Here is a 115,343-nt window from a genome sequence, read left to right as displayed (position 1 = left end):
GTATTTGTAAAGAGTACAATACTTTTAAAGCAATTGATTTAATTAAAAATAATATAGTTATATTAACAGGAGGTATTGGTAATCCATTATTTACTACAGATACTACAGCATGTTTAAGAGCTATAGAATTAGAAGCTGATGCTGTATTAAAAGCAACTAAAGTTAATGGAGTTTATTCTCAAGATCCTATAAATTATTCAAATGCTAAATTTTTTAATATGATAAATTATGATTATGTTATAAAAAAGAAAATCCAAATTATGGATAATACTGCATTTTTTTTAGCACGTGATCATAATATACCTATACATATTTTTAATATTCAAAAACCTGGTTCTCTTTATAAGATTTTAACTGGGCAAATTATAGGAACAATAATAAAAAATTATTAAATAAATTTAGTTTAAATAAAGGATATTTATATGGAAAATAATATTATTAATGATAATAAAATAAGCATGCAAAAATGTTTAAATACGTTTATTAAAAAAGTAAATATTTTATCACAAAATAGATTATCTCCTTATTTATTAAATCATATTTGTTTAAAATTAAATAATAAATTAACACCTATTAATCATATATGTTCTATAGTATTAGAAAATAATTCTACTCTTAAAATTACACCATTTGACATTACAATAAAAAAAAATATAGAAAAAAGTATTATACTTGCAAATTTAGATCTAACAACCAAAATTATTGGACATAATATATATGTATATATACCTCCTATTACAGAATTTAGAAAAATAAAAATTATTAAAAATATAAAAACAGAAACTGAACAAAATAAAATTAATATTAGAAATATACGTAGAAAATCAAACCATAAAATTAAAAATTTATTTAAAAATAAACAAATAAATGAAAATCAAGAAAAAATTTTATATAATAAAATTCAAAAACAAACAGTTTTTTATATTAAAGAAATTCAAGAATTTTTTAAAAAAATAGAAAGAAATTTTTTCTGTTAGTATTTTAAATCATAATAAAATTTTTTTTATTTAATAAATAAAATTTTAGATTTTTAAAAATGAAAAAAAAAAATAATTATCTTAATTTTTATCCTAAACATATAGCTATTATTATGGATGGAAATAGAAGATGGGCAAAAAAAAATAAAAAATTAAATTTTTTAGGACATAAAGAAGGAGTAAAAACTGTAAAAAAAATTATTGGTTTATCTTTAAAATATAAAATTAAAGCATTAACTTTATATGCTTTTAGCAGTGAAAATTGGAAAAGATCTAATCAAGAAATTAAATTTTTAATGGATTTATTTCAAGAAATATTAGATATAGAAGCAATAAATTTAAAAAAACAAGATATATGTTTAAAAATTATTGGTAATATAAATCAATTAAATTTTTCTTTACAAAAATCTATTAATAAAGCAGAGTTTTTAACAAAAAATAATAATAAATTATTATTAAATATAGCCATAAATTATGGTGGACGTTGGGATATAATTAATAGTGTAAAAAAAATAGCTTTTAAAATTCATAAAAAATTATTACATCCTGATGATATTGATGAAAATATGATAAGTAGTTATATTTGTTTAAATAAAATTTTTCCTATAGATCTAGTAATTAGAACAGGAGGAGAATATCGTATTAGTAATTTTTTAATTTGGCAAATTGCCTATTCAGAATTATATTTTACCCAAACATTATGGCCTGATTTTAATGAATATGATTTTAAAAAAGCACTTAATTCTTTTAAAAGAAGAAATCGCCGTTTTGGGGGGAATTAAATAAATTATTTTATTTTTTTATAAAAAAACATAAATTTTATTTTTATAAAAATTAATATTAATTTTAGGAGTTATGATTTTGATAAATATTTTATATAATATTATAATATTTTGTATTACTATAAGTAGTTTAATTATAATTCATGAATATGGACATTTTTTTATAGCACGTTGTTTTAATATTTACGTTGAATGTTTTTCATTAGGTTTTGGTAAAAAAATTTTTCAATATCGTGATAAATATGGAACAAATTATATAATAAGACTATTACCTTTTGGTGGATATGTTAAAATACCTGAATCGGTAAAAAAATATGATTTAAAATATATTAAAAAATTTAAATTATTACTTTTTTATCAATTAAATTTTTTTAAAAAAATATTTATTATATTTGCAGGACCTTTTGCAAATATTCTTTTTGCAACATTTATTTATTTTATAATTTTTTTAATAGGATTCCCAATAAAAAAAAACATTATTAATGAAATTAATTTTACTTCTATAGGAAATAAAATTAATTTAGAATCTCATATTGAAATAACAAAAATAAATAAAACTAAAATTAGTAATTGGAATAAATTAAATACAGAATTAATTAAAAATATTCACCAAAAAAAAGAAATAAATATAGAATTTCATAAAATTAATTCTTCTTCCTTCCAAAAAAAAAAATTAAATTTTGATAAAAATTTTCTTAGTTTTCTGAATGAAAAAAATTTGATAACAATATTAGGAATATTACCTCAAGAATTAAAAATTTATCCTATTATTAACTATATAGTACCAGGTTCTCCTGCAGAACAAGCTAATTTAAAAGTTGGAGATAAAATTATAAGTATAGAAAATATGAAATTTATAAATTGGTATAATTTTCAAAAAATTATTTATAATAGTCCTAATAAAATAATTCATTTAAATATTAAAAGAAAAAATAATAATATAAATTTAAATATTTTTTCTTTGAAAAGAAAAAATAATGAAGGATTTTTAGGATTGTTACCTAAAGTATATAAAAATAAAAATAAACTATATTTTCGATATAAAATAAATTTCATTCAAGCATTAATAAAATCATTAAATCAAACTTTTAAAGTAATAAAATTAATTTTAAATAATTTTTTATTTTATAAAAAAAATTATGTTTCTAAATTAAATGGGCCTATTTCTATAGGACATATTGCAAGTATATTATTTCGAAATAGTATTACATACTATTTTTTATTTTTAGCAATAATAAGTATTAACTTAAGTATAATTAATTTATTTCCTTTGCCAATATTAGATGGTGGACAATTACTATTTTTAATTTTTGAAAAAATAATTAATAAAAAAATACCAAATAAGATTAAACAAATAATATATATTTTTAGTATAATTACTTTAATAATAATTATGGGGATTACATTTATAAATGATTTCAATCAGTTTTAAAAAAAAAAAATTAATAGAAATTATTAATTATTGTAAATTTTTATTTATTTTTTTATTTATTTTTGATATAAATATTTTTTGTTATGCAAATAATTTAAATAAAAAAAATAATTGTATTAATCAAGTTATTTTTTTTGGTTTAAATAAAAAAACATTACAAAATAATGAAATATATAAATATATAAAAAAAAATTGTCTTTCTACAAAAAAAATATTTAACATATTACAAGTAATGTATTTACATAATATGATAAATAATCTGAATATTATTCAATATAAAAATTTTATCTTTATTAAAATTTTAGAAAAACCAATTATTAATAATATTAAAATTGAAGGTAATAAAATTATTGGTGATCATTATATTCATTATTTATTAGATAAATTAGATATAAAAAAAAATAATATATTAAATAATAATTCATTATTTTTATTTAAAAAAAATATAAAATTAATTTTTTTAAAAAATTCTATGTTTTTTTCTTATATAAAAATAAAAATAAAAAGACATTTAAATAATAAGGTAGATATTAAAATTTTATTTAAAAAATATAATTCAATAGATATTGATGATATTAATATTATAGGTAATAAAGCTTATAAAACTAATTTTTTATTAAAAAATTTAAATATTAATAATAAATTTTTATTTTTTTTTATAAATAAAAGAAAATACAGAATTAGTGATATTAATTATTTTATATATAAATTAAATAATTTTTATATAAATCAAGGATATTTAAAATTTGAAATACAAGATGTTATACAAAATATATCACGTAATAAAACAAAAAAAACTTTAACAATAAAAATTAAAGAAAATAAACCTTTTTTTTATAAAAGAATATTAATAATACTGAATACAAATAAATATTTTAAAAAATCGATACAAAATATAATTAATATTATTCCAGGAGAAACTTATAATACTAATACAATTATAAAATTAAAATATAAAATAATAAAATTTTTTAAAAAAAATGGATTTGTAAATCCTAAAGTAATAATAAGACCTATTATAGATAAAAAAAAAAATACAGTAGATATTTTAATCTACATAAAAAATAATCATCAATATTATATAAGAAAAATAAATTTTTTAGGAAATAATTATACTAAAGATTCTCTTTTAAGAAATGAATTACTACAATCAGAAGGTGATTTATTAAATTTGAAATTAATAAAAAAAACAAAAGAAAGATTATTGTCTTTAGGATACTTTAATAAAGTAGAAATTTTTTTATATAAAAATTATGATTTAAAAAATACCTTAAATATTATATTTAAGGTAGATGAAAAAAATGAAGGTTTTTTAAAAACTGGGATAGGAATAATAAAAGGTGGATCTTTAGGATTAAATACTGTTTTACAACAAAATAATTTTATAGGTACTGGATATGATGTAGATATTGATTTCCACAAAGATTTTTATCATTATTATTTTGAAATTTTTATTATGAAAAACCATGCTTTTTTTAGAAAAATAAATTCTGGTATAAAAATATTCTTAAATTCTATAAATGAAGATGATAATTTTTTTTATAATTATCTAAATAAAAATAAAGGGTTTTTAGGAATATTTAAATTACCAATTAATAATAAATTTTTTATTGAAAATAATATTGGATTTATTAAAAATAAAATTACTAATATTGAACCACAATTATCATTGTGGAATTATCTTAGAAATATAGGATATCAAAAATATAATAAATTATATAAATATTATTTATTAGATGAATTCATAATTCATTGCACATTTATATTTAAAAATTTAAATGATTTTAATTTACCATCAAGTGGTATTTTAAGTTCTTTAGATACTTATTTTTCTATTCCTTGGTATAGTAAAAATCGTTATTTTAAAATTAATTTTAATTATTTACAATATTTCCCTATATTTTGTTTACAAAAATTAAAAAATAATTTCCAAAATAATAATTTTATAGTTTTTTTATTTAAAAGTAATTTTAGTTATGGTAATGGTTTTTTAGGCGGAAAATATCCTTTTTATAAAAATTTTTATTTAGGTGGATCTAATTCTATTAGAGGTTTCCAAATAAATAGTATTGGGCCTAAAGGTATATATTATTCTTCAAAAGAATATAATTGTAGTAATAAAAAAACTATTTGTTTATCTAATATTCCTATAGGTGGTAATATTTTATTTAGTATAAATAATGAATTAATTATTCCTTTATTTTTTTTAAATAATAGATTCATAAAACAAATAAGATCTTCTATTTTTTTAGATATAGGTAATGTAATTGATACTTCATTAAAAAATAATTATTTACTAAAATTATATAAAATTCCTAAATTTAATCTTATTTATCAAATAAGATCTTCTATAGGATTATCTTTTCAATTTCGTACTTCATTTGGGAATATAATTATTTCTTTTGCATATCCATTTAAAAAATATAAAATGGATAAAATACAATTTTTTCAATTTAATTTTGTTCAGAAATGGGTATAATTATTTAATGATTAAAAGGAGTATTTAAAATATGAAAAATTTTTTTAAATTTACATTATTAATTTTTATTATTTTTAGTTTTCCTAATAAAAAAGTTTATTGTTGTACAAAAATAGCAGTTGTTAATATTGCTAAAATTTTTGATGTTATACCTCAAAAAGAAAAAATGACTAAAAAATTAGAAAAAGAATTAGATGCTGATTTTTTAGTTATAAAAAAAATGAAAAAATTATATTTATATAAAATAAAACAATTAGGAAATAAAAATTTATCTAAACAATCAAGAGAAAATTTAAAAAAAGAAATAAAACATGAAAAAAAAATTTTAATAAAAAAAATAAAATTTTATACAAAAAAAAATCGTCAAAAACAAGAAAATGCACGTGATAAAATATTAATTTTTATTCATAAATTAATAAACACTGTTGCTGAAAAAGGTCATTATAATATTATTATAGATATTTCTTCAGTAGCATATATTAAAAATATTAAAGATATAACAAATGATATAATTAATTTAGCAATTCAACAAAATAATATTTTATTTATCTAATAAATATAATAAAATTTAGTTAAAAATTTATCTATAAAAAAATTATTATGTTAGATATTAATGAAATTTTGTCTATTTTACCACATAGATATCCTTTTATTTTAGTAGATAGAATTATAGCATTTAAAAAATTTAAATTTTTAAATGCTATAAAAAATATTTCTCTAAATGAATCTTTTTTTCAAGGACATTTCCCTAAAAATCCTGTTTATCCTGGAGTATTATTATTAGAATCTATGATTCAAACTACAGGATTATTAATTTATAAAAGTAATATAAATCAAAAAAAATTTATATATTATGTTGTTGGTATTGATCAAGTACGTTTTAAAAAATTTATTTTTCCTGGAGATCAAATAATAATACAAAGTATTTTTTTAAAAAAAAAAAAATCGTTTTTTTTTTTTAAAAGTATAGCAAAAATTAATGATAAAATTATTTGTAAAGCAAAAATTATATGTATAAATATTCAAAAATAAAATTTTAATTAATTAATAAATTTTATAAATTAATATAATAATATGAATTATCCTAAATTTATTCATTTACATGTACACAGTGATTATTCTATTAAAGATGGACTTGCTAAAATAGAACAAATCATAAATAGAGCTAAATTATTTAATATGCCAGCTATAGCTATTACAGATTTTAATAATATATTTGGTTTAGTTAAATTTTATAAAAAATCCTATACTTTAGGATTAAAAGCTATAATTGGAGCTGATTTTAAAATTAAGAATTTAAATATTTATAATAATTATCAGTATTCTAAAATAACTATTTTAGTAAAAAATAATATTGGTTATCAAAATTTGAAATTATTAATATTTTATAGTTATAAAAATGGTTATGATAATAATTTAGGTCCTATAGTAACTTATAATTTACTTGCCAAGTATAATAAAGGATTAATTATATTATCCGGAGGAGTTGAAGGAGAAATAGGAAAAAATATTTTACAAAATAATATTTTTGTAATAAAAAAAATAATTTCTTTTTATAAAAAATATTTTAATAATCATTTTTATTTTGAAATAATACGTACAAATCGTATATATGAAAATGATTACATTAATTTAATTGTAGATTTAGCAAGTTATTTTAATATACCTTTAGTTGCTACTAATGATGTACGTTTTTTAAATAAAAAAGATTATTATGCACATGAAATTCGTATTGCGATTAATAAAGGTTTAACTATAAATAAAAATTATAAAAATTCCCATTATAGTAAAGAACAATTTTTAAAAAATACAGAAGAAATGTGTTTTTTATTTAAAGATATTCCAGAGGCACTTTCTAATAGTGTAGAAATAGCAAAAAGATGTAATTTATTTTTATCATTAGGTAAATATTTTTTGCCGAAATTTATAATGAAAAAAAATATAACCCCAGAAAATTATATTACTAAAAAAGCTTATATAGGTTTAAAAGAAAAATTAAAAATTTTATATCCTAAAAAAAATGATTTTGAAAAAAAAAATATACAATATAAAAAAAGATTAAATCAAGAATTAAAAATTATTAATCAAATGGGTTATCCTAGTTATTTTCTTATAGTCATGGAATTTGTTCAATGGGCTAAAAAAAATAATATTCCTGTAGGTCCAGCAAGAGGTTCAGGAGCAGGTTCTTTAATAGCTTATGTTTTAAATATTACCAACTTAGATCCTATAAAATTTGATTTAATTTTTGAAAGATTTTTAAATAAAGAAAGAGTATCATTACCAGATTTTGATATTGATTTTTGTATGGAAAAACGTGATTTAGTTATTAATCATGTAAAAAAAATATATGGAAATGAATCAGTATTCCAAATTATAACATTCGGGAAAATGACTGCAAAATCTGTTATTAGAGATGTTGGTAGAGTTTTAGGTTATCCATACGATTTTATTAATCGTATTTCAAAATTAATTCCTCTAGATTTAGGTATTAATTTAAAAAATGCTTTTTTAAAAAATAAAATATTATTTAATTTATACAAATCAGATAATAATATTAAAGAATTAGTTGATACATCTCTTAAACTTGAAGGTACAATTAGAAATGTTGGAAAACATGCTGGAGGTGTTGTTATATCTCCTGAAAATATTATAAAATATACAACTATATATTGTGATTATAATGGTAATAATATAGTTACTCAATTTGATAAAAATGATATAGAAGATATTGGTTTAGTAAAATTTGATTTTTTAGGTTTAAAAACTTTAACTGTTATTCATTATGCAGTAAAAATGATTAACAAAAAACTTATCAAAAATAATAAAAAATTATTAAAAATTAATAATCTTATTTTAGATGATAAAAATATTTATAATTTTTTACAAACAGCTAAAACTACTGGAATTTTTCAATTAGAATCAAAAGGTATTAAAGAATTAATTTTACAATTAAAACCTGATAATTTTGAAGATTTAACAGCTTTATTAGCATTATATAGACCAGGCCCATTACAATCAGGAATGGTTGAAAATTTTATTAATAGAAAACATGGTAGAGAAGTTATTTCATATCCTGATAAAAATTGGCAACATGAAAAATTAAAACCAATATTAAAATCTACATATGGTATTATTTTATATCAAGAACAAGTCATGAAAATAGCTCAAATATTAGCAAATTATAGTTTAGGAGAAGCAGATATTTTAAGAAGAGTAATTAGCAAAAAACAACATCAAGAAATGGCAAAACAAAGAAAATATTTTTTGCAAGGTTCTAAAAAATTAAATATTAATAGTACTTTATCTATGAAAATCTTTGATTATTTAGAAAAATTTGCTTCATATGGATTCAATAAGTCTCATTCTGCAGGATATGCTTTAATATCTTATCAAACTTTATGGTTAAAAGTATATTATCCATCAGAATTTATGGCTGCAGTATTAACATCAGATATGGATAATAAAAATAAAATTATTAATTTAATACATGAATGTAAAAAAATGAAAATTAAAATTTTATCACCTAATATTAATACTAGTTTATATAAATTTCATGTTAATGAAAATGGACATATTATTTTTGGATTAGGAGCCATTAAAGGTATTGGGGAACAATTAGCCTTTAATATATTAAATGCTAGAAAAAAAATAGGTTATTTTAAATCCATATTTCATTTTTTTACAAAAATTAATTTTTCTAAATTAAACAAAAAAATCATAAAAACATTAATATTGTCAGGATCATTAGATTTATTTAATTTTAATAGAGGGTTATTAATAAATAATTTAGAAAAAATTATAAAATTAACAAATAAATATTTAAAAGAAAAACAAACAAAACAAATAGATTTTTTTAATAAAAAAAATACTTCTTTATTGAAAGATAAAGATTATATTTATAATGATATCAATTTATCATGGGTAAATAAAGATATTCTTATAAAAGAAAAAAATATTTTGGGTTTTTATTTAACAGGTCATCCATTAGATGAATTTTTAAAAGAAATTTTATTTTACACTAAACAAAATAATATAAAATATTTTTTACAAAATTATAAAATACCAATAAAAATTACAATAGGAGGAATAATTAATAATATTAGAATTTCTTATAACAAAAAAAAACAAAAAATATTATTATTTAATTTAGATGATAAATCTTCTGTATTAGAAATACATCTATTTTTAGATTTATTACAAAATAATAACAATATAGTTACGTTAAATAATATAGTTATTATAAATGGAATATTATACTTTAATAATTTTTTAAAATTATTTATATGCGATGTACATAATATTATAGATATAACAACTGCTAGAGAAAAATATCTAAATAAAATAAATGTTATTTTTAAAAATAAAAAAATATTACATAATATGATTTTTTTAAAAAACTTAAAAGAAATAATTTTTTCTAAAAAAAAAAAGTGTAAAAAAAATGTACAAATATATTTTTTTTACGAAAAATTTAACTCTAGAAAAAAAATTTATTTTAATAATTCTTATTTTATTTCGACTGAAACAAGTATTTTTAATAAATTTATTAGTTTACTAAACCAAAAAGATATTAAATTAGAATTTGATTAAAACAAATATTTTTTATTTTACTTTAAATAGAAAAATGTAATTATTTATGTTAATAAAAAAAAAAATACAATTAATGTTATATAATTTTAAGAAAATATTATTAGCTTATAGTGGAGGAATAGATTCTACTGTATTATTATATAATTTAGTAAAATTAAGGGAAAAATATCCTCTTATAATCAGAGCTATTCATATTAATCATAATTTACATAAAAAATCTGATGATTGGATGAAATTTTGTTTTTTAAATTGTAAAAAACTAAATGTATTATTTATACATAAAAATATTTATATAAATAAAAATAATAATATAGAAGAAAATGCACGTAAAAAAAGATATCAAATTTTTAAAAAAATTATAAAAGATAATGAAATTTTAGTTACTGCTCATAATTTAGATGAACAATGTGAAACTTTTTTCTTATTTTTAAAAAGAGGAAGTGGTCCTAAAGGTTTATCAAGCATGTCTACAATTACAATGATAAACAATTTTAAAATATTTCGTCCTTTTTTAAATATAAGTAAAAATGAAATATTTAATTATGCTATAAAAAAAAAAATAAATTGGATAGAAGATCCTAGTAATAAAGATATAAAATATGATCGTAATTTTTTACGTAATATTATTTTACCAAAAATAATTAATAGATGGCCGTTTTTTCAAAAAAATCTTGCAAGATCAATTAAAAATTATGATGAACAAGAAAAATTATTATGTGATTTAATGAAACCTGTATTAATAAAATTAATTCAAAAAAATAATAGTTTATTTATTTCTCCCTTATATTCTTTTAAGGAAAATAAAAGAAATTTTATTATTAGAAAATGGATAGAGTATAATAAATATTATTATTTACCATCTAGAAAATTATTAAATATTATATGGAATGAAATTATTTGTTGTAAAAATAATAATAATCCTCAAATTAAAATAGGTGAATATAGTATTAGAAAATATAAAAATTATTTATTTTGTATAAAATATTTTCCTAATTTAAAAAATAATATTTTAATATGGAATGATTTTAAAAAATCTTTAATTTTACCTAATAAATTAGGTAAACTAACAATTTTATATCATGAAAACAATAAAAAAAAAATAACACATATTAAAAAACCAGAAAACAAAGAAATTGTATATATAAAATTTAATAATCCAACAGAAAAATATTATTTTAATAATTCTGAATATAAAAAAAATATTAACAATATATGGAAAAATTTAAATATCCCTAAATGGGAAAGAGAACAAATTCCATTATTATTTTATAATGAAAAATTAATTGCTGAATTAAAAAATCAATTAATTACACAATATGGACAAACTGATATTGTAGAAAAAAATAATTGGTTTATTTATTTCCAAAAAAAATATTAAAACATTTATTTTTTTTTATTTTTTTAAAAATAAAATCAATAATTAAATTAATAGATAAAATTTTTTTTGATCCTGTTTTTCTACATTTATATTCAATATTATTATTTGTAATATTAAAATTATTAATTACAATAATGTGAGGAACCCCAATAAGATCCATATCAGTAAACATTACTCCTGGATTTTCTTTTCTATCATCTATTATAACTTCTATACCTAATAATTTAAATTTTTTATATAGTAAAAAAGCATTTTTTTTAACTATAGAAAATTTATACATATTAATAGGAATAATAGCTACTAAAAAAGGAGCTAAAAATTCATTTGGCCAATATATACCTTTAAAATCATAATTTTTTTCTATAATAGCTGCAATTAATCTTGATATACCAAGTCCATAACATCCCATATATATTAATTGTTTTAATTCTTCTTTATTGTATATATAATTATGTATTAATTTAGAGTATTTCGTACCAATTTGAAAAATATGTGCTATTTCTATACTATGTTTTATTTTTATTAAACTTTTACCATCTGGTGTAATATCATTATTATTTACATAACGAATATCTTGAATATTTTTTGGTAAAGGTAAATTAATATCCCAATTTGTATTTATAGAATATTGATTTTTAATATTAGTTCCTATAATAAAATTATACATATTTATTATAGAATAATCTCCAATAATAGGTATTTTTAAAAGAAATGGATTTATAAAATAGATATTAATTTTAAAAATTTTTTCTATTTCTTCATTAGATAAAATTTTAATTATATCAATGTTTATTTTTTTTATTTTATAAATATTTAGTTTATAATCTGCTCTAATCATTAGAGCAATAAAAGGATTATTTTTATTTGTTATTTTAATTATAATGATTTTAATAATATTTTTTATAGATATATTAATTTTTTTAGCTAATTCTTTGTAATTTAAACAATCTTTTATAATTAGAAATTTTCTCTTTAAAATTTTTTTTTTATCTGTACTTAATTTTTTAGGTAATAAAAAATTTCCTAACTCTCTATTCATAATATATTTTTTATCTTCAGATAAAGCAATTAAATTTTCTCCATTTTTAGATAAAATATGAAATTCATGAGAAATATTACCTCCAATAATATTATTATCTGCTTTAACTATTACATAGTTAATATTTAAAAAATCAAATATTTTTTTATAAGTTTTTAATACAATATTATACGTTTCTTTTAAAGAAAATTCATTCATATGAAATGAGTAACTATCTTTCATTAAAAATTCCTTTGCGCGTACAACTCCTAAACGAGATCTCATTTCATTCCTAAATTTAGTTTGAATTTGATAAAAATGAACTGGTAAAGATTTATATGATTGAATTTCATTATTTATTAAATAAGTAATAACTTCTTCATTTGTAGGACTTAAAACAAAATTATATTTTCTATAATCTACTATTTTAAATAATTCTTTACCATAATCTTTGCTACGACCACTTTGATCCCATATATTAATCGGATTTAATATTGGTAATATTAATTCAATAGCATTTATACTATTCATAAAATAACGTATGATTTTTTTTAAATTATTAATAATTCTTAATCCTGTCGGTAACCAAATATATATTCCTGAAGATAATTTTCTAATAATGCCTGACTTAATCATTAAATTAAAACTATTTAAATGATTATTATCTATTCTATTTTTAGACGTAAAAAATACATATTTTGTTGTTAACATTATTATTCCTTTATATTTTTAATATTTTAAAATTTATTTATGTAAATATTTTTTTGATAAAATAAATAATTTAACCAATTTAAAAATAATAAATTACCATGACTACGCCAATTAATTTTCGGTTTTAATTTTGGATTATTTAAAGGATAATAATTATATGGTAAATTAGTAGATTGTAGTTTATTTTTTAAATCATTTAAATATTCTTCATTTATTGTTAAAACATCATATTCAGGGTGGCCAGTAATAAATATATATTTATTTTTTTGGCTAGTAAATAAATATACACCTGCTTTTTTTGAATAAGAAATTATATTTAAATCAGTATAATTTTTAATAACATCTAATGAAAAATCAGAATATCTAGAATGAGGAACAAAAAAATAATCATCAAATCCTTGAATCAAATAATTATTTTTTAATAAAATTTTATGTTTAAATATACCTAATAATTTTGATTGATTAATTTTTTTAGGAATTTTATATAAAATATTTAATATTGCTTGTACAGACCAACATATAGATAAAATAGAATTTACATGTTCATGAGCCCAATGTATAATTTTTATAAATTCTTTCCAATATCTAATATCATTAAAATTAATTAATCCTAAAGGTGCTCCTGTAATAATTAAACCATCATAATATTTATTATTAATTTGATTTAAATAAGAATAATATTTATTAATATGATGAATAGATAAATAATTTGATGATTTATTATCACTTACTGCTAATAATGATAAATCTATAAATAATGAAGAATTAGATAATAATCTAATAATTTGATTTTCTGTATCAATTTTTTTAAACATTAAATTTAAAAAAAGAATTTTAAGTTGACTAGGATATTTTTTTTTTTTTTTCGATTTGGTTAATAAAAATATATTTTCTTGTTTTAAAATGTTAATAGCCGGTAATTCTTTACATACTATAACTGGCATATATTTTTATTCCTTATTTAGATAAAAATATTTTTTTAAAATAATAAATTTATATTACTAAAAAATTATAAAATATTTAAATAAAATAAATATATATTTAATTAATAATAAGAAAATTTATTTTTTTTATGTAAAGTAACATCATGAACACCTTTTATATCTGGAAAATTATCTAATATTTCTTTTTCAATCCAATTTTTTAAAGTTTGTTTACTCATTATACATCCTTTGCAACCTCCATGAAATTCTAATAATACAACATAGTTTGTAGTAATATTTTTTAATATTATTGAACCTCCATGATTTAATAATTTAGGATTAATTATATTTTCTAAAAAAATATTAACATTTTTTTTTAAATAATCGATATTATTAATATTTTGTATATTTTTATTTAAAATAGTAAAATTTATTTTTTTAGATAAATTATGTTGAATAATATCTATTTTAATATCTTTTAAAAAAATAAAACTATTTTTTTCTACAAATATTTTTAATTCATGAAAATTTAATTTAATATCATCTTTTTTTATTTTTGTTATATCACAAAAAGTAACTTTTCCTTTAAATATATTTTTTTTAAAAAAAACTGAAATTTTAATAAATACATTTTTTTCTTTTTGAGATAGTAATTTTAAAAAATATTTTTGAGCTGATTTTGTAATTTGCAACATATTAAAGTTAATTTTTTTAAATTATTTATTCTAAATAAATAAGTATATTTTTAAAAAAAACAATATTTATTTATATAAATATCTTTTATAAAAAAAATATTTAAAATATTAATTTTTTATTATAAAATAAAAAAAATCTATTGTTTAATTATTTAATTCATATATATGAGAAATAATATATGCAACCAATACTTAATATTGCTATACGTATAATTCGTAATATTGGTAATATAATTGTTAAAAATTATGAAATTCATAATATTAATATACATTATAATAATAATTATGATGCTAATATTTTTATAAAAAAAATTCATAAAAATTTAAATAATATGATTACTAGAATATTTTCTAATATATATGCACAAAATATTATTATTATATATAAAAAAAATTTTTTAGTTTTTAATTATAAAAAAACTATATGGATTATAAATCCCTTAGATGGAATTATAAATTATTTTAAAAAATTACCTCATTTTTCGATATCTATTGCAATTTGCATAAAGAAAAAAACAATAATTTCTTTAATATATGATCCGATTAAAAATGATTTATTTACAGCTATAAGAGGTCAAAATGCTCAATTAAATGGGTATAAATTACGTTGTAATAATGATATAAAACAAAAAAATTTATTATTTGCTTTAAATAATAATTATTTTTTTTCTAATAAACAAAATATTAATTTGAACTATTTTTTTAAAAATAATTTACTTTCATTAAGAATTAGTGGTTGTATATCTTTAGATTTAGCTTATTTAGCTGCAAATAAAATAGATTGTTATATAAATAATGATTTAAAAAATTTTTATTATTTACTTGCTGGAGAATTAATAATTAAAGAAGCTGGAGGATTAATAACCGATTTTATTGGTAATTATAATTATAAAAATTCTTCAAATATATTAGTTACTAATTCTAGTATTAGAAAATTAATAATGTCTAAATCTTAAAATTTATTTTATAAAATATAATTAATTTTAATAAAATTAAAATATTTTATTATTAATAAAAAAATATATTTTAAATTATAAAAATTATAAATTTTGGATATATAATGATTATAGAAAAAATAAAAAATAAAATAATATTTCAATTAAAACCTATATATTTAAAAATTAAAGATAATAATCTATCTAAAAAAAAAAAAGTAATAAATCATTTAGAGATTATTATTGTAAGTAATAATTTTATAAAACAATCATTAGTTAATCGTCATAAATTAATATATCGTATTATAGGAAATAAAATAAATAATATTCATTCGCTTTCATTATATACTTATACATTAAGTGAATGGGAAGAAATTAAAAAAAATAAAATTTTATAAAATAATATAAATAATTTTTTATTAAAGGATAATAATGTTATATAAAAAAAATAATCAAATGACTAAAAATCATTGTTTAAATACAATACCAATTGTAATTGAAAATACTTCTCAAGGAGAACGATCATATGACATTTTTTCTAGACTTTTAAAAGAACGTATTATTTTTCTTACAGGTTCTATTGAAGATAATATGGCGAATTTAATAGTAGCTCAAATTTTATTTTTAGATTCGGAAAATTCAAATAAAGATATTTTTATCTACATAAATAGTCCTGGAGGTATTATTACTTCAGGTATGTCTATCTATGATACTATGCAATTTGTAAAATCAGATATTAGTACATTATGTATAGGTCAAGCATGTTCTATGGCTGCTTTTTTATTAGCTTCTGGTAAAAAAAATAAAAGATTTTGTCTACCTAATTCTAGAATAATGATACATCAACCTATGGGTAATTATCAAGGACAAGTGACAGATATAGAAATTCAAACCCAAGAAATTTTAAGAATGAAAAATTATATAAATAAACTTATGTCATTACATACAGGAAAATCTATTGAAACTATTGAAAAAGATACAAATAGAGATAAATTTTTATCAGCTCATGAAGCAATAGAATATGGTTTAGTAGATAATATTATTTGTAATAAAAAATAATATTTATTATAACTTGTAAAGTTATAAATTAAAAATTATAAAATTTATTATTTTATTTATCATAAATAAATATGAGGTTTGTAATGACAAATAATAAGGATAGTTCTAATATAATTTTGCGTTGTTCTTTTTGCAAAAAATACCAAAATGAAATTAATAAACTTATATTAGGAAATAATTCTATATTTATCTGTAATAAATGTATCATATTATATTATAATATTTTACAAAAAAAAAACCAAAATCAATTTAAAAATATTTTTAATAATACAAAAATAAATTTATTCACGCCACATAAAATTTTTAATTATTTAAATGATTATGTTATTAGTCAAACAAAAGCTAAAAAAGTACTTGCGGTATCAGTATATAATCATTATAAAAAATTAAACTTTTATACAAAAAATTGTTCTATAATAGAAAAAAGTAATATTCTTTTATTAGGGCCTTCTGGAAGTGGTAAAACATTATTAGCTGAAACATTAGCACATTTTCTTAACGTACCTTTTGTTATTGCAGATGCTACAACTTTAACAGAAGCTGGTTATGTAGGTGAAGATGTCGAAAATATTATTCAAAAATTATTACAAAATGCTAATTATGATATAGAAAAAACACAACGTGGAATAATATATATCGATGAAATTGATAAAATTGCACGTAAATCAGAAAATGTTTCTATAACTAGAGATGTTTCTGGAGAAGGTGTCCAACAAGCTTTATTAAAAATAATTGAAGGTACAATAGCTTCTATACCTCCACAAGGAGGAAGAAAACATCCTCAACAAGAATTTATTCAAATAAATACTAAAAATATTTTATTTATTTGTGCAGGATCTTTTTATGGTTTAGAAAATATTATTCTAAATAGACTTAATAAACCTGAAAATGGAAGTATAGGTTTCCATATAAAAATGAATAATAATCAAAATAAATTTTCAAATAAATATAATATTTTAAAAAGAGTATTACCTGAAGATTTAATAAAATTTGGATTAATACCTGAATTTATAGGACGATTACCTATCATAACATCGTTAAAAAGATTAGATAAAAAACAATTAGTAAAAATTTTATTAGAAACTAAAAATTCTCTTATTAAACAATATCAAACTTTATTTGAATATGAAAATATTAAATTAGAATTTAATAATGATGCTATAGAAGCAATAGCAAAAAAAGCAATAAAATTAAATATTGGAGCTAGAGGTTTAAGATCTATTTTAGAAAAATCACTATTAAATATAATGTATGATACACCTTCAATAAAAAATATTTATAAAATAAAAATTAATAGTAAAGTAATTAATAAGTTATCTAATCCTATTATTGAATATAAAAAAAATTAATTATTATTATATAATAATTAATTTTTTTAAATATAAACTATATATTTTAAATATTTTATGATACTAAAGAGAGAAATTTATGAATTCTAAGGATTCAGAACATATTACAATTTCAGTCCTACCATTACGTGATGTAGTTGTATATCCTCATATGGTAATTCCTTTATTTATTGGAAGAGAAAAATCTATTCGTTGTTTAGAAGCTGTTATGAATAACGATAAAAAAGTTATGTTAGTAGCACAAAAAGAAGCATCTAATGATAATCCTAATATTAATGATTTATTTAAAGTAGGTACTGTTACATCTATATTACAAATGTTAAAATTACCGGATGGTACTGTAAAAATTTTAGTGGAAGGTTTAAATAGAGCAAAAATAATAACATTATCAGATAATGAAAATTATTTTACTGCTAAAATAAAACATTTATCTTCACCAACTTTAGACATTAAAGAACAAAAAGTTTTAGTAAGAACTGCAATAAATCAATTTGAAAATTATATTAAATTAAATAAAAAAATTCCTCCTGAAGTTTTAAGTTCTTTAAACAACATTGAAGATGCAGCCAAATTAGCTGATACTATTGCAGCTCATATGCCCTTAAAATTACCTAATAAACAATTAATATTAGAAATGTCTAATGTAAACGAAAGATTAGAATATTTAATGGCTATCATGGAATCTGAAATTGATTTATTACAAATAGAAAAAAAAATTCGTGATAGAGTAAAAAAACAAATGGAAAAAAGTCAAAGGGAATATTATTTAAATGAACAAATGAAAGCGATTCAAAAAGAACTAGGAGAAATAGATGATCATCTAGATGAAAATGAAGTTTTTAAAAAAAAAATAGAATTAATAAAAATGCCAAAAGAAGTAAAAGAAAAAATATTTTCTGAATTAAAAAAATTAAAAATGATGTCTCCTATATCGGCAGAAGCGACAGTTGTTAGAGGATATATAGAATGGATAATACAAATTCCATGGAATATAAAAAGTAGATTAAAAAAAAATTTATGTAAAGCAAAAAAAATATTAGATAAAGATCATTATGGATTAGAATCAGTTAAAGAACATATTTTAGAATATTTAGCAGTTCAAAACAGATCTCATAAAATGAGAGGACCAATTTTATGTTTAGTAGGTCCCCCAGGAGTAGGAAAAACTTCATTAGGAAAATCTATAGCTAGAGCTACAGGTAGAAAATTTATTAAAATAGCATTAGGAGGTATTAGAGATGAGGGAGAAATAAGAGGACATCGTCGAACATATATTGGTTCAATGCCAGGGAAAATTATACAAAAAATAGTTAAATCAGGTGTAAAAAATCCGTTATTATTATTAGATGAAATAGATAAAATATCATATGATATGAGAGGAGATCCAGCATCAGCATTATTAGAAGTATTAGATCCAGAACAAAATATTACATTTAATGATCATTATCTTGAAATAGATTATGATTTATCAGCAGTTATGTTTGTAGCAACTTCAAATTCTTCTACACATATACCTCTTCCTTTGTTAGATAGAATGGAAGTTATTAAAATTTCTGGTTATACAGAAGATGAAAAACTAAATATAGCTAAAAAATATTTATTACCGAAACAAATAACCCGTAATGCTTTAAAAGAAAAAGAATTAATTATAGATGATAAAACAATTATTGATATAATTAGATATTATACCAGAGAATCAGGTGTAAGAGGTTTAGAAAGAGAATTATCTACATTGTGTAGAAAAACAGTAAAAACAATTTTAATAGAACATAATATAAAATCTGTTACAATTAATAGTATAAATCTAAAAAATTATTTAGGTGTCCAAAAATTTGATTATGGTAAAGCAGAAAATGAAAATTTAATTGGGCAAGTTACTGGATTAGCTTGGACAGAAGTAGGTGGAGAATTATTAACTATTGAAACTGTATGTATATTCGGTAAAGGAAAGTTAATATATACAGGATCTTTAGGTGAAGTGATGCAAGAATCTATACAAACAGCTTTAACTGTAGTAAAAGCAAGAACAAAAAAATTAAATATTAAAACTGAATTTTATAAAAATATAGATATTCATGTTCATGCTTTAGAAGGAGCTACTCCTAAAGATGGACCTAGTGCTGGAATATCTATATGTACTGCTTTAGTTTCTAGTTTAACTAATAATCCTGTGAAGGCTAATGTTGCTATGACTGGGGAAATTACTTTAAGAGGACAAATATTAGCTATTGGAGGATTAAAAGAAAAATTATTAGCAGCTCATAGAGGGGGAATTAATATTGTTCTTATTCCAGAACAAAATAAAAGAAATTTAGAAGATATACCTAAAAATATTATTACAGATTTAAAAATTTTAACAGTAAAAAATATTGAAGAAGTATTATTACTAGCTTTACAAAATAAACCATTTTAATAATCAAAAATTATTTTATTTAATAAAAAGTATAATTTTATGTTACAAAAAATAATTAATTTAACTAAAACACTTATTAAGTGTCCTTCTATTAGTCCTTTTGATGCAGGATGTCAAGATATTTTAATTACAATACTTAAAAAATTAAAATTTCATATCGATTTAATTAATATTAATAATACAAATAATTTTTGGGCAATTCATAATTTTAGACAAAAGAATATACATAATACTTTAGTTTTTGCAGGCCATACTGATGTTGTTTCTCCTGGAAATATAACAAAATGGAAATTTAATCCTTTTACACCTATTATACATGATAATATTTTATATGGTAGAGGAGTTTGCGACATGAAAGGTTCTTTAGCTGCAATGATTTTTGCGGCTAAAAAATTTATTTTAAATTATCCTCATTATCATGGTTGTTTATCTTTTATTATAACTTCAGACGAAGAAGGTAATGCTAAAAATGGAACTATAAAAATTATTAAAAAATTATTAAAAAATAAAGAAAAAATAGATTTTTGTATTATAGGAGAACCTACAAGTAAAAAAATTATTGGAGATAATATTAAAAATGGTAGAAGAGGATCTTTAAATATCCAATTAGAAATCATAGGTATACAAGGACATGTAGCGTATCATAATTTAGCTAAAAATCCTATTCATATGGTAATACCTTTATTAAAAGAATTAATTTTTAAAAAATGGAGTAAAAAAAATAGTTTATTTCCTGAAACTAGTATGCAAATTACAAAAATTAAATCTAATATAGAAGATAATAATATAATTCCAGGAAATATTATAATTTATATAAATTTTCGTTTTAATAATGAAATAAGTTATAAAAATATTTTAAAAAAATTAAATTATATGCTTAAAAAATATGTTTTAAATTTTAAAATAAAATGGCAATTATCTGGAAAACCTTTTTTAAGTAATCAATATTGTAAAAATAAAAAAAAAAATTTATTAAATATAGTTAAACAAAGTATTTATTCTGTTAATAATTTTAATCCATCATTAATTAATGATGGTGGAACTTCTGATGGACGTTTTATTATAAAAACAGGAGCACAAATTATTGAATTAGGTTTAAATAATTCAACTATTCATAAAATTAATGAACATGTTCATATTAATGATTTATATATTTTATATAAAATATATTATCAAATCATAAAAAATATTTTTTTAACTTAGTAAAATGATTTCTTTTTTTTAAGAAATAAATTTTGTATTTATAATATTAATATTATATTTATTATAAATTAATATTTTTTCTGGTGTTTTTAATCCTTTAAAAACACAATTTTTTAACAAAATATTATCTACAATAGATTTTTTAAATGTATTAATGTTAAATACTTGTAAACAATGTTCTACATTAATATCAGAAATAAAAATATCTTTTACAATAGGTATAAAATCACCTTTATCTCCTTCATCATATAAATAGTTTATATTAAAAAAATAATTTTGAATAAATTTAATATTTATATTTTTAATATAAATATTATTTATTTTACCTCCTCGTTCCGCATTATTTTTAACTTTAAAAAAAGATTGAATAATACCATTAATAGTACATTTTTCTATAAAAATATTTTTTATTCCACCTGAACACTCACTTCCTAATGTAATAGCACCGTGTCCATGGTACATCTTACATTTTTTTATTATAATATTTTTAGAAGGAATATTTATTTTTCTTCCATCATTATTTGTTCCTGATTTTATTGCTATACAATCATCTCCTGTATAAAAAATACTATTTTGAATTAAAACATTATTACAAGATTCAGGATTACATCCATCATTATTAGGTCCTAAACTATTAATTTTAATATTTTGTATAGTAATATTTTCACTTAAAACTGGGTGTATTTCCCACATAGGAGAATTTATAATATGTATATCGGAAATAAAAATATTTCTACATAAATATAATTGTATAAAATTTGGTCTAAGAAAATGATTAATACCAAAAATTCTATTTTTAATAGAAATATTGTTTTTATCCATATTTTTAAGTATTTTTACATCATCATTTTGTAAATGATTACCGTTTATATCATTTTTCCAAGACCACCAATTATAAAAACTAGCTTGTCCATCTAATATACCTTTACCTGTTATAGCAATATTTTTTTGGTTATAAGCATAAATTAATGAAATATAATTAATACATTCTATCCCCTCCCATCTAGTAAATACATTATAGTATTTATTAGGATCAGTATAAAATTTTAATACAGTATCATCTTGTAAATGTAAATTTACATTACTTTTTAAAATAATAGAACTTGTATAAAATTCTCCATTAGGAATAATAACAATTCCTCCTCCATTATTATGACAATCATTAATTGCATTATTTATAGCATATGAAATATCATTTTTTTTATTAAAAAATTTTATATATTCTTTAACAAAATATTTTTTTTTATTAAAAAATGGAATTCTTATTTGATCTAAAATAGAATTTTGTTTTTTAAGATTGTTCATATTTTATTTATATAAATTATATATAATAAAATATATTATAATTATAAATAAAATAATAATATTTGATATTAATCATTTTTTACTAATAAAAAAATTTATATTTATTTAAAAACAAATTTGAATTTAATAAAAATTATTTTATATTGATAATATCTGTTGCTGTTCCTGTATATATTTCAGCGGCTATACCAATAGATTCATAAAAAGTAGGATGTGCATGCATAGTTAATGAAATATCTTCTATATCACACCCCATTTCAATTGCTAGACTTATCTCTCCTAATAATTCTCCTGCATTATATCCTACAATACTTCCTCCTATAATTCTGCTAGAATCTTTTTCTATAATTAATTTAGTTAAACCTTCTTCTGCATTAGAAGATACAGCTCTTCCTAATGCTTTCCAAGAAAAAATAGAATTTTTATAATTTAAATTATTTTTTATTGCATTTTTTTCAGTTATTCCAACCCAAGCTATTTCTGGATTAGTATAAGCGATAGATGGAATTACTTTTGGAACAAAATAATGTTTTTTACCAGAAATTACTTCTGCAGCTAAATGTCCTTCATGTATTCCTTTATGAGCTAACATAGGATATCCAGCAACATCTCCTACTGCATATATATTAGAAATATTAGTTCTCATTTGATTATCTACATTAATAAATCCAGTATTATTAATTAAAATTTTATTAAATTTTTTGTTTATAAAATTAGAATTAGGTTTTCTACCTATTGCAACAAGAATTACATCATATTGTTTTGAATAAATAGATTGATGATTATCACTAGTCATTTGTACTTGTAAATAATCATGTTTATTATCTACTGATAGTATTTCAGTACCTAATATAAAATGAAATTTATTTTTTATATTTTTTTTATAAATATTAATAATATCATCATCTACTTCTGATAAAAAAGTATTCGAAATATCTATTATATCTATTTTAGAACCAAGAGATTGATAAATTGTAGCCATTTCTAAACCAATAATTCCACTTCCTATAATCATCATTTTGTTAGGAATTTGTTTTAAATTTAATGCATCTGTAGAATCCCAAATTCTTTCATCTTTATAAGAAAGACATGGTAACATTATTGGTTGAGATCCAGTTGCTATTATAGCATTATCAAATAAAATTTGTAAATTATTTTTATTGTTAATAACATTTAAACAATTTTCTGTTTCTAAAAAACCCATACCATTAATAATATTAATATTACGTTTTTTTGCTAAAAAATCTAATCCATTAGATAATTTGTTAATTACATCTTGTTTCCAATGTAAAATATTATTTAAATTTATTTTAATATCATTATTAAATATACCTTTTTGGGAAAAAAATTTTTGTTCTTTGATAATTTTAGTTATATTTAATAATGTTTTAGATGGAATACAACCTACATTTAAACAAACACCACCTAAATTTTCATAATTTTCTACTATTATAGTTTTTAATCCTAAATCACTACAACGGAAAGCTGCAGCATATCCTGCTGGGCCTCCACCAATTACAACTACTTCAGTTTTTATTGTATTATTCATATTAATCTCTATCATTATTATACATAATATTTTAAAAAAAATTATACTAATACATTTCTAATATCAGATATTAAATAACAAATATAATTTAAAAAATTAATACCTTCTACTCCATTAATAACACGATGATCATATGATAAAGATAATGGTAACATAAGTTTTGGTAAAAATTTATTTTCTTTCCATATAGGTTTTATATTAGCTCGTGAAATTCCTAAAATTGCTACTTCTGGAGAATTAATTATAGGTGTAAAAAAACTTCCTTTAAATTGTCCAAGATTAGATATGGTAAAACATCCTCCTTGCATATCATCTTGACGAAGTTGATTATTTTTTGCTTTATAAGAAAGATTAAGTATTATCTGAGATAAATTATTTATATTTTTACTTAAAACATCAAAAATTACTGGAACTAATAAACCTTGTTTTGTATTAATAGCTATACCAATATTAAAATATTTTTTTATTATTAAAGTATTATTATCTTGTGATAAAGAAGAATTAAAATTAGGATATTTTTTTAAAGCACATGCACAAATTTTAATTATAAAACTTAATAAGGTTAATTTAATATTTTTTTTTTCTTGATTAAATTCTTGATTTTTTTCAATTCTAAATTTTTCTAAATTAGTTATATCAGTTTCTATATGTTGTGTAACATGAGGAATATTTTTCCAATAATTAGATAAATTTTTACTAGAAATTTTTTGTATGTTATTTAAATTGATCTCTTTACAATCACCAAATTTTTTATAAATAAAAAGAGAATTTTGAATATTATTATTTTTTTTATCTTTAATAAATTTTAAAATATCTTCTTTAAGAATCCTATTTTTTAATCCACTTGGTTTAATTTTTTTTAAATTAATATTAAATTTTCTTATCATTTTCCTTATAATAGGAGAAGCATGTACATATGTCTGTATATTTTTTTTAAAAGATTTTGTTTTAATAAATGTTTTTATTATATCCTGTTTTATTGTTTGTAAAGAAGGATTAATATACATAAATACATCATTTTTATATATATAATCATCAATTTTAACAATAATTTTTTTAATAGTACCTGAATATTTAGATGCTATTTCAAAAATATTTGTATTATTTCCAATAGTAATTAAAGTTTGATTTTCTACAAAAAAATCATTTTTTTTGACTAAAATAGCAAATATTTTCATCTTATTAAGACCGATATCAGGAATAATTAATTTTTTTAATTTTATTTTTTCTTCATTTGATATTTTTTTATTATTTTTACTAATATTATTAATTTGATTATTACACAATTCTAAAATAATATCTCCCTTACGAAGGAGATCACCTATAGATATTAAAATTTTTTTAATTTTACCTCCATGATCAGAAGGTATTTCAATAGAAGTTTTATCACTTTCTACTGTAATAATTGATTGGTTTTTTTTGATAACATCTTCCTCTTTAACTAAAATATCAGTTACTTTCATTTCTTTTATTCCTGTATCAGGAAGTATTATTTTTGTATACATATTCACCTTTTAGGAATTTCTAGGATTGTTTTTATTTATATCAATATTATTTTTTTTAATAAAATTTAAAATTAATTTTAAATTAATCAATTTTAGATCTAATAATATATTTAGTGTAGCTAATACTATATATATTTCATTAATTTCAAAAAAATCACGTAAATTTTTTCTACTATCAGAACGACCAAATCCATCTGTTCCTAATACAAAATAATTATTTGTTGGTACATATTTACGAATTTGTTCTGCAAAAATTTTTATATAATCTGTAGTAGCTATTGTTGGATAATTTTTCATTATACTTGTAATATATGGAATACGACGTTTTTCACAAGGATGTAATAAATTCCAATGATCACAATCTTGCCCTTCTCTAGCAACTTCAGTAAAAGAAGTAACACTAAAAATATCTGAATTAATATTATATTCTTGATATAATATATTAGCAGCTTTAATCATGTTACATAATATTGCACCTGAACCCAATAATTGAACAGTTATTTTATTTTTATTATTATTTATAGAAGTAAGTTTATATATACCTTTACAAATACCATATTCATATGATGGATTCATAGAAGGCATATCATAATTTTCATTCATAGTGGTAATATAATAAAAAATATTTTCCTGTTTTTTCCCATACATTCTTTGTAAACCATTATTAATAATAACAGCTAATTCATAAGAATAAGTAGGATCATATGATATACAATTAGGAATTGTTAAAGAATAAACATGACTATGACCATCTTCATGTTGTAATCCTTCACCATTTAAAGTAGTGCGTCCTGAAGTTGCTCCTATTAAAAAACCTCTTGCTTGTTGATCTCCTGCTGCCCAACAAAAATCTCCAATTCTTTGAAAACCAAACATAGAATAATAAATATAAAATGGTATCATAGGAAAATTATTGGTTGAATAAGAAGTAGCCGCTGCTAACCATGATGCAAAAGCTCCAGATTCATTTATTCCTTCTTGTATTATTTGTCCTTTTATATCTTCTTTATAATATGTAAATAATTATTTAGACAAATAGGAATATATAATTCAAAGGGATTACAATATACACCACAAGATAAATCATTATTTACATATTATAAAGAAGATATAAAAGGACAAATAATGATTTATCTTGTGGTGTATATTGTAATCCCTTTGAATTATATATTCCTATTTGTCTAAATAATCCTTCTATACCAAATGTACGTGCTTCATCAGCTACAATAGGAACTATTCTAGTTTTTATATTCTTATTTTTTAATAAAATATTTAATATTTTTAAAAATACAATTGTTGTAGATATTTTATTTTGTTTTTTTAATAAAAGTTTAAAATCACCTAAATTAGGTAATATTAATTCCTCTGTAAAATTAATTCTTCTATATGGAATATATCCACCTAATTTTTTACGTTGATTATGTAAATAATTATATTCTAATGAATTTTTATTAAAAGTAATATAAGGTAATTTATATAAATCTTCATCATTTATAGGAATATTTAAATTATTACGTATATATTTTATTGTATTAATATCAATTTTTTTAATTTGATGAGCAATATTTTTACTTTCAGCAATTTCTCCTAAACCAAATCCTTTAATTGTATGAAATAATATAACTATAGGTTTATCATGAATAAGATATGCTTTTTTAAAAGCTGTATAAATTTTTTTTGGATCATGTCCTCCATATTTTAATTTTTCTATTTCTTTATCAGTAAAATCCTTAACTAAATTGAGTGTTTCTGGAAATTTTCCAAAAAAATTTTTTCGAATATAAGATCCATTTTTAGAATTAAAATTTTGGAAATCTCCATCAGGAGTATTATTAATTAATTCCATTAATTTACCAGTTTTATCTTTAATTAATAAATTTTCCCAACTATTTCCCCATATAACTTTTATAACCTTCCATCCAGATCCGTGAAATATATTTTCTAATTCATTAATAATTTTACCATTACCATATACGGGACCATCTAATCTTTGTAAGTTACAATTTATAACAAAAATTAAATTATTTAGTTTTTCTCTTGCAGCAATATTTAAAACTCCTTTTGATTCTGGTTCATCCATTTCACCATCTCCTAAAAATGCAAAAATTTTTCTATTTTTAGTTTTATATAATTCTCTATTTTCTAAATATTTAAGAAATTTAGCTTGATAAATTGCAGCTATTGGTCCAAGACCCATAGATACAGTAGGAAATTGCCAAAAATTAGGCATAAGTTTAGGATGTGGATAGGATGATAATCCCTTACCAAACACTTCTTGACGAAAATTATCTAAATGATAAACATTTATTCTTCCTTCTAAAAAAGATCTAGCATATATACCTGGTGAAATATGTCCCTGAAAATAGATAATATCTCCGTGATTTTTATTATTAGAAGCTTTAAAAATATGATTAAAACAAACTTCATAAATATATGAAGAAGATTGATAAGATGAAATATGGCCACCTAAATCTAATTTTTTTTTGGAAGCTCTTAAAACAATCATTATTGCATTCCATCTAATAAAAGATCTAATTTTTCTTTCTAAAATTAGATTTCCAGGATATGGAAATTCTTCTTTCCTAGAAAAAGAATTAATATAATTTTTATTATCATCATTTAAAATGATACCATTCTTATTAAGATGTTTTAAAGTTGTTTTAATTAAAAATTTAGCTCTTTCAATACCTTCTTCTTTTATGACAGAATCTATTGATTGTATCCAATCATTTGTTTCAATTGGATCCACGTCATTATAATATAACAAATACTTATCTGACATGGTGATTATTCCTTATTGTAATGAAAATTAAAAATATTATTAAAATTAACAATTTAAAATTTAAAATGATATTTATTAAAATTTAAATATATATTACTTATTATGAATTTATAAATTTTTAATAACTTTTGTTATTAAATTATTAAAATAAACTTTAAGAAAAAATTTTTTAAAAATTTATCATTGTTGTTATATCACCTTTTTTTTGTAACCATTTACGACGATCTTCTGCTCTTTTTTTAGCTAGTAACATATCCATTATTGAAAATGTTTTATTAATTTCTTTTTCATTATTGTTAATAACTAGTTGTACTAATCTACGACTATTAGGATTAAAAGTTGTTTCTCTAAGTTGGGTTGGATTCATTTCACCTAATCCTTTAAATCTTTGTATATTTATTTTTTGTTTGTTATTTTTATAATTATATTGCTTTAATATTTTTATTTTTTCATTTTCATTTAAAGCATAAAAAATTTTTTTATCTAAATCTATACGATATAAAGGAGGCATAGCTACATAAATATGTCCATTTTTTACCAATGGTAAAAAATGTTTTATAAATAAAGCACATAATAAAGTCGCAATATGTAATCCATCTGAATCTGCATCAGATAAAATACAAATTTTATTATATCTTAATTTTTTTAAATTTTCATTATTAGGATAAATACCTATAGCTAAAGAAATATCATATATTTCTTGTGAAGATAAAATTTCTTCAGAATTTATTTCCCAAGTATTTAAAATTTTTCCTTTTAATGGCATAACAGCTTGAAAATTTTTATTTCGTGCTTGTTTTGCTGATCCTCCTGCTGAATCTCCTTCTACTAAAAAAAGTTCTGTTTGTTTTGTATTATGAAGAATACAATCAGATAATTTTCCTGGTAATATTGAATTTGTATTATAATTTTTTTTTTTAATAATTTTTTTAGAAGCTCTAATACGTTTTTGTGCATTAACTATAAACATATTGATTAAAAGAGCTCCTATTTTAAAATTTTGATTTAACCATAAAATAAAAGCATCTCTTACTATATTAGCTACAAAAACAGTACATTTTCTAGAAGCTAAACGTTCTTTTGTTTGTCCTGTAAATTGAGGATCCTGAATTTTTATAGACAAAACATATGAACATTTATCCCAAATATCTTCTCCTAATAACTTTAGATTTCTAGGTAACATATTATGAAAATTACAAAAATAACGTATTGCATCTAATAAACCTAAACGTAATCCATTAACATGTGTTCCACCAGAAGTAGTAGGAATTAAATTAACATAACTTTCTGTAAGAAAGTTATGATTACTTTCAGAAAGCCAAAATAATGCCCAATGAAGTTCTTTAATATCATTAACATATGTACCTATAAAAGGATTATTTGGAATAGTAATAATATTTTTTATTGAATTAGTTAAATATTCTGATAAACCATTTTTATAATTCCAACAATAATTATCTTTAGTATTTTTATTTTTAAAATACACAGTTAGACCTGAACATAAAACTGCTTTAGCTTTTAATAAATTTATTAAATGAGTAGTTAAAAAATTATGATGTTCAAAAAAACATTGATTTGGCCAAAATCTAATTTTTGTTCCCGTTTTTTGTTGATTTAAATTTTTATAAAATTTAAGATTTTGAATTTTATATCCATTTTCAAAAACAATTGTATAAATTTTTTTTTGTCGGAAAATACTTACTTCCATTCTTTTTGATAAAGCATTAACTACAGAAATACCAACACCATGTAAACCACCAGAAAAATTATAATTTTTATTAGAAAATTTTCCTCCTGCATGTAAACGACATAAAATAAGTTCAATAGCAGGGATTCCTTCCTGAGAATGTATATCAATAGGCATCCCTCTACCATCATCAATAACTTCTAGTGATTGATCTTGATATAAAGTTACGAAAATATTTTTTGCATATCCAGCTAGTGCTTCATCTACACTATTATCTATAATTTCTTGTGCTAAATGATTAGGTCTAGTAAGATCTGTATACATACCTGGACGACGTCTTACAGGATCTAGACCTTCTAAAACTTCTATAGAGTCTGCGTTATATTGATGTAAATGGTTCATTTTTTTATTAATTATATAATAATTTTATATTTTAAATATAAAAAAAATCCATTTTTAGTCAATTGATTTTAATAATTTTTTATTATTTATCTGATATTTTTATATATTATAAAATATCAGATAAATTTTTATGTATTTTTATTTTCTTTATTTAAAGCTATAAAAATAGTAAAAATACATGAAAATAATATTCCTATTAACCATATTAAGTACCACATATTTATATCCATAATTTATTATTAATAATAAAAATCAGATTTTTTTTTAATTTCTTTTTTATTTATATAAAAAAACATTTTTTTATAACACCAAACAGTATATATTAAAATAATAGGCATAAATATAATAACTATATATAACATTATTTTTAATGTTAGTGTACTTGATGTAGAATTCCAAATAGTTAAACTTTGTATAGATCTTATACTTGAAGGAATAATAAAAGGAAACATTGCAATTCCTACAGTTATAACTGTACTAATAATATTCAATGTCGAAAAAATAAAGGTAGCTATTATTTTTTTATATATAGATGATATTATCATTAAAAATGAAAAAATTATACTTAGCAAAGGTATCAAACATAAGTATGTATTTTTTCTAAAATTATTAACCCATGCATATTTTTCATGAGTAATATCATTACTCTTTATAAGAAAATTATTTACATTATTATTATATAATAATGAATTAATTTTATAACCTTTTGTATAAATTATTGTACTAATAAAAGATAATATAAAAAAAATTATTAATAATATAGAAAATAATTTTAAAATGATATTTAATTTATAATTTATACTATTTTCTTTAATTCTTATTTGTAAATAAGAAGCAGCATGATTAGTAATCATTATAATTATAGTTATACTAATTAATATACTTGATAAATTAAATAAACTTAAAAAATATCCTTTAAAAAAAATATGATAATATTTATCCATATAAAATGGAATACCTTTAAATATATTACCTAATATTATACCAAAAATAAAAGGAGGTATAATACTTCCAGTAAATATAAATATATCACACATCTTTTGCCATATTTTATTTTTAATTTTTGAACGATATTCGAATCCTATAGGACGTAAAAATAAAGATATTAATAATAATATTATTGGAATATAAAAACAAGAAAATATTGTTGCATAAACAATAGGCCATGCTGCAAATAAAGCAGCAGCAGTTGTAATTAACCATACTTGATTACCATCCCAATGAGGAGCAATAGTATTTATCATAATTCTACGCTCAATATTATCTTTTCCAATAAGAAATAATAATATACCTACTCCCATATCTAATCCATTAGTAATTATAGAACCTGTCATTAATACACTAATTATTAATGACCAAATTATACATAAAATTTTATGGTTTAACATTTAAATAACCTAATTGATATTTTTATGTAAAATATTTTTTTGTGTTTTTTTCTCAAAAAAATATTTACCAGTACCTAAAATACTAGGACCTATATTAGATATTTTATATATTAAAAATAATTCTATTGTTAATAGAATAGTATAAAAAATAAAAATTGTAATTATTGAAAATAATATTTCTATTAATTGCAATGAAGATCCAGCCATATATGTTGGTAATATTTCTTTTATAGCCCATGGTTGTCTACCATATTCAGCAACAAACCATCCAGATTCAGATGCAATCCATGGTAATGGGATTGAATATAAACATGTTTTTAATAAATATTTTTTTTTTTCAATATTATTTTTTAAAATACTAAAAATAAAAACTAATATTAATATTATTAATAATAATATACTGGATAATACCATAATTCTAAAAGAAAAAAATAGAGGACTTACTAATGGTATAGATTTTTGAGCTACTTTTTTAATTTGAATATCATTTATATTATTAATATTTTTATAATATTGTTTTACTAAAAATCCATATCCTAAATATTTTTTATTTTTATTAAAAATTTTTATATTATCTAATCGTAGATTTCCATTTTTAATTTTTTCAAGAGCAATTAAAGCTTTTAAACCATTCTTAATTTTTAATTCATTTTCTTTTATTAAATCTTTTATACCTAAAACAGGTAAATAAGAAGATCTTGTAGCTATTATTCCTAATAAATAAGGGATTTTTATAGAATATTTATTTAATTGTTTTTTTTGATTAGGAAAACTTATTAAGTTAAATGATGCTGGTGGAGTATGTGTATCCCATTCAGCTTCAATAGTAGCTAACTTCATTTTTTGTGTATTACCTAATTGATATCCTGATTCATCTCCTAAAATTATTACAGATAAAATAGAAATTAAACCAAAACAAGAAGCAATAATAATAGATTTTTTTGCAAATTTAATATCTCTTTTTTTTAAAAGATAATAAGAACTAATTCCAATAATAAACATTGATCCTGTTGTATATCCAGCTGTTATAGTATGTACAAATTTAATTTGTGCTGTAGAATTAAAAATTAGATTCCAAAAATTATTTATTTCCATACGCATATTATGATAATTAAAAAAAGATGCAATTGGATTTTGCATCCATCCATTAGCGATTAAAATCCAGAGAGCAGAAAGATTAGATCCTATAGCCACACACCATGTAACAAATAAATGTTGTATTTTATTTAAACGATTCCATCCTAAAAAAAATAAACCTACAAATGTAGATTCTAAAAAAAATGCAACTAAACCTTCTATAGCTAATGGAGCTCCAAAAATATCACCAACATAATGTGAATAATATGCCCAGTTTGTTCCAAATTGAAATTCCATTGTTAAACCAGTTACAATTCCTAATACAAAATTAATACCAAATAATTTACCCCAAAACTTGGTCATATCTCTATATATTTTTTTTTTAGATAAAATATATATTGTTTCCATGATAGCTATTAAAAAAGATAATCCTAATGTTAATGGCACAAATAGAAAATGATACATTGCTGTTAATGCAAATTGTAACCTTGATAGTTCATTAATATTTAACATTATTAATCCCTACTAAATTTTCATATTATTAATTATTTATTTTTATTATTTTAAATATTAATATAAATTTTTTAAAAAAATTCAAATTTATAAAAATAAACACATAGGATTTTCTAAAAATTTTTTTATTAACATTAAAAAACCTATAGCATCTTTTCCATCTATTAAACAATGATTATATGATAAAGCTAAATACATCATAGGCATAATACATATTTTATGATTTATAACAACAGGCCTTTCTTTAATAGAATGCATTCCTAAAATAGCACTTTGTGGTGGATTTATAATTGGAGTCGACATTAAAGATCCAAAAACTCCCCCATTTGTAATAGTAAAAGTTCCATTTTTTAGATCTTCAATAGATAATTGATTACAATCACTTTTTTTAACTAATTCTTTTATTTTTTTTTCGATGTTTATCAATGATAATTGATTAGTATTATATATAATAGGAGTTATTAAACCTCTTTTTGTTGCAATAGCAATATTAATATTATAACATTTATTATAAATAATATTTTCTCCATCAATAAATGCATTCATATTTTTAAATGATTTTAATGCTTTAGTAACAGCTTTAATATGAAAAGAAGTAAACCCTAATTTTAAATTATAATTTTTTAATATTAAATCTTTATAATTATTTTTTATATCAAGAATTTTTTTCATATTAACTTCGTTAAAAGTTGTTAACATAACAGTATTTTTTTTAGAATCCATTAGTTTATTAGAAATATATTTTCTGATTGGACTCATTTTTTTTATTTCAAAATCATTTGTTTTATCAATTTTTTCTTTATTTTTTTTAATTTTATTAAAATTATCTAAATTTAAATTATTTAATTCTTTTTTTAAGAAAGAAAAATTATCTAATTTTAAATCTTTTTTTTTTATTTTTCTTCTTATAGAAGGACTAAAATCATTTAATTTATCAAAAAATGATATTTTATCATTTATATTTTTAGTAAAATTATTTTTTTTTTTTATTATATTTTGGTTATTTTTATTTTTTTTTTTAAAATCCTTATATATTTCTAATATACCAATAATTTGTTGTGATTGTACTTTTTCTCCTTTTTTAACTAAAATTTTTTTTAAGATACCATTAATTGGTGAGGGTATTTCTAAAACTATTTTATCTGTTTCTAATTCTAGAAGAATATCATCAACATTTACTATTTCACCTGGTTTTTTATACCATTGAATAATAATTGCATTATTTACAGATTCAGGTAATTCAGGAACAATAATGTTAGTATTATTCATTTTTTATCCTTATAAATTTATTTTCTATTTTAAATATTAAAAACGGAGAATATGATCTTGTGTTGTTGTTTTTTATGTATACTAAGATGTCCTGTAGAAGGAGATGAAGATGATTTTCTTCCTATATAGTGAATATTTAAATTTAATTTATTTTTAAAATTATTTTGAATATATGTCCATGCTCCTTGATTTTTAGGTTCTTCCTGACACCAAATAAAATTATTTATTTTTAAATACTTTTTAATTATTTTTTTTATATTATTATATGGAAATGGGTATAATTGTTCTATTCTAATTAAAATTATATTTTTTTCTTTCATAGAATTTCTATATTCTAATAAATCATAATATATTTTTCCAGAACAAAAAACAACACGTTTAATATTTTTAATATTAATGTTTTTATCTAATTCATCTATAATTAGTTCAAAATTATTTATAAAATATTTTAATGATGAACAAGCTAAATTATATCTTAAAAGAGATTTAGGCATAAATATAATAAGTGGTTTTTTTATATAATTAAATGCTTGTTCACATAATAAATGATATATTTGAGATGCATAAGAAGGTATACATATTTTCATATTATTTTCAGCACTTAATTGTAAAAATCTTTCTATTCGTGCTGAAGAATGTTCTGGTCCTTGTCCTTCATAACCATGAGGTAACATAACTATTAATTTACTTTGATATTTCCATTTTTTTTCTCCAGAACTGATAAATTGATCTATAATAATTTGAGCTCCATTAACAAAATCTCCAAATTGCGCTTCCCATATTGTTAATATATTTTTTTTATTTAAAGAATATCCATATTCAAATCCTAAAACTGCTTCTTCAGAAAGTATGGAATTATAAATATAAAATTTGCCTTGTTTTAAACTAAGATTTTTTAAAGGTATATATGAAATTCCATTTTTTTGATCATAAATAACAGCATGTCTATGAGAAAAAGTACCTCTTTTAATATCTTCTCCAGATAAACGGCATGATATTCCTTGAGTTAAAATATTTGCATATGCTAAATTTTCAGCGGTACCCCAATCTACTTTTTTTTTATCTTTACTCATACTTAATCTATCTTTAAAAATTTTTTGAACTCTAGAATGAATATTAAAATTTTCAGGAAAATTGCTAATTTTAAAAATTAATTTTTTTAATTCATTTATTGTTAATTTTTTAAATATTTTTTTTAAAATATTTTTTTTAGAAATAACATATGTTTTGATAAAAAAATCATCTTTATTAAAAAGATTTTGATATTTTTGATATATATCTTTTTTTTCTTGAATATTTAAAATATTTTTAGTAAATAATTTTTTAAAATATAAATTTTGTATTGTTTCATGATTTTTAATATAATTATACATTAATGGTTGTGTTATATATGGATCATCTATTTCATTATGACCATGTCTTCTATATGAAACTAGATCTATAAAAACATCTTTTTTAAAAAGATCTCTATATGTAAGTGCTAATCTTATAATAAGTATAGCATTTTCTATATCATCTGCATTTATATGAAAAATAGGACATTGAATCATTTTAGCTATATCAGTACAATAATAACTAGATCTCATATCAGAAATTTTAGAAGTAGTAAATCCGATTTGATTATTAATTATGATATGTATAGTTCCACCTATTCCATAACCTCTTGTTTGAGATAAATTTAAAATTTCTTGTATTATACCCTGCCCACTAAAAGATGCATCTCCATGTATATTAATAGGAATTATATTATTTTCCTTAGATGAATCAATATAAGATTTAATTATACCCATAGAAACACTATTAATAATTTCTAAATGAGAAGGATTAAATGTTAATTTTAATTTTATTTTTTTATTATTATTAATAATTATGGAAGAATATCCTAAATGATATTTAACATCATCTATATCATTATTTTTTAATAAAATATTTTTAAATTCATTTTTTATTTCTTTAATATTTTTACCCATTATGTTTGCTAAAACATTTAATCTTCCTCTATGAGCCATACTTAAAATTATTTTTGTAATTTTATTTTTTAATTTACTTGAATAACGTATAATTTCTTTAATTATTGGAATTAATATATCACATCCTTCTAAAGAAAATCTTTTAATACCTGGAAAATTTTTTGCTATATTAGTTTCAAAGATTTCTGTTGCAATTAATTCTTCAAAAAAAATTTTCTTTTCTTTAACTTGTAAATTATTTACCATTAATTCTATATTTTTTTGTATCCAATATTTTTCATGATTTAATAAATGAAAATATTCTATACCAGAATGATGACAATATTTTTTTTTAAAAAAATTATATATATCAATAATTTTTTGATTTTCAAACAAAGAATTCAATGAAATTTTTTTCTGAAAATCTTTTTTATTAATGTCATAATTTTTTAATTGTAAAATATTACTAAGTTTTTTTTTATTAAAAAATAAAGGATTTATATTTGCATCATAATGTCCAAATATTCTAAAATTATTTATTAATTGATTTATCTTTTCTACTAAAAGATTTTTTTTATAAAAATCATTATTTTTTAATTGATTATTTTGGAATAAAACTTTTTTTTTTTTTTCAAAATTTATAAAAAAATATTTCCATTTTTTTTCTATAGAATTAGGATTTACTAAAAATTTTTGATACAATTTTTCGATATAAAAAAAATTTTCATATAAAAAATTTTTATTAAGATTATAATTATTCATTATTATTTCTTTTTTTAAAAAAAAATATTAATTTTATTTTAAATAAATAAAATTTACATATAATTTATAATTATATTTTTAAATGAAAAAAATTTCTATTAATTTTAATACATTTAATATAAATAAATTAAAAATGATATTAATATATTTTTTAAAAATAAAATATTTCAAATACTAAATATTTAAATGAAAAGAATATTTTTTACATAAAAAAATATTTATATTTTTAATTAGTATTATATAGATTTATATAAATTATTTATTAATCAATAAATTTTTTAATTTGGTTAAATTTAATTTTTTATATATAATTATTTTTAAAAATTTATTATATAAAATTATAAAAAATAATAAACAAATATTAGTATATTTAATCATAAAATCTTATATATCATTTTATTTATATAGTAAATAATTTTAATATTGTATTTATTATATAAATTTTTTTTAAAATATTAAAAAAAAAATTATTTTATCTATATAGATATTATTTTTTTTCAAAATTTATAAAAAAATAATTGAGAAAAATTACATATAAAAAATATATAGGTAAATAATAATAATTTACCTATATTAAATATAAGAAATATAATTTAAACTATTTACTTTTATTTGTACAATCATAAATACCATTATTTATATGAATTAAATATAAAAAAAACATTTTTTTATAAATTTTTTTTAAAAAACATACATTAATAATATTATAACCATTTTTTTTTTTTAAAATAAAAATAAGGAGCAAAAGCTGATACCATCATTATAACGATGGCATAAATATAGCCATATTTCCATTTTAATTCTGGTAAAAAAGTAAAATTCATCCCATAATTAGATGCAACTAAGGTTGGAGGTAAAAAAATTACAGATACTAACGAAAATATTTTAATTATTCTATTTTGTTCTATATTAATAAATCCCATTGCAGCTTGTACTAAAAAATTCACTTTTTGAAATAAGGATTCATTATGTGGTAATAATGATTTAATATCTCTTGAAATTTCTTTTGCTTGTTTAATTTGATTATCAGGTAATCTAGTTTTTCTCATTAAAAAATTTACTGCTCTTTGTGTATCCATTAAACATAATCTTACTTTCCATCCAAAATCTTCTAATTCTGCTAAAGTAGAAAGTGCATTATCAAATTCTTTATTTTGATGTCCTTTCATGATAATACAACTTAAAGATTCTAAATCACTATATATATTTTCAATTTCATCTGCTAATTGTTCAATTTTAGTATCAAATATATCTAATAACAATTCATAAGGATTTCCATAAAACATACAACGATTATGCATACGTATTCTGTATAAACGAAATACAGATAATTCTTTTTCTCTTAAAGTATATAATCTATTATTTTTTATCGTAAATGCTACAGTAGTAGTACCTGCATGTTTATTTTTTTTTTTATAAAAAAAAAATGAATGAATATGTAATCCTTCTTGATTTTCAAAAAATCTTGCTGATGCTTCTATATCTTCTAATTCTGGTCTGGTAGCTAAATTTTGTTTTAGTAGATGATATATTTTTTTTCTTTCAACATCTTCTGGTTGAATTAAATCAATCCATATTGCATCTAAAAGATTTTTGAAATTATTATCTAATTTAAGATGAGTTAGATATTTATTATATAATTTATATGCATTTAACATAATAACTCCTAACTAAGATTATAATTAATATATAAAAAAACTCATATATTTTATTAAAGTAATTTAGTATAAATTTTAAGTAGAAGATTGTATATAATCAGACATTATCCATTTTATTATTGTATTATCAAATTTAATTTGTAATTTTTCATTTTTTTTAAGAATTTCTATTTTTATAATAGTTCCTTGTCCAAAAATTTTATGATAAACTATTTGTCCTATAGAATATTTTTTTTTTATAAAAAAAGAACTTTTTTTTAGTAAAACATTATTATGTTGGATATAATTAATATTTTTTATGCAATTTTTTGGTAATTCATTAATAAATCTTGATCGTATTGAATTAATTTCTTTACCATGTAGAAAACGTTTTTTTGTATAAGTTAAAGTTAATTTTTTTTTTGCTCTAGTAATACCTACATAAGCTAAACGTCTTTCTTCATTTATAGATTTTTCATTAAAAGAAATTTTATTAGGAAAAATACCTTCTTCCATACCAATAATAAAAACTTCAGAAAATTCTAATCCTTTAGATGAATGAATTGTCATTAATTGTACATAATTATTTTTTTCTTCATTATTTTTATTTATATTTTCATTTAATAATAATGTTTGAGAAAGGAAATCTATTAATAAATTATTATCTTTTATATCTAAAATATTTTCTTTTTTTTTATGTTGTATTTTTTTTTTTGTAAAATATTTAGCTGCATTAATAAATTCTTTCAAATTATTTATCTTAGTATTATCTTGTTTAAATAAATAATTTTTCTTATACATATCCCATAGTCCAGATTTTTTTATTGTTTGTTTAATAATCTTAGATAATGATTGTTTTTTTGTATTATTTTTTAAATATATAATTAATGTAATAAATTTTTTTAATGCATTAAATGATGTTTTATTTAAAAAATTTTTATTTTTTAATAAAAAAAAACTAGATTTCCATAATGTTAAGGAATATTTATTAGCAATATGTTTTATGATATTTAATGTAATATCACCAATTCCTCTTTTTGGAATATTTACTATTTTTTCAAAAGAAATATCATCATTATGATTAGATATTAATCTTAAATAAGATAAAGTGTTTTTAATTTCTTGACGTTCAAAAAACTGTATTCCTCCATATATTTTGTATGGAATAGAAAATTTTAACATAATTTCTTCTAAAATACGAGATTGTGAATTATTTCTATATAAAATTGCATAATTATTTAATTTGTTTTCTTCTTTAAAAGTCTTTTTTTTTATATATTTAGCAATATATTCAGCCTCATCAAATTCATTTAATGCATAATATATTGTAATAAGATCTCCGTTATTTGCATTCGTCCATAATTTTTTCTTTAATCTACTATTATTATAAGAAATTAATCTATTTGCAGTTTCTAAAATATTAGAAGTAGAACGATAATTTTGTTCTAATAATACTGTTTTTACTTCATCAAATTCTTTTAAAACAGAATTTATATTATCAATTTTAGCTCCTCTCCATCCATAAATAGATTGATCATCATCCCCAACAAAAACAACTTTTGTATCATAATATTTATTATATAATAAAGAAATAAGTTTATATTGTATATCATTAGTATCTTGAAATTCATCTATTAGAATATTTTGAAAACGTTTTTGATATATTTTTAATATTTTAGGATTATATAAAAATAATTTATATAAATAAAATATTAATTCATTAAAATCAATGACTTCTGTTTTTTTACAAAAATTTTGATATTCATCATATATTTTAGATAAATTAATATTATATATATTATTTTTATAAAAATAATTATTTAATAAATTATTTTTTTTATTATTTATATATTTTAAAATATTTTCTACAGAAAAAATTTTATCTTTTAAAGATAATTTTTTTAAAATTCGTTTAATGATTATTTTTTGATCATAGGTGTCTATAATTTGAAATTTTTTTGTTAATCCTACATTTAAATAATGTATTCTTAATAAATAATAAGCAAAACTATGAAAAGTACCTATCCAGATATCTTTTTGATAATTATTTATTAATAATGATTTAATTCTAATTTTTAATTCTATTGCCGCTTTATTTGTAAAAGTTACAGCTAAAATAGATTTAGGAGAACAATTTTCTTCATAAATTAACCAAGCTATTTTACGAATTAAAACTAATGTTTTACCACTACCAGCTCCGGCTAATATTAATAAATTTTTTCTTTTTTCAGATACTATCTCTTTTTGTTTATTATTTAAATTTTTTAATAAATCTATATTTTTCATTTATTTAAATGCCGTAATTAAAATAATATTTTTTATAAAAAATTCATTATAATATAATTTTACCATCATATATATAATTAGCATCTCCTATCATAAATAAATTATTTTTATTTCCTTTCCAATTAATAGTTATAATACCTCCACGTAGATTAACATATACTTTTTTTGCTAAAATATTTTTTTTGATTCCTATAGCTACAGCTGCACAAGCGCCTGATCCACAAGCATTAGTTTCACCCACCCCTCTTTCAAAAACTCTTAATTTAATATTATGTACATCTATATATTGCATAAAACCTACATTAATTCTTTGCGGGAAAAAAACATGATTTTCTAAAAAAGATCCTATTAAAGATACAGGAGTGATTGATACATCATTTACTTGTATTATACAATGGGGATTTCCTAAAGAAACAACATTAAAATAAATATATTTATTTTGAAAATAAACTTTATAAGTATCTTTAATACTATGAGTGATAAATGGTATATCTTCAGGATTAAATAAAGGGACTCCCATATTTACAGAAATTATATTGTTGCTTATAATCTGTAAATATATTACACGATTTTTTGTACTTACACATATTTTTTTTCTACAAATTAATTTTTTTTTTTCTAAATATAATGCAAGACAACGTACTCCATTTCCACATTGTTCTACTTCATTTCCATCAGAATTAAAAATTCTATAATGAAAATCAATTTCACTATTAAATGATGATTCAATTAATAATAATTGATCAAAACCTATACCTAAATATCTATTAGATAATTTTTGTATAATATCTTTTGTAAAAAAAAAATCATTTTTTATATTATTTATAATAATAAAATCGTTACCTAACGAATGCATTTTAGTAAATTTTATTTTCATATATTTATGATATACTGTATAATGTTAAAAATTTAAAATAAAATTTAAAATTAATAATATTATTTTAAATTTTTTTTATTTATTATTGACACTGTAGAATTATATTTTCCTATAATAACTATATCTGCACATCTTTGAGTAAATAACCCAACAGTTACAACTCCAGGAATGGTATTTATATATTTTTCTGTTTTAAGAGGATTATGTAAATCTAAATTATATACATCTAATATAAAATTACCGTGTTCTGTAATTGTTTTCTTCCTTAATTTTGCTATAGCTCCTATATATGATAATTTTCTAGTAATAAAATTTTCTGCAGAAGGTATAATTTCTATAGGAACAGGATGTAATTTTCCTAAATTTTTTACATATTTAGATTGATCAATAATACAAATAAATGTATCTGAATAATTAGATATAATTTTTTCATTAGTTAACGCTGCTCCTCCTCCTTTTATCATTTGCATTTTTTCATTAATTTCATCAGCACTATCAAAATATATTCCAATTTTATTTATTTTATTCATTTCATAAACATTAAAATTATATTTTTTTAATTTTTTAGTTGAATATTTAGAAGCAGATACTACACCTTTAATATTTTTTTTTTCATTATATAAAATTTTAATAAATTGAGATATTGTAGTACCTGAACCAATACCGATAATATTATCGTCTTTAATATATTTTATCGCTACTTTAGATGCAATACTTTTTAATTTGTTTATCATATATATTTATACTTTATATAAAGTAAAATTTATATTATATTAAGTATAATAATTTGTAAAAATTTTATATTTAAATAATTTTTTATTTTAAAAATTAAAAATATATTTATTACATACACAATTACATAAATAATTGATTAATAATATAAAAAAATGAAATTTAAAATTTAATCTTTTTAATAAAGTAAGAATAAAAACATATTTTATATAATTATATTTAAAAAAATTTATCATGAGATTTTTTTATGAAGAAATTAAAAATAATTTTTTACCTATTTTTTTTTATAAGTAATATAATATTTACATCACCAAATGTACATGCAAAATTATTACCATTTAATTTAACAAAAAAATGGAATAGTAATAAATTACCTAGTTTATCTATTATATTATCAAAAGTTACTCCTTCTGTTGTTAATATTAATGTACAAGGTAGTACTTATGTATCGCAATTTAGACTACCTCAAAAAATACAAGAATATTTAAATGAAAAATTTTCTCTTTGTAAAGAAGGATCACCATATAAAAATACTCCTATTTGTGGGGATAATGATAATATCCTTCAACAAAAATTTCATTCCATTGGTTCTGGAGTAATAATAAATTCTAAAAAAGGTTTAATTATTACTAATAATCATGTTATAAATAATGCTGATTATATTTCAGTAGAATTAAATAATGGGAAAATTTATGAAGCTAAAATTTTAGGGCAAGATCCAAAAACAGATTTAGCTTTAATACAAATAAAAGATAGAACTGGAAATTTAAAAAGTGTTAAAATAGCTAATTCTGATACTTTAAAAGTAGGAGATTATACTATAGCGATAGGTAACCCGTATGGATTAGGAGAAAGTGTTACATCAGGAATTATATCAGGATTAGGACGTACTGGACTTAATATCGAAAATTTTGAAAATTTTATTCAAACAGATGCTGCAATTAATAAAGGTAATTCAGGTGGGGCTTTAGTTAATTTAAATGGAGATTTAATTGGAATAAATACAGCTATTTTAACTCCCAATGAAGGAAATATTGGTATTGGTTTTGCGATACCAAGTAATACTGTGATGAATTTAGTTAATCAATTTATTAAATTTGGGAAAATAGAAAGAGGTTTTTTAGGTATTTACGGTGTTGAACTTGATCCACAAATTGCAAAAGTTATGAAAGTACCTAATATATTTAAAGGAATTTTTATACGTGAAGTAATATCATCTAAAAATAATATATTAAAACCTGGTGATATTATAATTACATTAAATAATAAAAAAATTGATAGTTATGCTTTATTAAAAGCAAAAATTAGTACATTAATGCGAGGTTCTATTATTAAATTAGGAATAATAAGAAATGGAACATTTAAAATAATAGAAACACAATTAGATAATTTTTGTGATGATGAATCTTCTAATGAAAATTCAATATATGGTATTGAAGGTGCATATTTAGAAAATATATCTTTAAAAAAGAGATTTTTTATTTTTAATAAAGTAAAAAAAAATGGAGTAAAAGTTATTAAAGTAATACCTAATTCACCTGCCTCTATAATAGGATTAAAAAAAGATGATATAATAATAGGAATTAATCAAAATAATATATATAATATAAAAGATCTTAAAAAGATTTTAGATACACAGCCATCATTAATACTCTTAAATATTTTAAGAGGAAATAAAGAATTATATTTACTAAATTAAAAAATAATAAATATAATTGAAATATATATTAAAATATAACATAATGTTGTATTTATGTATGGCCCTTTAGCTCAGTGGTTAGAGCAAACGACTCATAATCGTTAGGTCGTTGGTTCAAGTCCAACAAGGGCCAAATTTATTAATTTAATAAAATTAAATTTTAAATTATTATTCATATCTAATATTTATAAATTATTAATAATTATCTATATAAAATTTATATTAATAAAAATTAATATAAAAATTATTTTATATTTACAATTTTTTATTAAAAGTTAGGAACTAAATATGTCAGAAATTATTTTGATAAAAAATAAATTAAAAGAAATTAAAAAAAAAAATATTTTTATTAGGGGGTTTCTTTAATTATTCAAAATATCAAAAAAAATTATTAAAAATAAAAGAAAAATTACAAAATCCACATATTTGGAAAAATATAAATGATTTACTCTCTTTAAATAAAAAAAAATCTAATATAGAAAATATGCTATTAACTTTAGATAATATTAATCAAGATATTATTGATATTGATGAATTAATTAATTTAGCAATCCATTCTAATGATAAAAAAATGTTAAAAGAATCTATAAAAATTTTATTTCAAATACAAAAAAAAATAAATAATTTGGAATTACAAAAAATTTTTTTTAAAAAAAATGATAAAAAAAATTGTTTTATAGATATACAATCTGGATCTGGTGGGATAGAATCACAAGATTGGGCTCAAATAATAATGAAAATGTATTTAAAATGGGCAGAAAAAAAAAAATATCAAGTAACTATAATAAATGAATCTCCTGGAGAGATTGTCGGTATTAAATCGTCTACAATTCATATCATTGGTAAATATGCTTTTGGATGGCTTCGAACAGAAAGTGGCATCCACCGTTTAGTTAGAAAAAGTCCTTTTAATTCTTCAGGTAGAAGACATACATCTTTTGCTTCAACTTTTATGTATCCTGAAATTAAAGAAAATACAGATATATCTATTAATATGGAAGATTTACGTATTGATGTATATAGAGCATCTGGATCTGGTGGACAACATGTAAATCGTACAGAATCTGCTGTACGTATTACGCATATTCCTACCGGGATAGTTACACAATGTCAAAATAATAGATCACAACATAAAAATAAAAATCAAGCTATGAAACAAATAAAATATAAAATATATGAATTACAAAATAAAATAAGGGAAAAAACAAAAAAAAAAATAGAAAAAAAAAAATTTAATATTAGTTGGGGATATCAAATACGTTCTTATATATTAGATGATTCGAGAATAAAAGATATAAGGACCGGTATAGAAAGTAAAAATATACAATCTGTATTAAATGGTAATTTAGATCACTTTATTCAAGCAAGTTTAAAATTAGGTTTATAAATATATAAATAAGGTTTAATATTATGTCTGAATTAAAAGATAAACTAAATAATATTAAAAATATTAATAATAATGAAATAAAATTTAGATCTAGAAAATTAGATATATTAAAAAAAAATAATAATATAGTTTTTCCTAATCATTTTAAAGTTAATATTACATGTAATTATTTGGATAAGATTTCAAATAAAAAAAATGATTTTTTTCAAAAAAAAACATTACATATTGCAGGACGTATAGTAAATATACGTATTATGGGTAAAGCTTCTTTTATTAACATTCAAGATTATACAGGTAAAATACAAATTTATATATCTCAAAATGAGATATCTTTTCAAGAATATAAAAAATTTTTAAAAGAATATGATCTTGGAGATATTATAGGTATAATTGGTTATGTTTTTAAAACTAAAACTCAAGTTTTGTCAATTTTTTGTCAAAAAATTTACTTATTAACAAAAGCAACAAAACCATTACCTGATAAATATCATGGATTACAAAATAAAGAAATAAAATATAGAAAAAGATACTTAGATCTTATTGTGAATGAAAAAACACGTTTTGTCTTCCAAAAAAGACATCAAATTATATTAAATATTCGGGATTTTATGAATAAAAATAATTTTATTGAAGTAGAAACTCCGATGATGCATAATATTCCAGGAGGAGCTTTAGCTAAACCTTTTATAACTTATCATAATAAATATAATATGAATATATATTTACGTATTGCTCCTGAATTATATTTAAAACGTTTAATTATTGGAGGATTTAATAAAATTTTTGAAATTAATAGAAATTTTCGTAATGAAGGAATATCAACTCAACATAATCCTGAATTTACTATGATGGAATTATATGTTGCATATTCAGATTATAAAGATTTAATGATTTTCTTTGAAAAATTATTTAAAAAAATATTTAAAAAAATATTTAAAAATAATTTATTAAAATATAATAGTCATGTTTTTGATTTAAATAATAAGTTTAATAAATTAACTATGAAAGAAGCTATTATAAAATTTTATCCTAATTTTTCTTTAGAAAATTTAGAAAATTTAAATAAATTGATAAAAATTGCTAATTTTTTAAATGTTAAAATTAATTTACATTGGAGTAAAGGTAAAATTATTTCTAAAATTTTTGAAGAAAAAATTATTAATAAAATTATAGAACCGACATTTATTACAGAATATCCTATTGAAATTTCTCCGTTATCAAGGAGTAATGATTCGAATCCTTTATTTACCGATAGATTTGAATTTTTTATTTGTGGGATGGAAATTGCAAACGGTTTTTCAGAACTTAATGATTCTCAAGAACAAAAAAAAAGATTTAAAAAACAAGAAAATTATAAAAAAATTAATAATTATTTTTATGATAAGGATTATATAGAAGCATTAGAACATGGATTACCTCCTACTGCCGGATTAGGTATAGGAATAGATAGATTAGTTATGCTATTTACAAATACTAAATCAATAAGAGATGTTATTTTATTTCCGATGTTAAGACCTATTTAATAAATATAAACTTTTTTCTATTTTTTCGATTAAAAGTACAAAATCTTTTATTGTTAAAGAAACTTTACCTATTAAAAAACCATTTATATATTTTTTTGTAAAAAAATGATTTATGTTAAAAAAATTTACTGATCCACCATATTGAAAATATATATTTTTTATTATTTCTTTATTTAAAGAAAATATATATTTTTTAATAAACAAAATAATTTTTTTTACTTCATTTATATCTGCTATTTTACCAGATCCAATAGCCCATATTGGTTCATATGCTATAATAGTATTATTAAATATTTTAATATTACTAATTTTAAGTATACTATTAATTTGATTAATACAAATTTTTTCCGTTAATTTATTTTTTTTCTGTTCTGCAGTTTCTCCTATACACAAAATTGGGATGAGACCATATTTCTTAACTAAGACAAATTTTTTTGATATAAGATCAATATCTTCATTATGATATATTCTTCTTTCTGAATGACCAATTATTACATATTTTACACCTATATCTTTTAACATATTTACTGATATTTCTCCTGTAAAAGATCCTTTTAAATGAATATCAACATTTTGTGCTGTTAAAGATATGGAAGTATTTTTTATTAAATTATTAATATAATTTAAATATACATAAGGAGGCGATATAGATAATTGACAATAATTTAAAGAATTATTTATTTTTTTAATTATATTTAGATTTTTATCTATAAAATTATAACTACCATTTAATTTCCAATTAGCAATAATTAAAAATTTTTTCATATTATTTCCTTTAAAATTTTAAAATATTTTAATTACCAATATTGTTCATAGGTAATATTACCTTTTTTATTTATTAAATTTTTAGAAAAATTTTTATTTTGCTCTAAAAATTTTCTAGTTTGTTTTATCATATGTGGATTACCACAAAGCATTACATGACTATCATTAGTATCTATTCTAATTCCAAGATTTTTTTCTAAAACACCATTTTTAATTAAATTAGGAATATGACCATATAAAATAGAATGATCAATATTAATATTTCTAGTTAAAATAATTTTAATAGTTAATTGGTTAGAATATTTTTGTTTTATTTTTTTAACTAAATTTAAATAATTAAAATTTTCTATATATCTAACAGAATGTATTAAAATTATTTTTTTAAATTTTTGAAAACATATGCCATCTTGTAATATTGAAAGGTAAGGACCGATTCCTGTTCCTGTAGAAAACATCCATAAATTTTTACAAGATTCAATGTTATTTATTGTAAAATTTCCTAATGCATTTTTAGAAATCAGAATTTCATCATTAATTTTTAACTTATATAAATAAGGAGTTAAATTACCCTTATTAATATTAGAAATATAAAATTCATAATTTTTATTTTTTGGTGAATTAATATATGAATATGCTCTTTGTATTTTTCTATCATTAATTATTAATGCTAATTTAGTAAATTGACCAGCTAAAAAATTATTTACTTTTGCTTTTAGAATAATACTAAATAAATCATTTGCCCAATATTTAATATCTTTTATTTTCCCAATACTCCATTCTGTCATTTTTTAATCCTTTTAAAATTATAAAATATATAAATTTATTCTATAAATATTTTTATAAAAAAATAATAATTAATAATACATAAAAAAAATTTTTATTAAAACATTTTAATATAAAAATATTTATTTAATAATAACAGGATATTTTTTATTTTTATATCTAAAAAAGATAAATTTTATGATAAATAAATTTTACTAATAAAAATATATAATATATTATATATAAAAATTACGGGGGTGTAGTTTAATTGGTAGAATATTGGTCTCCAAAACCAATGGTTGGGGGTTCAAATCCCTCCACCCCTGAAAATATTTTTTTTAAAAAAAAATATAAATAAATAGTAAAATATTTTATATAAATATATATTCATATATATGAATATTTAATTTAAAAAATTATATGATTTTTATAAAATTTTGATAACATATCTGACATAAAACCATATCATTATAACCTATAAATATATAAATTAAATCATAATTAAATTGAATTATGCATATCATTTTATTTAAAAAAAGAGGTATAAAATATGAACGGAGCACAATGTATAATTCAAATATTAAAAAAAAAAAATATTAAAAAAGTATTTGGATATCCAGGAGGTGCGATAATGCCTCTTTATGATGCATTATATGATGGAGATATAGAACACATATTATGTAGACATGAACAAGGGGCTGCAATAGCAGCTATCGGATATGCAAGAGCTACTGGTAAAATAGGAGTATGTATTGCTACATCTGGTCCAGGAGCTACTAATTTAATAACTGGTCTTGCAGATGCAATGGTAGATTCCGTACCTATTATTGCAATTACTGGACAAGTATCACTTTCTTTAATAGGGACTGATGCTTTTCAAGAAATAGATATTATAGGAATGTCATTATCATGTACTAAACATAGTTTTTTAATAACTTCATTAATAGAATTATCTACTACTATAGATAAAGCTTTTTATATAGCATTATCTAATAGACCAGGTCCTGTATTGATAGATATACCTAAAGATATACAATTATCTAATATAGATAAAAGAATTATTTTACAAAATAAAAAAAATTTTGTTATTTCCTATAAAACATCTTCAATTACGAAGATAGGAAAAGCAAATTTTTTATTAAGAAAATCTAAAATGCCTATATTATATATAGGTGGTGGAGTTAATATAGGTAATGCAGTAAAAGTATTAAGAAAATTTATTAAAAAATCTCAAATACCTACTGTAGTTACTTTAAAAGGAATAGGTACTATAAATAATAAAAATCCTTATTATTTAGGAATGATAGGAATGCATGGAAATAAAGCAGCAAATTATATTGTACAAAAATGTGATTTATTAGTAGCTATTGGAACTAGATTTGATGATAGAGTTACAGGAAATATAAAAAAATTTGCACCATATGCAAATATTATTCATTTAGATATAGATCCATCTGAAATTAATAAAATTTGTAAAGTAAATGTAGCATTATTAGGAAATTTTAATTATTTAATTCCTCTTTTAGAAAAACCTACAAATATTTTAAAATGGCAAATATATGTAAAAAAAATAAAGAAAAAATATTCTTATATATATAAATCTTATAAAAATAAAAAAAAAATATTTGCTCCTATTTTACTTAAAAAATTATCAGATATTAAAAATAATAATACTATTATTACTACTGATGTAGGACAACATCAAATGTGGGTAGCACAACATATAAATTTTTCTAATCCGAAAAATTTTATTACTTCTAGTGGATTAGGAACAATGGGTTTTGGATTACCTGCAGCAATTGGGGCACAAATAGCTAAACCTAATAGTAATGTTATATGTATTTCTGGTGATGGATCATTTATGATGAATATTCAAGAATTAAGTACAATTAAAAGAAAAAATTTACCTATAAAAATTATATTACTAGATAATCAAAGGTTAGGTATGGTAAGACAATGGCAACAAATTTTTTTTAATAAAAGATATAGTGAAACATATTTATATGATAATCCAGATTTTATTCAATTAGCAAAATCTTTTGGAATATCTGGACATAGTATAGATAATACTAATGAAATTAGTAAAAGTTTACAAAAAATTTTTAACATTAATAAACCTTATATATTACATGTTTCTATTAATGAAAATGATAATGTTTGGCCTTTAGTTCCTCCTGGATGTAGTAATGATTATATGATAGAGAAAAGTTAAATGTATAAATATCAATTACATATTAAAACAAATATTAGTCCTGAAATAAGTGAAAGAATAATAAGAATTATTCGTCATAGAGGTTTTTCCCTTAAAAAAATGAATATTAATGTGATAAATAAAGTAAAAAATATTAATTTTCAATTAATAGTAAAAAGTTCTAAACCTATAGATTTTTTAGTAAAACAAATTACAAAACTTATAGATGTATTAGATATAGTGATCATATCATAAGATATTTAAGATAAGGAATTATGATAATGTCTATAAAAAAAGCAGATTTTATTTGGTTAAATGGTAATATTATAAAATGGGAAGATGCTAAAATTAGTGTTATGAGTCATGCATTACATTATGGTACATCTGTTTTTGAAGGTATTAGATGTTATAAATCACATCAAGGACCTGTTATTTTCCGTCATAAAGATCATATAAATCGTTTATATAATTCTGCTAAAATATATCGTTTCCCAATAAAATTTTCTATAAAAGAAATCATAAATGCTGTTTATCAGACAATTAATATTAATAAGCTTCAAGAAGCTTATATCAGAATTTTAGTATTTATAGGAGATGTTGGTTTAGGGATTAATCCTCCTCAAGATTATTATACAGATATAATGATTAGTGCTTTTCCATGGAAAAATTATCTTGGTAATAATTCAAAAACTAATGGTATTAATACAATGATATCTTCTTGGAATAAATATAAACCTAATACTATACCTAGTTTGTCTAAAGCGGGGGGTAATTATTTATCTTCTTTATTAATTAGTAATGAAGCACGTAGAAATGGATATGATGAAGGAATATCTTTAGATAATTTAGGATTTGTTTCTGAAGGTTCTGGAGAAAATATTTTTAAGATAAAAGATAATATTTTATTTACTCCTCCATTAACTTCATCTATTCTTCCTGGGATTACTAGAGATTCTGTTATTAAAATAGCTAAAAATTTAAACATTATAATTAAAGAATCTTTTATTTTAAGAGAATCTTTATATTTAGCTGATGAAATATTTTTAACAGGAACAGCAGCAGAAATTATACCTGTTTGTAGTGTAGATAATATATTAATAAATAATGGTAAAAGAGGAAAAATTACAAAAAGTATACAAAAAAAATTTATCTCTTTATTAAGAGGAAAAATAAAAGATAAATGGAATTGGTTAGATTATATTAATATTTAATGAATTTTTAATTTTAATAAAAGAAAATAAATATGCCTAATTATCGTTCATTTACTACAACCAAAGGTCGTAATATGGCTGGAGCTAGAGCTCTTTGGCGTGCGACAGGAATGAGTGACAAAGATTTTAATAAACCTATTATAGCAATAGTAAATTCTTTTTCAGAGTTTGTCCCAGGACATATACATTTACAAACTGTAGGTAAAATAATCTCTAATGAGATAAAAAAATATGGAGGAATACCTAGAGAATTTAATACAATAGCTATTGATGATGGGATAGCGATGGGACACAATGGAATGTTATATTCTTTGCCTTCAAGAGAACTTATTGCAGATTCTATAGAATATGTTATTAATGCACATTGTGTTGATTCAATGATATGTATATCTAATTGTGATAAAATTACTCCTGGAATGTTAATGGCTAGTTTACGTTTAAATATACCTACTGTTTTTGTATCTGGAGGTCCAATGGAAACTGGTAAAATTAATATTAAGAAAAATACAAAAACTAAAAGAATCGATTTAGTTGATGCTATGATTCAAGCAGCTAATCCTAAACAATCTGATGATTACGTAAGGAAAATTGAACTTAATGCATGTCCAACATGTGGATCATGTTCTGGAATGTTTACAGCTAATTCTATGAATTGTATTACAGAAGTTTTAGGTTTAGCATTACCAGGAAATGGATCATTATTATCTACACATGTTAATCGAAAACAATTATATATAAGTTCTGCTCAAAAAATAGTAGAAATTACTAAAAAATATTATGAAAATAATAATATTAATTTTTTACCTAGAAATATTGCTAATCAAGAATCATTTGAAAATGCAATGACACTAGATATTTCTATGGGAGGATCTACGAATACAATATTACATATGTTAGCTTTATCACAGGAAACTAATATAGTATTTAATTTAAATACAATTGATTATTTATCAAAAAAAACCCCGTGGTTATGCAAAATATCTCCTAGCACTAATAAATTTTATATGGAAGATTTTCATAGAGCAGGAGGAGTAATGGGGATTTTAAATGAATTAAATAAAATAAATTTAATACATAAAAAAACTATAAATATTTTAGAATTAACTATAGAAGAAACTATATATAAATATAATATTTTAAATAAAAAAAATATAAATATACAAAAATTTTATCAATCAGCTCCAGGAAATACAAAAACAATATATCCTTTTTCACAAAATAATATTTATTCTACCTTAGATAAGGATAGAGAAAAAGGTTGTATTCGTTCATACAAATATGCTTTTAGTAAAGATGGAGGTTTAGCAGTTTTATATGGTAATCTTGCGAAAAAAGGATGTGTTGTTAAGACAGCAAGTGTAAATCAAAAACTAATAATTTTTAAAGGAAAAGCAAAAGTATTTGATAGTCAAGAAGAAGCAGTATATGCAATTTTAAATAAACAAATTTTTCCTGGTGATATTATAGTAATAAGATATGAAGGCCCTAAAGGAGGTCCTGGGATGCAAGAAATGTTATATCCTACATCATATTTAAAATCGATGAATTTAGATAAACAATGTGCTTTAATTACAGATGGAAGATTTTCTGGTGGTACTTCTGGTTTATCTATAGGACATATTTCTCCTGAAGCAGCTAATAGAGGATTAATAGCTTTAGTAAAAAATGATGATATTATTCAAATTAATATACCAAAAAGATCTATTCATTTAGATGTTTCTAATTTTATTTTAAATAAAAGAATGAAACAAGAAGAAAAAAGAGGTTTCTTAGCATATAAACCTTTACGTAAAAGACAAAGAAAAATTTCTTTTGCACTTAAAGCTTATGCTAGTTTAGTAACTAGTGCTGATAAAGGAGCAGTAAGAGACAAAAATAAATTAGTAATATAAAATAAATATTTTCGAATAAAAAAAATTATTAAATTTAATTCAAATTTTTATTAAAAATATTTATTAAATATTAATTTTTTTTATAAAAAAAAGGATAACTAAATGAATAATTATTTCAATATTTTAAATTTTCGCGAAAAATTAAAAAATTTACAAAAATGTAGATTAATGAAATTTGAAGAATTTAATAATAGTCTCCATTTTTTAAAAAATAAAAAAATTGTTATTATAGGTTGCGGTTCTCAAGGTTTTAATCAAGGATTAAATATGAGAGATTCCGGATTAAATATCTCATATGCTTTAAAAAAAGAATCTATAAAAAATAGAAATTTATCTTGGCAAAGAGCTTATAAAGAAAAATTTATTATTGGTTCTTATGAAGAATTAATACCTGATGCTGATTTAATTATTAATTTAACTCCTGATAATAATCATCATAATATTTTAAAAAAAATAAAATTTTTAATAAAAAAAGGTGCAATATTAGGTTATTCTCATGGTTTTAATATTATAGAAGAAGGAGAAGAAATATCTAAAGATATTACAGTTATTATGGTAGCTCCTAAATGTCCTGGTACAGAGGTAAGAGAAGAATTTAAAAAAGGTTTTGGAGTTCCAGCTTTGATAGCTGTTCATCAAGAAGCTAATAATAATAATTATGGTTTCCAAATAGCTAAGGCTTGGGCTACTGCCATTGGTAGTCATAAAGCTGGTGTATTAGAATCATCTTTTATTGCTGAAGTTAAATCAGATTTAATGGGAGAACAAACTGTATTATGTGGAATGTTACAAACAATATCAATTTTATTATTTGAGAAATTATTAGAATTGAAACAAAATCCATTATATTCTGCACAATTAATTCAATTTGGATGGGAATATATTACAGAAGCTTTAAAACAGGGAGGTATTAGTTTAATGATGGATAGATTAAATAATTCTAATAAAATACATGTTTATAAATTATCATCAATTTTAAAAGAAAAATTAAAACCTTTATTTAAATTACATATCGATAATATACTTTCAGGTAAATTTTCTCAAAATCTTATTCAGGATTGGAAAAATAATAATAATAATTTATTAAAATGGAGAAAAATATATAAAAATAATAAATTTGAGAAAATAAAAAATTTACAAAATTTTGATATAAAAGAACAAGATTATTTTGATCAAGGTATTTTTATGATTACTACTATTAAAAGTAGTGTTGAATTATCATTTGAATTAATGATAGAATCTGGTATATCACCTGCTTCAGCATATTATGAATCATTACATGAATTACCTTTAATAGCTAATACTATTGCTAGAAAAAAATTATATGAAATGAATAAAGTTATATCAAATACAGCTGAATATGGTAATTATTTATTTACAAATAGTGCTATTCCTTTATTAAAAAAATTTATAAAAAATCTTACAACTCAAGATGTAGGTATTTCAAATATAAAAAATACATCTATAGATAATAATTATTTATATAAAATAAATAATAAAATTAGAAATCATCCTATTGAAAAAATAGGATATATATTAAGAAATTATATGACTAATATAAGATCTTCAACTAATTTTAATTATTAAAAATAAATTACTCTCTTTTTTAAAAGAGAGTAATTTTGATTCAAATTTAAAAAAATAAAAATTTTTTTAAAATATATTTTATATATTTTTATTTTTAAATTTTATAAAAATATTTACAAATAATTTTTATATAAAAATTTTAAATTATGGAGAATAATTTGAATAATAAAGCAATTATTTTAATGGAAAATGGAACTAAAATTTTTGGAAATTCTATAGGAATAGATGGAATAGTTATAGGAGAAATAATATTTAATACTGCGATTACTGGTTATCAAGAAATACTTACTGATCCTTCTTATTATAAACAAATTATAATTTTAACATATCCACACATTGGTAATGTGGGTACTAATATATATGATAATGAATCATCGAAAATTTATGCTAAAGGACTTATTATCAATAATTTATCTAAAATATCAAGTAATTATCGTAGCACAGAAGAATTAGATAGTTTTTTAAAAAAAAAAAATATTGTTGCTATTGAAGGAATAGATACAAGATATTTAACTAGATTAATACGTGATAAAAAAATTAATAAAATAGCTTTAATTTCTACTAAAAAATATTTTAATTATAAAAAAATTTTACATAAAATACGTAAATTTAAAGGTTTACAAGGTTTAGATTTAGTAAAAGATATCACTACAAAAAAAACTTATTCCTGGAAATCAAATCATAAAAATATACAAAAACATGCATTTTTAATGCATGTAGTAGTGTTAGATTTTGGTGTAAAAAATAGTATTTTAAAAATGTTAGTTGATAGAAAATGTAAAGTTACTATTGTTTCTGCTTTTATAAGTTATAAAAATTTAATGTTATTAAATCCTGATGGTATTTTTTTATCTAATGGCCCAGGAGATCCTACTCCATGTAATTATATAATAGATATTGTAAAAAAAATATTAACAACAAATATTCCTATTTTTGGAGTTTGTTTCGGTCACCAAATTTTAGCTATTGCTTATGGAGCAAAAATAATAAAAATGGATATAGGCCATCATGGAAGTAATCATCCTGTAAAAGATTTAAAAAATAATAAAGTATTAATTACTACTCAAAATCACAATTTTACTATTGATAAAAATAATTTTCCTAAGAATTTAAAAATTACTCATAAATCTTTATTTGATGATACTATTGAGGGTATCCATTGTATTAATAAACCTGCTTTTGGTTTTCAAGGTCATCCAGAAGCTAGTCCAGGACCACATGATTCATCTATATTATTTGATTATTTTATAAAAAAAATTCATATATATTGTAAAAAAAAATACAAGAGATTTTAAAATGCCTAAACGTACTGATATACAAAGTATTATGATTTTAGGAGCTGGACCAATTACTATAGGTCAAGCTTGTGAATTTGATTATTCTGGAACACAAGCATGTAAAGCTTTAAAAGAAGAAGGATATAAATTAATTTTAGTTAATTCTAATCCTGCTACTATAATGACAGATCCAGATATTGCTAATACAACATATATAGAACCTATTAATTGGCATATAATCACTAAAATCATAAAAAAAGAAAAACCTCATGCTATTTTAGCTACAATGGGTGGACAAACCGCTTTAAATTGTGTTTTAGATTTACATAAAAATAATATATTAAAAAAATTTAATATAGAAATTATTGGAACATCTATCAGCGCTATTTATAATGCAGAAAATCGTTCTTATTTTACAAAAATTATAAAAAAATTAGGTTTTAATATTCCATATTCTTTTCCTATTCATAATATGGATGAAGCAATAAATTGCATACAAAAAATTAAATTTCCATGTATTATTAGACCTTCATTTACTATGGGAGGAAGTGGTGGAGGAATAGCATATAATATTACAGAATTTAAAAATATTTGTGATAATGGTTTGAATTTATCATTTAATAATGAATTAATTATTGATGAATCTTTAATTGGATGGAAAGAATATGAAATGGAAGTTGTAAGAGATAAAAATGGTAATTCAATAATTATATGTTCTATTGAAAATATTGACCCGATGGGGATACATACAGGAGATTCAATCACAATTGCTCCGGCACAAACTTTATCTGATAAAGAATATCAAATAATGAGAAACGCTTCTATATCTATTATTAAAGCTGTTGGTCTTAAATCTGGAGGAGCAAATGTACAATTTGCAGTTAATCCTGTAAATGGGAAACTAATGGTAATTGAAATGAATCCTCGTGTTTCACGTTCTTCTGCTCTAGCATCAAAAGCAACTGGTTTTCCAATAGCTAAAATATCAGCAAAACTTTCTATCGGTTATACATTAGATGAATTAACAAATGATATAACTAATAATTATACTTCAGCTGCATTTGAACCATCTATTGATTATATAGTAACAAAAATACCTAAATTTAATTTTGAAAAATTTAATTATGTTAATGATAGGTTAACAACAAAAATGAAATCAGTAGGTGAAATTATGTCTATAGGTAGATCTTTCCAAGAATCTATTCAAAAAGCATTATGTAGTTTAGAAATGGGTATTTATGGTTTTGAACCCATTATAGTTAATAAAATTGATGATAAAGATTATTATAATATAATAATAAAAGAATTAAAAAAACCAGGATCAGATAGAATTCGTTTTATCGCAGATGCTATGAGAATTAATATGTCTATTAAAGAAATATATAATTATTCTAAAATAGATATGTGGTTTTTATCACAAATAGAAGATATAATTATTACTGAAAAAAAAATTAAAATGTTAGGTATTAAATATTTAAATAATAAGAAATATTTTTTTAAATTAAAACAACAAGGATTTTCTGATATTAGATTAGCTAATATTTTAAATGTATCTGAAAAAGAAATACGAAAATTAAGATATAAATATGATATACATCCAGTATATAAAAAAGTAGATACGTGTTCTGCAGAATTTAAAACTAATACTGCTTATATATACTCTACATATGGAATAGAATGTGAAGCTAATCCTACTAACAATAAGAAAAAAATTATTATTTTAGGTAGTGGTCCTAATAGAATCGGACAAGGAATAGAATTTGATTATTGTTGTGTACATGCATCTATGATTTTACGTGAAAATAATTTTGAAACAATAATGATTAATTGTAATCCAGAAACTGTTTCAACAGATTATGATATTTCTAGTCGTTTATATTTTGAACCAATAACTTTAGAAAATATATTAGAAATTATTAGGATAGAAAAACCGTTAGGTGTTATTGTCCAATATGGAGGACAAAATCCATTGAATTTAGCTAAAAAATTAGAACAAGAAGGTGTAAATATTATAGGAACAAGTCCTTTTTCAATAGATTTAGCTGAAAATAGGAAAAAATTTCAAAATATTGTTAAACTTTTAAATTTAAAACAACCTCCTAATTATATAGTAAAAAATTTGGATGAAGCTTTTAAAAAAGCTCATATTTTAGGTTATCCTTTAATTGCAAGACCTTCTTATGTTCTAGGTGGTAGATATATGGAAATAGTATATAATAAAGATGATCTAAAAAATTATTTTTTATTAAATATGAAACATAATACTTCTATTTTATTAGAAAAATTTTTAGATAATGCAATAGAAATTGATGTAGATGCAATTTGTGATAGAAAAGATATTTTTATAGGCGGTATTATGGAACATATTGAACAAGCAGGTATTCATTCTGGTGATTCTGCTTGTTTTATACCTACACGTAATTTAAAACAAAAAATTTTAAATGAAATTAAACTACAAACTAAAAAATTAGCGATTAAAATTAATATATGTGGACTTATAAATATACAATTTGCTATTCAAGATAATATAATATATATTATAGAAGTTAATCCTAGAGCATCTAGAACAATTCCATTTGTTTCTAAAGTAATTAATATACCATTAGCAAAAATAGGTACATTAGTTATGATAGGAAAATCTTTATTAAGTTTAAATCTTAAAAAAGAAATTTATCCATCATTTTCTTCTGTTAAAGAAGCTATTTTACCTTTTGATAAATTTGATAATATTGATCCTATTTTAGGTCCAGAAATGAGATCTACAGGTGAAGTTATGGGTATAGGATATACTTTCGAAGAAGCATTTTATAAAATAATATTAAGTACTAAATTTTATATAAAAAAAAAAGGTATTATTTTAATATCAGTTAAAGATAAAGATAAGAAATTAATAATTTCATTAGTTAAAAAATTAATTTTTTGTGGATTTATAATCGAAGCAACATATGGAACAGCTAAATTTTTACAAAGATTTAAATTAATGGTTAAAATAGTTAATAAAGCTACAGAAAAACAACCAAATGTACTTAATTTTATTAAAAATAAAAGATACACTTACATTATTAATACAGTAGAAAAAAAAAAATCTATTAATAATTCTAGATTGATTAGAATTTTAGCTTTACAAAATAATATTTATTATAGTACAACTATAAATGGAGCTATAGCTACAATAATTTCTATAACAAATAATTTTAAAATAAAAGTTTTTTCTTTACAAGAATTACATAAAAAATTATAAAAAATAATTTTTTGTTATATAATTTAAAAATTTAAATTTATACCAGGGTTTTTTTATAAAAATGAATGTTAAAGAAAATAATAATTTATTAAATTATGTTAATTTAGATAATTTACAAATTTTAACGATAAAAGGTCCTGATAGTAAAATTTTTTTACAAAATCAATTAACAATTAATATAGATCGATTAGATAATAAAAAACATTTTTTTAATGCTTTTCATTGTAATTCACAAGGAAAAATTTTAACAAATATGCACATATTTAAAATATGTGATAATTTTTATCAATATATAATTAGAAAAAACATATTAAATGAATATTTAAAAAGTATTAAAAAATATATTTTATTATATAAAGTAACAATTTCTTTAGATAAAGAGAAAAAAATTTTTGGAATTTTAAATATAAAAACAGAACAACTTTTATTTAAAATTTTTGCAAAAAAAGATATATTTTTGCAAAAAAAAACACTGTATCTTTTTAATAAAGATATTTTATTAAAATTTAAATATTTTGAAAATTATTATTTCATGATTTTATCCTCAAAAAATATTTTTTTTATTATAAAAAAATATTTTTTATCTAAAATTTTTTATTTAAAGAAAAATAGTTCTTGGGATAAATTTTATATGAAAATAGGTTATTATATTATTGATATGGATTATCATTGTAATTTATTTTTACCTCAACAATTTATTTTTAATGAAATGAATACTATTGATTTTAATAAAGGTTGTTATTTGGGACAAGAAATTATTAGTAGTTTAAATTTTAAAAATAAAATAAATCAGAAATTATTTTTATTAAAAGGTCATTTAAAAATTAAACCATCATATAATGATATATTAGAATTTAAAAATAATGAAAATAGTGAATGGAAAATTATAAGAAATAAAATTATTTTAAAAATATTAAAAACTACATCAAATATATTTTGGATACAAATTATATTAAAAAATAATTTTATTAAAAAATCTTTAATTAGATTTCAAAAAGATAAAAATAGTATGTTTTTTATTGTTAAAATATTTTAAAAAATATTTTAATAAAATACTAATATTAACTTTAATTATTTATGTAAAGTTATATTTATTTTAAATAAATAATAAATTTTTTAAAAAATTATTAATATATTAATTATATTAATAAAATGAAAAATATAAATTTAAATTTTATTTTATAAAAAAAGGTTTATATAAAAAATGAAAAAAATAATTATTATTTTTACAATAATTATGATAAGTATTCATAATATTGCTAATGCTAAAACTAACTTTAAAGATTATTGGTATTTTGGTTCTACATTTGGATTATCACATTATAATAATATAAAATTGTTAGGGAAAGACATTGATGATAAAGAATATAATTTTTTTAATAAACTAGGAAATGGATTTTTTTTAGGATATCAAACAAATAATTTTTTAGGTTTAGAATTAGGATTAGATTGGTTAGGAACTATTAAAAAAAATATTGAAAATAATATGAAAAATGTTTTTGAAGTAAAGGGAATACAATTAACAACTAATATTAGATATCCTATTTTTAGGAATTTATATTTATATACCCGTTTAGGGGGATTTTTTGCAAAATCTTATTACTATCAATTTAGTAATAATAATAAATATTATAATTTAGATAATTTATATTATAATGTTTCTCCATTATTTTCTTTCGGAGGTGAATATCAAATTAAAGATAATCTATCTTCTAGGATAGAGTATCAATTAATAAAAAATATTGGAAGTAAAAATAATGATGATTTAGGACAAAATACAAATAATTTTATGTTTAGTATTAGTATAATATATAAATTTTTTAATAAAAATCATACACCTTTAATAAAAAATTTAATTAATAAATCAAAAAATTACTATTATAATAATTATGGTAATAAAAATCTTATATCTAAAGAAAAATTTTTTTTTAAATTCAAAAGTATTTCTTTAACTAAAGAAAATAAAAATATTTTAGAAAAATTATTTAAATTCAAATTAAAAAATTTATTAAATGATATAAATACTAAAATAATAATTTTAGGTCATTCTGATTACCTTGAAAAAAATCATAAAAATAATTTTTTATCTCAAAAAAGAGCAGAAAAAATTGCTAAATATATATTATCTATAGATAATCATTTAGTAAAAAAAATTATTTTTGTTAAAGGATTAGAAAATAATTTATTTATTAATAAAAAATGTCAAAAAATTCAAAATCGTAGACTTCTTAAAAAATGTTTAGTAATAGATCGTTATGTTGAAATAAAAATTTTAAATTTTTCTAAACCTATTAAAAAATCTTTTTTTACAAAAAAAAAATTAACAAATTATAAAAATAATTACTATAATTGTTTTTACAAGTTATATACTTATCAAAGTATTCTTTTCATGTATAAAAATTTTATAATTAGATATAATCATTCTTAATTTTTAATAAAAAATAATTTTTTTTATTAAAAGTTATAAAAAATGCAGAAAGAATTTTCTTTCTGCATTTTTATTTTAGTTTGTTAATTTTTTATTTTATAAATATATTAATAAATTTTGCCCGAAGGTGGAATTGAACCACCGACACGGGGATTTTCAGTCCACTGCTCTACCAACTGAGCTATCCGGGCAAAATAACAGTTACATTATGACAATAATAATAATTAAACGTCAATGTTTTTATTAAAATTTTATTATATTTTTTTTAAAAAAAAATTAATAAAATAAAATTTTAAAATAGGACTTGAAACATAGATTATATGTCCTTATCTTTAGTGCACATTATTTAAATATATTAAAGTATTAATTAGTTAATTAAATTTTTTTATAGGAGATTTATTTAAATGAATATTCGTCCGTTACATGATCGAGTTATTGTAAAAAGAAAAGAAGTTGAATGTAAATCTACAGGTGGAATTGTATTAACTGGTTCTGCTGCTGGTAAATCTACTCGTGGAGAAGTATTAGCTGTAGGTAAAGGACGTATACTAGATAATGGTGTAGTAAAACCATTAGATGTAAAAAAAGGAGATACAATTATATTTAATGATAGTTACGGTGTTAAAACAGAAAAAATTGATGATGAAGAAATTCTTATAATGTCTGAAAGTGATATTTTAGCTATTGTTAAATAAAATTTTTTTTAAAAAAATAAATAAGATTTTTATAAAATATAATTTTAATATAGATAAATTTAAGGAATATTTAAAATGGCAGCTAAAGATGTAAAATTTGGTAATGATGCACGTGTAAAAATGCTACGAGGTGTTAATGTACTTGCAGATGCAGTAAAAATTACTCTTGGTCCAAAAGGTAGAAACGTTGTTTTAGATAAATCATTTGGTGCACCAGCAATAACTAAAGATGGAGTTACAGTAGCTAGAGAAATAGAGTTAGAAGATAAGTTTGAAAATATGGGAGCACAAATGGTAAAGGAAGTTGCTTCCAAAGCTAATGATGTAGCAGGTGATGGTACTACTACAGCTAGTGTTTTAGCACAGGCAATAGTAAGTGAAGGTTTAAAAGCTGTTGCTGCTGGTATGAATCCAATGGATTTAAAAAGAGGTATAGATAAAGCTGTTATAGCCGCTGTAGAAGAATTAAAGACCATTTCTGTACCATGTTCTGATTCAAAATCTATAGCTCAAGTAGGTACTATCTCTGCAAATGCAGATGAAACTGTTGGTGATTTAATTGCTCAAGCTATGAAAAGAGTAGGTAAAGAAGGTGTTATTACAGTAGAAGAAGGTACAGGTTTACAAGATGAATTAGATGTTGTTGAAGGAATGCAATTTGATAGAGGTTATCTATCTCCTTATTTTATTAATAAATCAGAATCTGGTACTGTAGAACTTGATAATCCTTATTTGCTTTTAGTTGATAAAAAACTTTCAAGTATTAGAGAATTATTACCTATTCTTGAATTAGTTGCAAAAGCAAGTAAATCATTATTAATTATAGCTGAAGATATAGATGGAGAAGCATTAGCAACATTAGTTGTTAATACTATGCGTGGTGTTGTAAAAGTTGCAGCAGTTAAAGCGCCTGGTTTTGGTGATCGTCGTAAAGCTATGTTACAAGATATTGCGATTCTTACAGGTGGTAATGTTATTTCAGAAGAAATTGGTTTAGAATTAGAAAAAACAACATTAGAAGATTTAGGACAAGCAAAACGTATCGTTATAAATAAAGATACAACAACAATAATAGATGGACTTGGTAATGAAAATAATATTTCAGGTCGCATTAATCAAATTAGGCAACAAATAGATGAAGCATCTTCTGATTATGATCGTGAAAAACTTCAAGAAAGAGTAGCTAAATTAGCAGGAGGTGTTGCTGTATTGAAAGTTGGAGCTGCTACTGAAGTTGAAATGAAAGAAAAAAAAGCGAGAGTAGAAGATGCGTTACATGCTACTAGAGCAGCTGTAGAAGAAGGTGTTGTAGCTGGAGGTGGAGTAGCATTAGTACGTGTAGCAGCTAAATTAATGAATTTAACAGGACAAAATGAAGATCAAAATATGGGGATAAAAGTAGCTTTAAGAGCTATGGAAGCTCCTCTACGTCAAATAGTTTTTAATTCAGGAGAAGAACCTTCTGTAGTAGCAAATAATGTTAAAGATGGACATGGTAATTATGGATATAATGCTGCTAACGAAGAATACGGAGATATGATTAAATTTGGTATTTTAGATCCTACTAAAGTTACACGTTCAGCTTTACAATATTCTGCATCTGTTGCAGGACTTATGATTACAACAGAATGTATGGTAACAGATTTACCTAAAGATGATAAATCAGATATATCTAATACACCTCCAGGTAGTGGAATGGGCGGTGGAATGGGTGGAATGATGTAAATTTTAAGAATAAAGATTTTTTATTTATTTAAATAAAATATTTTGAAATGATTTATTAAAGCTGTGCATATTATTTTTAAGCACAGCTTTTTATAAAAATTTATTATACAATAAGTTTTTTGTATTTTTTCCCATAAATATCTTTAGTTAATTTAGGAATTAAAAATCCTGATAATGATAATGATATTTTTTGTATGATTTTTTGGGCTTTTTTTTTAGAAACATTAAAATGTTTACTTCCTTCTACTTTATCTAATAAATGAATATAATATGGTAATATTCCAATATCAAATAAACTATTACTTAATTTAATTAAAATATTATCATTATTATTAATATTTTTTAATAAAACACTTTGATTTAATAATGTGATACCTACTTTTTTTAAAAGTAAAATTTTATTAAATAATTCTTCAGTAATTTCATTAGAATGATTAATATGAGTAACTATAACAATATGAAATTTACATTTACTCAAAATTTTTATTAAATTAACAGTAATTCTTTCAGGAATAATACATATTATTCTTGTATGTATTCTTAATACTTTTATATGAGAAATGGTTTTTATATCATTAATAAAAAAATTTAATTTATAATCATTTAATACTAATGGATCTCCTCCAGAAAAAATAATTTCATTAATTTGTTTGTTTTTTTTTATGTAATTAATTATTTTATACCAATGACATAATTTAATTGAACTTATTTGTTTAGTATTTTTACGAAAACAATATCTGCAATGTACTGCACATATTCCCGTAATTAAAATTAATACTCTATTTTTATATTTATGTATCATACCTGGTATGATAAATTGTTCATTTAAAGGATTACTATTATATTTTTTATTTGTAATTAATTCTTTTTTATGAAAAATAAATTGTAATAAAATTGGATCTTTATGATTATTTTTTTCTATTCTTTTTATAAAAATAACAGGTATTTTAACATTAAAATTTATATTTTTTTTTCTATATAAAAATGATTTACTGTTTTGTTTTGTTATTTGTGTAATTTTAATTAAATCAGTATTATTATTAATAATATTTGATAGTTGTTGTAACCATAATTCTTTCATAAAAATTTTTTATCTGAATAAATATACTATATTATAAATTAATATTTTTTTTAAAAAAGAAAAAAAATGATCAATTACTCTAGTAATAATTTTAAAATTGGAATGAAATTTATATTTTTAAATCAACCTTATATTATAGAACATAGTGAATTTGTAAAACCTGGTAAAGGACAAGCTTTTGTTAGATTAAAAATGCGTAATTTAATTACAGAAAAATTAATTGATAAAACTTTTAAATCAACTGATAATTTAGATACTGCTGATATTTTAGAAAAAAAATTAAAATATCTATATAATGAAAAAAATAATTTTTATTACTTTATGTATGAAAATAGTTTTGAACAAATTATGATTAGTAATCAAGTTATTAAAAATAAAAAAAAATGGCTAATTCCTCATTACAATTATATAATAACATTTTGGAATCAAATTCCTATATTTTTAACATTACCTAATTTTATTAAATTAAAAGTAATTCATACAGATTATATAGTAAAAAGAAATACAGTAATTAATCATAATAAACAAGCAACCATTAGTAATGGGGAATTAATTAAAGTTCCACCTTTTATTAAAATTGGAGATTTAATTAAAATTGATATAAGAAAAAAAAAATATATTTCTCGTGCTAAATAATAAATAACTTATAAAAAAAAATGAATAATTTTAACTGGGAAACTAGTACTAAAATACATAATTTAATTAAACGTTCTTTTATAATAAAAAGAATAAGAAATTTTTTTGATAAAAAAAAATTTATTGAAGTAGAAACACCGATACTAACTCAATTTGAGAATACTAGTCCTTATTTAAGTCAATTTAATACAAATTTTATTAATAATAAAAAAAAAAAAAAATTATTTTTAATAACTAGTCCTGAATATCATATGAAAAGAATTCTTGCATCAAATATAAATAAATCTATTTATCAAATATGCCATAGTTTCCGTAATGAAGAATTTGGAAAATATCACAGCCCAGAATTTTCTATATTAGAATGGTATCATATTAATTACAATTTATCACAATTAATGTTAGAAGTAAATGAATTTTTTATAAAATTTGGATTTAATAAACTTAAAAAATATTCATATAAAAATATTTTTTTAAAATATTTAAATATAAATCCTTTTCATGTTCAACAAAAAAAAATTTTATCTTTAATAAGAGATATAGGTTTTGTAAAAAATAATAATAAAGATTCGAATCAAAATATAACTCATAATTATATAGAAATATTATTTGATTTATATATTGTGCCTAAATTAGGTCAAAAAAATCCTGTGATAATATATCATTTTCCATCATCACAAAAAACTACAGAAACTATAAGTAAAAAAAAACATTTAGCAAATAGATTTGAAGTTTTTTTTAAAGGGGTAGAATTAGGAAATGGTTTCCATGAATTAAATAATTTTTTAGAACAAAAAAAAAGGTTTGATCAAGATAATATTAAAAGAAATTTAATGGGATTATCTTCTAAAAAGATAGATTTTCTTTTTTTAAAATCAATAAAATATGGTAACATACCTCATTGTTCAGGTATGGCTTTAGGTTTAGATAGATTTATTATGTTTTTGTTAAAACAAAAATCTATTCATAAATCTGTAAGCTTTTCTATCATTAAATCTTAAAGAAAAAATTATTTTTTATTAAAATGATGCTAATAATTCTCCAACTTTTATTTTAAATCCTTTTTTTAGAATAGGATTAAATTTAATTGTTTTAGGTGGAAATAATGTAATAACAGTTGATCCTATATCAAAATAACCCATTTCTTCACCTTTTTTTAAAAAAATAAAATCTTTTTTATTAAAATTATTAATATATGGCCAATTCCAAGTCAAAATTTTATTTTTCCTAGGAGGTACTATTGAACCATACCAAGAAGTATGAATACTACCAACTATTTGAGCACCAATCAAAATTTTAATCATAAAACCAAATTTTGTTTTAAATAAAAAAACTACTCTTTCATTCAAAACGAATAAATTACATAAATTATTTGTAATTATGTTATTAACAGGAAATAATTTTCCAGGAATATATATCATTTTTAATAAAATTCCATTATAAGACATATGTACTCTATGATAATTTTTAGGAGATAAATATACATTAATAAAATTTCCATTAGTAAAAATTTTATTTATATATTTATTATATCCTATAAGATTATATAAAGAATATTTACAACCTTTAAATTGAAAAAGTTTATTTTTTTTTATAAAACCAATTTCATTAATTATACCATCTGAATTATGAATAATATGATTTTTATTATTATCAATAGGTCTATTAAACATATTTAACTTTCTAATAAAAAATTTATTAAAAGTTTTGTAATAAAAAATATTGGGATATTTTGTTTCTTTCATATTTATTTTATAAAATTTTATAAATAAAAATATAAAAAAAGTAGTTATAATATTCAATTTTTTTTTTGATAAATATCCAAAAATATTTGTAACAAATAATTTTGGTAAAAAACGTTGTATATATAAATATATTTTTTTTTTCATATTATAAAAAAATGTTTTATGTAATATTTTAATATAAAGAATTTTATATTTTAAGTATATAAAATTTTAATTTTAATCAAAAATTAATATAAAGATATTATTTATGAAATTAAACAATAATTTAATATGGTTAGATTTGGAAATGACAGGTCTTAATCCTAATAAGGATCATATAATAGAAATTGCTATTATTATTACTAATTCTAATTTAAAAATTATAAATAAAGGTTTAACTATTCCAATATATCAACCTGATAATATTTTAAATTTAATGAATACTTATAATAAAAATATTCATAAAAAAAATGGCTTAATTACAAAAGTTAAAAATAGTAAATTTGATTTAAAAAAAACAGAAATATATATATTAAATTTTTTAAAATTATGGATTAACCCAAATAAATCCCCTTTATGTGGTAATAGTATATATAAAGATAGAATGTTTTTATTTAATTATATGCCAAATTTAGAAAAATATTTTCATTATCGAAATATTGATGTAAGTTCAATAAAAGAACTTGTAAAAAATTGGTATCCTAATATTTATTTAAAACTAAAAAAAAAAAATTCTTTTCATAGAGCTTATGATGATATTAATGACTCTATAAATGAGCTAAAATTTTATAAAAAATATATTTTTAAAAAAAATAATATTAAAAATATATTGACAAATAAAATATAAATTTTATATGATAAATTGTATTTTATTACATACATTATTAAGTTTTAGCGGGAATAGCTCAGTTGGTAGAGTACAACCTTGCCATGGTTGGGGTCGCGAGTTCGAATCTCGTTTCCCGCTTAGTAATATATATAAATGATTATATTAATCAAAAATTTTTTTTAAAAAATACATGTCTATTAAAATCTTACCTAAAAATGTAATAAAAAAAATAGCTGCAGGAGAAGTAATCGATAGACCAGCAACTATAGTCAAAGAATTAATTGAAAATAGTATTGATGCAAAAGCATCACAAATAAATTTACATATAGAAAAAGGAGGAAAATATATTCATATAAATGATAATGGTATAGGTATGAATAAAAAAAATTTAATTTTATGTATAAAAAAATATGCTACAAGTAAAATAAATAATTTAAATAGTTTTAATTTTTTAAATAGTTTCGGTTTTAGGGGGGAAGCTTTAACTAGTATAAAATCTATATCCAGAATGACTATCATATCTAAAACATTAAGACAATTATTTGCATGGAAATTATATACAGAAGGATTTAATGAACAAATAATTTCTTTAAATCCTATTTCACACCCTACTGGAACAACTATTATTATATCTGATGTTTTTTATAATTTACCAGCTAGAAGATTATGTTTATTAAATGATAGAATAGAATTTATTTATATAAAAAATATTATTAAAAAAATTCTTTTAATGAAATTAAAAATAGGAATAAAATTTAAATATCAAAATAAAATTATTTATAATTTTAAAAAGATTACAGATAATATTTCTTATATAAATAGAATAAAAATAATTTTTGGTAATAATTTTTTAAAAAATTCATTAAAAGTAAATGTAAATGATCAAAAATTAAAATTATATGGAAGAATAATTATTTTTAATAAAAAAAAAATATCAAATAATTTATTTAAATATTTTTATGTAAATAATCGTATTATAAATAATAATTTTCTATATCGTACAATTAAAGAAACAATTCAAAATAAATTTGGTCAAAATTATGCTTTTTCTTTTTTATTATATTTAGAAATAGAATCAAATAAAATTGATATAAATATACATCCTAAAAAAACTGATATTTGTTTTTACAATACACCATTAATATATAATTTTATATATAAAAATATTACAAAAATTTTGTATGAAAATAATTTTAAAGTAATAAATAATAAAAATCAAGAAATTTGTATTTTTAAAAAAAAGAATCAAATAAATTTGAAATATCCTAAATCTTTTTCTAATGTAGAAAATATTTTATTTGATAATATAATTAAAAAAAAAATAGTTTATTTAGATAATAAACCAAATTTTTATTTTAAAAATTTTGGTAAATTTCTTACAATAATAAAGAATAGTTTTATTATTATAAAAAAAGATAATTCTTTACATTTTATTATAATTAAAAAATTGTTTTATTTTTTTTTAAAAGAAAAATTTCAATTATTATTACAAAAAAAAATTATAATTAATAATTTTGAAATAAATATTAAAATTGATATAACAGAAAAAGAATATTATTTTTTATATAAAATAAAACAGATTTTATTTAAATTAGGTTTTAAATTTTTATTAAAGAATAAAAATATATTACATATTATTTATGTACCTATATTTTTATCATATTGTGATATAACAAAAATTTTTTTAAATTTAATAAAAAATATTATGAATATAAAAATAATATCTTTACAAATAATTACAAATTTATTAATTAATTGTATTAATAATTTATGTATTATATGGGATAATTATAAAATAATAGATTTATTAATGGAGTTAGAATTATTAATTCTAAATAATAATAATTTAATAATAAAAGAATTATTTTGTTTAATAGAAATATAATTAAAAATATGAATATTAAAATTAATAAACTCCCGTTAGCTATTTTTTTAATGGGTACAACGGCTTCTAAAAAAACTTATTTAGCCACTCGTTTAGCTAAAAAATTACCAATAGAATTAATTAGTGTAGATTCTTCCTTAATTTATAAAAAATTAAACATAGGAACAGATAAACCTAAAAAAAATGATTATTTTTATGAAAAACATTGGTTAATCGATATAAAAGAACCTTATGAAAAATATTCAGTTATAGAATTTTATAATGATGTTTTGAATATTATGAATAATATTACTAAAAGAGGTAAAATACCTTTATTAGTTGGAGGTAGTATGTTTTATTATAAAACATTAATTAATACTATATCTCCTTTATTACCAGCGTCAAATCTTGATATACGTAATATGATTACAAATAAAATAAAAAATAAATTATATACATCATATCATGATATGTTAAAAAAAATAGATATTAAATCTGCAAATAAAATTCACTTAAATGATAAACAAAGAATTATAAGAGCTTTAGAAATTTTTTTTTTAACAGGCAAAACTTTAAGTAAATTAAAAAAAACTTCTGGAAATAAAATTCCCTATCAAATATACCAATTTGGTTTAACTTATTATAATCGTCAAATTTTATATCAAAAAATAGAAACTAGAATTTTAAAAATGTTAGAATTAGGTTTTGAAAAAGAAGTAAGTAATCTTATAAAATTTAAATTATTAAAAATAAATTTTCCTGCCATACGTTGTATTGGATATAAACAAATGTTTTTTTATATTTTAAATAAAATTTCTTATAAAGAAATGATACAACAAACTATTATTTCAACACGTCATTTAGCAAAAAAACAACTAACTTGGTTACGTCATTGGGAAAATATTTATTGGTTCGATAGTGATAACATTTATAAAGCATATGATTTTATTATAAAATTTATTTTAAAAAAAATAAAATAATTTTTAAAATCAAAAAATTATATATTAATATATATAATTATCTACTAATATTTAATATAAAATGAAAAATATTATTTTTGGTATACATCCTATTTTAAATATGTTAAAAACAAAACCTTCTTCTTTTAAAGAAATATTTATTTTAAATAGTAAAAAAAAATCTAATAAAATTAAAGAATTATTTTTTTATGTAAAAAAATATAATATAAACATACATAAAGTAGATAAAAAATGGTTAAATAATAAAACACATAATAGTGTACACCAAGGATGTATGGGTTTTTTAAATAAATTAACATTTTTTAAAGAAAAAGATATAAAAAATATTATTAATTTTTCTAAAAAAATATTCATTTTAGTATTAGATCGTATTACAGATCCTCATAATTTAGGTGCTTGTATAAGAAGTGCTGTTGCTTTTAATGTAAATATGATTATTTTACCTAAAAAATATTCTGCTAAAATAAATGCTACAGTAAAAAAAGTATCTTGTGGAACATCAGATAATATACCTATAATTTTTGTAAAAAATTTAGTTAATATTATTAAGTTTTTAAAATCTTTTAATATTTTTATTGTAGGTACTGATACTAATTTAGTAAATAACACAATTTATAATTATAAACTAAAATATCCAATATGTTTAGTTATGGGATCAGAAAATAAGGGAATAAAATCTATTATTAAAAAAAATTGTGATATATTACTTTCTATTCCTACATCTAATAATGTAAATTCTTTAAACGTTTCTGTGGCTACTAGTATTTTCCTTTTTGAAATAAATAAACAAAATTATATTTTTTAATATTAAACATATAATAAATATTTATTATGAAAAATAAAATATAATTTTTTTTTTTATAAAATTATTATATATTTAATAAATATTTTAAAATTATATTGTTATATAAATTGGAAATTAATTATGAATAATCCCTTGTTATCAAATTTTTTATTACCTCCATTTAATCAAATTACTAATGATTGTATGATCTCAGCTATTATATATACTATTAATAATATTAAAAAAAAAATTAATAAAATATTAAAAAAAAATAAAAATAATTACAACTGGAAAAATTTTTGTCAAAAAATTTTAGAATTAGAAGAAAATTTATATCGTATTTTTGCTCCTATTAGTCATTTAAATTATGTTAATAATAATAAAAAAATTAGAAAAAATTATGAAATTATTATCAAAATAATAACTGATTATAATATATGGTTTAAACAAAATTTATCTTTATATAAAGCATATATTTATGTTCAAAAAAATCAAAATATTTTAAATCTAAATCAATTAAAAATTAAATCTATTAACGATATTATAAGAGATTTTAACTTATCAGGAATTTTATTAAATCAAGAAAAAAAAAAATTATATGTACAAATTATTAAAAATTTATTAAATTTACAAAATAATTTTAATAATAATATTTTTGATAGTACAAGAAAATTTCAAAAATATATTTTAGATAAAAAAAAATTAGATGGTATCCCAGATTATATAATTAAATTTATGCATCAAAATGCTTTATTAAAAAATAAAAAGGGTTATCTAATAACTTTAGATGATCCAATTTATTTATCAATAATAACATTTTGTAATAATCAAAATTTAAGAAAAAAAATATATTATAAATATAGTACAAGAGCATCATCATTAGATGATGATACTTTATATAAAAATGAATTAATTATAGAAAAAGAATTGTCTTTACGTTTAAAATTATCTAATTTATTAGGATATCATTCTTATTCTGAACAATCTCTAATAAATAAATCAGCAAAAAAAGTAAATAAAGTTCTATCTTTTTTATATAAATTATTAAAATTATCAAAAAAACAAGCTATAGAAGAAACTTTAAATTTAAAAAAATTTATTAAGAAAAAGTATAATGTAGTACATATTAATGCATGGGATGTATCTTTTTTCGCAGAAAAATATAAATTTTATTTATATGGAATAAATAATAATATTATTCGTGAATATTTTCCAATTAATATTGTAATAAAAGGTATGTTTAAAATTATTAATAATATATATGGTTTATCATTTATATTAGAAAAAGTTCCAGTTTGGGATGAAAATGTGATGTTTTTTAATGTTTTTGATTGTGATAACAAAATGTGTGGAAGTATTTATTTTGATTTATATTTTCGTGCAGAAAAACGTAGTGGTGCATGGATGGATATATGTCAATCTAGAATTTTAAAAGCTAATGGAATTTTACAACATCCAGTAGCATTTATTAATTGTAATTTTACTCCTTCAATAAATAATATTTTTTTATTATATCATAATGATATTTTAACTTTATTTCATGAATTTGGACATGCTTTACATCATATTACCTCTTGTATTAATATACCTAATATATCTGGTATTAATGGTTTACCTTTAGATATTGTAGAATTTCCTAGTCAATTCATGGAATATTGGTGTTGGGAATATGAACCTTTAAAACTAATTTCTCAACATTATCAAAAAGATAAAGATATGCCAATAAATTTAATAAATAAATTAATTACGTCTAAAAAATATAATTCTGCTTTATTACTTATGCGTCAAATAGAATTAAGTTTATTTGATATAAGAATTCATAACGAATTTTCTTTAAAAAAAAATCATCAAATATCAAATTTAATTAAAGAAATAAGAAAAGATATTGTGACAATTTCTACTATTCCAAGTTGGTATAAATATACAAATACTTTTCACCATATTTTTGGTGGAGAATATGCCGCAGGATATTATAGTTATTTATGGTCAGAACAATTAGCAGCAGATTCATTCTATCATTTTAAAAAAAATGGTTTATTTAATCAAACAATAGGTCAAAATTTTTTAAAAAATTTTTTATCTTTAGGTAGTTCTATAGATCCTATGATTTTATTTGAAAAGTTTAGTGGTAGAAAATTAAATTGTAATATGTTACTTAAACAAAGAGGCATCCAAGTATAAATAAAAATTTATTTTTTATATAAATAGGGTTTAAAATAATTATTTTATGAAAAATATAAGAAATTTTTCGATTATTGCTCATATTGATCATGGTAAATCAACATTTGCAGATAGATTAATAGAAATTTGTGGGGGATTATCTATAAGAGAAATGACATCACAAGTTTTAGATAGTATGGTTTTAGAAAAAGAAAGAGGCATCACGATAAAAGCACAAAGTGTTTCTTTACAATATAAATCAAAAAATAATAATATTTATAAATTAAATTTTATTGATACTCCAGGACATGTGGATTTTTCTTATGAAGTTTCTAGATCTTTAGCTGCATGTGAAGGAGCTTTATTATTAATAGATGCTTCACAAGGTATAGAAGCACAAACAATATCTACTTGTAAAACTGCTTTAGAAATGGGTTTAAAAGTATTGCCAGTTATTAATAAAATAGATCTATTATTTATAGATATAGAAAAAATTAAAAATGATATACAAGAAATTACTGGAATTAAATCTAAAAATTTTCTTAAATGTTCAGCTAAAACAGGTTTAGGTGTAAAAAAAGTAATAGAAAATATAGTAAAAAAAATTCCTCCACCTGCAGGAAATATTAAAAAAAAATTACAAGCGTTAATCATAGATTCTTGGTTTGATAATTATTTAGGAGTAATAGCATTAGTCTGTATAAAAAATGGACAAATTTCAAAAGGTATGAAAATTATTATTTTAAATACAAAAAAAAAATATTTCATAGAAAAAATAGGTATTTTTACCCCTAAAAAAAAAATTTTAAATGAATTAAAATGTGGTGATGTTGGTTGGATAGTTTTAGGAGTAAAAAATATAACTGAGGTTCCAGTAGGTGCTACAATAACATCATATATCAATCCATCTAGTAAGATACTTTCTGGATTTAAAAAAAGTATACCTAAAGTTTTTGCAGGATTATTTCCAATAATTTCAGATGAATATATTATATTTAGTAATGCATTAAAAAAATTAAGTTTAAATGATTCTTCTTTATTTTTTGAACCAGAAAATTCAGAAATATTAGGATATGGATATAGATGTGGTTTTTTAGGTTTATTACATATGGAAATTATACAACAAAGATTATTAAAAGAATATAATATTGATATTATCATAACTATACCTTCAGTAAAATATGAAATAAAAATGAAAAATAATAGTATTTTATATATAGATAATCCATCTAAATTTCCAAATTTTTATTTAATTAAAGAGATAAGAGAACCTATTTTAAAATGTAAAATTTTTTCTCCTATAAAATATATAGGTAAAATTATTAAATTATGTATTAGTAAATATGGTATACAAAAAAATATTATATATCATAATAATAATGTTATTTTAATATATGAAATTCCTATGATTGGAATTATTATAAATTTTTTTGATAAATTAAAATCTATTACGAAAGGTTATGGCTCATTAGATTATAGTTTTTTAAAATTTAAAAAATCTGATTTAGTTTGTATGAATATATTAATTAATAAAAAATGTGTTGATGCATTAACAACAATTACGTATAGAAATAAAATTTATTCTTATAGTCGTTTATTAATAGAAAAACTTAAAATATTAATTCCTAGACAACAATTTAATATTATAATACAAGCTGCTATTGGTAAAAAAATTATTTCTAGTACAAATATTAAACAATTACGTAAAAATGTAATTGCTAAATGTTATGGAGGTGATGTTAGTAGAAAAAAAAAATTAATTCAAAAACAAAAAGAAGGTAAAAAACGTATGAAAAATATTGGTAATATTTATTTACCATCTTCAATATTTTTAGATATGTTAAAAATAACAAAATAATTAGTTTAAAAAATAATTTTAAAATTTTAAAAAAAATTTTATATTATTTTATTTACAAAAATATGATATCTATTATTAGATGATAATTTATGAAAAAAATACAATTTTTAATTAATCAAATATTTTCTACAATTTTTATTGTATTATTAATTTTAATTATTCGTTTATTTATATATGAACCATTTTATATACCTTCTGAATCTATGATGCCTACTTTAGATGTAGGTGATTTTATTATAGTAAATAAATTTATTTATGGAATTAAAAATCCTTTTAATAATAAAATTTTTATTAAAAATAAATCACCTCAAAGAGGTGATATAGTTGTTTTTAAATATCCTAAAAATACTAAAATAAATTATATTAAAAGAATTATTGGATTACCAGGAGATACAATTATCTATAATACTAGAAATAAACAAATTACATTATATAATGATAAATGTATTAAAAAAAATATTTTTAGATACAAAAAATTAAAAAAAAGTAAATATTTTGAAAAATTTCAAAATATTACTCAAAAAAAATATGTTTTTTTAAAAAAAAATTCTATAAAATTTTATAAATTTGGAAATATAAGATATTTTCAATACACAGAATATATAAATAAATTACCACATAAAATTTTATTTACACCTGAAATAGAAAATAAAATAGATGAAAAAATATATAAACAAAAAAATTTTTCTTTATATACTTGGAAAGTTCCTAAAAAATGTTATTTTGTTATGGGTGATAATCGTGATAATAGTTTTGATAGTAGATATTGGGGTTTTGTCCATGAAAAATATTTATTAGGGAAAGCTATGTTTATTTGGTTAAGTATTCAAAAAACAACACATTTATGGTTTTATAAAATAAAATTTAATAGAATATGTAAAATAAATTAGTTTTTAAAAAAAATTTTTATCTAATTTTAGATTAGAATACAATTAAATAAATTTTATTATGATTAATCAATTACAAAAAAAATTAGGTTATATTTTTAATCATCAAGATTTATTATATCAAGCTTTAACACATAGAAGTGCAAGTAGTAAACATAATGAAAGATTAGAATTTTTAGGTGATTCTATATTAAGCTATATAATAGCTAAAGCATTATATAATAAATTTCCTGATGTAAATGAAGGTAATATGAGTCGTATGCGTGCTTCTTTAGTTAAAGGTAATACTCTAGCAAATATTGCAAGAGAATTTAAATTAGGTGAATATTTGTTTTTAGGACCAGGAGAATATAAAAATGGAGGATATAATAGAGAATCTATTTTAGCAGATACGATGGAAGCATTAATAGGAAGTATATGTTTAGATAGTAATATTAAAGTAGTAGAAAAAATTATTTTAGTTTGGTATCAATTTAGATTAAAAAAAATTTTACCTGGTAATAACCAAAAAGATCCTAAAACAAGATTACAAGAATATTTACAAAGATCACATCTTCCTTTACCATATTATTTTATTTTACAAATAAATGGAGAAGTACATAATCAAAAATTCACAATACAATGTAAAATTAGTGGTATATCAAAAATAATTACAGGTATAGGTTCTAGTCGTCGTAAAGCAGAACAATCAGCTGCTGAAAAAGCATTAAGAAAACTTGGATTAGAATGATTTTTATAATATAAAAGGTTATTTATGTGAAAATTATATCATCATATTATGGTAGTGTTCTACTAATAGGTAGAACTAATGCTGGTAAATCTACTCTGTTAAATTTTTTAGTAAAAAAAAAAATATCCATAGTTTCTCATAAAAGAAATACTACAAATAATAATATTATAGGAGTTTATAATAATGATATTTATCAAATAGAATTTATTGATACTCCTGGAAATATATTTTATAAAAATAAAATTTTAAAATTATTAAAAAATAATAAATATGATTTTATATTATTTATTTTAGATAAAAATAAATGGAATTATATAGAAGATAATTTTACTAAAATTCTTTCTAAAATTAATATACCAATAATATTAATTATTAATAAAATTGATCAAATTAAAAATAAAAATATACTATTACCATATATTAATTTTCTTAAAAAGAAAATAAATATTTTCCATTTATTTATTATTTCAGCTAAATATAAATTATATACAAATGATATTTATCGTATTATTTATAATAATTTACCTAAAAAAAAACATTTTTATTCTAAAAATTATATTACAAATCAAACAGATCAAGTAATTATTAAAGAAATTATAAGAGAAAATATTATAAAATTTATTCATAAAGAAATACCATATTTAGTTAAAATTAAAGTAATTTTCTCTAAAATTTTATTAAATAAAATAAATATTTTATTTTTAGTAAAAAAAATAAATCATAAAAAAATAATAATAGGTAAAAATTCTCATAATATAAAGTTAATTAAAAATAGATCTGAAAAAAATATAGAAAAATTTTTTAAAAAAAAAATAAAATTAAATATATGGATAAAAATTAAATAATTTATAAAAATATTATTTTAATTAAAATTATGAATATTTTTGGTATTGGAATCGATATAATAGAAATTAATAGAATTAAAAAAATTTTTATGCGTTTTGGTAATCGTTTTGTTTTTAAAATATTAACAAAACATGAATTATCTATATATAAAAAAAATAATAATAAAATTAAAATATTAGCGAAATTTTTTGCAGCTAAAGAAGCAACAGTAAAAGCTTTAGGTACTGGTTTCACAAATGGCATTTTTTTTAATCAGATAGAAATATCAAATTGTAAAAATGGTAAACCAAAAATAATTTTATATAAACAAGCATTAAATTTTTTAAAAAATATGAATTTTAAATATAAAATTCATATTTCATTTTCAGATGAAAAAAAATACGCATGTACAATAGTTATTATTGAAATAAATAAAACTATATAATTTATTTCATGTATTTTTTTATAATATTATATGTTTTTTATATGTTTTGTTTTTTTATTTTTGCTTATTTTAATTGTTCTGGTAAATAATTTTTTGATATTAATTCATTTGAATAATACTTACTAAGTAAGTTATGATATATTATTTTGAAATTTAAAAAACTATTATTATATTTGATTTCTAATAATTTATAAGATTTTTTTAAAGTTAATTTATTATTATTTATATTTTTTTTACTTTCAAAATAATTATGATTATAATGGATATATATTTATTTATAATTAAAAAATATCAAATATTGATATATCAAAATTTTGGAAAATAATATTTAATATTTTTCATTTTAAAATACAAGTATTTATTAATAAATGATAATTTAATTTTTTTTCTAAAAAATTATTTATTAAATTTAGAGTATAATAAGAAATTTAAAAATTTTGATAATTTCATTTACTAATTAATAGGTAATTTTTTTTACTATATAAAAAAACTTTTTACATAAAAATTATATTTTTTTATTTAAATTTATTCGATTTAATAATTTTACTGTATAATCTATATCATGTTTAGTAACATCACCTTTATTTTACTTAAATATTTCATAATTTTAAAATTAATTTTAAAATATTTTTTTTTTATATTCTTTATATAAAAAAATTGATGTTTTTAATTATAAAAATCAAAAATATTATTTATTAATATAGTAAAAAAAATTCCTAATATTATTTGAGTTAATAAACTAAAATATTTATATTCATAATTATTAAGAATTTTTCTATAAATAAAAAATAATAATTGACATCTAGAATAGATATTTATTCATTTTATAAATGTATTAAATAAATTTATTATAGCAGATAATAAGTAAATTATTGATATTAATTTTTTTTTAAAAAAATTATTTTTTGAAAATAATATTTATTGAGTAAAAAATATGAATCGTATATATTTAAATATATATTAATAATTTATTATATTAATTCATAATATTTAATATAACTATATATAATATATAGTTTATAAAAAAATCTAATTATAGAATTCATAATATGAAAATTTTTTTTAAAAAAAAATATGGACAACATATTTTAGTAAATAAAAAGATCATAAAAAAAATAATATCTTTAATAAATCCTAAATATCATCATATTATGGTTGAAATAGGTCCTGGTCTAGGTGCATTAACTATACCAATGACTAAATATAATCAAAATATTTCTATTATTGAAATAGATAAAAATTTTGTTAATTTTTTAAAAAAAAAACAAATTTTAATTAATTCAAATATTAATATTATATTACATAACGTATTAAATTTTAATTTTCTTCCTTTAATTCAAAAATATAAAAAAAGGATACGAATATTTGGTAATTTACCATATAATATTTCTACAAAAATAATTTTTTATTTATTTAACTATTTAAATAATATTAAAGATATGCATTTTATAATGCAAAAAGAAATAGTAAATCGTTTAACAGCTTATCCAGGAGGTAAAAATTATGGATGTTTAAGTATTATGATCCAATTATTTTGTAAAACAAAAGCTTTGTTAGAAATACAACCAAATAATTTTTATCCTAAACCTAAAATATTTTCTAATATGATTTATATGAGACCTTATATTAATAATTCTTATAACATAAATAACATTTTTTTTTTAAAAAAAATTATTAAACAAGCTTTTAGTATGAGAAGAAAAATTTTAAGAAATAGTTTAATGGATTTATTTTCTATAGAAGAATTAAATTATTTAGGTATTGATTATAAAATTCGTGCTGAAGATGTTTCAATATCAGAATATTGCCAATTAGCAAACTGGTTAAAAATAAATTATAAAAGGTTATAAACTTATGAAATCATTATTATCTCAAGTTTATATAAAAGTACATAGTATTTATGTGGAATCTCAATCTATGCCTATAATTAATCGTTATGTTTTTGCTTATACAATTACTATTCATAATCTAGGAAAAAAAATTTTACAATTAATTAGTCGTTATTGGACTATAACAAATGGAAATGGTAAAAAAACTCAAATATATAGTGAAGGAGTTATAGGTAAAAAACCATATATTAAACCAGGTAACAATTTTCATTATACTAGTGGTACTATTTTGGAAACTCCTATCGGTATAATGCAAGGACATTATATAATGATTGATGAAAATAATCATGTTTATCATGTAGATATTCCAATTTTTCGATTAGCGATAAAAACTTATATACATTAATAAAATTAATAATCTATAAAAATTATGACTACTTATTTTATTGGAGATATTCATGGTTATTATAATGAATTTATTTCCCTATTAAAAAAAATTTGTTTTAATGATAAAAATGATCAGTTATGGATTACAGGAGATTTAATCTCTAGAGGTCCAGATTCTAAAAAAGTTTTATATTATTTATATTCTATTCGAAAATCTGTAAAATTAGTTTTAGGAAATCATGATCTATATTTGATATCATTATTTTTAGGTTCAATGAATAGCAATATTAATGATCCATTAGTTTTAAATTTATTAAAAGATACAAAAATAAATTTTATTATAAATTCCTGGTTAAAATATCAACCTTTAGTACAATATGATAAAGAGAAAAAAATTTTAATGTCACATGCTGGTATTACACCTCAATGGGATGATATCCATATTATATTATCTGCTTCTGATGAAGCAAAAAATATTATTTCTAGTAAAAATAATAAAATTTTTTTTGATTATATTAATAATGAAAAATATCAAATTAATGATTGGAAGAAAAATAAATTAATTGGATTCCAACGTTTTAGTTTTATTATTAATGCATTTACAAAAATGAGATATTGTTATCCAAATGGTACATTAGAAATGTTAACTAAAAAAGCTCCTAATGATATTAACTCAATAATATTAAAACCATGGTTTGATATTCCTAATATTTTGTATAAAAAATACACAATATTTTTTGGTCATTGGTCTGATTTGCAAGGTGGAAAATATACTCCTAAAAATATTATAGGTTTAGATACCGGATGTTGTTGGGGAAATAAATTAACAATTTTTACGTGGGAAACTAAAAAATTTCATAGTATAACTTGTATGATATAAAATATAAATTTTATTTATAAATATTTTTTTATTTATTTAAAAATAAATTTATAAATTTAAAATTTTATTTTTTATAAAATAAAAATAAAAAATTTTTTGTTATTTTTTTTAAAAAAAAATATTAATTTTAATAATATAAAAATTAAAAAATTAATAATATTTATAGGTTAATAAATAAATTATAAAAAATTATTATAATTATTATTAATTTTAATAATAATTTGATATAAAATATATACAACATATTATAAATGATAAATTTTTTTATTAAAAATAATAATGTAAAATTTTTTATTTGATAATTAATTTTTTATAAAAAAATAATATATTGAGGTAAATATGATTTTAGTAACAAAAAAAGCTCCTGATTTTCAGGCATCTGTAGTTTTAGAAGATGGATCTATTATTGATAATTTTAATTTGTATGATTATATAAATAATAAAGTTACTGTATTATTTTTTTGGCCTTTAGATTTTACATTTGTCTGCCCTACAGAAATTATATCATTAAATAAACATTTAGATTCTTTTCAAAAAAGAAAAGTAAAAATTTTAGGTATATCATGTGATTCACAATTTGTACATTATGCTTGGCGTAATACTCCTATTAATCAAGGAGGTATTGGACACATTAAATTTATCATGATTTCTGATATTAAAAAAAATATTCAAAAATCTTATGGTATTGAACATCCTGAATTAGGAATAGCATTAAGAGCTGTATTTTTAATAGATAAGAAAAAAATAATTAGACATCAATTAGTAAATGATCTTCCATTTGGAAGAAATATAAATGAAATAATTCGTATGATTGATGCTTTAAACCATAATGAAAAATATGGTAATGTATGTCCTGCACAATGGGAAAAAGGTAAAAAAAGTATAATTCCTAATCCTATCGGAATTGTTAATTATTTATCTCAAAATATAGACGAATTATAATTATTTATATTAATTAATAATATCAGCACATTGTGCACGATAACGTAATAAATGATCCATTAAAATTATTGCTACCATTGCTTCTCCTATTGGGACAGCTCTTATTCCTACACAAGGATCATGTCGTCCTTGTGTAACACAATATGTTTCTTTTCCTAGTGAATTAATAGTTTTACATGGTATAGAAATACTAGAAGTAGGTTTTACTGCAAAATTAATAATAATATTTTGTCCTGTACTAATACCTCCTAAAATTCCTCCTGAATTATTACTTTTAAATCCATTATTTCTAATTTCATCTCTATAATTACTTCCTAATTTATTTATACAATTAAATCCATCACCTATTTCAATACCTTTTACTGCATTAATACTCATTAATGCATAAGCTAATTCAGCATCTAATTTATCAAATACTGGTTCTCCTAATCCTACAGGTACATTTTTTATAATAATAGTAATTTTAGCACCTATAGAATCACCATCATTTTTTAAATGATTAATTTTATTTTTTAATGATTTTATTTGATACTTATTTGGACAAAAAAAAGGATTTTTATCTACTTCTTTCCAACTATCAAAATTACAAATAATATCACCCATTTGAGATAAATAACCTTTAATTTTTATATTATATTTCATAGCTAAATATTTTTTAGCTATAGCTCCTGCTGCAACACGCATCGTTGTTTCTCTAGCTGAAGAACGTCCTCCGCCTCTATAATCACGAATACCATATTTTTTTTCATAAGTATAATCTGCATGTCCAGGACGAAAAATATTTTTGATTTTTTGATAATCTTCAGATTTAACATCAACATTATTTATTAATAAACCAATACTTGTACCAGTTGTTAAATTATTAAACACACCAGATAAAATTTTTACTTTATCTAATTCTTTACGGGGAGAAATATATTTAGATATTCCTGGTTTTCTTCTGTCTAAATCTTTTTGTATATCTATTAGTGTCAATGGAATTTTTGGTGGTACACCATCAATTATACATCCTAAAGATTCACCATGTGATTCACCAAAAGTTGTAACTGTAAATAATTTTCCAATACTATTACCTGACATTCAAGTTTGCTCCTATAATATTTTATTATATTTTATATATATTATTTATTTTCAATTTTAAATATACCTATTCCTCCATTTTTTATATTTAACCATTGAAAATTTATATTTGGATATTTTTCTATAATATTTATCATTTTATCTCCAACTTCACAAATTAAAATACCCTTTTTTTTAAGATATAAAGGTGATATAGAGATTATTTTTTCAATAATTTCTATACCCTTATTTTTAGCAATGAATCCTATTTTAGGTTCATATGAGTATTCTTTTGGTAGAAAATTTATATCTTTTTTATTTACATATGGTGGATTACTAATAATTAAATCATAATTATATTTAGATAATTTATCAAATAAATTACTACATATAGGAGTAATACAATTTTCTAACCCATGTAATTGAATATTATATTCAACCACATTAATTGCATCTAAAGAAATATCTACAGCATCTATATAAGCATTAGGAAATAAATATGCACATGCAATAGCAATACATCCACTTCCTGTACATAAATCTAATATGTGTTTAGGATGATTATGAGAAGGAATAATTGATTTAAATTTATTATTAATTAATTCAGAAATAGGAGATCTAGGTATTAATACTCTATTATCAATATATAATTCATGCCCACAAAACCAAGTTTTATTTGTTAAATAAACTACAGGAATTCTTTTTTTTATACGTTTTATTACTAATTTATAAATAATTTTACGTTCTTTAATAGATAATTTAGATTTATAAACCATATTCCAAATATATGGAGGTAATCCTAATAAAGGTAAAACTAAATTAATTGCTTCATCCCATGGATTATTACTACCATGTCCATACCACAAATTGGCCATATTAAAACAACTTGCTATCCAACGAACTACATCTTGTATTGAAAAAAGTTCTTCTATTATAATTTTTTTTTTTAAAATTTGGTTTAATTTCATTATCATATATATACCTTATAAAAAATATAATTTAATTATTTAATAAAATATATTTTATGATTTGAAAAATATTTTACTCCCCTGACTGGATTCGAACCAGTGACATACGGATTAACAGTCCGCCGTTCTACCAACTGAACTACAGAGGATTAATAAATTTATAAGTAATATATATTATATTTTATTAATATGTCAAGAAAATTTATAATTTTATATATTACAAAATATACTTTAATATTAAAATTTAATTAAATATATATCTAATTTTATATAAAATAATTTTTACATTTAATATTATAAATTTTTTAATTTTTGAAAATATATTTCATATTGTTTACTTATATAAACATTACTATTATTTTGCCATATACCATTATTAATAATTTTATCATCAGGATATAATATCTTATTATTAATAATTTCTAATGGTAATAATTTTTTTGCTTCTAAATTTGGAGTAGAAAAACCTATTTTTTTTACTATTTTTGCAGCAATATCAGGTCTAAGTAAAAAATTAATTAATTTTAAGGCTCCTTCTTTATTTTTTGCATTGCTAGGAATAACAAAACTATCCATCCAAAAAATACTACCTTCTTTAGGCCAAATAAATTTAAAAGGTATACCTAATTTTTGAATAGCATAAGCAGATCCATTCCAAATCATACCTATATTTACAGATCCCTCAACAAAAGAATATCCAGGATTATCAGAATTAAAAGAAATAACATTAGGCATTAATTTTTTTAATTCTATAAAAGCTTTATTTAAATCATTAATATTAGTAGTATTTATTGGTAATTTTAATTTTATTAATGACATTTGGAATACTTCTTTAGCATCATCTATTAAGGAAATAGATTTATAATATTTTGGATTCCATAAATCATTCCAACTATTAATATGTTTATAATCTATATTTTTTGTATTTACACCTATAGCAGTAGCACCCCATATATATGGGACAGAATATTCATTATTATAATCAAAAGATTTATTTAAAAATTTAGGATCTAAATTTTTAAAATTAGGTATTTTTTTTTTTTCAATTTTTTGTATCATACCCTCATTTTTCATTTTTACTATAAAATATGTTGAAGGAACAACTAAATCATATGATTGTTTTTTATAAGTTTTTAATTTAGTAAACATACTTTCATTAGAATCATATGTAGAATAAACAATTTTAATACCTGTTTCTTTAGTAAATTGATTTAAAATTTCTTGAGGAACATATTCTGTCCAGTTATAAAAAAAAATAGTATTTTGATAAATTTTTTTCTTATTTAAATATTTTTTTGTTATTGGAAATAACAATATAATTAATACTATGAATATTAATCTAAAAAATAAAAACATTTTAATTAAACCTTATAAAATATGAATTATATTTTTATTACAATATTTTTAATTTTAACTTTTATATTTTAAATAAATTAGATATTTTTAAATAAATTTAAGTTAGATAATTTTTATAATTTTTTTTAAAATATGTTTTATAAAAAAAATTATTTTTATTAAAATTATTTAAATTTGTTTTTAAAAAATTATTATTTTAATTATATTTTTTATATAAATTTTTTTAAAATATACCTAATATTTTTTAAAATTTTAAATATTAATTTATTAATTTTTCTAATAATTAATCTAGTAAATAAATTAATAGATATTTTACTAGAAATAAAATATTCGTTAGAATAACATTCTATTACATAATATCCTCTAAAATAGAAAGTTTAAAAATATAAATAATTTTTTCATAAATTTTATTTTTTAATTTTAAAAAAAATTTTTTTTATAAAAATTTAAAATATTTAATTAAATATGTTAATATTTTCTTTTAATAAAGAAGTAATCATTATAGCTTTAATTATATGAATTTTATTTTCTGCTTGTTGGAAAATAATACTTTTATCAGACTCAAAAACATCATTTGTTATTTCTAATCCATTATATAAATTATATTTAGATAATATATTCTTATTAAATAATTTTTTATAATGATTATATGAATGTAATGAAGGTAAACAATGCATAATTTTAACATTATTATTTTCACTTTTTTCTAAAAGTGATTTATTAACTTGATAATTATATAAAAGTTTTATTTTATTTTCCCATAAAATAAATGAATTTTTTTCATCCATAGATAACCAAACATCAGTATAAATAAAGTCTGCATTTTTTACACCTATATTTATATTATTAGTAATATGAATATTATTATAATATTTAATTTTATTTATTATATTTTTAATATAAAAATTATTTTTAAATTCAAGTTTTTGTGGAGAAATTAAATATAATGTAAAACCTATTATTATTGATGCTTCTATAAGACTATAGGATATATTATTATTTATGTCTCCTATATAAGATAATTTAATTTGATCTATGTTTTTATTTTTTATATTTTCTTTAATAGTTAATAAATCTGTTAATATTTGAATTGGATGAAATTCATTTGTTAAACCATTCCATACTGGAATAGTTGAATATTTAGCTAATATTTCAATATTTTTTTGATAATATCCTCTATATTCTAATCCATCATACATTCTGCTTAAAATTTTAGCAGAATCTTTTAATGATTCTTTATAACCTATATGACTATCTTTTGTATTTAAAAAAGTAATATTTACTCCTTGATCAAAACAAGCTATTTCAAAAGAACATCTAGTACGTGTAGAATTTTTTTCAAATATAAGAATAACATTTTTACCAATTAATAATTTTTTTTCTTTAAAATTTTTTTTATTATATTTTAATTTTTCTGAAATTGTAATTAATTTATAAAGATCTTTTTTAGAAAAATCTAATAATTTTAAAAAATGTTTATTGTAAAATTGATTCATAATATAAATCCTTTTTTAAAAAAAATATAAAATATATATAAAGTAAAATTTTATAAATTTTTAATTAAAAAAAATTTTTGTAATAATTCTTTTTTTACAATTTTACTTTTTTTTAAATTTTGTAAATTTTTTTTTATAATTTCTTTTGGTGCTTTAGATAAAAAAGATGGATTTTGAATATTTTTATTTAAAAAATTAATTATTTTTTGATTTTCATTTATTTTTTTATTTATTTTATTTAATATTTTTTTTTGATCAATAAAATTATTATTTAATTGTATAGCAAATTCAATACTATTTATATTATTAATAAAAGTTTTATTAGGAAAATTAATATTTTTTTTTATAAAAAAAATATTATTAATATTTACAAATTTTTTAAAAACATTTAAATATTTTTTAAAAAAAACATAAAATTTATCATTTATATTTTTTACATATAAATTAATTTTTATTTTATTTTTGATATTCATTTCTGATCTATAATTACGAATTATAGTTACCATACTAATAAAAGTATTAAAAATACTTATTATTTTTTTTTCTATAAAAATATCTTTTCTTTTAGGGAAGGATTGTATCATAATACTATTTTTATTTTTTTTGTTTTGAATTATTTTTTGCCATATTACTTCAGTAATAAATGGAATTATTGGATGAGATAACCTTAATAAAGATTCGAAAATATTATATAATGTATAATGTATACTAATATGTTTTAATTGATTATTTTCCTGAAAAATTATTTTACTATATTCTAAATACCAATCACAAAATTTATTCCATATAAAATTATATAAAATATTAGCTGCATTATCGAAACGATATGTATTTAATGCTTTTGTATATTTTTTAATAACAATATAATATTCAGACCAAATCCATCTGTCGATAATAGATAAATTTTTTTTTATTTTTATAAATTCATATTTTATGTTTTTTAAAATAAAAATACTTGCGTTCCAAATTTTATTACAAAAATTACGATAACCTTCTAATCTTGTTATATCCCAATAAATATCACGTCCTGTAGACGATAATGCGGCTAATGTAAATCTTAAAGCATCTGCTCCATATATTTTATTTTTTAAAAAGGAGTGATTGTTAAAATTTTTCATTGTTTTAATATAAGAATTACCTTCGATAAAACACATAGGATTAATTACATTACCTTGAGATTTTGACATTTTATTACCTTTATTATCTCTTATTAATCCTGTTAAAAAAATGTTTTTAAAAGGGATTTGAGGTATATTCTCTTTATTTTTAACAAAATACATTGTCATCATTATCATTCTAGATATCCAAAAAAATATAATATCAAAACCACTTATAATTACATTAGTAGGATGAAATAAAAAAAAATTTTTATTATTAGGCCAATCTAGAGTAATAAATGTCCATAAACTAGAAGAAAACCAAGTATCTAATACATCAGTATCTTGTTTTAAAAAAATATTTTTATCTAAATTATATTTTTTTCTAATTTCTTCTTCATTATTCCCTACATAAATATTATTTTTTATATCATACCATGCTGGTATTTTATGTCCCCATAATAATTGTCTAGATATACACCAATCTTGAATATTATTCATCCATGCATAAAACATATTTTTATATTTTTTAGGGAAAAAAATTATTTTTTTATTTTTTACTGCATTAATGGCTTCTCTAGATAAAATTTTAGTTTTTAAATACCATTGATTAGTTAACATAGGAATAGTAATAGTATTACTTCGAGTACTAAATGGAATTAATGTATTTTTCATTTCATATCTATCTAATAAACCTTCATTAATTATTTCATTTATTATTATTTTTCTTGCTTTAAGAAAATTTATTTTTTGTAAATTATTAGGAATATTTTTATTAAAATATGTAATTTTTTTTTTATTACCTAATATTTGATAAGTTTTTAAAATGTTTCCATCTAAATCTAAAATATTAATTAAAGGTAAATTATGTTTAATTGCGATTTCATAATCATTAAAATCATGAGCAGGACTAATTTTTACACATCCTGTACCTTTTGTAATTTTAGCATAATGATCAGCAATAATAGGTATTTTACGATGTATTAAAGGAACAATTACAAATTTACCAATTAAATTATTATATCTTTTATCTAGAGGATTAACTGCTATAGCAGTATCTGCTAATAAAGTTTCAGGTCTAGTTGTAGCTACTACTAAATAATTTTTTTTTTCACAAGTTGTAATTTTATCTGTAAATAAATATTTTATGTACCATAAATTTGTTTTAAGTTTTTTATGTTCTACTTCTAAATCTGATATTACTGTTTTAAGTTTTAGATCCCAATGTATTAATCTTTTTTTTTTATAAATTAAATTCTTATTGTAAAGAATAATAAAAATTTTTTTTACAGATTTAATAAATTTTTCATCCATTGTAAATCTTGTTTTTTCCCAATCTGCAGATAAACCTAAACGTTTCATTTGTTTGTAAATAATTTTACAATATTTATTTTTCCATTTCCAAATATTATGTAATAAAAATTCTTTGCTATAAGAATTTTTTGTTTTCCCAGTTTTATTAAAAATTTTTTGTTCTATCAAATTTTGGGTAGCAATACCTGCATGATCTATTCCTACCTGACATAATATATTTTTTCCTAACATTCTATGATAACGTACTAAAATATCAATTAATGTATATTGTAAAGCATGTCCGATATGTAAATAACCTGTAATATTAGGTGGAGGTACCATAATAGAAAAACATTTTTTAGAACTATTAAAATTATTTTTTAAAAAATTATTATCTTCCCAATAATTATAAATTTTTTGTTCAAATTTTTTTGAATCATATATTTTTTCCATAATAGGAAATATCCTGTATAAATAAAATTTATGTGATAATTAATAATTATTATATTTGATTTATTAAAAATTGACTTAACATATTAATTGGTCTTCCTGAAGCAATGGCTTTATTATTTATGTAATACCATGCTGTACCAGCTATATCTATATGAGCCCAATTATATTTATTAGTAAATTTAGATAAAAAACAAGCTGCAGTAATTGCTCCTGCACTATTACTACTACTACTATTAATTAAATTGGCAAAATTAGATTTTAATTGGTTGATATAATCAATATCATCAATAGGTAATTCCCAAACACGATCATTTGTTTCTAATGAAGCTTTTATAATTTTATTAGATAAAATTTTATTATTAGACATTAAACCACTTATATTATTTCCTAATGCAATAACACACGCTCCTGTTAAAGTAGCTATATCAATAACATATTTAGGATTATATTTTTTAATATAAGTTAATATATCACATAAAACTAAACGCCCTTCTGCATCTGTATTTGTGATTTCTACAGTAGTACCAGATAATGTTTTTATAATATCACCTGGTCTATATGCATTATTACCAGGCATATTTTCACATCCAGCTAAAATAGCAATAATATTTATAGGTAATTGTAATTCAGCTATTGTACATATAGTACCATATACTGCTGCTGCGCCACACATATCATATTTCATTTCGCTCATATTAGTACTAGGTTTTAAAGATAATCCTCCTGAATCAAAAGTAATGCCTTTACCTAATAATACTATAGGTTGTGAATCATTATTATGATATTCTATTATCGACATAAAAGGTTTATTTTTTGATCCTTTACTTACAGCTAAATAAGCATTCATACCTATTTGTTTGAGATCTTTTTTGTCGAAAATTTTTACAGAAATATTTTTATATTTTGTTGTTAATTTTTTTGCTTTTTTTGATAAAAATTTAGGAGTACATATATTTGGTGGTAAATTAGCTAAATCTTTTGCTTTTTTTATACCTAAATTAATAGCTTTAGAATGTTTAATAGCAACATGATAAATATTTTTATTAGTATTATTAATAATAAATTTTATTTTTGCTTTAAAAAAATTTTTATTTTTTTTAAATTTTTTAAATTGATAAGTATCATGTTCAATAGTATCTATTGTATCTCTTATATTCCAATACAAATTAAGATTATTAATTTTTACATCTGTAAGATACCAGTAGATTTCTTTAAGAAAGAATTTTTTTAAGATATTAATAGTATTATGAATAACTAATTTATTTTTATATCTATTAAGTTCATCTTTAATACCACAACCAACAATTAAAATTTTTTTACATAAAATATTAGGAATATTATATAAAGTAATATTTTGATTAATTTTACCTTTTATATTATTTTCTTTTAAAATATTTAATATATAATTATTAGATATTTGATTTATATTTTCTGTAATTTTAGAAAGTTTATATGTTTCAAATATAGGTATTACCATACAATCTAATAGAATTTTATTTGGAAAAATTATTTTATCTGTTATATATTCCATTTTTATTTCCTTTAATAAGATATTAAAATAATTTTAATTAAAATATTGATTTTAATCAAAATTATGATATATAATAAATAAATTACGTAAAAATATATATTTATTAAATAATTTTATTATATAACATTATATAGTAATATTTGATAGAAATTTTGTAATAGATAATTGTAAAAATATTTTAAAAATTTTAAAATATTTTAAAATTTTTTTTAAAAAAATAAAATTCCCCCCTTGATGCAACAATATGTGGCCCCATTTTCCTCTTCATTAGGGATTTTTATTTATACAAATTAAATTTAATATTTTTGTATATTACATTTTGTATTTTAAATAGTAAATATATAGGAAATTTTAATATGAGTAAAATAATAGGTATTGATTTAGGTACTACTAATTCTTGTGTAGCAGTCATGGACGGAAATGATCCTAGAGTCTTAGAAAATGCAGAGGGAGATAGAACTACTCCATCTGTAATTGCTTATACACAAGATGGAGAAATTTTAGTAGGACAACCAGCAAAACGTCAAGCAATTACTAATCCTAAAAATACTCTTTTTGCTATTAAAAGATTGATAGGAAGAAAATTTAATGATGAAGAAGTACAACGTGATATTAAAATAATGCCATATAAAATTGTAGAATCTGATAATGGTGATGCCTGGATAGACATTAAAGGAAAAAAAATGGCACCACCACAAATTTCTGCTGAAGTTTTAAAAAAAATGAAAAAAACTGCTGAGGATTTTTTAGGTGTTAAAATAGATGCTGCTGTTATTACAGTACCTGCATATTTTAATGATGCTCAACGTCAAGCTACAAAAGATGCAGGTAAAATAGCAGGTTTAGAAGTAAAGAGAATTATTAATGAACCTACAGCTGCTGCATTAGCATATGGATTAGATAAAGGAAAAGGAAATCGTATTGTGGCAGTTTATGATTTAGGTGGAGGAACTTTTGATATTTCTATTATTGAAATAGATGATGTTGATGGTGAAAAAACTTTTGAAGTATTATCAACAAATGGAGATACCCATTTAGGAGGAGAAGATTTTGATAGTAGAATTATTAATTATTTAGTAACTGAATTTAAAAAAGATCAAGGAATAGACTTAAAAAATGATCCATTAGCTATGCAGCGATTAAAAGAATCTGCTGAAAAAGCTAAAATTGAATTATCTTCTACACAACAAACTGATATAAATTTACCTTATATTACTGCAAATGCTTCAGGACCAAAACATTTAAATATTAAATTAACAAGAGCTAAATTAGAATCTTTAGTAGAAGATTTAGTAGATCAATCAATTAAACCAGTTAAAATGGCTTTAAAAGATGCTAATCTAACTGTTTCAAATATTAATGATATTATTCTAGTAGGTGGACAAACTCGTATGCCTATGGTTCAAAAAAAAGTTACATCCTTTTTTAATAAAGAACCAAGAAAAGATGTTAATCCTGATGAAGCAGTAGCTATTGGTGCTGCTGTACAAGGGGGAGTGTTAGCTGGTGATGTAAAAGATGTTTTATTATTAGATGTAACTCCATTATCTCTTGGAATAGAAACTATGGGTGGTGTGATGACATCATTAATTAATAAAAATACAACCATACCTACAAAACATAGTCAAGTATTTTCAACAGCAGAAGATAATCAATCTTCTGTTACTATTCATGTTTTACAAGGAGAACGTAAAAAAGCTAATGATAATAAGTCATTAGGACAATTTAATTTAGATGGAATTAGCCCTGCTCCTAGAGGAATACCCCAAATAGAAGTAACATTTGATATAGATGCAGATGGAATACTTCATGTTTCTGCAAAAGATAAAAAAAGTGGTAAAGAACAAAAAATTACTATACAAGCATCATCAGGTTTAAATAAAGAAGAAGTTGAAAAAATGGTTAGAGATGCAGAAGTTAATAGTGAATCTGATCGTATTTTTGAAGAATTAGTTAAAATTCGTAATGAAGGTGATCAACTTATACATAATACTGAAAAAAAACTTAAAGAATTAGATAATCAAATTAAAAAAGAAGATAAATTAATGATAAAAAATGCTCTTGATGAATTAAATCAAGTTCTTAAAACAGAAAATAAAGATAATATACAAAAGAAAATGCAAAAAATAATTGAATTATCTAGTAGTATTATGAATATAACTCAAAATAATAATAATGTAAAAAAAGAAAATAATAATGTGAAATCTGAAAATGAAAATAATGAAGTTGTAGATGCTGAGTTTGAAGAAGTAAAAGATAAAAAAAGATAATTATTTTGTAAATACATTATTTAAATATATTATTAATACCGTTTATTCATTAATAATAATCGGTATTAATAACATTATGGGATTAGGATATTATATTTATTATGGCAAAAAAAGATTATTATGATATTTTAGGTATTAGCAAAAATGCTGAAGATCGTGAAATTAAAAAAGCATATAAACGTTTAGCTATAAAATTTCACCCAGATCGTAATCCCGGAAACAAAAATGCTGAGAATAAGTTTAAAGAAATAAAACAAGCTTATGAAGTTTTAAGTGATTCAAAAAAAAGAACTGCTTATGATCAATATGGACATGCTGCTTTTGAACAAGAACATATAAATAATACAGCTGATTTTAGTGATATTTTTGGAGATGTTTTTGGAGATATATTTGGTAATTCTAGAACAAATAAAAAGACTAAAAAAGGTGCTGATTTAAAATATTTAATGGAAATTTCATTAGAAGAAGCAATTACAGGTATAACAAAAAAAATTAAAATTCCTATTTTAAAAAGTTGTAATTATTGTAATGGAACAGGAGCACAACAAGGTTCATTACAAAAATGTTATACATGTAATGGTCATGGGCAAATACATATGAGTCAAGGTTTTTTTACTGTACAACAAACTTGTCCTAGATGTCATGGACAAGGTAATTTTATTAAAAATCCTTGTTTTTATTGTAAAGGTAAAGGTAAATTAGAATCTTATAAAACTTTATCAGTAAAAATACCAAGTGGAATTGATACTGGAGATCGTATTAGATTAAATGGTGAAGGAGAAATAAGCCAAAATGGAATTTCTGGAGATTTATACATAGAAATTAAAATTAAAAAACATCATTTATTTATTAGAGAAGGTAACAATTTATATTGTGAATTACCTATTAGTTTTATAATAGCTACATTAGGAGGAAATATAAAGATACCTACATTAAATGGTTATGTAAAACTAACAATTCCTGAAGGGACTCAAACAGGAAAAATGTTTAGGATACGTAATAAAGGAATAAGATCAATTAAAAGAAATAATATTCTTGGTGATTTATTATGTAAAATAGTAATTGAAACTCCAATTAATTTAAATCAAAAACAAAAAGATATTTTATATCAATTAGATAAAAGTTTTCATGAATTTTCTAGTTATAAAAATAATCCTAAAATAAAAAATTTTTTAGAAAATATTAAAAATTTTTTTTATAAGATTAAATTTTAAAAACAATAGAGGGTATAAAAAATAAGTTTATTTTTTATACCCTCTATTGTTTTTAATATATTAATCCATGACAAAATTTATATTTTTTACCTGAACAACAAGGACATTTTTCATTCCTACCTATTTTTCTTTTAAAAAAATTTATATTATTTATATATGTATTTTTTCTATTTATAGAAAAATTTATTTTATTATTTAATATAATCAGATGATTTTTTTCTAAACTATTATTTACAAATGTATTATTTTCTAAAAACATATTAATGTTATTATTTTTTTTAATTTCTTCATTATTTATTTTATTTAAAGTAATAAGTACTTCTTTTTTAAAATTATATAACATTTGATTAAACATAGAAAAAGATTCACGTTTATATTCTTGTTTTGGGTCTTTTTGAGCATAACTTCTTAAATGAATTCCTTGTTTCAAATATTCTATAGCTGAAAGATGTTCTTTCCATAGATTATCTAAAATTTGCAAAATAATATTTTTTTCAAAAATATTTACATATTGTTTTTCCAGCATAGAAATTTTTTTTAAATATTCTTTTTCTGTAAAATTAATAATTTTTTTAAGAATAATATTTTTATTAATTATTTTTTTATTTTTTTCTTGGTATTCATCATACCAAAATTTAATTGGTAATTTAACATTAAAAATGTTTTGGAAATAAGTTTCTAATTTTTCTAAAATAATATAATTAAGTTTTACATAATTATTTAATATGTTTGTAAATACATCAATTTTAAAATTTCTAATAATTTGAGTAAAATTAAGTGATTTTAATAACGTATTTCTTTGTAAATATATAATTAAACGTTGATCATTAATAATATCATCATATTCAATTAATTGTTTACGTATTTCAAAATTATAATTCTCTACTTTTTTTTGTGCATTAGATATAGCTTTATTAATCCAAGGATGTTCAATATAATCATTAGTATGCATACCTAATTTACTCATTAAAAATGACATATTTTTAGGTGCAAAAATACGTATTAAAGAATCTTCCATTGATAAGTAAAATCTAGACATGCCAGGATCTCCTTGTCTTCCTGAACGACCTCTTAATTGATTATCTATTCTTCTTGATTCATGACGTTCAGTACCAATTACATATAATCCTCCTAATTTTATAATTTCATTATGTTTTATTTGCCATTCTGATTTTAATTTTTTAATTTCATTTAAACTAAATTTTTTATGTATTATAAAATTACCACCTAAAACAATATCTGTTCCTCTACCTGCCATATTAGTTGCAATTGTTACTGCTTTTTTTGTTCCTGCTTGTGCAATAATTTCTGCTTCTTTTTCATGAAATTTAGCATTTAAAATATTATGTTTTATACCTATTTGTTTTAATTTTTTAGATATTAATTCTGATTTTTTTATAGAAATAGTACCAACTAATATTGGTTGACCTTTTAAATTTTTTTCTTTGATATCATTAATAATTGCATTTATCTTTTCTTTTTTAGTTAAAAAAATTAGATCTGGAAGATCTTTTCTAATCATTGTTTTATTGGTTGGTACTATTATTGTATCTAATTTATATATTTCTTTAAATTCAAAAGATTCTGTACTAGCAGTACCAGTCATTCCAGATAATTTTTTATATAGTCTGAAATAATTTTGAAATGTAATAGATGCAAGAGTTTGATTCTCATTATTAATTTTAACATTTTCTTTTGCTTCTATTGCTTGATGTAATCCTTCTGACCATCTTCTACCTTCCATTAATCTTCCAGTATGTTCATCTACTATAATAATTTTATTATTTTTTAGTATATAATCTACATTTTTTTTAAAAATTTTATGTGCTCTTAATGCAGCAATAATATGATGTAAAATAATTATATTATTATTAGAATATAAAGATTCATTTGTATCTATAATTTTTTCTTTTATTAAAACTTTTTCTAAATAAATTAAACCTCTTTCTGTTAAATAAACTTGACGAGATTTATCATCTATAAAAAAATGTCCTTTACCTGTATAATAATTAGAATCTTCTTGTTTTTGATATATTAATGTAGGAATAATCTGATTTATTTTAATATATAATTGTGAACTATCTTCAGTAGGTCCTGATATAATTAAAGGTGTTCGAGCTTCATCAATTAATATTGAATCAACTTCATCTATAATAGCATAATTTAAACCGCGTTGTACTTTATTATCATGATTAAAAACCATATTATCTCTTAAAAAATCAAATCCAAATTCATTATTAGTTCCATATGTAATATCTGCTTTATATGCATTTTTTTTTTCTTTTAATGACATATTAGATATGTTAATACCTACAGTTAATTTTAAAAAATTAAACAATATTTTATTATTTTGAGCATCACGTTGTGCTAAATAATCATTTACAGTAACAATATGAATTCCTTTATTAGTTAAAGCATTTAAATAAGCTGGTAATGTAGATGTTAATGTTTTTCCTTCACCAGTTTTCATTTCTGCTATACAATTATTATTTAATACAATACCTCCAATTAATTGAACATCAAAATGACGCATATTAAATATTCTTTTACTAGCTTCTCTAACTGTTGCAAAAGCTTCTGGGAGAATACTTTCTAAAGTAGAATTACTTTGTAATTTTTTTTTAAAAAAAATAGTTTTATTTTGTAATTCGAAATTAGTTAATTTTTCAAATTCTTTTTCCATACTATTAATAGTAGTAACTATTTTTTGAATATGTTTTAAAACATTATCATTATTACTACCAAAAATTTTGGTAAAAATTTTTTTTAACATATAAATACTCTTAATAAAAAAGATGATTGTATAATTATAAATATTATTTATTATGTATTTTAATTGAATATAAAAAATGTTTATAATTCCTTTTATTAAAAAAATTAGATAGATAAAAAAAATATGCGTAATAATAAATTATTATTAATCAATAAACTTTTTCAACAAAAATATTATTCTTCTTATACAAAAATATTATATAAAATATATATACATACAAATATTCTAATAAAAATTGATAAAATTATCAAAAAATATTTACCAATACAATTACATAATTGGTACAATATTAAAAATATAAAGAATAATATTTTAATTATAGAAACAAATAATGCTAGTTCTATGATCAGATTTTTATCTGAAAAATCAAATATTTTATTTTATATAAAAAAATATGCTATTCCTTCCTTAAGAAGGATAGATATTAAAATTAATCCTATTTTTACAAAAAATATTTTTAAAAAAAAGAAAAAAATTAAAAAAAATAAATTAAGTAAATTTAGTGCTAATTTATTACTTCATGTTACAAAAAAAAGTTCAATAAAATTACGTTTAACAATAGAAAGATTTATTAAAATCGCAAATAATTAAATATAAAATATTGTACATAAAAATTATTTAGTTAAAAATAAAATTTTCATAATTAAATCATAGAAAGATAATCCTGCTTTTCTTGCTGCTATAGGATATAAACTTTTGGGTGTCATTCCTGGAATAGTATTTATTTCTAATAATTGAAAATTTTTATTTTCATCTAAAATAACATCAATTCTTCCCCATATTTTACAATTTAAAACTTTCCAAGCTTTTAAAATTATATTTTCTAATTCTTTTTCCTTATTTTTATTTAAACCACTAGGACAAAAATATTCAGTATTATTTGAATAATATTTAGATTGGTAATCATAAAAAATATTTGAATATCCAATTTTTATTGGAGGTAATATTTTATTATTTAAAACTCCTATAGTATATTCTATTCCTTTTAAATATTTTTCAATTAAAATATTATTATCATATACAAATGATTTTTCTAATGTATGAAATAAATCATCTTTATGATTAACTTTAAAAACACCTAAACTAGATCCACTACAATTTGGTTTAATAATAATAGGAAATTTTATTTGTAAAATTTTTTTTTCTATTATTAAATAATTTTTTTTAATAAAATCTTTTTTATTTAGTAATAAATGTGGATAAATAATAGGTAATCCATGTTCTTTCCAAATAATTTTCGTTAAAAATTTATTTATAGTTATTGCTGATGATAATACTCCACTTCCGGTATAAGGAATATTTAAATATTCTAATATTCCTTGTATGGTTCCGTCTTCACCTCCTTTACCATGTAAAGCTATGAAAGCTTTTTTAAAATTAAATTTTTTTAAATATAATAATGGAAAAGTATTAGGATCTATTCCAATTACATTAATTCCCGATTTTTTTAAAATATTTAAAATTGATTTGCCAGATTTTAAAGATATCTCTCTTTCTAGAGAATTACCTCCAAATAAAACAACTATTTTATTAGACATATTTAAAATAAAACTTATTAAAATTTTTTAATTGTTAGTTTAACATTTTTTGTTTTGAAATTTTTTATTTATAAATAATGATGATAAATGATTAATATCACCAGCTCCTTGAAAAATTAATATTTCATTCCCTTCTAATTTAGAAAAAATATAACGTGCAACATTATAATAATCTGTTAAATCTATAAATTTAGATATAATAATTCCTAATTCATTTATTTTTTTAGATAAATATTTACTATCAGAATTTTTAATAAAATTTTCTCCTGCTGGATAAACTTTTAATAAAAATAATTTATCAACTTTAGATAATATTTTAATAAAATAATCTAATAAATTTTTAGTTCTTGAATAACGATGAGGTTGAAAAACCATTATCAAATTTCTATTTGGCCATACTTTACGTGCTGTATTTATAGTCATATCTATTTCAGTAGGATGATGTCCATAATCATTAATAATAATTATATTGTATTGATATCCTATTTTTTTTTGAGGATAAATTGTACCTAAAATATCAAATCTTCTTATAATTCCATGAAAATTTTTTAATGATTTTAAAATAATTTTATTATTTAAACCATTAAATTTTGCAGCAGCATATGCTGCTGTTGCATTTAATGCATTATGATAACCAGGAATACTTAAGTTAATTTTGAAAGATAAATATGTTTTTTTTTCTAATATATAAAATTGACTTTTATAACCATTTTGTTTATAATTATATACTTGTATATCTGCATTTTTATGAAAACCATATGTAATAATATTTTTTTTAATATAAAGTTTATTATGTTTTATTAGATTATAATTATTAATATTATCTATACAAATAATTATACAACCATAAAATGGTATTTTTTTTAAAAATTTTAGAAAAGTTTTTTTTAAAATTTTTATATTATTTTTATAAAAATTTAAATGTTCATTTTCAATATTTGTTAATATATTAATGGTAGGTTCTAAACATAGAAATGATTTATCACTTTCATCTACTTCTGTAATAAAATATTTACTAGAACCTAAATAAGCATATTCTTTAGAAGATTTTAAAATACCTCCATTTATAAATGTAGGATCTAATCCAGATAATTTGTATATTTCGTAAATCATTGCTGTAGTTGTAGTTTTACCATGAGTACCCGTAACAGTAATTTTATAATAAAATTTCATTAATTCTGCTAACATTTGTAATCTACTAATTATAGTAATATTTAATTTTTTTGCAATAATTAATTCTGGATTATTATTTTTAATAGCATTAGATTTAACAATAAGATCTATATTATTTGTAATATTTTTAATTTCATGTTTAAAATAAATATTAATACCTAATGAAATTAAATTTTTTGTAATAAAATTATAAATTAAATCGGAACCACTAACTTTGTATCCCTGTTTTATTAGAATTTTTGCAATTCCTCCCATCCCAGAACCTCCAATACCAATTAAATGTATATGGTTAATATTTTTCATTTTTGGTATTTTTTTAATATTTATTATATTAGACATATTTTTATTTTATTTAATATTAATTAATTTTGATTTTATTTAATTCATCATAAATTAATTCTGTAGAATTAATTATAGATAAATCACAAGATTGATTTATCAAATTTATAATTTTATTTTTGTTAAGATTTAATATTAAATTGGCAATTTTATTATAATTAATATTTTTTTGTTCAAAAATTTTAGCTATTCCTATCTTTTGTAAATGTATTGCATTAAAGTATTGTTGTCTATCTTTATGTTGAAAAGGTATGAAAATAGCAGGTATTCCTATTGCGCTAATTTCACTAACAGTCATCGCCCCAGATCTACATATTATTATATCAGCCCATTCATATGCTTTATAAATATCTTGTATATATTCTTTTATAATAATATTATTAGTAATATTATATTTTTTATATTCATGAAATATTTTTTTAGAATTATTTTTACCTACTTGATGGAGGATAAATATTTTATTTTTTAAAATTTTAGCTAATTTTATACCTATTTTATTTATTATATATGCACCTTGACTTCCTCCTGTTATTAATAAATGAATTGGTTTATGAATTTTAAAAATCTTTCTTTTATATAAAGATAATTTAATAATTTTTTTATCTAAAGGATTACCTACTAATATAGCATTAGTAAATGTATTAGGATATGCTTGCATAACTTTAGTTGCTATTTTATATAATATTTTATTTGTGATACCTGGAACACTATTTTGTTCATGTATTACTAAAGGTATACGGCATAACCATGCAGCTAATCCACTAGGTCCAGAAATATAACTACCCATTGTTAATATTATATGTGGTTTATATTTTTTATAAATTAAAATAGATTTATAAGTTGATATTATTAATTTAATAACAGTAAAAATAATAGAGAAAATGTTTTTTTTTTTAAATCTATAAAATTTTATTAAATAAATACGTATGTTTTTTTTAGGAATAATTTGTGCTTCCATTCTAGAATTAGTTCCTAACCAACGTACTTCCCAACCATTTTTTTTTAAGATATATGCTATATTTAAAGCTGGATTAATATGTCCTCCAGTACCTCCAGCTACTATAAGAATTTTTTTTTTCATTTTATTAAAATTTAATATATAAAATATCTAAAATTATAATTTTTTTATAAAATTATTACACTTATGTATTTTTTTTACTAATTTAATAAATTCATTTCCACGATGCTTGAAATTTTTAAATTGATCAATACTAGAACATGCTGGAGATAATAATACAATATCTCCAAATTTTATCAATTTAATAATTTTTTTTATTCCTTCATATATTGTCTTAACTATTATTGCTCTACTATCAATAGATAGTATTTTTTTACTTGATTTACCAAAACAAATAATTTTTATATTATCTTTTTTCTGTAAGTATTTTTGTAATAAATATAAATTACAATGTTTGTCATAACCTCCTAAAAATAACCAAATCCTTTTTTTTTTATGTAAATATTCTAAAGCAGCTTTTGTACTATTAACATTAGTTGATTTTGAATCATTAATCCAGATTACCCCATTTTCTTTATGAATTATTTGTAACGTATGATCCATATTTTTATAATTATTAATTTCTTTAAAAAAATTTTTTTTAGAAATTTTTAATATATCTATAACAGCTAATACAGCTAAAGAATTTAAATAATTATGGATACCAACTAATTTAGTTTTATTAAAATTAAATATTTTTTTATTATTTATTTTTAAATAAACTTGTTCTTTATCAAAAGATAAATTATATTTACCTAAAATTTTACCAAATGTAATATATTTTTTCCCATTATAAAATTTTTTAGGATGACATAATATGTCATCAGCATTATATATGCAAATATTAGCATTTTTATAAATACGTAATTTAAAATCACGATATTGTTCTATACCTAAAGGATATCTATCCATATGATCTTGTGAAATATTTAGAATTATAGCAATATATATATTTAATTTTTTAATTGTTTCTAATTGGAAACTAGATATTTCTAAAATATAAAAATCTCTTTTAAAAGATAATAAATTCATTACTGGGTAACCATTATTACCTCCTACACTAACCCGGAAATTATTTTTTTTCATGATATGAGCAATCATATTAGTTACAGTACTTTTTCCATTTGTACCTGTTACGGCTATTAAAGGAGTAGTATTATAACGAGCAAATAATTCTATGTCTCCTATAATTTCAATATTTTTTTTTTGAGCTTCTAATATAAAATGATTAAATATTGATATACCAGGACTTAAAATAATTAGTTGAGAACTAAGTATCCAATTCTTATTTAAAGAACCAAGATAATATGGTACATATAAAGGTATTTTTTTTATTAATTTACGATCTTTACGTTTATCCATAACAAATGGGATAATTTTTTTTTTTAAAAAAAAATTTAAACAAGATAAACCTGTTATACCTAAACCTATAATAAGTATTTTTTTATTCATTTTTTATACTATTAAATATTATATTATCATAAAAGTAAGTAATATTAATATTAATGAAACAATCCAAAATCTAGTAATAATACAAGGTTCTGGGATCCCTTTTAATTCATAATGATGATGTAGAGGAGCCATTAAAAAAAATCTTTTTTTAGTATATCTAAATTTTATGCATTGGATAATAACTGAAAAAGATTCAATAACAAATATACCACACATAATAAAAAATAAAAATTCTTGTTTTATAAGAATTGCTATCATTGAAATCATACAACCTAAAGATAGTGAACCTACATCTCCCATAAAAATCTTTGCAGGATAAGTATTATACCATAAAAATGCTAATCCAGAACCAATTATAGATAAACAAATAATTATTAGTTCTTTAGAATTTTTTATATAAACAAAATTAAAATATGTAGAAAAATATATATTTCCTGTACAATAAGATAAACAAGTTAAACCTAAAGAAACAAAAATAACAGGCATAATTGCTAAACCATCTAATCCATCAGTTAAATTTACAGAATTACTAATTATTATTATAATGAAAGAATATATTATTATATACAAAATAATATTTAAATTATATTTAATAATTTTATGTGTAAAAGGTATAATAAATCTTATATATAATTCTTTTTTATTATTTATAAACATAAATAATGTAAAAAAAATATTAGTAATCAATTGTAAAAATAATTTTTTATAAGCAGTTAATCCTATTGAATTTTTTAAAATAATTTTATAAAAATCATCTATCAAACCAATTATAAAATATAAAAATGTTATAAACAATATATATAAAATATATTTATTAGATAAATCTGACCAAAATATTACAGAAATAAAAATAGATAATAATATAATTATTCCTCCCATAGTAGGAGTTTTTTTTTTAACAAAATGTGTAATTGGTCCATTTTCCCTAATTACTTGAGAAATTTTTTTTTTATAAAAATACTTAATAAAAATTGGAATTAAAAAAAATGTAATATTAAATGATGTTATAAATGTCATTATAGAACGTATTTTAAAATTTATTAAAAAAAAATTTACATATTTTAAATAATTTTTAAAATATGTAAATATTATTATTAACATTTTAATTTCTCCAATAACATTTTAATTAATATTTCTATTTTATTTTTACGAGATCCTTTAAATAAAATAGTATAATGATCAAGATTTTTAATCATTAAAAATAATTTATCTATTAGTAATTTTTTTTTAAAAAAATGTTGTGCTTTTATATTATCTTTAGTAGAAAAATAACTATAATTACCAATACTGAAGATATAATCTATATTAGAATTTAAAGTTAGTTCTTTTATTTTTTTATGATAAAAAATACTATAAATACCTAATTCTAACATATCTCCAATAACTAAAAATTTTTTACCAGAAAAATTTTTTAAAATATTAATAGCTATGTTTACTGAATTTGGATTAGCATTATATGCATCATTTATAATAAGTTTATTGCGATCAATAATAATAGGATACATTCTTCCTTTAATAGATTTAAATTTTTTTAATCCATTTGCTATATCTTCTAAAGTTGCTCCTACAGAAAATGATAATGCTGCTGATGCTAATGCATTATTAATATTATGTTTTCCGCCTCCTATAAGGAATAACTTAATTAATATTTCACCTATAGGTGAAATTAATAAAAATTTAATTCGATTAGGTAATATTATTATATTTTTAGCAAAGAAATTTGCTTTATTATTTTGTAAAGAAAAAGTTAAAATGTTCTTATCATTACTTAATTTTTCAAAGATATTTTTTTGATTTTTATCATCATAATTAATAATTGCAGTTCCTTTTTTTTTTAAATATTTGAAAATATCACTTTTATTTTTAATAATATTTTTTAAAGATTTAAAACCTTCTAAATGTGCTTCTGATATATTATTAATTAATGCAATATCAGGTTTTACCAAATTAGTAATATAGGAAATATCATTAATTTGATTTCCTCCAATTTCAATTACAGCATATTTATATTGATTTTTTAATCTTAATAAAGTTAAAGGGACACCGATATGGTTATTCATATTTTTTTTAGTAAAAATTGTTTTATCTTTATTTTTTAAAATAGATACAGTCATTTCTTTAACTGATGTTTTACCTGATGATCCAGTAATACCAATTACATTATTTTTAAATTTCATTCTTTTCCATAAACTTATTTGAGCTAATCCTATAGTAGTATCTATTACAATAATTTGAGGAATATTAATATTGATATATCTATTTACTAAAATAGCTAATGCCCCATTTTTAATGGCATCATTAATAAAATAATGTCCATCAAATTTATTACCACAAATAGCAATAAAAATACAATGTTGTTTAATTTTTTTACTACTTATAGAAAAATTTAATATTTTAATATCATTACCAATTAATTTACCATGTACTATTTGTGATAATTTTTTTAAACTAATTAATTTATTCATTTTATATTTTTTAATATTTTTTGAATTACATTAAAATCTGAATAATCAAAAATTTTATTTCCTATAATTTGATAATTTTCATGTCCTTTACCTGCTACTAAAATAGTATCTATTTTTACTGCATGAGATATAGCATAAGAAATAGCTCTTCTTCTATTTAAAATAATATGAACATTTTTTAATGTAATACATCCTTTTTTTATGTCATCTATAATATTATTAATATTTTCTTTTCTAGGATTATCAGTAGTTAAAATTATAACATTAGCATATTTTGTAGCTATATATCCCATCATTGATCTTTTCCCTATATCTCTTTCGCCTCCACATCCAAAAATACACCATATTTTACCTTTAGTATTTAATTTAAGAGTTAATAATACATTTTTAAGTGCATCAGGAGTATGAGCATAATCAATTATTATATTGGTATATTTTTTTTTAAAAAAAATTTTTTGCATTCTTCCTTGAATAGGAAATATTTTTGAAGCTGTTTTTATTAATTTTTTTAAAGGAAAATTTAAATTTAATAATGTAGCCATACATAATATAATATTTATTACGTTAAAATATCCAATCAAATTTATTTTTATTTTTCCGTTACCCCAAATAGAATTAAATTTAATAATAGTATGGTTAGATAAATAAATTATTTTTTTTATATATATATAAAAATTTGATTTATATAATAAATTTTTTAATTTAGTTGTAATAACTGTAACATTAGATAATTTTTTACACCATTTTAATCCTATATTATCATCGATATTTATAATTTTTTTTTCTACCTTATGAGTAGAAAAAAATTTCCATTTAGATAATTCATAATTTTTCATATTAATATGATAATCTAAATGATCTCTTGTTAAATTTGTAAAAATGCCAATAGAAAATATTATATTAGCTACTCTAAATTGATTTAATCCATGTGATGAAACCTCCATAATAACAATATTTGCTTTTTTATCTATAAATTTTTTTAATGTAGATTGTATTTCTACAGCAGAATCAGTTGTATTATTTGTTCTAATTAAATTTTTATAAAAACCATTTCCTATAGTACTTAAAATAGCTGGTTTATAACCTAATAATTTAAACCATTGCATTAAAAAATGTGTTATACTTGTTTTCCCATTAGTACCAGTAATACCTATTATAGGAATTTTTTTACTTGGATGATTATATAATCTACCTGCAATATATGAAATTTGTTTACGTAAATTTGGTAAATAAATAATGGGTATATTTTTTTTAATTTGTATAGTATAAGGTAATATTTTTTCATCAGAATATGTTAATATTGCTACAACTTTTTTTGAGAGGGCCTGTTTTATAAAATTTTTACCATCATATTTATCTCCTTTAACCGCTATAAATAAACAATTTTTACCCTTAATTTTTCTACTATCTAAAACAATTTTATTTATTAAAATATTTTTTATTAAATTATTTTGAATATAATTATTTAATAATTTTTTTAAGCTAAACAAAGATTGACTCAATGATAAACCCTTAATATAAAGTAATTTATATATATCTATATAAAACTGCTATTTTTTATATTTTTTGTGCAATACGTAATATTGCACTTCTAGATCTTAAATTTTTTAAAATTTCATTTTTTTTAGGGAAAATTTTACCAATAATTTTTAATGTTAATTTTTTATTTCTAGAATAAAAAATATTCATTTGTTTATCTGTTAAAGGTAATTTATTAATTTGATTTTGATAAGAACTATGTTTTTTCATAAATAATTTTATAATTCTATCTTCTAAAGAATGAAAACTAATTATTGACATAATTCCTCCTGTTTTTAAGAGTTTTAATGAAATATCTAATCCTTTTTTTAATTCTTCTATTTCTTTATTTAAAAAAATTCTTATAGCTTGAAAAGATCTTTTTGCTGGATGTTTAAATTTATTTCTTTTACTAACTATAGATATTATTGAAGATAAATCATGTGTATTATTTAATTTATTATTAGATATATATTTTTTAATATTATATGCTATTTTTTTATGAAATTTTTCTTCACCATATATTTTTAATATTTCTGACAATTTTTTTACATTTATATTTTTTAGTAAATCATAAGCAGTAATTTTTTCATTTTGATTTATACGCATATCTAATGGACCGTTCAACATGTAAGAAAATCCTCTTTTAGGATTATCTAATTGAAATGAAGAAATACCTAAATCAAATAAAATACCATCTATTATACCTCTTTTATTATTAAATAATTTTTGTAAATTTGAAAAATTATCATTAATATAAATAATTCTTTTATCTAAAATTTGATATTTTAATAATGTTTTTCTATCACGATCTATTGCATAAATTTTTCCTTGATTATTTAATTTAGATAAAATTAATTTTGTATGTCCTCCACAACCATATGTTGCATCTATATATGTTCCATTTTTTTTAATATTTAAACTATTAATAGATTCTTTTAGTAAAACTGGAATATGACTCATTATATGACATTTAATTTAATTAAATATTGTATAATTAATGTATTATATATTATAATATAGCGATTTATAATTAAAATATTTTTAATATAAATTAATATTTATTTAAAAATTTGGTTAAATTTTTAAAAGGTAATATTTATGATAGAATATCCAAATTTTAAAAGTACTACTTTATTAAAGAAAGAAAAACGTTATTATATACAAAAGTATTTTCGTAAAGTATATGGATGGATGTCTTGTGGCTTATTTTTGACTGCATTTATTGCTTGGTATATATCTAATACTGTACAGATTACAAATTATTTATTAAATAATAAATATTTTTTATTAAGTATTTGTTTTATACAATTTATATTAGTTTTTATCATTTCTAGTTTGATAAATCAATTATCTGGAAAAACATTAACTACATTATTTATGTTTTATTCTTGTTTAACAGGATTTACAACGGCTGGAATATTTTCTGTATATAATCAAAATGCTATTTTTACAACATTTATTACTACATCATTAACTTTTTTAATTATGTGTATTTGGGGTTTTGTTACTAAAAAAGATTTAACTAATTTAGGTAATATAATTATTATGGGAATTATTGGTACATTAGTTGCTTCTTTTATAAATTTATGGTTACAAAATAGTTTAATAACATCTATAGTAAATTATCTTGGTGTAATTTTTTTTACATTAATTATAGCTTATGATACTCAAAAACTTAAAAATATTGCAAAAAAAATTAGTTTAAATGAACATGATCAAAATAATTTAAGAAGATATGCTATTTTAGGTGCACTTATGTTATATTTAGATTTTATTAATCTGTTTTTTATAATATTACGTATGATTAGTAATGATGATGATGATAAATAATAACTTTTACATATAAATATAAATTTCATTATTTATATAAAAAATCTTTTGTATAAATTAAAATTTAAAAATGAGTAACTAATATTTTTTAAAAATCATAAATATAAAATATGACACCTATGATAAAACAATATTTAAAAATAAAAAAACAATATCCTAATATTATTTTGTTTTATAGATTAGGAGATTTTTATGAAATGTTTTTTCAAGATGCTAAAAAAGCATCTAAATTATTAAATATTGTATTAACTAAAAGAGGTAAAATTAATGGGAAATCTATTCCTATGGCAGGCATCCCAGTTAATAAAGTTGAAAATTATTTATCTAAATTAATTAAATTAGGTGAATCAATAGCTATTTGTGAACAAATAGAAAATAAAAATTTATTATATAAAAAAAAAATTTTGGATAGGAAAATAGTTCGTATTATTACACCTGGAACAGTTAGTGATGATATTTTATTAAATGATTATGTTGATAATTTATTAGCTGCTATTTATCAAGATGTAAAATTAGGATTTGGTTATGCAACATTAAATATTAGTTCTGGTGATTTCAGAATTATAGAAAATAAGGATATTAACATAATTGAAGGAGAACTACAAAGAACAAATCCTACAGAACTATTATATCCAAAAAATTTTAATAATATGGGTTTAATAAAAAAAATAAAATTTACTCAATGTAGACCATTATGGGAATTTGATACAAATACATCTATACAAAAATTAAATATGCAGTTTGGAACTAAAAATTTAAAAAGTTTTGGTATCGAAAACTCGTTGATAGCTATAAAAGCAGCAGGTTGTTTACTTCAATATGTTCAAGATACTCAAAAAGCATATTTACCTCATATTAATAATATTTATTTAGAAAACCATAGTAATGATATTATTTTAGATGCAAATACTCGTAAAAATTTAGAAATTATTAATAGTATTTCTGGTAATAATAATAATACTTTAATTAAAGTATTAGATCATACTACAACTAGTATGGGTAGCCGTTTATTAAAACGATGGTTAAATAACCCTATAAGAAATATAAAAATTATTTTAAATAGACAAAAAAATATATCTATTTTACAAAAACACTATTTAAAATTTAAAAAAAAATTATTAAAAATTAATGATATTGAAAGAATTATTGCTAGATTATCATTAAAAACAGCTAAACCAAATGATTTAGTTTCTTTAAGAAATACACTAATTTATTTACCTCAAATTCATAAAATATTAAACATTGTAGATATTTGTGAAATAAAATTAAAAATTTTAAATTTAGGATTATTTACTAAATTAAAAGAATTATTAATAAAATCAATAAAAAAAAACCCTTCATTATCTTTAAAAGATGGTAATGTGATAGCTACCGGATATAATCCCTTATTAGATAAATTAAGAAAATTTTCAAAAGATTCCAAAAAATATTTATTTTTTTTAGAAAAAAAAGAACGAATTTTATTAAAATTAGAAAAATTAAAAATAGGTTTTAATACAATTCATGGATATTACATTCAAATTAATAAAAATTATAAATTAAATATACCAAATAAATACATTCAAATTCAAACTTTAAAAAATTGTAATAGATATACAATACCAGAATTACAAAAATATCAAAAAGATATTTTTTATTCTAAAGAAAAATTATTGAATTTAGAAAAAACTTTATATAATGAATTATTTTATTATATAAATCCTTTTTTAAGTAATTTACAAAAATTATCATTATATTTATCAGAACTAGATGTATTATGTAATTTAGCTGAACGTGCTTTAACATTAAATTATACTTGTCCTATCATCAATAAAAAAATAGGAATATCTTTAATTAATTCAAGACATCCTGTTGTAGAAAATATTAAAAAATTACCATTTATACCCAATAATATATTTTTAACAGAAAAAAAACGTATGTTAATAATAACAGGACCAAATATGGGAGGTAAAAGTACATACATGAGACAAATTGCATTAATTATTTTGATGACTTATATAGGAAGTTATGTTCCAGCAGATAAAGCTATTATAGGACCAATAGATAGAATCTTTACTAGAATAGGATCAACTGATGATATTTCTTCCGGATTATCTACTTTTATGGTAGAAATGATAGAAACAGCAAATATTTTAAGAAATGCAACAACTAAAAGTTTAGTTTTAATGGATGAAGTAGGAAGAGGAACCTCAACACACGATGGTTTAGCAATTGCATGGGCTTGTGCAGAAAATATGGCGAAAAAAATTAAATCACTTACTTTATTTGCTACTAATTATATTGAACTAACTACTTTAAAAAATACAAACAAATGTATTAAAAATGTATATTTTAATGCAGTAGAATTAAATAATTCTATTGTTTTTTTACATAAAATTAAAAATGGATCAATAAATAAAAATTATGGTTTATTTGTAGCATCTTTAGCTGGAATTCCAAAAGAAGTTATTAATCAAGCAAAAAAAAAAATTAAACAATTAGAAAATCATAATACTTTAAACTAAATTTTTATAAAAGTTAGGTTTAAATAAATATAAATTCTATTAGTTTTATAATTAAAAAATTAATTTAATTAAAGTTTAAAGGATATTTATTTACATGAATTCTTTTGCTAAAGAAATAAAATTAATTAATATTGAAGAAGAATTAAAAAATTCTTATTTAGATTATGCAATGTCAGTTATAGTAGGAAGAGCTTTACCTGATGTAAGAGATGGATTAAAACCAGTACATAGACGTATATTATACGCTATGTATATATTAGGTAATACATGGAATAAATCTTACAAAAAATCGGCTAGAATAGTAGGAGATGTTATAGGAAAATATCATCCACATGGTGATAATGCAGTATATGATACAATCGTAAGATTAGTTCAATCATTTTCATTAAGATATCCTTTAATTAAAGGACAAGGAAATTTTGGATCTATTGATGGAGATTCAGCTGCTGCTATGCGTTATACAGAAATTAAAATGGCTAAAATATCTCAAGAAATTACTAACGATTTAGAAAAAAATACAGTTAATTATGTATTTAATTATGATGGGACAGAAAAAATTCCTGAAATAATGCCTACTAAAATACCTAATTTGTTAATAAATGGATCATCAGGAATAGCTGTAGGTATGACAACTAATATACCTCCACATAATCTTACTGAAGTTATTAATGGATGTTTAGCTTATATAAATAATAATAAAATTTCTATAAAAGAATTAATGAATTATATTCCAGGACCAGATTTTCCTACATCAGGTATTATTTATGGTATTAATGGTATTAAAAATGCTTATTCTACAGGTAAAGGAAAAATTTTTCTTAGAGGACGTACTAAAGTTATTAAAAATCAAAAAAAGAATTATAAAACTATCATAATCTATGAATTACCTTATCAAGTAAATAAAGCTAAATTAATAAAAAAAATAGCTTTATTAGTAAAAGAAAAACAGATCCAGGGAATTAAAACTTTAAGAGATGAATCAGATAAAGATGGAATAAGAATTTTAATTAAAGTAAAAATAGATATTTCTACCAATATTAAAATTCTTATTCCATCTTTATCTGATTCATCTCTTAAAGATGGAATAAGAATTTTAATATTGGTAGAAATATCTATTTTTACTTTA

At 19.6% G+C, this 115,343-nt stretch carries 88 protein-coding genes, 5 tRNA genes and 1 pseudogene (1 of these 94 running past the window's edge); 55 read left to right on the top strand and 39 right to left on the bottom strand.

Annotated elements, in window-relative coordinates:
- The 9 genes from pyrH to tilS all read left to right on the top strand — a co-directional run.
- A protein-coding gene (gene pyrH, locus GJT99_RS01125) for a UMP kinase (RefSeq protein ID WP_168893887.1) crosses the window boundary here: on the top strand, nucleotides 1-392 show its 3' portion. Its footprint begins 340 nt before the window's first position; the window shows 392 of its 732 coding nt (coding positions 341-732); its start codon lies off the left edge, out of view; the stop codon is at nucleotides 390-392.
- A 30-nt stretch (nucleotides 393-422) separates the two neighbouring features.
- A complete protein-coding gene (locus GJT99_RS01120; RefSeq protein WP_168893886.1) occupies nucleotides 423-977 on the top strand; it encodes a ribosome-recycling factor in 555 nt (184 codons plus the stop codon).
- A 59-nt stretch (nucleotides 978-1,036) separates the two neighbouring features.
- Entirely contained in the window at nucleotides 1,037-1,759 is a 723-nt protein-coding gene (gene uppS, locus GJT99_RS01115) for a polyprenyl diphosphate synthase (protein WP_168893885.1), read from the top strand.
- 73 nt (nucleotides 1,760-1,832) lie between these two features.
- Nucleotides 1,833-3,191 carry an RIP metalloprotease RseP gene (rseP, locus tag GJT99_RS01110; RefSeq protein ID WP_168893884.1) on the top strand — a complete coding sequence of 453 codons (1,359 nt, stop codon included), beginning with the start codon at nucleotides 1,833-1,835 and terminating at the stop codon, nucleotides 3,189-3,191.
- Entirely contained in the window at nucleotides 3,172-5,670 is a 2,499-nt protein-coding gene (gene bamA / locus GJT99_RS01105) for an outer membrane protein assembly factor BamA (protein WP_168893883.1), read from the top strand. Before rseP ends, bamA begins: the two co-directional genes overlap by 20 nt.
- A 31-nt stretch (nucleotides 5,671-5,701) precedes the next feature.
- On the top strand, nucleotides 5,702-6,223 hold the full coding sequence (locus GJT99_RS01100; protein ID WP_168893882.1) for an OmpH family outer membrane protein: 522 nt from the start codon (nucleotides 5,702-5,704) through the stop codon (nucleotides 6,221-6,223).
- A gap of 47 nt (nucleotides 6,224-6,270) precedes the next feature.
- Nucleotides 6,271-6,702, top strand: a complete 432-nt coding sequence (fabZ, locus tag GJT99_RS01095) for a 3-hydroxyacyl-ACP dehydratase FabZ (protein ID WP_168893881.1) — start codon at nucleotides 6,271-6,273, stop codon at nucleotides 6,700-6,702.
- 42 nt (nucleotides 6,703-6,744) lie between these two features.
- On the top strand, nucleotides 6,745-10,263 hold the full coding sequence (gene dnaE / locus GJT99_RS01090) for a DNA polymerase III subunit alpha (protein WP_168893880.1): 3,519 nt from the start codon (nucleotides 6,745-6,747) through the stop codon (nucleotides 10,261-10,263).
- A gap of 46 nt (nucleotides 10,264-10,309) precedes the next feature.
- Nucleotides 10,310-11,641: a tRNA lysidine(34) synthetase TilS gene (gene tilS / locus GJT99_RS01085; RefSeq protein ID WP_168893879.1), complete on the top strand. Its 1,332-nt coding sequence runs from the start codon at nucleotides 10,310-10,312 to the stop codon at nucleotides 11,639-11,641.
- Here the strand turns inward: tilS and GJT99_RS01080 are convergent.
- The 3 genes from GJT99_RS01080 to GJT99_RS01070 all read right to left on the bottom strand — a co-directional run bounded on the left by GJT99_RS01080 (nucleotide 11,616) and on the right by GJT99_RS01070 (nucleotide 14,988).
- Nucleotides 11,616-13,370 (bottom strand): proline--tRNA ligase, encoded by a 1,755-nt coding sequence (locus tag GJT99_RS01080; RefSeq protein ID WP_168893878.1) that lies wholly within the window; start codon nucleotides 13,368-13,370, stop codon nucleotides 11,616-11,618. The two genes, tilS and GJT99_RS01080, sit on opposite strands and share 26 nt — an antisense overlap.
- A 26-nt stretch (nucleotides 13,371-13,396) precedes the next feature.
- Complete coding sequence (locus GJT99_RS01075) at nucleotides 13,397-14,314, bottom strand: homoserine O-succinyltransferase (RefSeq protein ID WP_168893877.1); 918 nt, start codon at nucleotides 14,312-14,314, stop codon at nucleotides 13,397-13,399.
- A 101-nt stretch (nucleotides 14,315-14,415) separates the two neighbouring features.
- On the bottom strand, nucleotides 14,416-14,988 hold the full coding sequence (locus GJT99_RS01070; protein ID WP_168893876.1) for a NifU family protein: 573 nt from the start codon (nucleotides 14,986-14,988) through the stop codon (nucleotides 14,416-14,418).
- A gap of 179 nt (nucleotides 14,989-15,167) precedes the next feature.
- On the opposite strand from GJT99_RS01070, the gene GJT99_RS01065 reads away from it, so the two are divergent.
- The 6 genes from GJT99_RS01065 to dapE all read left to right on the top strand — a co-directional run bounded on the left by GJT99_RS01065 (nucleotide 15,168) and on the right by dapE (nucleotide 21,947).
- The gene (locus tag GJT99_RS01065) at nucleotides 15,168-15,944 is read left to right on the top strand and encodes an inositol monophosphatase family protein (RefSeq protein WP_168893875.1); all 777 of its coding nucleotides are present in this window, start codon (nucleotides 15,168-15,170) and stop codon (nucleotides 15,942-15,944) included.
- Nucleotides 15,945-16,048: 104 nt separating this feature from the next.
- A complete protein-coding gene (locus tag GJT99_RS01060) occupies nucleotides 16,049-16,321 on the top strand; it encodes a BolA/IbaG family iron-sulfur metabolism protein (RefSeq protein ID WP_168893874.1) in 273 nt (90 codons plus the stop codon).
- Between the two features lie 58 nt (nucleotides 16,322-16,379).
- Nucleotides 16,380-16,982, top strand: a complete 603-nt coding sequence (gene clpP, locus GJT99_RS01055; protein WP_246208914.1) for an ATP-dependent Clp endopeptidase proteolytic subunit ClpP — start codon at nucleotides 16,380-16,382, stop codon at nucleotides 16,980-16,982.
- A gap of 83 nt (nucleotides 16,983-17,065) precedes the next feature.
- On the top strand, nucleotides 17,066-18,331 hold the full coding sequence (clpX, locus tag GJT99_RS01050) for an ATP-dependent Clp protease ATP-binding subunit ClpX (protein ID WP_168893872.1): 1,266 nt from the start codon (nucleotides 17,066-17,068) through the stop codon (nucleotides 18,329-18,331).
- Between the two features lie 79 nt (nucleotides 18,332-18,410).
- Nucleotides 18,411-20,744, top strand: coding sequence for an endopeptidase La (gene lon / locus GJT99_RS01045; RefSeq protein ID WP_168893871.1), 2,334 nt, complete (start codon nucleotides 18,411-18,413; stop codon nucleotides 20,742-20,744).
- A 39-nt stretch (nucleotides 20,745-20,783) separates the two neighbouring features.
- Nucleotides 20,784-21,947 carry a succinyl-diaminopimelate desuccinylase gene (gene dapE, locus GJT99_RS01040; RefSeq protein ID WP_168893870.1) on the top strand — a complete coding sequence of 388 codons (1,164 nt, stop codon included), beginning with the start codon at nucleotides 20,784-20,786 and terminating at the stop codon, nucleotides 21,945-21,947.
- 18 nt (nucleotides 21,948-21,965) lie between these two features.
- On the opposite strand, the gene GJT99_RS01035 is transcribed toward dapE, so the two are convergent.
- The 4 genes from GJT99_RS01035 to GJT99_RS02270 all read right to left on the bottom strand — a co-directional run bounded on the left by GJT99_RS01035 (nucleotide 21,966) and on the right by GJT99_RS02270 (nucleotide 27,278).
- Nucleotides 21,966-23,252 carry a glycoside hydrolase family 28 protein gene (locus GJT99_RS01035; RefSeq protein WP_168893869.1) on the bottom strand — a complete coding sequence of 429 codons (1,287 nt, stop codon included), beginning with the start codon at nucleotides 23,250-23,252 and terminating at the stop codon, nucleotides 21,966-21,968.
- Nucleotides 23,253-23,385: 133 nt separating this feature from the next.
- Nucleotides 23,386-24,801: a dihydrolipoyl dehydrogenase gene (lpdA, locus tag GJT99_RS01030; protein WP_168893868.1), complete on the bottom strand. Its 1,416-nt coding sequence runs from the start codon at nucleotides 24,799-24,801 to the stop codon at nucleotides 23,386-23,388.
- Nucleotides 24,802-24,842: 41 nt separating this feature from the next.
- Complete coding sequence (locus GJT99_RS01025) at nucleotides 24,843-26,306, bottom strand: 2-oxo acid dehydrogenase subunit E2 (RefSeq protein ID WP_168893867.1); 1,464 nt, start codon at nucleotides 26,304-26,306, stop codon at nucleotides 24,843-24,845.
- 9 nt (nucleotides 26,307-26,315) lie between these two features.
- Nucleotides 26,316-27,278 (bottom strand): transketolase-like TK C-terminal-containing protein, encoded by a 963-nt coding sequence (locus GJT99_RS02270; protein WP_425482533.1) that lies wholly within the window; start codon nucleotides 27,276-27,278, stop codon nucleotides 26,316-26,318.
- Nucleotides 27,279-27,341: 63 nt separating this feature from the next.
- On the opposite strand from GJT99_RS02270, the pseudogene GJT99_RS02275 reads away from it, so the two are divergent.
- Nucleotides 27,342-27,386: pseudogene (locus tag GJT99_RS02275) on the top strand (hypothetical protein); the annotation flags it as partial.
- A gap of 10 nt (nucleotides 27,387-27,396) precedes the next feature.
- Here the strand turns inward: GJT99_RS02275 and GJT99_RS02265 are convergent.
- The 11 genes from GJT99_RS02265 to rpiA form a co-directional block, all read right to left on the bottom strand.
- Nucleotides 27,397-29,088 (bottom strand): hypothetical protein, encoded by a 1,692-nt coding sequence (locus GJT99_RS02265; RefSeq protein WP_168893866.1) that lies wholly within the window; start codon nucleotides 29,086-29,088, stop codon nucleotides 27,397-27,399.
- Between the two features lie 169 nt (nucleotides 29,089-29,257).
- Entirely contained in the window at nucleotides 29,258-31,177 is a 1,920-nt protein-coding gene (gene parE, locus GJT99_RS01010; protein WP_168893865.1) for a DNA topoisomerase IV subunit B, read from the bottom strand.
- A gap of 128 nt (nucleotides 31,178-31,305) precedes the next feature.
- The gene (locus tag GJT99_RS01005; protein WP_211080578.1) at nucleotides 31,306-31,407 is read right to left on the bottom strand and encodes a cytochrome bd oxidase small subunit, CydX/CbdX family; all 102 of its coding nucleotides are present in this window, start codon (nucleotides 31,405-31,407) and stop codon (nucleotides 31,306-31,308) included.
- 9 nt (nucleotides 31,408-31,416) lie between these two features.
- Nucleotides 31,417-32,565, bottom strand: coding sequence for a cytochrome d ubiquinol oxidase subunit II (cydB, locus tag GJT99_RS01000; protein WP_168893864.1), 1,149 nt, complete (start codon nucleotides 32,563-32,565; stop codon nucleotides 31,417-31,419).
- A gap of 9 nt (nucleotides 32,566-32,574) precedes the next feature.
- Nucleotides 32,575-34,155, bottom strand: coding sequence for a cytochrome ubiquinol oxidase subunit I (locus tag GJT99_RS00995; RefSeq protein ID WP_168893863.1), 1,581 nt, complete (start codon nucleotides 34,153-34,155; stop codon nucleotides 32,575-32,577).
- An 87-nt stretch (nucleotides 34,156-34,242) separates the two neighbouring features.
- Entirely contained in the window at nucleotides 34,243-35,424 is a 1,182-nt protein-coding gene (gene sucB / locus GJT99_RS00990; protein ID WP_168893862.1) for a dihydrolipoyllysine-residue succinyltransferase, read from the bottom strand.
- 29 nt (nucleotides 35,425-35,453) lie between these two features.
- On the bottom strand, nucleotides 35,454-38,135 hold the full coding sequence (locus tag GJT99_RS00985) for a 2-oxoglutarate dehydrogenase E1 component (RefSeq protein ID WP_168893861.1): 2,682 nt from the start codon (nucleotides 38,133-38,135) through the stop codon (nucleotides 35,454-35,456).
- 704 nt (nucleotides 38,136-38,839) lie between these two features.
- Entirely contained in the window at nucleotides 38,840-39,793 is a 954-nt protein-coding gene (corA, locus tag GJT99_RS00980) for a magnesium/cobalt transporter CorA (protein WP_168893860.1), read from the bottom strand.
- 75 nt (nucleotides 39,794-39,868) lie between these two features.
- Nucleotides 39,869-42,058 carry a UvrD-helicase domain-containing protein gene (locus GJT99_RS00975; RefSeq protein ID WP_168893859.1) on the bottom strand — a complete coding sequence of 730 codons (2,190 nt, stop codon included), beginning with the start codon at nucleotides 42,056-42,058 and terminating at the stop codon, nucleotides 39,869-39,871.
- Between the two features lie 46 nt (nucleotides 42,059-42,104).
- Nucleotides 42,105-42,929 (bottom strand): diaminopimelate epimerase, encoded by an 825-nt coding sequence (gene dapF / locus GJT99_RS00970; RefSeq protein ID WP_211080579.1) that lies wholly within the window; start codon nucleotides 42,927-42,929, stop codon nucleotides 42,105-42,107.
- Between the two features lie 65 nt (nucleotides 42,930-42,994).
- Nucleotides 42,995-43,669, bottom strand: coding sequence for a ribose-5-phosphate isomerase RpiA (gene rpiA, locus GJT99_RS00965; RefSeq protein WP_168893857.1), 675 nt, complete (start codon nucleotides 43,667-43,669; stop codon nucleotides 42,995-42,997).
- Between the two features lie 245 nt (nucleotides 43,670-43,914).
- Between rpiA and GJT99_RS00960 the strand changes: the two genes are divergently transcribed.
- From GJT99_RS00960 to lysS, 4 genes are all read left to right on the top strand, one after another.
- Nucleotides 43,915-45,366, top strand: a complete 1,452-nt coding sequence (locus GJT99_RS00960; protein WP_168893856.1) for a Do family serine endopeptidase — start codon at nucleotides 43,915-43,917, stop codon at nucleotides 45,364-45,366.
- Between the two features lie 60 nt (nucleotides 45,367-45,426).
- Nucleotides 45,427-45,499 (top strand) — tRNA-Ile (locus GJT99_RS00955).
- 155 nt (nucleotides 45,500-45,654) lie between these two features.
- Nucleotides 45,655-46,753, top strand: a protein-coding gene (prfB, locus tag GJT99_RS00950; protein ID WP_246208911.1) for a peptide chain release factor 2 whose coding sequence is annotated in 2 segments (ribosomal slippage) — nucleotides 45,655-45,729 and nucleotides 45,731-46,753 — 1,098 coding nt in all. Because the reading frame shifts where the segments join, the coding sequence is not laid out codon by codon here.
- Nucleotides 46,754-46,776: 23 nt separating this feature from the next.
- Nucleotides 46,777-48,276: a lysine--tRNA ligase gene (gene lysS, locus GJT99_RS00945; RefSeq protein ID WP_168893855.1), complete on the top strand. Its 1,500-nt coding sequence runs from the start codon at nucleotides 46,777-46,779 to the stop codon at nucleotides 48,274-48,276.
- Here lysS and tpiA read toward each other — a convergent pair.
- Both tpiA and GJT99_RS00935 read right to left on the bottom strand, forming a co-directional pair.
- Entirely contained in the window at nucleotides 48,262-49,041 is a 780-nt protein-coding gene (gene tpiA, locus GJT99_RS00940; protein WP_168893854.1) for a triose-phosphate isomerase, read from the bottom strand. The genes lysS and tpiA overlap by 15 nt on opposite strands.
- 32 nt (nucleotides 49,042-49,073) lie before the next feature.
- Nucleotides 49,074-49,826, bottom strand: coding sequence for an FAD-binding oxidoreductase (locus GJT99_RS00935; protein WP_168893853.1), 753 nt, complete (start codon nucleotides 49,824-49,826; stop codon nucleotides 49,074-49,076).
- A gap of 230 nt (nucleotides 49,827-50,056) precedes the next feature.
- On the opposite strand from GJT99_RS00935, the gene GJT99_RS00930 reads away from it, so the two are divergent.
- From GJT99_RS00930 to GJT99_RS00885, 10 genes are all read left to right on the top strand, one after another.
- Nucleotides 50,057-50,129: transfer RNA gene (locus GJT99_RS00930), tRNA-Trp, on the top strand.
- A 224-nt stretch (nucleotides 50,130-50,353) separates the two neighbouring features.
- The gene (ilvG, locus tag GJT99_RS00925; protein WP_168893852.1) at nucleotides 50,354-52,015 is read left to right on the top strand and encodes an acetolactate synthase 2 catalytic subunit; all 1,662 of its coding nucleotides are present in this window, start codon (nucleotides 50,354-50,356) and stop codon (nucleotides 52,013-52,015) included.
- Nucleotides 52,016-52,249, top strand: a complete 234-nt coding sequence (ilvM, locus tag GJT99_RS00920) for an acetolactate synthase 2 small subunit (protein WP_168893851.1) — start codon at nucleotides 52,016-52,018, stop codon at nucleotides 52,247-52,249.
- A gap of 26 nt (nucleotides 52,250-52,275) precedes the next feature.
- A complete protein-coding gene (locus GJT99_RS00915) occupies nucleotides 52,276-53,205 on the top strand; it encodes a branched-chain amino acid transaminase (protein WP_168893850.1) in 930 nt (309 codons plus the stop codon).
- Nucleotides 53,206-53,237: 32 nt separating this feature from the next.
- Nucleotides 53,238-55,097 carry a dihydroxy-acid dehydratase gene (gene ilvD, locus GJT99_RS00910; protein WP_168893849.1) on the top strand — a complete coding sequence of 620 codons (1,860 nt, stop codon included), beginning with the start codon at nucleotides 53,238-53,240 and terminating at the stop codon, nucleotides 55,095-55,097.
- A 102-nt stretch (nucleotides 55,098-55,199) separates the two neighbouring features.
- Nucleotides 55,200-56,684: a ketol-acid reductoisomerase gene (ilvC, locus tag GJT99_RS00905; protein WP_168893848.1), complete on the top strand. Its 1,485-nt coding sequence runs from the start codon at nucleotides 55,200-55,202 to the stop codon at nucleotides 56,682-56,684.
- Between the two features lie 146 nt (nucleotides 56,685-56,830).
- Nucleotides 56,831-57,979 carry a glutamine-hydrolyzing carbamoyl-phosphate synthase small subunit gene (gene carA, locus GJT99_RS00900; RefSeq protein ID WP_168893847.1) on the top strand — a complete coding sequence of 383 codons (1,149 nt, stop codon included), beginning with the start codon at nucleotides 56,831-56,833 and terminating at the stop codon, nucleotides 57,977-57,979.
- 1 nt (nucleotide 57,980) lies between these two features.
- The gene (gene carB / locus GJT99_RS00895; protein WP_168893846.1) at nucleotides 57,981-61,202 is read left to right on the top strand and encodes a carbamoyl-phosphate synthase large subunit; all 3,222 of its coding nucleotides are present in this window, start codon (nucleotides 57,981-57,983) and stop codon (nucleotides 61,200-61,202) included.
- Between the two features lie 61 nt (nucleotides 61,203-61,263).
- Nucleotides 61,264-62,238 (top strand): CAF17-like 4Fe-4S cluster assembly/insertion protein YgfZ, encoded by a 975-nt coding sequence (gene ygfZ, locus GJT99_RS00890; RefSeq protein WP_168893845.1) that lies wholly within the window; start codon nucleotides 61,264-61,266, stop codon nucleotides 62,236-62,238.
- Between the two features lie 168 nt (nucleotides 62,239-62,406).
- Nucleotides 62,407-63,630, top strand: a complete 1,224-nt coding sequence (locus GJT99_RS00885) for an OmpA family protein (RefSeq protein ID WP_168893844.1) — start codon at nucleotides 62,407-62,409, stop codon at nucleotides 63,628-63,630.
- Between the two features lie 118 nt (nucleotides 63,631-63,748).
- Here GJT99_RS00885 and GJT99_RS00880 read toward each other — a convergent pair.
- Nucleotides 63,749-63,821 (bottom strand) — tRNA-Phe (locus tag GJT99_RS00880).
- Nucleotides 63,822-64,034: 213 nt separating this feature from the next.
- Between GJT99_RS00880 and GJT99_RS00875 the strand changes: the two genes are divergently transcribed.
- Nucleotides 64,035-64,325 (top strand): co-chaperone GroES, encoded by a 291-nt coding sequence (locus GJT99_RS00875; RefSeq protein ID WP_168893843.1) that lies wholly within the window; start codon nucleotides 64,035-64,037, stop codon nucleotides 64,323-64,325.
- A 75-nt stretch (nucleotides 64,326-64,400) separates the two neighbouring features.
- Nucleotides 64,401-66,050, top strand: a complete 1,650-nt coding sequence (gene groL / locus GJT99_RS00870; protein WP_168893842.1) for a chaperonin GroEL — start codon at nucleotides 64,401-64,403, stop codon at nucleotides 66,048-66,050.
- Nucleotides 66,051-66,153: 103 nt separating this feature from the next.
- On the opposite strand, the gene GJT99_RS00865 is transcribed toward groL, so the two are convergent.
- Complete coding sequence (locus GJT99_RS00865; protein ID WP_168893841.1) at nucleotides 66,154-67,131, bottom strand: KamA family radical SAM protein; 978 nt, start codon at nucleotides 67,129-67,131, stop codon at nucleotides 66,154-66,156.
- Nucleotides 67,132-67,197: 66 nt separating this feature from the next.
- Between GJT99_RS00865 and efp the strand changes: the two genes are divergently transcribed.
- Entirely contained in the window at nucleotides 67,198-67,767 is a 570-nt protein-coding gene (gene efp, locus GJT99_RS00860; protein ID WP_168893840.1) for an elongation factor P, read from the top strand.
- 20 nt (nucleotides 67,768-67,787) lie between these two features.
- The gene (epmA, locus tag GJT99_RS00855; RefSeq protein ID WP_168893839.1) at nucleotides 67,788-68,765 is read left to right on the top strand and encodes an elongation factor P--(R)-beta-lysine ligase; all 978 of its coding nucleotides are present in this window, start codon (nucleotides 67,788-67,790) and stop codon (nucleotides 68,763-68,765) included.
- Nucleotides 68,766-68,783: 18 nt separating this feature from the next.
- Here the strand turns inward: epmA and asd are convergent, their stop codons facing one another.
- Entirely contained in the window at nucleotides 68,784-69,653 is an 870-nt protein-coding gene (asd, locus tag GJT99_RS00850; RefSeq protein ID WP_168893838.1) for an archaetidylserine decarboxylase, read from the bottom strand.
- Nucleotides 69,654-69,756: 103 nt separating this feature from the next.
- Between asd and orn the strand changes: the two genes are divergently transcribed.
- The 15 genes from orn to GJT99_RS00775 all read left to right on the top strand — a co-directional run bounded on the left by orn (nucleotide 69,757) and on the right by GJT99_RS00775 (nucleotide 84,888).
- Complete coding sequence (gene orn / locus GJT99_RS00845) at nucleotides 69,757-70,335, top strand: oligoribonuclease (protein WP_168893837.1); 579 nt, start codon at nucleotides 69,757-69,759, stop codon at nucleotides 70,333-70,335.
- Between the two features lie 47 nt (nucleotides 70,336-70,382).
- Nucleotides 70,383-70,455: transfer RNA gene (locus GJT99_RS00840), tRNA-Gly, on the top strand.
- 52 nt (nucleotides 70,456-70,507) lie between these two features.
- Nucleotides 70,508-72,202, top strand: a complete 1,695-nt coding sequence (gene mutL / locus GJT99_RS00835; protein WP_168893836.1) for a DNA mismatch repair endonuclease MutL — start codon at nucleotides 70,508-70,510, stop codon at nucleotides 72,200-72,202.
- Between the two features lie 8 nt (nucleotides 72,203-72,210).
- Complete coding sequence (miaA, locus tag GJT99_RS00830) at nucleotides 72,211-73,161, top strand: tRNA (adenosine(37)-N6)-dimethylallyltransferase MiaA (protein ID WP_168893835.1); 951 nt, start codon at nucleotides 72,211-72,213, stop codon at nucleotides 73,159-73,161.
- Nucleotides 73,162-73,222: 61 nt separating this feature from the next.
- Entirely contained in the window at nucleotides 73,223-73,966 is a 744-nt protein-coding gene (gene rlmB / locus GJT99_RS00825) for a 23S rRNA (guanosine(2251)-2'-O)-methyltransferase RlmB (protein WP_168893834.1), read from the top strand.
- Nucleotides 73,967-74,086: 120 nt separating this feature from the next.
- Entirely contained in the window at nucleotides 74,087-76,126 is a 2,040-nt protein-coding gene (locus tag GJT99_RS00820; protein WP_168893833.1) for a M3 family metallopeptidase, read from the top strand.
- A gap of 46 nt (nucleotides 76,127-76,172) precedes the next feature.
- A complete protein-coding gene (gene lepA / locus GJT99_RS00815; RefSeq protein ID WP_168893832.1) occupies nucleotides 76,173-77,963 on the top strand; it encodes a translation elongation factor 4 in 1,791 nt (596 codons plus the stop codon).
- Nucleotides 77,964-78,052: 89 nt separating this feature from the next.
- On the top strand, nucleotides 78,053-78,853 hold the full coding sequence (gene lepB / locus GJT99_RS00810; RefSeq protein WP_168893831.1) for a signal peptidase I: 801 nt from the start codon (nucleotides 78,053-78,055) through the stop codon (nucleotides 78,851-78,853).
- Between the two features lie 46 nt (nucleotides 78,854-78,899).
- A complete protein-coding gene (rnc, locus tag GJT99_RS00805) occupies nucleotides 78,900-79,580 on the top strand; it encodes a ribonuclease III (protein ID WP_168894088.1) in 681 nt (226 codons plus the stop codon).
- A 26-nt stretch (nucleotides 79,581-79,606) separates the two neighbouring features.
- Complete coding sequence (gene era / locus GJT99_RS00800) at nucleotides 79,607-80,425, top strand: GTPase Era (RefSeq protein WP_168893830.1); 819 nt, start codon at nucleotides 79,607-79,609, stop codon at nucleotides 80,423-80,425.
- Nucleotides 80,426-80,454: 29 nt separating this feature from the next.
- A complete protein-coding gene (gene acpS, locus GJT99_RS00795; RefSeq protein ID WP_168893829.1) occupies nucleotides 80,455-80,850 on the top strand; it encodes a holo-ACP synthase in 396 nt (131 codons plus the stop codon).
- A gap of 1,049 nt (nucleotides 80,851-81,899) precedes the next feature.
- Complete coding sequence (gene rsmA, locus GJT99_RS00790; protein ID WP_168893828.1) at nucleotides 81,900-82,700, top strand: 16S rRNA (adenine(1518)-N(6)/adenine(1519)-N(6))-dimethyltransferase RsmA; 801 nt, start codon at nucleotides 81,900-81,902, stop codon at nucleotides 82,698-82,700.
- A 4-nt stretch (nucleotides 82,701-82,704) separates the two neighbouring features.
- Nucleotides 82,705-83,085, top strand: a complete 381-nt coding sequence (gene apaG / locus GJT99_RS00785) for a Co2+/Mg2+ efflux protein ApaG (protein WP_168893827.1) — start codon at nucleotides 82,705-82,707, stop codon at nucleotides 83,083-83,085.
- A gap of 24 nt (nucleotides 83,086-83,109) precedes the next feature.
- Nucleotides 83,110-83,946 (top strand): symmetrical bis(5'-nucleosyl)-tetraphosphatase, encoded by an 837-nt coding sequence (locus GJT99_RS00780; RefSeq protein ID WP_168893826.1) that lies wholly within the window; start codon nucleotides 83,110-83,112, stop codon nucleotides 83,944-83,946.
- Nucleotides 83,947-84,285: 339 nt separating this feature from the next.
- Nucleotides 84,286-84,888, top strand: coding sequence for a peroxiredoxin (locus tag GJT99_RS00775; protein WP_168893825.1), 603 nt, complete (start codon nucleotides 84,286-84,288; stop codon nucleotides 84,886-84,888).
- A 9-nt stretch (nucleotides 84,889-84,897) separates the two neighbouring features.
- On the opposite strand, the gene aroC is transcribed toward GJT99_RS00775, so the two are convergent.
- From aroC to GJT99_RS00740, 7 genes are all read right to left on the bottom strand, one after another.
- Nucleotides 84,898-85,968, bottom strand: a complete 1,071-nt coding sequence (aroC, locus tag GJT99_RS00770; protein ID WP_168893824.1) for a chorismate synthase — start codon at nucleotides 85,966-85,968, stop codon at nucleotides 84,898-84,900.
- A 41-nt stretch (nucleotides 85,969-86,009) separates the two neighbouring features.
- Entirely contained in the window at nucleotides 86,010-86,915 is a 906-nt protein-coding gene (prmB, locus tag GJT99_RS00765; RefSeq protein ID WP_168893823.1) for a 50S ribosomal protein L3 N(5)-glutamine methyltransferase, read from the bottom strand.
- A 76-nt stretch (nucleotides 86,916-86,991) separates the two neighbouring features.
- Nucleotides 86,992-87,064 (bottom strand) — tRNA-Asn (locus GJT99_RS00760).
- A 145-nt stretch (nucleotides 87,065-87,209) separates the two neighbouring features.
- Nucleotides 87,210-88,271: an extracellular solute-binding protein gene (locus GJT99_RS00755; protein ID WP_168893822.1), complete on the bottom strand. Its 1,062-nt coding sequence runs from the start codon at nucleotides 88,269-88,271 to the stop codon at nucleotides 87,210-87,212.
- Nucleotides 88,272-88,726: 455 nt separating this feature from the next.
- On the bottom strand, nucleotides 88,727-89,767 hold the full coding sequence (gene argF, locus GJT99_RS00750) for an ornithine carbamoyltransferase (protein ID WP_168893821.1): 1,041 nt from the start codon (nucleotides 89,765-89,767) through the stop codon (nucleotides 88,727-88,729).
- A gap of 50 nt (nucleotides 89,768-89,817) precedes the next feature.
- On the bottom strand, nucleotides 89,818-92,610 hold the full coding sequence (locus GJT99_RS00745; RefSeq protein WP_168893820.1) for a valine--tRNA ligase: 2,793 nt from the start codon (nucleotides 92,608-92,610) through the stop codon (nucleotides 89,818-89,820).
- 49 nt (nucleotides 92,611-92,659) lie between these two features.
- Entirely contained in the window at nucleotides 92,660-94,141 is a 1,482-nt protein-coding gene (locus tag GJT99_RS00740; protein ID WP_168893819.1) for a leucyl aminopeptidase, read from the bottom strand.
- Nucleotides 94,142-94,497: 356 nt separating this feature from the next.
- Here GJT99_RS00740 and dnaK point away from each other — a divergent pair, with 356 nt between their 5' ends.
- Both dnaK and dnaJ read left to right on the top strand, forming a co-directional pair.
- Nucleotides 94,498-96,411 (top strand): molecular chaperone DnaK, encoded by a 1,914-nt coding sequence (gene dnaK, locus GJT99_RS00735; RefSeq protein ID WP_168893818.1) that lies wholly within the window; start codon nucleotides 94,498-94,500, stop codon nucleotides 96,409-96,411.
- 101 nt (nucleotides 96,412-96,512) lie between these two features.
- A complete protein-coding gene (gene dnaJ, locus GJT99_RS00730; protein WP_168893817.1) occupies nucleotides 96,513-97,625 on the top strand; it encodes a molecular chaperone DnaJ in 1,113 nt (370 codons plus the stop codon).
- A gap of 52 nt (nucleotides 97,626-97,677) precedes the next feature.
- On the opposite strand, the gene secA is transcribed toward dnaJ, so the two are convergent.
- Complete coding sequence (gene secA / locus GJT99_RS00725; RefSeq protein WP_168893816.1) at nucleotides 97,678-100,398, bottom strand: preprotein translocase subunit SecA; 2,721 nt, start codon at nucleotides 100,396-100,398, stop codon at nucleotides 97,678-97,680.
- 123 nt (nucleotides 100,399-100,521) lie between these two features.
- On the opposite strand from secA, the gene GJT99_RS00720 reads away from it, so the two are divergent.
- Nucleotides 100,522-100,989 (top strand): hypothetical protein, encoded by a 468-nt coding sequence (locus GJT99_RS00720; protein WP_168893815.1) that lies wholly within the window; start codon nucleotides 100,522-100,524, stop codon nucleotides 100,987-100,989.
- A gap of 23 nt (nucleotides 100,990-101,012) precedes the next feature.
- On the opposite strand, the gene GJT99_RS00715 is transcribed toward GJT99_RS00720, so the two are convergent.
- Genes GJT99_RS00715 through rsmH form a run of 8 tightly spaced genes read right to left on the bottom strand, consistent with a single transcriptional unit; the run spans nucleotide 101,013 to nucleotide 110,843 of the window.
- Nucleotides 101,013-101,936: a D-alanine--D-alanine ligase gene (locus tag GJT99_RS00715; RefSeq protein ID WP_168893814.1), complete on the bottom strand. Its 924-nt coding sequence runs from the start codon at nucleotides 101,934-101,936 to the stop codon at nucleotides 101,013-101,015.
- A 39-nt stretch (nucleotides 101,937-101,975) separates the two neighbouring features.
- On the bottom strand, nucleotides 101,976-103,448 hold the full coding sequence (murC, locus tag GJT99_RS00710) for a UDP-N-acetylmuramate--L-alanine ligase (protein ID WP_168893813.1): 1,473 nt from the start codon (nucleotides 103,446-103,448) through the stop codon (nucleotides 101,976-101,978).
- Between the two features lie 19 nt (nucleotides 103,449-103,467).
- A complete protein-coding gene (murG, locus tag GJT99_RS00705) occupies nucleotides 103,468-104,529 on the bottom strand; it encodes an undecaprenyldiphospho-muramoylpentapeptide beta-N-acetylglucosaminyltransferase (protein ID WP_168893812.1) in 1,062 nt (353 codons plus the stop codon).
- Between the two features lie 33 nt (nucleotides 104,530-104,562).
- Entirely contained in the window at nucleotides 104,563-105,897 is a 1,335-nt protein-coding gene (gene murD / locus GJT99_RS00700) for a UDP-N-acetylmuramoyl-L-alanine--D-glutamate ligase (RefSeq protein ID WP_168893811.1), read from the bottom strand.
- Between the two features lie 18 nt (nucleotides 105,898-105,915).
- Nucleotides 105,916-106,986, bottom strand: a complete 1,071-nt coding sequence (mraY, locus tag GJT99_RS00695) for a phospho-N-acetylmuramoyl-pentapeptide-transferase (protein WP_168894087.1) — start codon at nucleotides 106,984-106,986, stop codon at nucleotides 105,916-105,918.
- Nucleotides 106,987-106,991: 5 nt separating this feature from the next.
- Nucleotides 106,992-108,362: a UDP-N-acetylmuramoyl-tripeptide--D-alanyl-D-alanine ligase gene (locus GJT99_RS00690; protein WP_168893810.1), complete on the bottom strand. Its 1,371-nt coding sequence runs from the start codon at nucleotides 108,360-108,362 to the stop codon at nucleotides 106,992-106,994.
- The gene (murE, locus tag GJT99_RS00685) at nucleotides 108,359-109,864 is read right to left on the bottom strand and encodes a UDP-N-acetylmuramoyl-L-alanyl-D-glutamate--2,6-diaminopimelate ligase (protein WP_246208909.1); all 1,506 of its coding nucleotides are present in this window, start codon (nucleotides 109,862-109,864) and stop codon (nucleotides 108,359-108,361) included. The genes GJT99_RS00690 and murE overlap by 4 nt, the downstream gene beginning before the upstream one ends.
- A gap of 55 nt (nucleotides 109,865-109,919) precedes the next feature.
- On the bottom strand, nucleotides 109,920-110,843 hold the full coding sequence (gene rsmH, locus GJT99_RS00680) for a 16S rRNA (cytosine(1402)-N(4))-methyltransferase RsmH (RefSeq protein ID WP_168893809.1): 924 nt from the start codon (nucleotides 110,841-110,843) through the stop codon (nucleotides 109,920-109,922).
- Between the two features lie 138 nt (nucleotides 110,844-110,981).
- Here rsmH and GJT99_RS00675 point away from each other — a divergent pair, with 138 nt between their 5' ends.
- The 3 genes from GJT99_RS00675 to GJT99_RS00665 form a co-directional block, all read left to right on the top strand.
- Nucleotides 110,982-111,713 carry a Bax inhibitor-1/YccA family protein gene (locus tag GJT99_RS00675; protein WP_168893808.1) on the top strand — a complete coding sequence of 244 codons (732 nt, stop codon included), beginning with the start codon at nucleotides 110,982-110,984 and terminating at the stop codon, nucleotides 111,711-111,713.
- A 110-nt stretch (nucleotides 111,714-111,823) separates the two neighbouring features.
- Nucleotides 111,824-114,217 (top strand): DNA mismatch repair protein MutS, encoded by a 2,394-nt coding sequence (mutS, locus tag GJT99_RS00670; RefSeq protein ID WP_168893807.1) that lies wholly within the window; start codon nucleotides 111,824-111,826, stop codon nucleotides 114,215-114,217.
- A 94-nt stretch (nucleotides 114,218-114,311) separates the two neighbouring features.
- A partial coding sequence (locus GJT99_RS00665) for a DNA gyrase subunit A (protein WP_281352070.1) occupies nucleotides 114,312-115,343 on the top strand: 1,032 nt, incomplete at its 3' end.

Source organism: Enterobacteriaceae endosymbiont of Donacia cincticornis (assembly GCF_012568845.1).
Taxonomy (GTDB): Bacteria; Pseudomonadota; Gammaproteobacteria; order Enterobacterales; family Enterobacteriaceae.
The sequence above is the reverse complement of the archived record's forward strand: the minus strand, read 5'-3'. Positions and strand labels throughout refer to the sequence as shown.

Bases quoted from the DNA above. Each gene is read 5' to 3' on its own strand.
- GJT99_RS00745 (WP_168893820.1), bottom strand. From the start codon at position 92,610: ATGGAAAAAATATATGATTCAAAAAAATTTGAACAAAAAATTTATAAT.
- GJT99_RS01060 (WP_168893874.1), top strand. From the start codon at position 16,049: ATGATTATAGAAAAAATAAAAAATAAAATAATATTTCAATTAAAACCT.
- parE (WP_168893865.1), bottom strand. From the start codon at position 31,177: ATGAACCATTTACATCAATATAACGCAGACTCTATAGAAGTTTTAGAA.
- tilS (WP_168893879.1), top strand. From the start codon at position 10,310: ATGTTAATAAAAAAAAAAATACAATTAATGTTATATAATTTTAAGAAA.
- dnaJ (WP_168893817.1), top strand. From the start codon at position 96,513: ATGGCAAAAAAAGATTATTATGATATTTTAGGTATTAGCAAAAATGCT.
- GJT99_RS00720 (WP_168893815.1), top strand. From the start codon at position 100,522: ATGCGTAATAATAAATTATTATTAATCAATAAACTTTTTCAACAAAAA.
- GJT99_RS00935 (WP_168893853.1), bottom strand. From the start codon at position 49,826: ATGACAGAATGGAGTATTGGGAAAATAAAAGATATTAAATATTGGGCA.
- GJT99_RS01025 (WP_168893867.1), bottom strand. From the start codon at position 26,306: ATGTATACAAAAATAATACTTCCTGATACAGGAATAAAAGAAATGAAA.
- GJT99_RS00820 (WP_168893833.1), top strand. From the start codon at position 74,087: ATGAATAATCCCTTGTTATCAAATTTTTTATTACCTCCATTTAATCAA.
- dapE (WP_168893870.1), top strand. From the start codon at position 20,784: ATGTTACAAAAAATAATTAATTTAACTAAAACACTTATTAAGTGTCCT.
- cydB (WP_168893864.1), bottom strand. From the start codon at position 32,565: ATGTTAAACCATAAAATTTTATGTATAATTTGGTCATTAATAATTAGT.
- efp (WP_168893840.1), top strand. From the start codon at position 67,198: ATGATCAATTACTCTAGTAATAATTTTAAAATTGGAATGAAATTTATA.
- GJT99_RS00755 (WP_168893822.1), bottom strand. From the start codon at position 88,271: ATGTTTTTATTTTTTAGATTAATATTCATAGTATTAATTATATTGTTA.
- ilvD (WP_168893849.1), top strand. From the start codon at position 53,238: ATGCCTAATTATCGTTCATTTACTACAACCAAAGGTCGTAATATGGCT.
- ilvM (WP_168893851.1), top strand. From the start codon at position 52,016: ATGTATAAATATCAATTACATATTAAAACAAATATTAGTCCTGAAATA.
- apaG (WP_168893827.1), top strand. From the start codon at position 82,705: ATGAAATCATTATTATCTCAAGTTTATATAAAAGTACATAGTATTTAT.
- GJT99_RS01070 (WP_168893876.1), bottom strand. From the start codon at position 14,988: ATGTTGCAAATTACAAAATCAGCTCAAAAATATTTTTTAAAATTACTA.
- ilvG (WP_168893852.1), top strand. From the start codon at position 50,354: ATGAACGGAGCACAATGTATAATTCAAATATTAAAAAAAAAAAATATT.
- asd (WP_168893838.1), bottom strand. From the start codon at position 69,653: ATGAAAAAAAAAATATATTTATATATACAACGTTTTTTACCAAAATTA.
- GJT99_RS00975 (WP_168893859.1), bottom strand. From the start codon at position 42,058: ATGAAAAATATAGATTTATTAAAAAATTTAAATAATAAACAAAAAGAG.
- GJT99_RS00885 (WP_168893844.1), top strand. From the start codon at position 62,407: ATGAAAAAAATAATTATTATTTTTACAATAATTATGATAAGTATTCAT.
- ilvC (WP_168893848.1), top strand. From the start codon at position 55,200: ATGAATAATTATTTCAATATTTTAAATTTTCGCGAAAAATTAAAAAAT.
- prmB (WP_168893823.1), bottom strand. From the start codon at position 86,915: ATGAAATTAAACCAAATTTTAAAAAAAAAAATTATAATAGAAGAACTT.
- clpP (WP_246208914.1), top strand. From the start codon at position 16,380: ATGACTAAAAATCATTGTTTAAATACAATACCAATTGTAATTGAAAAT.
- dnaK (WP_168893818.1), top strand. From the start codon at position 94,498: ATGAGTAAAATAATAGGTATTGATTTAGGTACTACTAATTCTTGTGTA.
- mutS (WP_168893807.1), top strand. From the start codon at position 111,824: ATGACACCTATGATAAAACAATATTTAAAAATAAAAAAACAATATCCT.
- GJT99_RS00875 (WP_168893843.1), top strand. From the start codon at position 64,035: ATGAATATTCGTCCGTTACATGATCGAGTTATTGTAAAAAGAAAAGAA.
- lepA (WP_168893832.1), top strand. From the start codon at position 76,173: ATGAAAAATATAAGAAATTTTTCGATTATTGCTCATATTGATCATGGT.
- lysS (WP_168893855.1), top strand. From the start codon at position 46,777: ATGTCTGAATTAAAAGATAAACTAAATAATATTAAAAATATTAATAAT.
- bamA (WP_168893883.1), top strand. From the start codon at position 3,172: ATGATTTCAATCAGTTTTAAAAAAAAAAAATTAATAGAAATTATTAAT.
- lon (WP_168893871.1), top strand. From the start codon at position 18,411: ATGAATTCTAAGGATTCAGAACATATTACAATTTCAGTCCTACCATTA.
- murD (WP_168893811.1), bottom strand. From the start codon at position 105,897: ATGAATAAAAAAATACTTATTATAGGTTTAGGTATAACAGGTTTATCT.
- GJT99_RS00775 (WP_168893825.1), top strand. From the start codon at position 84,286: ATGATTTTAGTAACAAAAAAAGCTCCTGATTTTCAGGCATCTGTAGTT.
- GJT99_RS00690 (WP_168893810.1), bottom strand. From the start codon at position 108,362: ATGAATAAATTAATTAGTTTAAAAAAATTATCACAAATAGTACATGGT.
- sucB (WP_168893862.1), bottom strand. From the start codon at position 35,424: ATGAATAATACTAACATTATTGTTCCTGAATTACCTGAATCTGTAAAT.
- murG (WP_168893812.1), bottom strand. From the start codon at position 104,529: ATGAAAAAAAAAATTCTTATAGTAGCTGGAGGTACTGGAGGACATATT.
- GJT99_RS01120 (WP_168893886.1), top strand. From the start codon at position 423: ATGGAAAATAATATTATTAATGATAATAAAATAAGCATGCAAAAATGT.
- ygfZ (WP_168893845.1), top strand. From the start codon at position 61,264: ATGAATGTTAAAGAAAATAATAATTTATTAAATTATGTTAATTTAGAT.
- GJT99_RS00960 (WP_168893856.1), top strand. From the start codon at position 43,915: ATGAAGAAATTAAAAATAATTTTTTACCTATTTTTTTTTATAAGTAAT.
- dnaE (WP_168893880.1), top strand. From the start codon at position 6,745: ATGAATTATCCTAAATTTATTCATTTACATGTACACAGTGATTATTCT.
- GJT99_RS00915 (WP_168893850.1), top strand. From the start codon at position 52,276: ATGTCTATAAAAAAAGCAGATTTTATTTGGTTAAATGGTAATATTATA.
- fabZ (WP_168893881.1), top strand. From the start codon at position 6,271: ATGTTAGATATTAATGAAATTTTGTCTATTTTACCACATAGATATCCT.
- GJT99_RS00780 (WP_168893826.1), top strand. From the start codon at position 83,110: ATGACTACTTATTTTATTGGAGATATTCATGGTTATTATAATGAATTT.
- GJT99_RS01035 (WP_168893869.1), bottom strand. From the start codon at position 23,252: ATGAACAATCTTAAAAAACAAAATTCTATTTTAGATCAAATAAGAATT.
- GJT99_RS01080 (WP_168893878.1), bottom strand. From the start codon at position 13,370: ATGTTAACAACAAAATATGTATTTTTTACGTCTAAAAATAGAATAGAT.
- orn (WP_168893837.1), top strand. From the start codon at position 69,757: ATGAAATTAAACAATAATTTAATATGGTTAGATTTGGAAATGACAGGT.
- uppS (WP_168893885.1), top strand. From the start codon at position 1,037: ATGAAAAAAAAAAATAATTATCTTAATTTTTATCCTAAACATATAGCT.
- aroC (WP_168893824.1), bottom strand. From the start codon at position 85,968: ATGTCAGGTAATAGTATTGGAAAATTATTTACAGTTACAACTTTTGGT.
- GJT99_RS01075 (WP_168893877.1), bottom strand. From the start codon at position 14,314: ATGCCAGTTATAGTATGTAAAGAATTACCGGCTATTAACATTTTAAAA.
- rpiA (WP_168893857.1), bottom strand. From the start codon at position 43,669: ATGATAAACAAATTAAAAAGTATTGCATCTAAAGTAGCGATAAAATAT.
- miaA (WP_168893835.1), top strand. From the start codon at position 72,211: ATGAATATTAAAATTAATAAACTCCCGTTAGCTATTTTTTTAATGGGT.
- GJT99_RS01100 (WP_168893882.1), top strand. From the start codon at position 5,702: ATGAAAAATTTTTTTAAATTTACATTATTAATTTTTATTATTTTTAGT.
- groL (WP_168893842.1), top strand. From the start codon at position 64,401: ATGGCAGCTAAAGATGTAAAATTTGGTAATGATGCACGTGTAAAAATG.
- rsmA (WP_168893828.1), top strand. From the start codon at position 81,900: ATGAAAATTTTTTTTAAAAAAAAATATGGACAACATATTTTAGTAAAT.
- GJT99_RS00675 (WP_168893808.1), top strand. From the start codon at position 110,982: ATGATAGAATATCCAAATTTTAAAAGTACTACTTTATTAAAGAAAGAA.
- rsmH (WP_168893809.1), bottom strand. From the start codon at position 110,843: ATGAGTCATATTCCAGTTTTACTAAAAGAATCTATTAATAGTTTAAAT.
- GJT99_RS00715 (WP_168893814.1), bottom strand. From the start codon at position 101,936: ATGTCTAATAAAATAGTTGTTTTATTTGGAGGTAATTCTCTAGAAAGA.
- lpdA (WP_168893868.1), bottom strand. From the start codon at position 24,801: ATGAATAATACAATAAAAACTGAAGTAGTTGTAATTGGTGGAGGCCCA.
- carB (WP_168893846.1), top strand. From the start codon at position 57,981: ATGCCTAAACGTACTGATATACAAAGTATTATGATTTTAGGAGCTGGA.
- mutL (WP_168893836.1), top strand. From the start codon at position 70,508: ATGTCTATTAAAATCTTACCTAAAAATGTAATAAAAAAAATAGCTGCA.
- carA (WP_168893847.1), top strand. From the start codon at position 56,831: ATGGAGAATAATTTGAATAATAAAGCAATTATTTTAATGGAAAATGGA.
- corA (WP_168893860.1), bottom strand. From the start codon at position 39,793: ATGTTAAATGCATATAAATTATATAATAAATATCTAACTCATCTTAAA.
- argF (WP_168893821.1), bottom strand. From the start codon at position 89,767: ATGAATCAATTTTACAATAAACATTTTTTAAAATTATTAGATTTTTCT.
- tpiA (WP_168893854.1), bottom strand. From the start codon at position 49,041: ATGAAAAAATTTTTAATTATTGCTAATTGGAAATTAAATGGTAGTTAT.
- rlmB (WP_168893834.1), top strand. From the start codon at position 73,223: ATGAAAAATATTATTTTTGGTATACATCCTATTTTAAATATGTTAAAA.
- GJT99_RS01005 (WP_211080578.1), bottom strand. From the start codon at position 31,407: ATGGATATAAATATGTGGTACTTAATATGGTTAATAGGAATATTATTT.
- acpS (WP_168893829.1), top strand. From the start codon at position 80,455: ATGAATATTTTTGGTATTGGAATCGATATAATAGAAATTAATAGAATT.
- lepB (WP_168893831.1), top strand. From the start codon at position 78,053: ATGAAAAAAATACAATTTTTAATTAATCAAATATTTTCTACAATTTTT.
- GJT99_RS00865 (WP_168893841.1), bottom strand. From the start codon at position 67,131: ATGAAAGAATTATGGTTACAACAACTATCAAATATTATTAATAATAAT.
- GJT99_RS02265 (WP_168893866.1), bottom strand. From the start codon at position 29,088: ATGTCAGATAAGTATTTGTTATATTATAATGACGTGGATCCAATTGAA.
- GJT99_RS00995 (WP_168893863.1), bottom strand. From the start codon at position 34,155: ATGTTAAATATTAATGAACTATCAAGGTTACAATTTGCATTAACAGCA.
- GJT99_RS00985 (WP_168893861.1), bottom strand. From the start codon at position 38,135: ATGAATAATTATAATCTTAATAAAAATTTTTTATATGAAAATTTTTTT.
- rseP (WP_168893884.1), top strand. From the start codon at position 1,833: ATGATTTTGATAAATATTTTATATAATATTATAATATTTTGTATTACT.
- GJT99_RS00740 (WP_168893819.1), bottom strand. From the start codon at position 94,141: ATGGAATATATAACAGATAAAATAATTTTTCCAAATAAAATTCTATTA.
- epmA (WP_168893839.1), top strand. From the start codon at position 67,788: ATGAATAATTTTAACTGGGAAACTAGTACTAAAATACATAATTTAATT.
- GJT99_RS01065 (WP_168893875.1), top strand. From the start codon at position 15,168: ATGCAACCAATACTTAATATTGCTATACGTATAATTCGTAATATTGGT.
- clpX (WP_168893872.1), top strand. From the start codon at position 17,066: ATGACAAATAATAAGGATAGTTCTAATATAATTTTGCGTTGTTCTTTT.
- murC (WP_168893813.1), bottom strand. From the start codon at position 103,448: ATGTCTAATATAATAAATATTAAAAAAATACCAAAAATGAAAAATATT.
- secA (WP_168893816.1), bottom strand. From the start codon at position 100,398: ATGTTAAAAAAAATTTTTACCAAAATTTTTGGTAGTAATAATGATAAT.